The organism is Gracilibacillus boraciitolerans JCM 21714 (assembly GCF_000521485.1).
Taxonomy (GTDB): domain Bacteria; phylum Bacillota; class Bacilli; order Bacillales; family Amphibacillaceae; genus Gracilibacillus; species Gracilibacillus boraciitolerans.
Window position 1 is genome coordinate 1 of sequence record NZ_BAVS01000006.1, and the last position, 115,343, is coordinate 115,343.

Here is a 115,343-nt window from a genome sequence, read left to right on the forward strand (position 1 = left end):
CAAAAAAGTTGAACGATAATAATTCATCGTTCAACTGTTAACAGCTTCCACATTTTGATAGGCCTTAAATGTTTCCAGTACTTCTATATAATCTTGTTTGCTGTTTATCTTGATACCTTCTTTTAATTGTTCATATAAATGTGCTTCTAATTCCTCTGTTTCAATTTGATAGAAAGATTGAATAGCTTCTTCCTGTAGTGGAACACCTTCAAAAATAGTTAATTTTCCATTTTTGATCCCAAAGTAGCCATTTGCTTTTAAATATGGAGAAATATCATCAACTTGTTTTTGAAAACGCATGTAGCCTTCTTTTTGTTCCATTACCTTCCAATCCTGATACTGCGACCAAAAATCTTGCATGGAAGTGATTGTTTCCTCTACATGTTTCTTTTCTATTTTTCCATCTATATAGTGTTTTTCTAATGTGACTTCAATTGTTAGTAAATCTTGAGCAATCACCATAACATCCTCTTCTGATGATTTTGTTTCTTCTGAATTGATAAGTGATTGAATCCCGATGACCCCTATGATTAAAACAACGACACCATTTAATAGCAACCATATTTTCCCATAAAGACCCTCCTATCTTGCTTTATTATTACTAGGGTGTCCAATTTAAGGAAAAATAACCATGGTATCAAATTTTGTATCATAAAATTCTACATCAAAAGGACAATTCTTATGAATTAAAGTTTTTTTTGTCCGTCATCTTGTAAATAAAAGACACTTTCTTCGCATTTTATGTTGTTTCGTCTTTTATAGTTTAAGTTATTACACAAATAAACGTCTTTCTGTTATAGAAAGACCGTTTATTTCTTATATTTGCTCCATAATTTCATCGGACGCGTCCATATTATGATGTACTTCCTGGATATCTTCCATATCTTCTAACATTTGAACAAGATTCACCATTTTGTTACCAGCACTGTCATCCACTTCAGATAATGTTTGCGGTATCATTGTGACCTCAGCTGTTTCTAATGTGAATCCACTTTCTTCAAGAGCATTTTTAACAGATTGAAATTCTTCTGGATCTGTATATATTTCATAAGCTCCGTCTGTTGTCTCCATTTCTTCTGCTCCTGCTTCAATAGCTTCTAACATCATTGTGTCTTCATCTGCTTCAGTGGTTTCCTGATCAATAACGATATAACCTTTTCGATCAAACATGAAGGAAACACACCCATTTTCGCCTAAATTTCCACCATTTCTGCTAAAAGCATGACGTATTTCAGATGCTGTTCTATTTTTATTATCTGTTAGCACCTCGATCATCACAGCTATTCCACCAGGTCCATAGCCTTCATATGTTAATTCCTCAAAATTTGCTCCGTCTAAATCTCCTGTAGCTTTTTTGATTGCACGATCAATATTATCATTTGGCATATTATCTGACTTCGCCTTATCTACAGCCAGGCGAAGGACAGCATTCATATCGGGATCACCTCCACCTTGTTTGGCAGCGATATAAATATCTTTCGCGTGTTTCATAAAAATTTTACCACGTTTTGCGTCCTGGGCATTTTTACGTCTTTGGATATTTTTCCATTTAGAATGTCCTGACATGTATTCTCACCTCTCTGATTCTATCTATAAACTATTCTCATACTTACTTTATCATAACTGAAGACAATTGAAAATATAGTTGTATTTATATTAGATTGAAATTCCCTCTTTATCTTTTCCATTTACCACTATTTTTAGCAAACAAAAAGACGATCCTAAAATTAGAATCGTCTCTTTTTTTCTTATTCTCTGCTACCGCCACATCCACAATCTCCTTTATTTGAAGGCCCATATGGCATTTGCTGACCTGGACCAAATGGTTGAAAAGGCATCTGTTGTGGACTTTGATCTTGCATTCCGTATGGTAACGGCATTAATGGATAGTTTGGCATTCCAGGCTGTGGAATCATCGGTTCACCTGGCATTTGTTGCACCATTGATGGTTGATTTGGCATGGATTGAGGCATCATTTGTTGCGGTTGTGGAGCTGGAAATCCTTGTTGCTGTGGCATCTGAGATGTTCCCCCCCAAGGCATTGGTTGACCACCAAATTGTCCATGCTGATAAGGCATCGGAGACATTTGTCCCTGATTCCAATTCTGAGAAGAAGGCTGCTGCATCTGTTGCGGATAAGAAGCTGCTCCCATTCCTTGTTGCTGGAAGCCTCCAGAATAAGGTTGTGAAGGCATTTGTCCCATTTGACCATATCCAAATCCATAAGGTATACCATCATGTGAGTAACATGGTGCCTGCATTGGCATCTGTTGGACTGGCTGTTGCATATACTGTGGCATTGGTTGTGGCTTCATCGGTTCCTGCACTCCTTTTACCTCATTTTCTTCCTCCATCATTTGCATCGGATGAATATTTGTTTCAAAGTTATTCGTTAACTGTGTCCATTTCAAGTCTTGTGATGTCTGAGATGGTACGGGTTGTGGTGCTGGTTGTTGTTTATTAAAATGAATTGGCAAAGCTGGCATCTCCTTCTTTAAAGGTTCCCATTTCTTCTCTTCATCTTCCTCGATAGATGGCAAAATCTGATTTTGCGGTTTTAATTCTTGTTTATCTTTTTTATCAGTACTGGGTGCTACTTGTTGCTGCTTTTTATTTCCAGGTGATACTTGTTGCTTTTTATTATCTGATGCAGTAGGAATTTTAATTTTCATACCAGGCATAATCATATCAGGATTTGATATCTGCGAATTGGCTTTAATGACTTCGTCTAAACTCACACCATATTTTTGCGCAATTTTCCAAAGTGTTTCATCTTTTTGCACAACATGAATTTTCAAAGCAATTTCTCCTTTCTTGTTGTTAAGTATGGAAGGGCACTTGTCTCGATCTAATCCATCTTCTTTAACAACATATGCAAAAGGCCTAAAATGTTGAATAAAAAAGAAGGATATCTGTAATAATATCGATATCCTTCAAAAAGATTTATGATTGAGCTAACATTCTATCTAACGCCAGCTTCGCATTTTCTGCAATATTTTCATCTACAATTATTTGATTTGGTACATGATCACGTTGTAATTCTTCCAATGTCCATAACAAGTGAGGTAAGTCGATGCGATTCATCGTTAAACAAGGACACATAAAAGGATTTAGAGAAATGATATGTTTATCAGGATGCTGCTTTATAATCCGATTAACTAAATTCATTTCTGTTCCAATTGCCCATTCACTTCCTGCTGGCGCATTTTGTATCGTTTCTATTATATATTTCGTTGATCCGGCCAGATCTGCTTGTTGCACTACTTCGTACGTACATTCAGGATGAACAATTATTTTCATGTTACGATGATGCTGCCGGACCTGTTCTATATTTTCAGTCGTAAAATTCTCATGCACCGAACAATGACCTTTCCATAACACAATCCGAATATTCTCTCTATTTCCGTCATATTCTAATTTTTTGGCAATTGGATCCCAGACTGCCATCTGTTTGAGTGAAATGCCTAATTCAACAGCTGTATTTCTTCCTAAATGCTGATCAGGTAAAAATAATAAGCGTTGTTTTTGCGCTAACGCCCATTTTACCATTTTCTTAGCATTGGAGGAGGTAACAGTTGCACCGCCATGTTTTCCAACAAAGGCTTTTATTGCTGCTGTTGAATTGACATAGGTTAATGGTAAAAGGGTATCTCCAAAATAAGATGTTAATTGTTCCCATGCCTCCATTGTTTGTTGATCATCTGCATATCCGCCATGGAACATCCTGCACGCATATCAGGAAGAATAACTTTCTGCTGTTTTCCAGTTAGGATATCTGCGGTTTCTGCCATGAAGTGGACTCCACAAAAGACGATATACTGTGCATGCTGGTTGGCAGAAACTTGTGCCAGTTGTAAAGAATCGCCGCGGGCATCTGCAAATTGAATAACCTCATCCTTTTGATAATGATGACCTGGAATAAATAAACGGTCACCCATTTGTTGTTTAATATCCGTTATCCGCTTTTTCATTTCTATTTCATCCATATGCAGATAGTGATCCGGTAATTGTTGATCGGTGCTAAACAAGGCTGCTATACTCATTTTAATCCCTCCATAACATTAAAACTAATATCCAAAGCTGGTGCAGAATGCGTAATAAATCCTAATGAAATGATATCGACCTTTACATTCGAATATTCATGTATATTTTCTAACGTAATATTACCGGAAGCCTCGGTAATAATATGAGATGGAACCTGAGTTATGATTCGATTAATATTATGAGGTGACATATTATCAAACATAATCACATCTACGTCCGCATCAATTGCTGCTTGTAATTGCTCTTCATTTTCTATTTCCACTTCGATTTTCACCATATGCCCTGTAACATCTCTCACTTTCTTTACAGCTTGCCCAATGGAACCTATTGCAGCTATGTGATTATCCTTAAGCATGATCGCATCATCTAATCCAAACCGATGATTAACGCCCCCCGCCACAACGGACCGCATATTTTTCAAGCATACGTATGCCTGGAGTTGTTTTTCTTGTATCCACCACCTTAATAGTACTGTTAGCTAAGGCTGTTACAGCTTTTGCTGTCATCGTTGCAATACCAGATAAATGTTGCATGATATTTAAAATTACTCGTTCGGTCGTTAGTAAAATCTGATATGACCCATCGACTGTGGCGATACGATCTCCTTTATGAACAATATCTCCATCTTTTTTAAATAATTGTAGTTGTATATCCTTATCCCACAGTCCATACGCCTGTTCTAATATTTTTTCACCTGCAAAAATTCCCTTTTGTTTAGCAATAAATTCTCCTTTTCCCTGAAGAGGATTAGTATCAAATAATGCTTCACAGGTTTTATCGCCACTGCCAATATCTTCATTGAAATAGTGAATTAATTGTTGTCTTAATTCTAATGGATTCATACGCCTACTCCTTGATTGATTAATTGATGGTAAATTCTTTTTTCTCGCCACTGCTCCTCACGTTCCGGAAAATCACTACGGTAATGCGCACCCCGACTCTCCGTTCGCTCGCGGGCAGCCTTTGTCACTAATTCTGCAACCAATAACATGTGCTGTAATTCTATTTGCTTTTTTGTATATTTATAAAAATAAAGAGGAAATTCATTCACTGGTTGGACTTGTTCCAGCCACTTCAACATCTTGCTAAGTGAAATCTCTGATCTGCTGATGCCAACCAATGCGGTCATCTTTTCTTTTAACTGATAGCGTTCTGGGAGTGTCACGTTTTTATTCATCTGTTGTATGACCAGATTCATTGCCATATTTTTAGCTGGTGTCTGACTTAATAAGTGATCTGCTAACCTAGTTGCAAACACAATCCCTTCCAATAAAGAATTACTGGCAAGACGATTAGCACCATGAACATAGGTACATGCTACTTCTCCCACAGCATACAACCCGGGAATATTCGTCTCCCCATGTAAATTAGTTTCTACTCCACCCATTGAGAAATGAGCACCAGGTCTAACTGGTATGTTATCATGCTGCCAATCTATGTTACGTTTTTCACAAACTTCAGTAATATAAGGGAAACGTTTGGAAAATTCATGGACCTCAGAAATATCCAGAAATATCTGATTCCCTTTCATTATTTCCGTATTTATTACTCTAGAAATAATATCTCTTGGGGGCTAAGTCCACCTGTGGATGAATACCATCCATAATGTATCTTCCAGATTGATCAATCAATCTCGCCCCCCCTTCTCCTCTTACAGCTTCTGAGATAAGAAAATTTCGTCCTTCAGGTAAAGTGAGCATTGTTGGATGAAATTGTACAAATTCAAGATCACTAAGCTTAGCACCCGCTCGATAAGCAATCGCAATTCCATCTCCTGTAATTGTCTCATCATTTGAAGTAGTCTCAAAAATTCCTCCATATCCTCCAGTAGCAAGAACAACTTGATCAGCCGAATGAAAAATATATTGGTTTTGTGGATCGATTGTAATAATTCCTCTACAGCGTCCATTTTCCATTACACAATCAACTGCTAATTGATCTTCTATAAGATTAATATTATTTCGCAAGATTTGTTGATAAAATTGCATCATATATTTACCGGTCTGATCACCACCGGCATGTATAATTCTTCTTTTACTGTGAGCTCCTTCTCTTCCAAGCGATATCGAACCATTTAAATTTCTATCAGCTGGAAATCCTTTGTTAAGCAGCATTTCCAGGAGAGTCTTCCCTTCCTTCACTAACAATTCTGTAGCTGCTTCGTTATTGTGATATACTCCTGCTTGTATGGTATCATCAAAATGCTGTTGCCAACTATCATCAGCAGCAATAGCCGCCGCCACACCACCTTGAGCTCGATAAGAATTACTATGATGCCACTTTCCTTTTGTTATCATCGTCACATCAGAGTCTTTAAATAATTTACTAGCAAGCACATGTGCTGCAATGCCCGCTCCAATAATCACAATTTTCTGACGCAAAACAGTTCACCACACTTTACAGTTGTCTTTACACATATCTTTACATATAATATCTAATATGACAAGTATTTTTTTAGAAAGGGCGATTGGATGATTTATTGTGATTATGCTGCAACTGCTCCGATGTCTGATATTGCATTAGAAGTCTATCAGGAGATTGCTAAGAATTTTTATGGAAATGCAAGTAGTTTGCATGATGCAGGAGGAAAAGCGAAGAATATATTGGAACAATCCAGAGCAATTATAGCAAAAATTTTTCTAGCGAAGCCTCGGCAAATTGTTTTCACCAGCGGTGGAACGGAAAGTAATTTACTTGCCATTGATACACTAATGCGCGCAAGTGATATCAAAGGAAAAAAACATATAATTTCTTCTGAAGCGGAACATAGCTCTATCTATTATTATTTAAAGACTCTAGCAAAAAATGAGGAAATTGAAGTAACCTTCCTGCCTATTCATCCTAATGGACAAATAAATAGCAAAGAACTTATAGATGCTATTCAACCAAATACTTGTCTGGTATCGATTCAACATGTAAACAGCGAGACAGGATCTATCCAGCCTATTAAAACAATCTCTAATTATTTAAAACACACAAAGATTTATTTTCATAGCGATGCCGTCCAATCCTTTGGTAAAATAGATATATCTTCTATTTTATCTTACGTGGATTGTATCACGGTTTCTAGTCATAAAGTTTCTGGACCAAAAGGTGTCGGTGCTATCTACTTTGATTCTAAAGTTATTTTATCACCACATCCGGTAATGACAAATCATGAGCATGGTTTAAGGCTGGTACAGTTGATGTCCCAGCAATCGCTGCTTTTTCAGCTGCAGCAGTACAAGCATGTAATCAAGTTATCGAAAACAGTAAACATCTTAGTTATATCCGTGAAGTATTTATTAAAAAGTTGAAAGAGCATGATATTCCATTGCAACCATTGACTTCATCTGATCAATGCCCCCCCAGTATTGTAGGTTGTATTGCTAACAATATTCAGGGGGATTATGCCATGCTTTCCTATAACCGTTATGGTATTCATATCTCAACAGGCAGTGCATGCAGTCTTGGTTATGCAGAGATTCCAAGATCTATCTTCCCTTTCATTTCTAATAAAGAAGAAGGCAAGAGATATATACGTTTTTCATTCAGTCATCTGACAACGGAACAGGATATATTAACAATCATCGAAGTATCTATAAAAATTTTCAATCCTATAAAGGAGGAAAGAATTCATAATGAGAAAAAAATTAACTGGCAAGGTACGTCGTGACAGCCTCCTTGCCTGGCTGAAAGACAATCAGAACCCATTAACAGGTACAGAGTTAGCAGACAAGGCAAATGTAAGCAGACAAGTAATTGTCCAGGATATTTCATTATTAAAAGCTCAGGACCATCCGATTATCGCCACAAGTAATGGTTACATTTATATGAAAACGGAGGAAAACAATAAAGACTATCGTCGTGTAATTGCTTGCAAACACGCTCGAAATGAAACGAAGGAAGAGCTATATACGATTGTCGACTTTGGAGTAATAGTAGAGAACGTGGTAATCGAACATCCTATTTATGGCGACTTAAAGGCCTCCTTGATGATTAGCAGTCGAGCAGATGTGGATAAATTTGTTGATAAAATTGAAGAAAAAAATGCGCCATATTTATTGGAGCTGACCGATGGAGTACATAATCATACCTTAGTAGCAAACGAAGAGGAAAAATTAGATCAAGCCTTTCAAGCACTACAGGAGAAAGGTTTTATCGCAGAATAAAACCAGATGTTACATAAAACTTTGTGAGTTTATCGCACAATCATTTTAATAACGCTTGCGGTTAAACCGCAAGCGTTACTCCATTTCCACTATGCAAATAATATGGATAGCTGCCTAATACAGCTACTTTACAACCTAACGATTCCATTTCGGTAATCGCGTTTGGGATTAGTACGTCATCCATCTTCTGTTCAATATCAATAAGGAAATAATAGTTACCTAAGCCTGTTTTCATCGGGCGCGATTCAATCTTTGATAAGTTTAAATTACGCCAGGCAAAGGCTGAAAGAACTTGATGCAGTGCACCTGGCTGATCAGACGGTAATGTGATGGTCACAGTCGTCTTATATCCTTTTTCCTCTAACTTATTTGAAGTAAGTTCACGTTGATCCTTATGCAATACAACAAATCGAGTATGATTATTATCAAAATCATGGATATCTTTTTTAATTATTGATAGCCCATATTCCTTTGCTGCAAGATGGTTTGCGATAGCTGCAATATTCTGTTTAGGATGTTTGCTTACAAATTCTGCTGCAGCACCCGTCGAAGTCATCGACTGGGTAGGAACATTCACTAACTGTTTTCTTAAAAATCGATGACACTGTGCAATCGCATGTGAATGAGAATAGATCGATTCTAAGGATTCCCACTTCTCAACATTATCTGGATGTACCATTAAATGCTGACGAATTGGCACAATCACTTCACTTACAATTTTGACTTTTTCAGATTCAATTAAGTAGTCTAACGTGATATTAACAGTACCTTCAATCGCATTTTCTAAAGGCAAGACAGCGTAGGTGACCTCATCATTTACCACAGCATCGATACATTCAGGAATCGTACTGTATCCTTTCTTTTCCTCACCATTAAACATAGAGTCAACTGCAATTTTGGTAAAAGTCCCTTTTGGCCCTAAATATCCAATTGCTTCTTTCATATAACTTGCTCCCCCCCCTATTTATCACGTTGCTAAGCGTCTATAAGACCCCCCCACTTCAAGATTCAAGTACCACAAGAAAGCTAAGTAGGGATAAACAGACGCTAACATCCTGATACGTTTCGCTTTATGAAACACCTGAACTCAGGATCTCTACCTGGTTCACAAATTCAATTTGCTTCAAATTATATAATAACTGATCTATTTCAACGGTCATTCCATTTGTATTTAAAGATAATGTTACGTTTGCTTTCCCTTGAATCGGTATTGTCTGGTGAATCGTTAAGATATTACATCCTACGTTGGCCACCACTGACAACAAATGTGATAACGTGCCTGTTTGGTCTTCCAAATGAAAAAACAAGGTAATCATCTGTTCTTTTACCATATGTTGAAAAGGAAAAACAGCATCACGATATTTATAGAACACACTGCGAGACACTCCAACTTGACGTGCCGCTTCGTGAATGGAGTCTACCTTATGATTCTCCAATAACTTTTTTGCTTCCAATGTTTTTTTCATTCCATCTGGTAAAAAGTCTTCTCTTACTAAATAAAATTTTTCATTTTTCGCAGACATCCACCATTCCCCCCCTTTATCCGATCGATGGTCACGCAACAAATCATATCGTCTATTATTCCATGAATTCAAATTCATAATCAAGCAGCCGCACAGTATCCCCCCCATCCGTTGCGCCTCTTTCTCTTAATGCATCATCAACACCCATGCTACGTAATTGTCGGGAGAAACGCTGCACGGATTCATCCCGGTTTAAATCCGTCATTTTAAATAATTTTTCAATTTTTTCTCCATACAGCACAAATGCCCCGTCTGGATCTCTTGTAATAGAAAAAGCAGCTTTTTCTTTCTCAAATCGATATACAACTCGATCTTCTTTTTCTTCCAGCGGTTGGTAGTTTTTAGGGATTTCATCTAGTTTATTGGCTACTGCAAATAACAGATCACGAATTCCTGTTTTTGTTATCGTTGATATTGGATAAATTGGATAATCAGCTTCTAATTGTTCCTTGAAGAAAGTTAGCTGTTCCTCTGCTTCTGGTAAATCCATTTTATTAGCAACAATAATCATTGGACGTTCTAATAACGTCGGATCATACTGCTCAAGTTCATTATTAATTGTAACAAAATCATCATATGGGTCTCTGCCTTCTGTTGCTGCCATATCCAATACGTGTAGAATTACTCGCGTTCTCTCAACGTGTCGTAAGAATTGATGGCCCAGACCTACCCCCCCTTCATGTGCACCTTCAATTAAACCTGGCAAATCAGCTAAAACAAAACTACGTTGATCTGCTGTGTCTACTACCCCCCCTAAGTTGGGCGACAAAGTTGTAAAGTGATAATCAGCTATCTTAGGTCTGGCGGCACTAACTGTGGATAGCAGAGTTGATTTTCCAACACTAGGAAATCCAACCAGCCCGACATCAGCGATTAATTTAAGTTCAATTTGAATATCTCGTTCAACCCCCCCAGGTTCGCCGTTCTCTGCCATTTCTGGAGCAGGATTACGTGGCGAAGCAAAACGAATATTACCTCGACCACCACGTCCACCTTTAGCAATTACTGCGCGTTGTTTGTGTTCAATTAAATCGGCGATCACTTCACCTGTTGTTTCATCTCGAACGGTAGTACCTGGTGGAACCGCTAAGACAAGAGGTTCGGAATTTTTACCGTGCATTCCTTTTCCCATCCCATTTTCGCCACGCTTGGCCTTAAAATGCCTTTGATAACGAAAGTCCATTAAGGTATTTAAACCTTCATCAACTTCAAAAACAATATCTCCGCCATTTCCGCCATCGCCACCAGCAGGTCCTCCCATTGGGACATATATTTCACGACGAAAAGCGACAATCCCGTTACCACCATCTCCGGCTTTTACATATACTTTTACCTGATCGACAAACATGCTGTCACACCTTCTTTCGTTATTCTTGCCACTCTATACGTAATAGCTTGTCTTCTTTCACTTCTTTAATATAAGGTAATGATTGCAACTCTTGTTTCAGAAGAGATAAATCATTCCAATCTAAATCAAAGCTTAAGTGGATATCTATAGTATGATTCACTTGTTTAAAAATAAGCGTACCTAAATATTGCTGATACTCCTTCTGATAGGAGGATAATATTCGAAAAATCTTTTGTATTTTCGTTAATAATAATTCATCGTCTATCATTACTGGCGGTTGATCGAACATAGATTGAAATTGCAGTTTAAATGAATCTGATTGCCAGTTTACTGATAGAGCCAAATAAAAGTTTTTGGTATATTTAAGCGATCTAACCCTCTTTCCTGATTAGATCTTTCAATGATGTCTGTTATTTTATTTTGAACTTTGTCTAATTTACCCAATTGAGCATAGCCCAAAATCAACTGAATATCATTTAGCCAATCATGGCGATAATGACGCAGCATTTCGATAACATCTTGTTCTTCCAAACCGTTCACTCCTCACACAATAAGCAAATTATAGCATATAAAAACGGTTCTTTCATCTAGTAGTATGGATCCTAATATAGTATAAAACAACAAAAGACTCTAACCTATAAAGATTAGAGCCTTTTAATTTCCTTATGCAGGATATACACTAACTTTTTTGCGATCGCGTCCTTGGCGTTCAAATTTAACTACACCATCAACTTTAGCATATAATGTGTCATCTCCACCACGGCCTACGTTTACACCAGGGTAAATTTTTGTGCCGCGTTGACGAAATAGAATAGATCCACCAGTTACGAGTTGACCGTCTGCACGTTTAGCACCTAAACGTTTAGACTCAGAGTCACGACCGTTTCTTGAGCTACCTACACCTTTTTTCGAAGAGAAAAATTGTAAATCTAGACGTAACATATTGTTGCACCTCCTTATTTTTCAGAGATAGATATATACTGACCATAATCCTGCTCAACGGTTTGTAAAGAAACAACCATTCCTTCGAATAGCAATGTTACTTTTTCTAAAAGAGAATCATTATCCAGCTTCGGAACCGTTACCTTTAGAAAACCACCTTCATCACCGGCTTGATCTATATCCAAATCAATCTCACATAACTTAAAAACCGCATTGACAGCTCCGAATGAAATTCCAGATACAGCGGCACAAACTAAATCATGCCCTTCTGGTCCACTCCCAGCATGTCCGGTCAGTGTAAAAGATTTAATATTCGATTGCTCACGTTCAATTGCCACGTTAATCATTAAACCATAACCTTACCCATTGATTTTTTCAATTGTAAGTTTAGTGTATGGCTGACGATGACCTTGTTTACGTGAATAGTTTTTCTTTGGCTTGTACTTGAATACAGTAATTTTCTTTTGACGACCCTGTTTTTCTACTTTCGCAGTTACAGATGCTCCATCAACGTATGGAGTACCAAACTTAGCGTCATCTCCACCTACTGCAAGTACCTTATCAAGTGTTACAGATTCGCCGATTTCAGCAAATAGCTTTTCCACGTAAATTACTTGACCTTCTTCTACTTTTACTTGTTTTCCACCAGTTTCAATTATAGCGTACATTCTCTTGCACCTCCTCATTTGACTCAGACTCGCCATACAGGTAGCTAATAACAAGCTTTATAACCTGTTCTGCGCGGTTGTAGTAGCGGGTGCTACATAAACAACAAGATGATTCTATCATATTTCAGAGCATCCTGTCAACGGCAATTTCTTGATGTTGCTTGATATACTCCTCGATCAAATCATCACTTCCAGCTCGGATCACCTGAAACTCACAGGACTTATTATCTGTTTGACAATACAAGGTAAAATGTATCTTTGTTTTCACATGTTGTTTTATAAAACGATTAAAAAAAGCCACCACTTCTTCATGACACAGGATAATCATACTCTCAATATTTCCATCATTCCAACTGATTAATTCACGCTCCAGTTGATAGGCAATGGTTTCAGCAGATAAAGGTAAACGCGCACTAGCAGAATGATTCGTTAATAATTGTATCAAGCCTGTCCGTTCTCTTTTTCTTGTTAACTCCATTAAACCAAGCCGTGTAAAACCAAATACCTGGGTGGGAAGAGGATCTTCTTTGACGGTAACTTGCATTTGTTTAAGAAGTGCTGCTTCCTCCGCTTTTCTCATTTTTAAGAAATCGATCAAAATAATTCCTGATAAATTACGCTTCTGAATTTCTTCCAAACAATATTTGAGTGCTTTTTGATTAATACGATACATTGTTTCCTGTTTGTTTTGACGGCTTGTAAATTTATTACTATCGATATCAATTACTGTTAATGCCTCTGTTTGTTCAATAGTTAATGTGATACCATCTTGCTTATGTACCACAGATTCTATCGCTTCTATCAACCATTGCTGAATCTCTTTACCAGCAATTTTATTCGTTTCTTTTCGTATCCGCATCTTATTAGCCAAACGTGGAAAAGCAAGTTGCATATCATTTAGCGTTTTTCGATTATCAAAGGTGATATCACTAAAATCAAAGCTTTGATAATGATTTAACATTTGATCTGGTACTAAAGGGTGCTGAAAAAGCAAATATGGTGCCTTTTTCTTTATAGAAAGTTCTTTTAACTGTCTCCACTGCAAACGTGTCTTTTCAAGATCTTGGTCCATTTCTTCTTCAGAAGTTGCTTCACTATCTGTACGTAAAATTAATCCTCCTTATCGGATAGCTTTTCTTTAAGCATTTGTTTCCACTTATTTGACACATCATCAGATAATTTTCTGGAAGAGACTATATAACTACCATAGGGTAAATAAATGATATTTTTAGCTGTTATAGTAATATTAGCTGTTAATCTCGGTCCTTTATCCTGGTAGGGCTCTTTTGCCACTTGTACCAATATTCGAGCACCATCTGTAAGTGATGAGTCTCCTTTTTCTGGAAAAGGTATTTCTGACAATGGTAAAAAACCAACCTTTTTCAAACCAATATCGATAAATGCAGCCGCAATGCTCAAATCTAAATTTCTTACTTTCCCAAGGTAAATGGAACCTAACCGCGCATCATCTGTTATTCGATCCATATAAATATCTTTACATTGCTGCTCTTCAAATAAAATCCGATTTTCTCTGATAAACCTGTATGAAAGTGTAATTTTTTCATTGATCCTCTTCCTAGCTGGTAAGTAATTGTTCCATTCGCGTATAAATATTTTTCTTATCAAAATAACTCTGCAGACATTGCTTCTCTGTCAGCAAATGGGTGTTACCATTCTGATCATAGATTTTGATTGTGTGAAAGGTATCTCGTCTAAACATGCGAAACAACTCAGTTAAACGGATATCTCTCGGTACTTCCAAGACAACCTGCTTTGGAAATTCGTGCAACTCACTATAGCGATGCCATAAGAAACGCCACCATTTAAAATATCTTTGTTTCCATTCTAATCGATTTTCCAAAATAAAAAAAATCATAAGTAAAGCAAAGCTTAAAGAAAATAAATTCCAAATATAAACAACGACACTTACCGCTGCGATACTAACGACCGATATAATAATCACCCATTGCAATGATAGTTGATAAGAAAAAAAGGAATCCAGACATAGCTGGACTAGTTTTCCGCCATCAAGCGGCCAGATAGGCAATAAATTTCCGATAAATATAAAGGTATTGTATTGAAAAGCTAAAGCTATAGTTGCTTCAGGTAATAAGTTTCCATAATCGATTATATACAGCACGAAGAAAATGAGGATATGTTGAAAAGGTCCAGCTATCGTTACTAACCATTCTTCTTTAAGTGGCCTTGATCCATATTCATCCGTCTCCATTACTCCCCCAAAAATCCATAGAAAAATGCGCCGGATTCGCCAATTAAAAAATCGTGCACAAGTATAATGGCCCATTTCATGAATTAAGACAATGATAAATATAATCAATAATTCAACTAACATTCCAGTCACAATCGAAAGAAATATAAAGAAAAATAAAATTGGATGAATATGAATAGGTGGCAGCTTAAGGTTGTTCATCAACTTCAATCACCTGAATCGGATCTATAAACTTATTACCTTTTTCGATTGCGAAATACATGGCTTCCTTTGCTTCATCAGGTTTATAGGTACCAATTTTTTGATTCGCACGAATTGATTGATAGGAATGCACATTAACATCGCTTAAATGTCCATATATCGATGTACTGCTGTCAGCATGCTGCACGATGACTGTTCTACCTGTTTCACGATGGTTACCGGCAAACAAGACCGTTCCAGCATCCACTGCAATTACTTCTGTAGTTTCCTTAGAGGAAATCATAATTCCTTGTCCGTTTTCCTGGAATGTTTGGCTTATATGACCTGACGCAGGTAACGCAGTCGGTTGATAGTCTTCTCTGCTTTCAAGATCTGTTTCCAAGGCAAACGGTGCACCAAATTTGACCTGATACCACTGATTCACTGTAGCAAATGGAAATTCTTCTGTCATTGCATAGCTTGTCCAATTCTTTGGCTGCTCAGCCCATTGGTAATTGGAAGACATTGAAATCATTGTCACAAAGAAAATAATGGCAGCAATGACACTTCGCATTAAAAATGTACGCAAATATGGAGATTCTTGTCTCTTTTGCGGATATTGACCAAGTGTAGGAGAAAAGCCATGCCTCTCTTCATCTTCCATTGAATTATGATTAAAAAATGGTGTGTTTTTCACAGATGGTATTCGTGTGGTGGGTATTTTTGTTTTTGATTGCTTTCTCTTAGAAATATTTTGACGAATTTGTGAAAGGTTATTCTTTTTCATCAGCATCCATTCCTTTTTTTCCAACGTTTGTAGAAGTATATGTGACCAAGCATTGGAATATGAAAAAGAAAAAAGATGAAACGTAAAATTCTCATTAAAACTAAACTACGAAGTAAATGGTCGGAGCTTTTAACTAGCATTCATCATACTTTCAAAATTGTCACTTGTTCGCTATTTATCTTTAAAGCAAATAAACCTGGGAGCTGCTGCCCAGGTTTATTTCTGTAATCCAAAAACCTTCTTAACTTTGTCCATAAATGTCTCTTTCTGTTCTAATGAAAGTAATGGCACTGATTCTCCTAAAATTCTTCTTGCAATATTTCGGTAAGCAATCGAAGCACGAGAATTGGGTTGAAAGGCAACTGGTTCACCATGATTGGAAGCTCTGATTACATCATCATCATCTGCAACTATTCCCAATAGATCAATAGATAAGACTTGAACAATTTCATCTACATCAAGCATATCACCATTTTTAACCATATGATTACGAATTCGATTCACAATCAAATGTGGTGGTTCAACTTTTTCTTGCTCTAATAAACCGATAATACGATCAGCATCGCGTACACTTGATTTTTCTGGTGTGGTCACAACAATAGCTTTATCTGCACCAGCAACAGCATTTTTGTATCCCTGTTCAATTCCTGCTGGACAGTCTATTAATATGTAATCATAGTCTGGTTTTAATTCATCTATAATCTCTATCATACCTTCTGGTGTTAATGCTGATTTATCCGTTGTTTGCGCAGCTGGAAGTAAGTATAGACAATCAAAGCGCTTATCTTTAATTAAAGCTTGTGAAATTTTACATCTTTTTTCTAATACGTCTACAATATCATAGATAATACGATTCTCTAATCCCATAATCACATCTAAATTTCGCAAACCAATATCTGTATCAATTAAACAAACTTTTTTGTCCAATAATGCTAATGAAGTTCCTAAATTTGCAGTAGTCGTCGTTTTACCGACACCACCTTTACCAGAAGTAATTACAATTGCTTCACCCATTCATAACTCTCCTTTCAAAAGCATCCAATTCTGGTCGAGATTTGGCTAATGAACTGATTCGATCCATGATAATTTGTTCTCCGTCTTTTTCGATAAAACCACATTCCATAGGAACACCCTCTCCATCTGAATCTGGTGATCTACTAATAATATCTGCTATTCTTAATTGACTAGGAGCCATGTATGATGCAGCAATTACAGCTTTTCTATTACCTGTTGCACCAGCGTGAGCAACCCCACGTAAATTTCCCATTATAAAGATATTACCGGTTGCTACTACTTTCCCACCAGGGTTTACATCACCAATTAATAACAGATCTCCGGTAATTTCAAGTACTTGTCCAGAACGAATTACCCTATTATGTAATTTTAAATCTGTTTCATCTTTCCATCTTAACGCTTCTTCTTTAAGAATAACATCGGAAACGATTTCCTCAACAACTAACTTATTATGTTTTTTAATAATTTTCCGCAAAGTTTCTGCTTGAGCATCGGTAATATAACGATTTCCAAGCTGAATCTTAACTGTAATTAGTGGTTCATCAACTGCCATATGTTTAGCAGATAAGATTTCTTCTACCTCACCTAGAAGTTCCTCCCACGAACAGCTGTCATTCATAAATAGGGTGAGTCCATCTCTTGTTCCCTTGATTGTAATCCATTTATTTGTTGGCACAACTTTTCAACCCCCTTAAAACACTGCACAACCAGATATCAATCATTATGTTCAAATTTAATTATCGACCATTTTTCCAATCTTTTAGCAAAACATATATAGATAATCAGACTTATGATCACATTCCAAATCAATGATGGAATTAATCGATTTAGCAAATAAAAGTCCCAACTTAATTGATGTACTTGTATAATATTATAAAGTAAAAAGATCAAAATGTCTGCAGCAACTATTCCGAAGATGGTCATGATCATTGCTATAAAAAAATTGGATTGTAACACTTTCATAAACACTCTAATACCATACAACACTACTGTATATGCAAATACATATACACCGATTATATCGGTATAAACAATATCTACGATAAATGAAAATAAAATAGATAGAGCAATCGCATAAAAAGTAGTTGATTTTTCAAAATAAATGGTAACATATATTAAAAACACAAACATAAAGTGTGAAACGATCATCGAATTGCCATCGAACATAGACATATATATTAAAGAAAATGTACCTTCCAATATAACAAGAAGAAAGCAGATGATAGCAAGTAAGAAGGGGGGGATCATGTTCTTCATGAAGCGTCCTCCTCTGCTTGCCCTTCCATTGTAGCCATATTTCGGTCTATCACGATAACATGATTAAAATGTTCTAAATCTGCTGAAGGTTTAACATATGCAATACTTGTTAACTCGTATTTGTCTGCCTCCACTTTAACAATTTCACCAATCTCTAAGCCTTTAGGAAAGACACCACCTAAACCAGAAGAAAAAACAGATTGCCCTTCTGCCAGTTCTTGATAAGTCTCATTCAGTTCTAATAATAAATGTTCAGATTCCTCGTCATAGCCTACGATAAATCCGGAAATGTCTGTTTCAGTCTCCGCTACATCAACATTAACTGATATCCGGTTTGATTGATCAAATCCATTTAACAACAAAACAGTTGAAGTGAACGGTGAACTGGTTTGTACCTTTCCAATCATCCCCCCCTGCCCCGTAATAACAGCCATATTAGGCGCTATACCATTTTGTGATCCCTTATTGATCGTTACTAGATTGAACCACTGATCCTTACTCTTGGCAATCACCGAAGCCTGAATTGAGTTAAAGTTTTGCAAAAAATCTGATTCTGTTTTGTTCAATGTTTCTTGAAGTTCCGTTATTTCTTTAGTTAATTCCTGATTTTGATATTCTAACTGACGAAGTTCTTCTAAACTTGACTTTAATTTTTGGTTTTCTCGATAAACATTTCTAATCTCTTTAACATTATTCGCAAAGCTGGTAGTAAAAGCTATAGGTTTATTTACCACCTCTTGTACCCAACCAACTGTATCATGGATAAAATCCTCCAAAACAGTTAAATTCGTTCTTTTCTGCAACGAAAATCCGATTAATCCTACAATTAGAATTAAAGAGATCAGGAATATAAACAGTCGCTTTTTCTTATAAAACATGAAAACACCTTCTTAATTCGATTAGCGATGCATTCTAATATTTGGATGGGAACGGAAATGTTCCATATATTCTAAAGACTTCCCTGTGCCGATAGCAACACTATCTAGTGGTTCATCTGCAACAAATACTGGCATTTTTGTTTCATCACTAATAACTTCATCTAATTTTTTCAAAAGGGCACCACCGCCGGACAATACGATACCGCGATCCATAATATCTGCCGCTAATTCTGGTGGAGTTCGTTCAAGCGTATTTTTGACAGCATCTATTATCGCGTCTACTGTATCTTTTAAAGCGGAAGCAACTTCTGAAGCTGTAATACTAATTGTTTTTGGTAAACCAGTAAGCAAATCGCGACCTCTAATATCCATTTCTATTTTTTCGGATGAAGCTTGGCTGATGCAATATCCATTTTAATAGATTCAGCTGAGCGCTCTCCAATCATTAAATTATAGGTTCGTTTCACATACTGAATGATAGCTTCATCCATATCGTCTCCAGCAGTACGAATAGACTTACTGGTCACAATTCCACCAAGGGAAATAACTGCCACTTCAGTGGTTCCACCACCAATATCGACAATCATACTGCCCGTAGGTTCCCATACAGGTAACCCAGCACCAATCGATGCAGCGAAAGGTTCTGCAATTGGAAAAGCTTCCTTAGCACCGGCTGCTTTTGTCGCATCGATAACGGCCCTTTCTTCCACCATAGTTATGCCTGAAGGGACACATACCATTACATTTGGTTTCTTAGCAAAACTCGAGCGATTCTTCTGGGCTAACTTTATATAATACTTCATCATAGAAGCAGTTGTATCATAATCTGCAATAACTCCGTCTTTCATTGGACGAATTACCAATATATTACCTGGTGTACGACCAATCATATTTTTGGCGTCACTACCTACTGCTTCAATATCTCCTGTTGACTTATTTATAGCGACAACGGATGGTTCACGTACAACAATTCCCTTTCCCTTAAGAAAAACTAATGTATTTGCTGTACCTAAATCAATACCTAAATCTTGCGTAAAACTAAATAATCCCAATCTTTTTCTTCCTCTCAACCATTATTATGCAACATTCACTTCCATATTTTATGCTTTTTAAGTCTTACTATCAAGAAATAATATTCTTCATAATAATAAGCGCCTTCATACAAGCATTCTTGTACAAGGCGCTATAAAAGCTTGTTGATTCTATTATACTGAACTTAACAAAAAATAGATAGTGCTATAAGTACCCTTTTTCTTTTAATGAAATAAATTTATGATCGCCAATGATCAAATGATCCAACAGTTCGATACCAATCATTTTACCACTTTCTAATAATCGTTTGGTTACATGAATATCTTCTTGGGATGGTGAGGGATCACCACTCGGGTGGTTGTGCGCACAGATAATCGATGCTGCCGATCTTCTAACTGCCTCGCGATATACTTCACGAGGATGAACAATGGAGGCATTCAAACTTCCTATAAATATAGTTTGTCGGTGTATGATTTGATTCTTGGTATTCAAAAACAAAACGACAAAATGTTCCTGTTTCAGACGACACATTTCTTCCATCACATAATCTGCGCCATCTTCCGGACTTCTAATTACATATCTTTCTTTTTCTTTAAAATGTTCGATTCTTTTTCCAAATTCCACAGCAGCCAGAATATTGATACCCTTTACCTGCCCGATTCCTTTAATATTTGTTAATTCTTCTATAGTCACGTCTCTGAGCATTCGTAAACCTTCAAAATGCCGCAAGACCTTTTCGGCCAATTGATGAACATTTTCCCTGTGTGTACCTGACCCCAGCAATATCGCTAATAATTCCTGATTGGAAAGTGCACCAGGGCCATGTGCTAACAAACGCTCTCTAGGACGATCTTCTTTAGGTACCTCTTTCATCTTAATGGTGGTAACATCCAACTTCTTCAGCCTCCTTCGTAACTATCTCTCATTGTAACGAGAAGACTTCTGTTCAGCAAATTGTTAAAAATAGATTTTCAAATAGCTAAAACCCGCGATTATCCTATTTTCCTCGTTATAAAAAAGCAAAACTATGCTCTAAGATCATGCAATAAAATGAATTTACTCGTTTGATAAGTTTTCATATGCATAGAAAATCAATAATAATCGAGATTGGATTGCTTGCTCATTGTCTAGAGCATCTAATCCTTGAATTTCTGCCAGCATAGCCTGCATTAGCTCAGATAATTCAGCTGGCTTCTTGTCTAACCATTTATCCTGATTAATTGGTTCAGTAGTATTTGATACTTGTGCTTCTAAAGTAGGTTCAAGAGCTTGTAGCCATGCTAATTCCTGTGCAGAAAAAGTTACTTCATTTGAGCTGATTTGCCAATCCTTACCCGAATAAAATTCAGATTCAGCTGGAAAGTTAGTTTTTGCAAATTGCTTCGATCCTTCTGAAGTAGAATGGATACCAACAAATACATGATAGTTCTCTTCACGATGCCATACCATACCTTTAATATTTTTAACCTGTAAATTTTGAAGTAGTTGATCTGCTCCTTCTTTTGTCGAAAAAACACCCGCCTGTGTGACAAAAAAAGTAAAATCACGAGTCTGATAGCTTCCAGCAGCAGATGTATTTGAATTATTTTGCGCTTCAGTCTGACCAGAAGCAGTCGTCACAGTTTGGTTATTAGTTGCATTCGCATCAAAAGCAACTTCCTCAGGATCCATATCTATAAAAATTTTCAAAATCATCAAGCCTAAAAATGTGCCAATGAAAATCGCTGTCAGCGCAGATAGAATAAACGATTTATATTTCATCCAAAAAGTCTGCTTTTTCCCTGGATAGAAAGGATTTACATCAGTTGTATAGTTTCGTTTAAACGTTTGGCCTTCATCAATAGGATGATGATGCTCTCTAATATAGTCTTCTAATCTATCATCTTTTATTTTTTCCTCAGAAGATGATTTGTGATTCAACTGAATAGTAACTTGCTTTTTATTTTCCACTAAAAATCCCTCGTTTCCATTCCTTTTCTATCACCCTATCACATCTATCGTGAGATGTAAGACGACTTTTGTCATAAAACTATGAAAAGATTTCCTCAATTAATGACAAAAAAGACTACATTCTAATGTTGAATGCAGTCACAAAAATGTTTATTCACTTAAAATCAGTATATTTCTTCTCCTGCTAATTTATTAAAACAGAATCATTATAAAAAATGCGGATGGTAATACTACCACTGACAAAATTCTCTTCGTCCGTATAATGAATCTCTGTCAGTTCAATGATACGCTCACTTTTATTTAAATTTTCTAAAAAATCATCGAAGATAACTAGCGAGGCAGCTTCCAATTCTAATTGATATTCCAAAAAGGAAATGTCTGTGGGAAAGTAAGCTTGATTCAGTTCTTGATCGTTAGTTATTCGATTAATCGTTTTAACGTTAATATTGGAGGAACTTCCCAGTGATTCTATTAATAAAACCATTTGATCTATATTTGCACTGGTTGGTAATTTTTCTCTTAAAATCTCTGAATCGATTACCCACGCCCCCCCATAGACCGATCCGTTTTGTTTGCTATATCAATGAATTCTTGTTGTTGACTTAATGTTTGTTTTGTTTCCTTTAATGCATCTCGTTCACTATTCATCCAGTTTTCATAGAGAAAATAGAATAAACCTATGAATAAAACAAGTATCATAACTAACAGCAGCGTATATGTTCGTGACCATTTAATTTGCATTTCGAGTCACCTCATTTAACTGATCTCTTGCAACACTAATAGTTAATTCACTTTCATATATTTTCTGATCCGTATCGATTAATCGTATAACATTAAGATCAACTTGCTCAAAAAAGGCGGTATCCACAAATAAACGTTGGATTTCAGCAATCTGATCAAGGTCAGTTACATGTACTCTGATATATAATTCCTCTTGTAGCAAAAACTGATATTCTATCATTTTTGTATTCGGCAGCAATGTATTTTGTATATAGTTATATAAATACGTGGTTGGATATTTTCCCTCTTCTATCTGACTAATTTGTGATTCTAACTCATTTACTTGATTTTGCAATAACTGCACGCTTTGATAGTCATCTACTAGTTCGGATTGACTTTCTATTTTTGCTAAATTTGCTTCTTTCTGTTGGATTATCTGATTTAAGAATAGATATGAAATTAAAGAAACTATAATTATTCCTAACAGAAAAACCATGATTAATAGATAGGGAGCAATATTTTTCTTCTCTTTTTCAAAAAAGTTAATATCTATCATTTTTTCGCTCCTCATTATCCTTACCTTTCATACAAAGCCCATATAATTTGGTATATTCCTGTTTTAACTCAAAAGGCAAAGAAATTGGATGTGACGGTATATTAAATCGGCTTAATATTTGTTGATAAATATTGTCCCAACCTGGTACATCACCAGTAAAGATAATATCTGTTATTTGCGCATCCCCCCATTCCTTACAGAATACTGATAAAAATCCATAAACCGTTCCATCGTCAGTAATTGGTCTTCAATAAAAGGTTGGCGTACATCTTCTGGTTGTTTCCAAAGTATTTGTTCATTATTCTCAGCGGAAATATAGTTTTCAAACATATTATGAAAATTAATATGTCGATTAAAAATTGGCAGATTCTGATGAAAGACAGTTAATACAAGATCATATCTATTCCACTGAATCATCAGTAAATGCTGCTCCTCACTGGATAAACCTAATTCTGAACAAACCCGATATGTACTAAGGAAAGACAAATCAGCAACAACTGGGTTAAGGGTTACCTCAGTAAAAATTTCAAAATAAGGTTGAAGTCGATCTTCAGGATAGGCGAAGAGTAATATATCGTTCTTTTCCTCACCTTTATTTGTAATATGATAATCAATTAGTGGGTTTTTAAATGGCAGTCGAATACTTCCTTCTAATTGCAGCTTAATATACGATTTGGCTTCCTCTTTATTTAAAGAAGCAGGGATTTGTTCAGACCTCATCGTTACAGAACTATCTGGTACAATAAAATACAAATTTCGTCCTTTCCACTTTTTTTCTTCTATTATATTTTTTAACGTGACCGCTAATTTTTTTCTATCTATTATTTTGCCTTCTTCAATCACTTTTGTATCGAATACGACTTCATCGTAATCTAACTCATGCTTCTTATTGTTATCGGGGGCATACCAAATAGCGAATACTGTGATCGGTAATCGTTAAATGAATCGTATCTTTTTTAAATAATCCCATAATCATTCCCCTTTATATTATCGGTCCATTTACAAGTCCTTAAAATATTTATAAACTTTTTACTTATCATTAAAAAAAAGATAAGTACCATATTTTTATTTGTTCACCAAAAAATAATACCGTAAGAGTTGCGAAACTAATATGTGGACCGAATGGAATCTCAGATTTTCGGTCTGCCTTTTTAGTTATAATGAGTCCTAAACTTATCAATGCACCATATAGAATAGACAGGAAAAAGATTAATAAGATATCTATGTAACCAAAGGCTAGTCCTAATAATGTATAATACTTCATATCACCTGCACCCATACCACCATTACTTACAAAGATAATTATTACCATTAGTGTAAAAATACCAGCCGCCCCAAGTAACGGAGACCACCAAGGATCAATAGGCATAAAGATGCGATATATAACTACAAAAGGTAAAAAGAATAACAATATCTTATTCGGAATTAGATAATAGGTACTATCTGTTACTATTATAATAATGGCTAAGGAGCTAATAAGTAAAGCAAATAGTAAAGAAATGCTGATTCCATAAAAATGATAACTTACAGCAAAACAGATTCCGGTTAAAAGTTCGATGATAGGATAGATTTTTTTGATCGGTCGGTAACAACCTTTACATTTTCCTCGTTGAACCAGATAGGATAAAACTGGTATGAGCTCATGCCAATGCAGCGTTTTTTACAACGAGGACAAAAAGACCGATTCGACGATAGAAAGTTCCCCTCAGGGACTCGCAAACCTACCACGTTATAAAATGAACCAAGAACGATACCAAAAACAAACAAAATCAGGTAATAGATCCATTCCATCCTTTTCTCTCCTAACTAGATTGAGACTCCTCTGGGAGGAGTCTCAAGATTGTAATTATTCAGTTCCTTTTGCAAATCTGGCAAGTTATTCATCAAATGAGAAAGTCCCATTTTCTGTGTCTTTACTAATTGTATCCGTTGCAGCAATATCATCTGGTAAATCATCCACTTCAACTTCTAAATAACCACCATCTATTAAGGCTTGAACATTCGTTGTACCACTAGTAAAATCTCCTTGCACATCAGCTAACCTCGCAGCATCTAAAATCAGCTCTTCAGAAGCTTCACTTGCACTATCCTCTGCATTTCCAATGATGTTTCCAATAGCTGGTATTGCAATGGCTAAAATTACTCCCAAAATAACAATAACTGCTAAAAGCTCAACAAGCGTAAACCCTTTTTCCTGCTTCAACATTTTTCTTAACTTCGTTATCATCTTTCCACTCTCCTCACCATATTTTTTTCGAATGAATTAAAAAAGACTCACAGCATAAATAAACATTCATGATGAAAGCCGGTTGCACTACTAACTCCTATTTACCAAAGTGCCCAACTCAAGGTAAATAATCCTCGTATCTGTTTTATTCTTTGATTCCATTATACTATTTATCTCAAAAATGTCTAGTATATAAGTGTATATATTAATTAAATAGTTTCAAATAAAGTAAACATAGGAATGACAATTGCAAGGACTATAGACCCTACTATGACAGATAAAAAGACGATCATGATCGGTTCTATTAAAGATTTTAACTTATCTGATGCTTCTTCCAAATCTTGTTCATAATAATCTGATACTTTCTGTAGCATCTGATCTATCGAACCAGTCGCTTCTCCCACGGCGATCATCTGGGTAATTAATTTCGGAAATACCCAATGATCATTCATTGGTTTGGCTAATGACTGACCATTTTCCAATGCCTTTTTACTATCTGCTAATACTTCTTTTACCACACGATTTTCAATTACATCTTTGGTGATTTCTACTGCCTGCAAAATGGAAACAGAGCTGTTTATCAGGGAACTTAATGTTTGTGTCATTCTGGAAAGTGTGGCTTTTTGAATAAATGTCCCTATAACAGGTATTTTTAATTTTAAAATATCTAAACGATAGGCTAAAGTCTCATTCTTAGAAATTACTCGAAATAATAAAACGACTAATGCTAATCCGATTACTATTACCCACCAAAATTGTTGAAAGAAGCTACTTATATCTAACACCATTTTTGTATAAAATGGTAATTCCTGTCCAAATGATAAAAACATATCCGCAAAAATGGGCACGATGTAAGCGAACAGAAAGATGGTTATTGATAGCGACAAAATTCCTATTACGGCAGGATATGTAAGTGCTGTAATTACCTTTTGTTTCAGTTGATATTGCTTTTCATAATAAGTTGCCATCCGATCTAAAATGTCATCCAGTCTACCACTAACTTCACCAGCTTTTATCATACTTATCAATAATGCCGGAAATAACTTAGGAAAACTGGCAAAGGCTTCTGATAATGGTTTACCCTCAAGGATCATTTCCTGAGATTCATCTAATGCTTCTTTTAACACTTTACTATTAGATTGTTCTGCTAAAATTTCAATCGTATCTACTAAGGACAAACCGGCATCAACCAGTGTAGAAAATTGTCGTAAAAAAATGATAAAATCTTTATGTTTAACAGGGCTACCTATATAAATATCACGATATAGAAACGAATTAACCTTCTTAATTTGAAAAACATGTAAATCTAGCGAAGTTAATTCTATTAAAGCTTCTGCTTCATTATCACTTTCTAATTTACCGTTTTTTAGCTTGCCATTGGCAGATCTTGCCTTATACGAATAGAATGCCACTATCTCTCCACCTCCTATTCTATTTTTGAAAGGTATGGTTCCGCATCCTGACGGCTAATTATACCTGTCTTCACTTTCTGACGTATGTCCATTTCCATTGTGTGCATTCCTTGTTCCCTGGATGTTTGTAATACATTTGGTATCTGATGCATCTTCTCATTACGTATTAAATTTTTAATTGCTGCATTACTAATTAGAATTTCTGTTGCTGCCACTCTTCCTGGCTGTGCTGCATTTCGAAATAAGCGTTGAGAAACTATAGCTTCTAACACATTAGCCAAAAGAATTCGAATTTGATCTTTCTGTGCTGCAGGGAATACATCGATAATGCGGTCCATTGTCGAAGCAGCATCTTGGGTGTGTAAGGTTCCCAACACCAGGTGTCCTGTTTCAGCAGCAGTGATAGCAGTAGAGATCGTTTCCAAATCTCGCATTTCCCCTACTAAAATAACATCAGGATCTTGTCTCAAACAAGCACGTAATCCTTTCTGAAATGAAGTAGTATCAAAACCAATTTCTCTTTGATCAATAACAGACTGCTGATGCTTATGCAAATATTCAATCGGGTCTTCTAAGGTAATAATATGCAGATTCAAATGTTGATTCATATAATCTATCATAGCAGCAAGAGAGGTGCTTTTACCACTACCGGTAGGACCTGTAACCAAAACAAGTCCATGTGGTCTTGCTGCTATTTTTTTAATACTTCTGGCAATTCCAATTCCTCTAAACTCGGAATTGCTATAGGTATGACACGAATTGCCAGTGATAGATTATTTCGCTGATAAAATATATTCACGCGAAACCTGGAGACACCAGCTATTCCGTGCGATAAATCTATCTCTCTTTCCTGTTCCAACCGCTCCCACAACTTATCTGAAACAATCGATCTTGCCATTTCTTTTGTATCCTCTGGCTGGATAACATTACTTTTATATGGTACTAAACGTCCATCAATACGAAATATTGGCACAGAACCAACCGTTAGATGAATATCAGATGCATTCTGGTGAAAAGCTTTTGTTAATAATTCTGCTAATTGATTCATAATCCACCTCTAGTCTTCTAGTGCTACTCGCAGTACTTCGTCAATAGTTGTGTAACCTTTTTTCACTTTTTCCAATCCATCATCAAGCAAAAAATGCATTCCTTGCTCCATGACGTGTTGTTTTATTTCCGAGATAGTCGCTTGTTGCAACATTAATTTTTTCACCTGATCATTAATAATAAGTAATTCATGGATCGCCATTCTTCCGCGATAACCTGTTCCACGGCAGCTGTCGCACCCTTTGCCTATTTTAATTGTATCAATATCCATTCCTCTGCGATGAAAGATATCCTTTTCCATCGGTGTTACATCTCTTTCTTCCTGACAATCCTTACAGATTTTTTTAACCAGACGCTGCGCCATAACTCCACTCAAAGAAGATACAACTAAGTAAGGTTCTATTTCCATATCAAATAAACGTGGTATGGCATCAATCGCACTATTGGTGTGTAAGGTACTGAGTACAATATGACCTGTTAAGGAAGATCTAATCGCAATTTCAGCTGTTTCTTTATCACGAATTTCTCCAACCATAATAATATTGGGATCCTGCCGTAGAATAGAACGAAGACCTGTCGCAAATGTCAGGCCAACGTTACTATTTACTTGAACTTGATTAATACCATCTAATTGGTATTCGACTGGATCTTCAATGGTTACGATATTTACATCTTCGTTATTTAATTCATTAATTGAGCCATATAGTGTGGTTGTCTTACCTGAACCAGTTGGTCCTGTTAATAAAATTAAACCTGACGGACGAGTAAGAAGCTCACGATATTGTGTTAATGTGCATTCATTAAGATCTAATTCTGCTAGACTGTTAGTAACATTGGAGAGATCCAGTATCCGAATCACAATCTTTTCACCAAATACGGTTGGTAAAGTAGAAATCCGTAAATCGATGGGTTTTGCATCAATTACCGTACGTATCCTGCCGTCCTGTGGCATTCTTGTTTCTGTTATATTCAGTTCAGCTAAAATTTTAACACGTGCAATTAATGCACTTTGAATTCGCTTTGGAAAAGTTCTTTCAGAACGCAACATGCCATCCACTCTGTATCGAATCAAGATATTGCTTTCATTGGAATCGATATGTATATCACTTGCTTTTAGTGTTACACCAGATTGTAATATTTGATCTAGAATTCTGACAGCTGGTGCTTCCTCATCATTTTCCTGTTCTATGGTTTCTTCCATATCATAGTATTTATTAACTGCCTGTAAAATATCATCTTTTGAAGCGATTACCGGTTTCACTTCAAAGCCAGTTAAGAGTTCCAAATCATCTATTGCGTAATAATCTAATGGATCATTCATAGCTATAGTGAGGATATTTTCCTGCTGTTCAATCGGAAATAGAATATTTTCTCTGGCAACTTCCTTTGGTATCAATTTTATCAATTGATCATTAATCGGAAAACGATATAAAGAAACACTAGGTATTTTCAGATGTACTTCCAGTACTTCCAGTAATTGTTTTTCTGTTATATAGCTTTGTTCAACAAGTGCATCACCCAGTTTTTGGCGTGATCTTTTATTTTCCAGCACTTCTAAAATTTCATTTTCTGTAATTAAACCATTTTCCTTTAGCAGATCCCCTAATTTTCGTTTTTCACGAAGAGCCATGTGATTTCCTCCTCTTTATTCAATAATCTCTTTAACAGGTTGAGGCTGAACAAGATCTCCATTTGATCCAGGTTCTCCACTTGCAAACGGAAAATCTTCCATGTTTACATTTCTATAATTAAGACTATTACCTCCACTAGCTTCATAGCGATCTGCGATAACAATACCATTAACTTGCGCACCTCCACCTAAAGTGACAAATGCATTTGGTGCTAGAATGGCCAAATTGTTATGTGATCCTCCTGAAATGGTTAAATTAGAGGATCCTGCTAATACATATCCTCCATCAACAGCACCGCTTCCACCAATATCAATATCAGCATCTTTTACATATAGTGAGCCTTTTATCCGTTGTGCCCCCTCCTAACTTAAACTGATTACTTCCGTAATAATAAAGATTGAATTGATTAATATTACCATTTTTATTTATCGTACTGCTTCCGCCAATGTTAAAGGTATCAAGCACATGGAGGTGAAGTGTCCCTGAGCCGATAATGTTAACATGACCTTGACCCAAATTAAAGTTATCAACGACCAGATGATAGTCAGCATCACCGATATGTATATCTAAGTTATTACTACCCTCGATAGACACTTTTTCTGTAAAACTATTTGAGGAAAGCGAAATCTCTTGATCTCTATTACCTGAAATATTAATATTTTCTAGTGTGTTACTTGTCGAACTTGGCGCAATATTTAGCAATCCATTTAAACTTTCCAAATTAAATAAAGAGCTTGAACCGACTACTTTTGGACTGTCTCTATACCAGTTTGGCACATCAAGTACATTATCAACATAATTTGATTCAACATGTACCGTTCCTCTCGATGTTTTATCGGAATGATAGATATTTCCACCACCATTCAAAGTAATCTTATTATTTCCACCGTTTAGCAATTGAACGTCACCATTTATCTTTGCTGACCCTGTCAATGTAACACTTTCTCTAACTATCAAGGCCACATTACTCGGAATACTTGGCACTGCATTTTTAGATACCCATTTTACTTCCACCACTTTTTCAACAGTACGAGTTCGCTTACCAATAACACCTTCTGAGGAAATTTTATATTCTCTCGGGTTTTGATTAGTTAGTTGTTTAATCGTGATGTTTGCTTTTGGCTGTTCTGAGAAACTTTTCTCAAAATTTTTATAGGTTTGATTATTAAGCTCAGAAAAAATATAATCATTAATACTCGAAAAGAAACTTTCTTCATTATTACGTGTTTCATACGTTACCAGAACTTGACTTTTCATCTGAGCATATGCCTGATTAACTCCTGCTTCAGCAATATAGTAGGTGGACTGATAGTCACGATCATTTGTTGTCAATTTAACATTTGCAAATGAGATCGTTGCAAGTGCTGTACCTAGAAGTGTGAGAATAACAAGAGTCATCAGCACAATTAAAAGACTTACACCATTTTCATTTTGCCACAACACTTTTATCATTTTCACTGTTTCCACCTACTTCCTAAAATAGAGTCTCGTATCTAAATCATGCTGCTCTCCTTGTTTATCGGGTTTACTTAAAATTTTGATATCTATATAATCATTTGTTATATCATAGTCAAATTGTGCAATCTTTGAACTTACAATCTGACTGTCTCGATAGATAGTTGTTCCATCTTTGTTGTATTGATGAGGGCCAATTTTTAAATATTCTCCTACTGACACATCTTCACCTGCTGCAGTCCGTACGTCTTTCGTTACCTGACTCATCAATAATTGCACATCTTTCTTATGATTGATTTCATCTGTCTGATTCACATATTGTTTTTGTCCGAATAAATGAGCGGAACTGATTAACATAATCACAATCGATAAAATTGCTAAAACACCTAATAACTCAACAAGTGTTAAACCTTTTTCATTTTTGATCATCATTAACGACTTCCCCCATCTATTAGAAATCTTGTTTCCATTTGTGCTTTCTGCCGATCCTCGTGATCATAAGTTTTGATAAGAATATGATATAGATTAGAAATAAAGTTATTCTGCTGATCTTGTGCTGGTTCAATAGTTATTTCTAACCGGTAAGATTTCTTTCTGATAGTAAATCGATTTGTAGTAGTTGTTGTTTGGGATTGAACAGATTGTTTCTTCATGTCCGCAATAAATTGCTCAAAATTTTTTTCAGTTAGTAAGTGATACATTGATTCTAATTCTTGTTGTGTAACATAGGTAGCATCTACCACTTCCTTCGCTACATTCGTTGTGCGGGCTGAATTGATGAAAAAGGTAAGAAAAGCAGCAACAATTATTGATAAAATAACAAGTGAAGCTAATAATTCAATTAAAGTCAGTCCTTTCTCATTCTTAAACCACTCTTTTTCCATCCATTCACCACCTCATTACGAATCATCGTTCGCATATACAAAGAAGTATATGTTCCTTTAGGCTATCTTTTGACACTAATATTCATTACTTTGTATGACTAAAGATTCATAAATCTTTATTACTTCTTTACCATTAGTATATACTTTTAGTCAGAAGTCGGCAAAGCTTTTTCATTTAGAAATCGAGATATTCTTCCAACCAACTCAAGAGATCCAACAACAAACACAACTTTACTATTGTAAAATGGTTCGGAAATAATCTGTTTCATAAAAGTTTCCCAATTATCAATTTTTTGCGTGTTTGAATGTGTGGAGAATTTATCTAAATCATCTACAGAGGCTGCTCTTTCATGTGCAAAACTTGTTAATATAACTTGGGTAAAATAGTTTTCCAGTAATGGTACCATGTGACTAATTGGTTTATCTTTAAACGCACCAAATAGTACTATTTTTCTCTGTCAGGATAATATAACTGTACGGTGTCGATAAAAGCTTTCAAACTTTCCTCGTTATGTGCTCCATCCAAAACTATTACTGGATTTGATTTAATCCTTTCAAATCGAAGTGGTAACTGTGCTTTTTGTAACCCTCTCTTCAATTGGTTCAAGTCTATGTATAATGAATTCTTTTCTAACAGCAAGATCGCTTTTATAGCTAATGCTGCATTATCAAATTGATGATTACCTTTCATTGATAATTGGAAGGGAAATGATACTTGCTCATCTTGATAAAAAGCTTCTAGTCTATTTTTTTAATCTTAAAATCAACACCTAGCTGAAATAGTGGTGCTTGTTTCAGAAGCACAGCATCCTCTATTACTTTCAAGGCTTGTTCAGGTAATTTCCCAATAATTATCGGCGTTTTTTGCTTAATAATACCTGCCTTATGGTTTGTTATTTCTGCTAAATCGTTGCCTAAGAAATTCATATGATCATAACCAATGGAAGTAATAATTGAAATAAGCGGCCTGATACAGTTGGTTGCATCTTCCTTGCCGCCCATTCCTGTTTCCACTATCGATATATCGGCATATTCTTGAAAAAAGCAAAAACTAATAACGACTAATAGTTCGAAATTACTTGGCGGATCCTCTCTTTTTTCTAACTCTAGAATCGCATCAAATAATTGATTCGCGTACTTTAAATAATCATCATCAGATATAGATTTTTGATTTAACTGAATCATTCCTTGTCTATTAGTTAGGCTTGGAGAAGTAAATGTACCAACCTTATAATCCATTGCAAGCAATGATTGTTCTAAATAGGTAACAGTCGAACCCTTGCCATTTGTTCCTGCTATATGAATAGCTTTCATTGAATTTTCAGGATGATTTACTTTTCTTAATAAAAATTGAATACGTTCAAGACCTGGTTTAATACCAATTTTTTCACGATTATCAAAGTAAGCATCTAATTGTTGAATCGTTTTGAACATATTAACGTACCTCCTACTATTCCTTATATGAATTAAAATAATAAATTTTGAAAAAGAGGCTGCCAACAGACAGTCTCTTTTTCTTATTATTTCTTTAACTCATCCATACGTGCCTGTACTTTCTCACGCTTATTGATGTAATCTTTTTGTTTCTCTTTTTCTGCTTCTACGACTTGGGAAGGAGCTTTACTTACAAAACCTTCATTAGCAAGCTTCTTATCTACACGCTCTACTTCTTTATTTAATTTATCTATTTCTTCCTGTAATCGAGCTAATTCTTTATCAATATCTATTAACCCTTCCAGTGGCAAGTAAATTTCTGCACCGGTCACAACTGCCGACATTGCCTTTTCGGGTATGTCAATCGTTGTATCTATAGTTAATTCACTTGGGTTACAGAAACGATCTAAATAAATGCGATTTTCCTCTAATTGCTGCTTCACATGATCATCACTAGTTTGAATTAGGATAGGAATTTCTTTTGACATTGGTGTATCAACTTCTGCACGAATATTACGAACAGAACGTATAATTGAAACTAATTGATTCATCATTTCAGCAGAGGCTGGATATGATACGTTTTTATCAACGGTTGGCCATGCAGCTTTTACAATCGTTTCCCCCCTTCATGAGGTAATTGTTGCCAGATTTCTTCCGTAACAAAAGGCATAAACGGATGCAGCATTCGCATAATCTGATCTAATACATGTGCCAAAATCGAACGGGTTGTCAATTTAGCTTCTTCATCTTCGCCATAAAGTGGAAGCTTCGCCATTTCAATATACCAATCGCAGAAATCATCCCAAATGAAATTGTATAAATAACGGCCAGCTTCGCCAAAGTCATATTTTTCAATCTGACGAGTAACTTGTTCAATCGTTTCATTTAATCGAGTTAAAATCCATTGGTCTGCCACCGACTTTTTGCCTGTCAGGTCAATGGCTTCATACTTTAAATCATCCATGTTCATTAAAGCAAAGCGAGAAGCGTTCCAGATTTTATTAACAAAATTCCAGGTGGATTCCACCTTTTCCAAATGGAAACGCAAATCTTGGCCAGGACTTGAACCGGTAGCTAAGAAATAACGTAGAGAATCGGCACCATACTTATCAATAACCTCCATCGGATCTACACCATTTCCAAGTGATTTACTCATTTTCCGACCTTCCGCATCACGTACAAGGCCATGAATTAAGACATCTTTAAATGGTCGCTCGTCATTAAATTCTTTGGATTGAAAAATCATCCGTGCTACCCAGAAGAAAATAATATCATACCCTGTAACTAATACACTGGTAGGGAAGAAATGCTGAAAATCCTTGTCTTCTTTGTTTGGCCAATTTAATGTTGAGAATGGCCATAAAGCAGAGGAAAACCATGTATCCAGTACATCCTGATCCTGCTCCCAGTTTTCACTATCCTTTGGCGCCTCTTTTCCAACATACATCTCACCGGTTTCTTTATGGTACCAGGCTGGAATACGATGCCCCCCACCATAATTGGCGAGAAATACACCAGTCACGAATATTTTCCATCCATCGTAAATATGTTTTTTCAAAACGATCGGGAACAAAATGAACTTTTTCATTATCTGATTTATTTTGTAATTCCACAGCCGCATCTGCTAATGGCTGCATATCTACAAACCATTGCGTTGATAAATATGGCTCAACAACAGCGCCACTTCGTTCTGAATGACCAACAGAATGCATATGATCTTCAATTTTGAATAAAATTCCTTCTTCCTGAAGATCCTTGACAAGTTGCTTACGACAGTCAAAACGGTCCATACCTTGATATTTTCCGGCATTTTCGTTCATTGTTCCATCTTCATTCATCACCAGTATTCGTTCCAGATTATGTCGATTACCAATCTGAAAGTCATTTGGATCATGTGCTGGCGTGATTTTCACTGCACCAGAACCAAATTCCATATCTACATAGTCATCTGCTACAATTTCAATTTCCCTTCCTACAATTGGCAGCTTAACTTTTTTGCCAATCAAGTGTTTGTAACGATCGTCTTCTGGATGAACGGCAACACAGGTATCACCTAACATTGTTTCGGGACGCGTTGTCGCCACTTCAATATGTCCTGATCCATCAACTAAGGGGGGGTATTTCATATGATAAAAGTGTCCTTGGACATCCTTATAAATAACTTCAATATCAGAAAGGGCAGTTTTTGTTGCTGGATCCCAATTGATAATGTATTCCCCCCCTCGGTATATAAGACCTTTCTCATATAATTTGACGAAAACTTCCTTAACTGCTTCAGATAAGCCTTCATCTAATGTGAAACGCTCGCGGGAGTAGTCAAGACCAAGACCAATTTTTGCCCATTGTTCGCGGATAAAACCAGCGTATTCTTCCTTCCAATCCCATGCCTTTTTCAAGAAGTTATCACGTCCCAGATCGTAACGTGAAACACCTTCTTCTCGTAGTTTTGCTTCGACTTTTGCTTGTGTTGCAATACCGGCATGATCCATACCAGGTAAATATAATACATCATACCCTTGCATTCGTTTGAAACGTGTCAAAATATCTTGTAAAGTCGTGTCCCATGCATGGCCAATATGTAATTTACCGGTAACGTTTGGTGGTGGGATGACAATAGTAAATGGTTCCTTTTCCGTATTACGTTCTGCTTCAAAAAACTTTCCCTCTAACCAATAATCATATCGTCCCTTTTCGACAGCTACAGGATCGTACTTAGGGGGGGGTAAATTCACTTCATTTTGTTCAGACATTTATATTTCCTCCTTCAAAATCTATCTCGGATTTTCACATAAAACAGCAAAATAAAAACCCTTCTCGACCTTGGTTAAAGGACGAAAAGGGTTGATTTCCGCGGTACCACCTTTGTTTATAAGTATTACTACTTATACACTTGATTAAAGAAGATATCGGATTCACCGGCTTTTACCTACTTGAATTGTTCAGTAAAGCTGCATCAGAGGCTACCTTTGTTCATCTTTTTTTGAGAAAACCTTACAGCCTAAGGGTTTTCCTCTCTTACAAACAGTATGAAGTACTCTTCCTCATCATCGCATCTTTCGATTAATGATTCTTTATCTGTTATTTTATCTAAAAATAAACGCTGAAGTCAAGTTAAATTACCACTTTAATTGTGCATATTTATTAAAAAATGTTTTATACCCAAGAAATAAAAACAAAATAACCGATAAGGAAACACTGCCAGTGATACCTAACATAATGGCAATCTGATATTTTATCGCTTCAAGCGGTCCTGCACCGGACAATATTACCCCCCCTGTCATCATACCTGGCAAAAAAACGATCCCCCCCATTCCTACCATGCTATTAATTGTCGGGAGTATAGCTGCATCAAAGGCATGATTGACAATTCCCTGTGATGCTTTATTGGGTGTAGCTCCTAACATTAGTGCTGCCTCTACTTCTTTTTTTCTTGAAGTGAATCCCTCTATTAAAGCACTTACGCCTAGAGTGATGCCTGTCATTGAATTACCAATTAACATTCCTGCAATCGGAATAAAGTAACGAGGATCATACCATGGTGAAAATTGTACAACGATAAAGTCAAAATAAATAAATGCCAATAACGTACCTGAAAACATGGAGATCGCTATAATTTTCTTTAAATCTTTACTCAATTTTTGTTTCGATCGTTTATAAATATTATAGACAGCGAACGTTTCCATAATTACTAAAACAATTAAGGAATAGATCATCTTCTCATGTTCAAAAATATAGATTAACACATAGCCAACCAACACTAGTTGTATCGTCATTCTTAATGTGGCGATTACGATTTCCTTCTCTCGTGAAATTTTTCTCCATCGCACAACTGCTAAGAGGATCACAATAAAAATATAAGCGGAGACAAGCTGCCATATCGTAATCTCCAGCATCTCATTCATACGATTCACCAGCCTTCGTCAATATCTCATCCATATAGATCATACGATCACTATATCGATCCGCTATTTCTTTAGAATGGGTGACCATAATAGCTGTTTTTTCATTCTTTTTGATGAATTCTGTGAAATAATCCATAACGGCTGTTTCTGTATCCTGATCTAATGCAGAGGTAGGTTCGTCCATTAAATAGACCGTTGCATCCATCAATACAACTCGTCCAAAGGCTAATCTTTGTTGCTCTCCACCAGATAAATTACTTGCATCCTCTTCTAATTCTTTATTTAAATGTAGTTTTTTCATTAAAGAAATGAGTTGTTGATCTTCTACTTCATTCTTCCCGGAAAACCTTAGTCCTATTAATAAATTATCACGAACGGTTCCTTCAAAAACAATCGGATCTTGACCTAGCATTACCACTTCTTTTCTTAACTGAACAGGATCTAAAGCAGTAATTGCTGTATCTTTATAATTAATTTCTCCTTCATCAGGTGTTAACATGACGTTAAACATTTTTAGTAATGTTGATTTGCCACTTCCGCTTGCACCGAACAAACAAATAATGTTGCCTGATTCGATGGTTAACTTTTTTATATCAAGAATATCTTTATACTTCAAATTGCGTATCAAAAACATCCTGTTCCTCCCTTTTCAAAAAACAATCAGTATCCAAGAAATACTAGCTGTTGCAAACATTGTAGAACTTAATTCAGCGTAGGCGCCCGCTTTCACTCCTGTGGCATCTGTTTTTCCTGAAGATCCACTTTTTTGAGCGGTTTGTGCTCGGAAAAGTTAGCTGAAGGGAAAACGCCACGGAAAGGGAAGTGGGCAGCCGGAGCGATTTTCTTGCACACGATTACTCTCATAATGAATAATATAACCAGTCAACTACATCTTAATTTATTTCACATTTAAAACGAAAATCGGATACCAAAATGCTGTAATACCAACGGTTATATGCTTTCCTACCTTATAAAAAGAGCAGACACATTTCTGTATCTGCTCTTCTGATTAGCGAAAGTCGCGTTTATCTTCCATTTTTCTTGATAATAACACATATACAACTGTTGCTGCTGCTGTTAAAAGTGTATATAATAATGTATTTTTCATGTGAATTCCTCCTTATATTATTCCATTAAAATGGACGGAATTTACCTTTTCTTAATACTAATTTTGGTCCACCTAATAAAAATAGATAACGGTCGTCCACTACGTTTTTCATTACTTTTGCTTGCATACCATATAACTTATTACCATCAAACACTGTACCCATTGCATCACTGCCACCTAAAGATGCTACCGTACCTTTGTCATCGTATTTGAATTCTTGAAGTGTACCACCATAAATCATGGTTTTAAGGTTATGAGCACATACATCTGCTTCTTGGATTGCCAATTGGGCTGTTGGCGGGTATGGTCTACCTGTTTCGCTATTCATTACCCATGCACAGTCACCTAAGATAAATATTTCATCATGGTCTGAAGCACGTAAGGTTGCGTCAACTGTAACTTTACCTTTGGTTAATTCAAAACCTGAATCACTAACAATATGGTTGGCTTGTACACCACCAGTCCATACGAAAGTTCCTGTTTTAATTTCTTCTTTCTCATCACCGACGATTACAGCATCTGCTTTAATTTCTTTGATCATAGATCCTAGTTTGAATTCGATTCCACGTGCTTCAAGTGATTCTTTGGCATATGTTAGTAATTGTTCATCAAAGCCAGGCAATATAGTAGGCATTGCTTCAATATCGATTATTTTAACATCTTGGCGCGGAATATCATATTTTTTACAAAGCTCTGGAATTCGTTCAGCCAGTTCTCCTAAAAATTCAATTCCTGTGAATCCTGCACCACCAACTACAATGGTTAGCATGCTTGGATCTGGGTTCTCCTCATTGCGATAACGAGCAAATTGATACTCGATATGGTCACGAATCATACGGCTTTTATCGACATTTTGAATAGAAAACGCATGTTCATCCATTCCAGGAATGCCAAATGTTGCTTTCTCAAATCCTAAACCAATTACTAAGTAATCATAATCAAGTTCACCATTCTCTAATTGAACTGTTTTTTCTTCTTTATTGATTTTTACCACTGTGTCATGAACAAATTGGACACGTTTCGTATTAATCACATCAGAAATCATAATTCGTGAACGGTTTACATCAATCGTACCCGCTGCAACCTCATGCAACCAGGTTGTTTGATAATGATAATTGTGATTATTGACTAGAGTAATATCAACTTCTTCCGCTGGCAATTGCTGAGTCAATCTTTTAGTTGTCATCATACCTGCATATCCAGCACCAAGTACAACAACTTTTAGTTTACTTTCAGACATTTAATCCTTCCTTTCTGTGTTATACATAAATGACAAACTACGATAGTTTTCATCATTATGGCTAATAATATGTAATTCCTGAACAATCGCATTCAGTATATCAAAAATAAAAAATACAGTCTAACTTTTTATACCCTATTCACAAAATAAAAAACCCTATTTAATAGGGTTTAAATTATTTCAGAGTTTCTTTTAGTATAAATTTGTCTAAAAAGGCTCGTATTTCCTCTACCGTAAATCCTTCTTCTTTTGCCTTAGCCATTAGATAAATCCAATCATAATCGACATTTAACTTTGATTGCATAAACGTATTCTCCTCCCTAAAATACAATTCTGTATTTCAGGCAGCTCAGCCATCCGATAGTATGTATACGGACCTGTAACTTTGCGTCCCTACTTCTCAATAGGTTTGCCTTTTTCTGAGCATGCTTATAATACTAAAAACTAAAACACCTTCACTTTTAAAACATTATATACTTTCATTAAAATTCATCTTAATATTTATTCGATAAAAGGCTATTATTCTCCTGCAAAAATTTTAAACTTTTTAAGAAAATTGTACTAAATTACTTCAATAAGTTGTTAACAGTTAGTAAACAAGTACTTCATTTTATTAAATATTACATTCGCAAAAGAATAAAATTGGGTACAATTCCAGATAATTTGCATAAGTTAAGATATAACCGATTTTAATTATTGTGAATGAGGTGATGAAGTGGCACGCTATTACCGTTATCGTCTACCCCCTTGGGCAAGGGAATGGATTTTAATTTGTCAACGCTGTATTCTGCCAATTGTTATATTTCAATGCATTCGTACACTATTTATTCCTACAACATTTGATGTGCTATTACTCGGAATATTAATCGGTATTTTAATCGCATTTCAGTTAGAATGGATATAATGTTATTACGTTTCTGTCACTTTCTCCCGCTTAAGCGTCTCAAATATATATTCCTGTAATTCAAAACTGAATAGTAATTTTCGATATTGTTTTTCTATTTCAATGGAATTCCTGACATTATTGTTACTTGCTGTCGGTTGAGTACATTTTAAAACAGTTTGTAACCAATTGGATGGGGAAAGTATTTGTAATACAAGCAATGCTTTTTCATAATCTGTTAAATTAATATATTGACAGTAAATGGAGAAAGACTCCTTAACTTTATCCATATCACAATCGTGGAATTGGAAAAGATAATGATAATATCTAACTAAATCAAATGTTGGTGAAGCCATCACAGCATACTCCCAGTTTAAGAAATAGGTACTGGCAGGTGTGAGCACATAATGAGAAGGTTTTATATTTCCATGACAGAGCGTATATTTCATCTGGTCATTGTTTTCTAATTCTTCTAAATATATTTCTTGCCATTTTTCTATATTATTAAATATTTCCTCCATGTCACGATAATACATGCAAATTTGGAGCTCGATTGGTGACATAAACCTTTTCGCTTCAAAGTAGCGAATACTGGTTATCATTTGTTCACGATAGCTTACTATTTCTTGATAGAATTGCTGTTCTAACGTTGATTTATTTTGTCTCAAAGATGCTATTTCATGCTGAGCCATCGTTGAAGCGTGCAGACTTCCCATTGCATGGACAACGGAACCGTACTCATCGATTGGCTGTTCGGAATATCTTCTTTCAACCCATGGCATTAAGTAATAAATATCTGTTTGTTGCTGATAAAATGGTTGACGATCTTTTGTCTGATATACTGGTACAAATCCAAAAATTTGTTTATGTTGAATGTATTGATAGATGGCTAACCACCTACCTAGATCATCTGTAACTAAATTTGATTTTTTTAAAGCAAATTGTCTTGAATTTGATTTTATTTTATATACTCGTTCTGTAATTTGTTCAATTTCCTCAGATTGAATTTGATAGGCCGTTAATATGTCAGACCATTCCATACACGAATCCCGCCTTCTTAGTAAGCATATTCAAAAAATTTCCTATTAAAAAGCAAGGCAATGTTCACTAACTGATACGATAATTATGAAAAGGAATAACTGCGTAACAATCGCTCCGGAAAGCGAAGTGGGCAAGCCGGAGCGATTGTTACAACTATTATAAATTTCAAAATTACTACTCAGTAAATTAAAGGTATGCCGCATTATCTTCCTCTAATTATTAAAATCCATTTTTTTAGCAATATACGTTTTTTATATGACTAAAAAATCCCTCGTTAAGAAGCAAGGGATTTATAAGTTTACTCTTCTGCTGTTACTGGAATGTAGATTAATTGTCCAGTAGTTACATCCTCATCATCTAAATTGTTAGTCCTCATAATTTGTCTGGGAGATACTTGATAACGTTCTGCTATTGTGCGCATTTGGTCATCTGGCTGAACAATATATAGTTTGAGACGAGTATAATTTGAGGAATCTTCTTCTGCAAAGATATTTAATAAGTATGACGTGTCCTTTAATTGTTCTTCTCGCGCTTGTACGTGCAGTTTTTCTTCAGGCTTTTCTAATTCAGAGTCTTTCTGAGCTCGCACTTCGTCTTCTATTACTCTCGATTCTCTTACTGCCTCTTCATCATGCACGATAGTATTAGTTGGTGCTTCCCGCTTTGAATCAATGGGAATAATATTATTTTCCATATGAGTTGCTTTTTCCAATTCCTCTTCTTCCACCTTAAAATGAAAGACTTCATTTGACGACTCTTCTTCTACATCTAGGCGATTATCATCAACTGATGGTAATATATCCTCTTCAAACAATTCAGATTGTACTTCGTCATCACGGATTCCGTGTACCGCTAGTGTTGCTTCAATCATCATTTTATCGCTAGTGTCCAGAGAATAGTCAAAATGATCTACTTCAATAGAAACGTCATTGATAGCGGATATTCTATCGATTGGAAGCGAAACATCAATAAGGAACTTATGAATAAATTCGTTTACTTCCTCTGATAAAGATTCAACTCTTTCAACATATGTCACATCTGTTATCCTATCATTTGTTTCAATGGGCTCATCACTTTTTATATATTCTCCTTTGAGCTCTATTACTCCTCTGATTGATAATGTATTTCCCAATTCCTCCATGGAAATAACAGGTTCTAATCCGATACCCAGCATTTCCTTAATTTGTTGATCCTTCTCGAATGCAATTGCTTCATGAATGGTAAATGTAAAAGCTTCTTGCAAAATATTTCCCCCCCCTTCCTTTTGCCTAGCTAAGGCGTACTAGCATCTCAATAAACTATATGTGAAAGGGATATGAAATATGCTTAAGAATATATTACCATTTTCCACCTCTTTTGTCCTTGAAAAATGGGATTGAGAATAAATAATCAATGAAGATATACATAAGAAAGATTATGCGTAGTAACTTCGATTTACTAAATAGTAATTTTGAAATTTTTATTATATGTAACAGCCGCTCCGGCTTGTTAAGCAGTTATACCATATCAATATTATCTTATAAGTTACTGCGCATAATCTTCCTTTTATGTAATAAAAAATTCGAACAATAATAAATTCTAATCGTAGAATTCGCATCATCGTTCGAATTTTATAGTTATCAAATCACTTATGTCTCAATCGTTATGGTAATTTTGAAAAAGCTTTTTCTGCTGCTGCGATCGTTTTTTCAATATCGGCATCTGTATGTGCAGTAGAAAGAAATAATCCCTCAAATTGAGATGGGGGGTAGGAATATTCCTTCTTCAGCCATTATACGATAATAACTCGAAAATGCCTCTGTGTCTGATTTACTCGCTGTTTCATAATTAATAACCGGCTCGTTCGCAAAAAATACTCCTACCATCGAACCAGCACGATTGATTTGGAGAATAGTACTATGTTTATCTGCTGCTTGTTGATATCCTTCTATAAGTCGATCAACTTTATTATTTATCTCTTGATACGCAGATGCATCCATTGCTTTTAATGTTTCTAAACCTGCTGTCATCGCTAATGGATTCCCAGAAAGTACCGGCTTGATATATATCTCCTACTGGTGCAATCCGCTCCATAATGTCTCGTTTTCCACCATATGCACCTACAGGGAGTCCGCCACCGATAACTTTTCCTAGACAGGTTATATCTGGTATAACGTTAAAATGTCCTTGGGCACAATGATACCCGACCCGAAATCCTGTCATAACTTCATCAAATATTAATAACGATTTATACTGTTCTGTTATCTCCCTTAAAGCTGGTAAAAATTCGTTACTGGGTGGTACTACACCCATGTTACCTGAGACAGGTTCCACGATAATTGCGGCAATATCCTCACCAAATTGTTCAAACGCAAAACGAACACTTTCTATGTCATTATAGGGAACAGTGATCGTATGTTGGGCAACACTTTTTGGTACACCAGGACTGTCTGGAAGCCCCCCCAAAGTTGCGACACCGGAACCCGCCTTAATTAATAACGAATCACCATGCCCATGATAATTCCCTTCGAATTTAAGAATTTTATCTCTACCTGTATAACCACGTGCAAGTCTTAATGCACTCATGGTTGCTTCTGTACCAGAATTCACCATCCGTACCATTTCGATAGATGGAACACGATTGATAACAAGCTGTGCCAATTCATTTTCCAGTAAAGTCGGTGCACCAAAGCTTGTTCCTTTTTCTACTACTTCTTTTAATTTTGATACAACACGTTGATCGGCATGACCTAATATTAAAGGCCCCCCCAGCTTAAGACGTAATCGATATATTCATTTCCATCGATATCATAAATTTTCGAACCTTTTCCATGATCCATATAAATCGGATTCATACCAACTGATTTAAATGCTCTTACTGGTGAATTAACCCCCCCACCTGGCATTAGATCAATCGATTCTTTATAGGCATCGACAGATTTCTGATTTTCACGCATGAACGATTTCCTCCTTAACTATTCTGTAGCCATTTTGCTACATCTTTTGCAAAATAAGTAATGATGATGTCTGCTCCAGCTCGTTTCATTGATATTAGTTTTTCCATCACGATCGCTTTTTCATCCACCCAACCATTGATGCTTGCAGCTTTCACCATGGAATATTCGCCACTAACATTATAAGCTACTACAGGTACAGAGTGTTGGTTTTTTACATCTCTAATAATATCCATATAAGATAACGCAGGTTTGACTATGAGAAAGTCTGCACCTTCTTCTATATCAGAAGCTGCTTCACGCCAAGCTTCTAAACGATTGGAAGGGTCCATCTGATACGTTTTGCGATCCCCAAATTGTGGTGCAGAACCTGCCGCATCGCGAAATGGTCCATAAAATGCTGAGGCATATTTAACAGCATAGGACATAATTGGAATCTCCTGAAATCCAGCCTCATCCAACCCTTTACGAATTTCTTTGACAAAACCATCCATCATATTCGATGGAGCGATAATATCCGCACCTGCTTCCGCTTGAGTCACCGCAGTTTTAACATGAAGAGGTAATGATTTATCGTTATCGACATCCTGATGTACAATTACACCACAATGTCCATGAGAGGTGTATTCACATAGACATGTATCAGCAATTACTAATAATTGATCTGTCTTATTCTTTATATGACGAATCGCTTGCTGAACAATACCCTCTGGATCATAGGCACCCGAACCGACTTCATCTTTTTCCTTTGGCACTCCGAATAAAAGTATGGAAGGTATTCCTAATGCTAGTAATTCTTCAATTTCTTCATCTAAATAATCTAAAGAAATCTGGAACACACCTGGCATGGAACTTACTTCTTTTTTTATTCTTTCTCCTTCTACAATAAATAACGGATAGACTAAGTCATTAACTGTTAAATGAGTCTCTCTTACAAATTGTCTCATCGTTGCAGAGTTTCTCAATCTGCGATGACGTTTAAATTCAGTATCTGTCACTTTTATCACCTTTTCTTCAAATAATTGATATAGGTTATCACCATATTTTCGATCGTATATGTACCCGGATAGATAATTGTCTCAAACTGTGCATGTTCTAGTGAAGTAGCTGTCGTTTCCCCAATTGCAACAGCTACGAGTTCTTTTCTCACTCTTTCAAATTGATCAATGGTAAGGAACTGTTGAAAAGCTTCTACGGTCGATGGACTTGTAAAAAAAACAGCATCCACGTGTGTTACCGTCCGCTGTAATGACTTTTTTTCTGCTTCATTTTTAATTGTACGATAGATTATGATTTTTTCAAAAGATACATCGGCTGCGTTTAGTAGTTGCGGAATTTCAGGACGAGATTTTTCGCCTGCAATCAACGCGATTCTTTGTTTTCCATATGTATAAAGAAATTCTTTTACCATATTATCGCCACGATATACAGTTGGTTGAAAATCAATGGTATAATGATGGCTTTCGAGCAGCTTGCTTGTTTTTTCTCCTACGGCAGCGATTTTTTGTGTAATGGTTAACCCTAGTTTTTTTACATATTGATCAAAAAAAGAACCGCTTTGGCACTTGTAAAAAACAGCCAATCTGCCTGCTGATCCAATTGCAATAGCTGTCTACGATTTTCCTCATCAAATATCGCTTCAAAACAAAGTAGAGGTACATGATAGCAGGTAGCACCTTCGTCTTCTAACAAATGGATTAAAGGAAGCGCTTGGGTGGCTTCCCTTGTTACTAATATGTTTTTACCGAGTAAAAGGTTGGTCATTCTTGATTTTCCTCAATTGCTTCATCAACCAGATGTTGAGCACCTCGAGCTTTTAGACTTTCGGCAGCCTCTTTACCTACCTCTTCAGGATTTGTACCTCTCACAACTTCTTTAAGAATTGTCTTACCATCAGCACTTGCAACAAGCGCTGTTAATACTACTTGGTCACCATCCAAATAGGCATAACCACCGATAGGAACGGAGCAGCCACCATTTAACAAATGTAAAAATGTCCGTTCTGCAGTTACCGTTTTTGTTGCATAATCATCATTGATCTTTGCTAATAGACCTAATAATTCTTCGTCATCTTCACGACATTCAATGGCTAAAGCACCTTGTCCAACTGCAGGTACACATACATTTTGTTCTAAAAATTGTGTAACGATACTTTCGTTCCAATTCATTCGTTTTAAACCTGCTGCCGCTAAAATAATCGCATCAAAGTTTTCCTCTTTTAATTTACGCATTCTAGTTTCAATATTTCCACGTATCCACTGAATAGTAAGATCCGGACGTGCTGCTAAAATCTGTGAGCCGCGACGCAAGCTGCTAGTTCCTACGACTGCACCACTTCTCAAATCTTCTAAGCGAATATGATCATTGGAAATAAAAGCATCTCGATGATCTTCTCTCACAGGGATCGAACCAATCACAAGGCCTTTTGGCATCACTGCAGGCATGTCTTTCATACTATGAACAGCAAAATCAATCTCTTTATCAAACATTGCTTTCTCAATTTCTTTCACAAATAGACCTTTGCCACCAACTTTAGATAACGTGACATTTAAGATCTGATCGCCTTTTGTGACAATTTTCTTTATCTCAAAGTCGTATGAATCTCCTGCGTGTTTTTCTAATTGTTCGATCACCCATTCTGATTGAGTAATTGCTAAATTACTTCTTCTTGAACCAACCACAATCTTGCGCACAAATATTGCCTCCTTCAAGTCCTGTTACATATGAAAATTAGATAAGCTGTTAAACAAGAAAAAATTAATTAATAACATTAAAAAGGAAAATATATTCCAGGTTAGAATCGATTTTCCGCGATATCCTCGTCTTATTCGCATCAACAAATATATAGCATATATAGCAAATACGAAGATGGAGCCAATTGTTTTACTATCACCCCAATAAAATTCCGTTCCAGTCATATATGCCCATACTACACCCAAAATAATTGATAATAATAATAGTGGTTCAGCAAGCACTATTAATTGAAAAGCACGTTTTTCTAGTCCCTCTAAGTCTTGGAATCTTTTTAACCATTTATACCCCTTTTTCTGTTTTAATAAATAATATTGCATAAAATACAGACAGGCAAAAATAAAGGAAATAGTAAATGATCCGTATGAGACAAGCGCTAACACAATATGAGCGAATAGCATTTCATTTAACATCGCAGGAATCTGAGCGGAATCTACTAGTTGTATCGACTGTAAAGTATGAATAATCATTACAAAAAATCCAAACACACTAATAAAAAACATAAAAAACTCTTGCCGTAAAAAAAGATGAACCAATAAGGAGAAAGTTATAATGATCCAAGTATACGTATATAAGCCGTCGTTTAAAGTCTGAATCGGCACGCTACCATTTGCAGTAATTTCGATTAACAAAAAAACAGTTTGAGTAATCCAAACCATAGCAAGCAACCAGAATGCGATTCGATTCGCCTTCTGGTTATGATAAAGAAAATCTATAAAATAAAAGATACTCGTTAAACCGTAAAGTAATAACATGCCCTCGTGTATTATTCTTTCTTCTAACATAAAGGGATAACCACCCTATTAATGTGTTGACACATTTTTTAGTTGTTGTAAAATTTTCTCTTTATTTTGTTCCAAAGTAATGACTTTGTTATGCTTTTCTTTATTTGATTCTTCTTTAACACGATCTTTAATATCAAAAATTCTCATAAATAATTGTAGAGCCTCATCCGCATTCTCTTGTCCTGAGAGTTCTTTTGCTTGAAGAATCGGCTTCTTTAACATTTGATTAACGATACTTTTTGTATGCTTATTGAGTACTTTTTCTTTCACGTTCTGTCAAATCAGGCATTTTTCGTTCAATACTTTTCATTGTTTCTTGCTGTATGGATAAAGCCTGTTCACGCAGTGCGGTAATCACTGGAACAACACCTAACGTTTGCATCCATTCATTAAATGCCACAATACCTTCTTCTATCCATAATTCAATAACTGCTGCTGCTTCTCTGCGCACTTCAAGATTAGCATCCACAACATCCTGTAAGTCATCTATATCATACAGAAAAACGTTATCCTTTGAGTCCAAAGCAGGATCTAAATCTCTCGGCACAGCTATATCAACAAGAAATAATGGACGTCCTTTACGCTTTCGTTCCACTTTTTGATAGATGTCTTTTGTTATAATGTATTCATTAGAACCAGTAGAACTAATCACTATATCAGCTTCCACCAATATTTCTTCTAAATTTTCAGTTGATCTAGCTTCCCCCCTGAAATTGAGCCGCAAGCTGTGCTGCTTTATCTAATGTGCGATTTACGACGGTGATTTTTTCAGCACCAGAACCATAGAGATTTTTAGCTGCCAATTCTCCCATTTTTCCTGCGCCTATCACAACAATATGTTTCTCCCGTAAATCCGTAAAAATTTTTTTCGCTAATTCTACTGCTGCATAGCTTACAGATACAGCATTTTCACCTATCATTGTTTCTCTTTGACTTCTTTTGCCATGCGTTATGGCTTGTTTAAATAATTCATTAAAAATAGTGCCAGTTATTTTATGCTGTTGGGCTAATAAGAAACTTTGCTTCACTTGCCCAAGAATTTGTGTTTCACCCATAATCATTGATTCCAGTCCACAGCTTAAACGAAAAAGATGTTCAATAGCTGCTTCATTCTCATAAATGATAATATGTGGAAGGAATTCTTCTTTATCTATTCCAAACCAATCTGCTAAAAATTGCTTAATAAAATATCTGCCTGTATGAAGCTGATCTACTACCGCATAAATTTCTGTACGATTACATGTAGAAAGAATGACATTCTCTAAAATACTTTTTCTATCATTGAGCTCAGTCATTGCCTCCGGTAATCTTTCTTCTTTGAATGCGAGCATTTCACGAACCTCAACAGGAGCTGTTCTATAATTTATGCCTGCTGCTAAAATATGCACAATATCTACCCCCAAAAAAAGCAAAAGCCTAACACATATATTATTATTATAACACATTTTACATCTTAAATAGTGATGAATTTATGAACAGTTTTCATACTATCTATGATAAAATATAAGTTAATTGTTTTGTATCAATTAGTTCTATTGTACTTTATCATAATCGCTATTGTTTATCAAGAAAATTAATCTCAATTAATAATTATTTTAATCTAGGAGTGTTTGTTTTGAAAAAAAATGGTCTTGTGGCATTTTTATTAATAGGTATTGGCTTATTCTTTTTGCTGCGAGAATTGCGATTACCTATCTTAACTGATTTTTATTCTTGGCCAACTTTGCTCATACTGATTGGGACTGCCTTTCTAATCTATGCTTTTTCATCACGTGATTTTAAAAACCTCTTTCCGGGAGTAATTCTTCTTGGATTAGGCATCCATTTCCATGGATTAGCCATTACTCTTTTTGGATCGATCATTGGGGGAATCTATACGCTTATAGTTGCCATTGCCTTCCTGACTAGGGCAATTAAAACAAAAAAAGGCATAATACCAGGTATGATCTTATTAATTATCTCTATTTTTGCAATTTTTGTGAACAATCAGCCTGGATGGTTCAATTGGATTAATGAAACAATGGATTGGATAGAACGATTTTGGCCAGTGCTTTTAATTGGCTTAGGCATCTATTTACTCTTGACAAAGAAAAAGTACTAATCAGATGATTAGTACTTTTTCTTTATTTTATAAAGTTATCTAAATAACTCCATACCTCTTCTTTTCCTTCACTCGTTTCTGCTGAGAATGACAGGACTGCATCATCTTCATCCATTTCCAGGGTGCTAATCACACGTTTTAGATGCGTATCCCTTTTATTCTTAGGAATCTTGTCCAGCTTAGTTGCGATTACTAAAACCGGTATTTCATAATGCTTTAAAAAATCATACATCAAACGGTCATCTTCAGTCGGTTGATGACGTATGTCTACAATTAGAACCGTCAGACGCAAGGTATCACGGAGAGAAAAATATTCCTCCATCATATTACCCCCCCATTTTTCACGTTCTTTTTTTGACACTTTCGCATAGCCATAACCAGGTACATCTACAAAATAGAACAAATCATTAATATTATAAAAATTTAATGTTTGCGTTTTACCCGGTTTGGAAGAGGTACGCGCCAAGTTTTTTCGGTTAATCAGTTTATTAATAAATGAAGATTTACCCACATTAGAACGCCCTGCCAACGCAATTTCAGGCCACTTATCATTAGGATATTGTTTTTCTGACACCGCACTTATTACGATCTCAGCTTTATTTACTTTCATGTGAATCCCCCCAGTAACGCATATTCTAATACCGTATCTAAGTGATCAACCGGAATGAACGTTAATCCCTCACGAACACTTTCAGGTATATCATCGAGATCCTTCTTATTATCGGCTGGAATTATAATAGTGGTAATCCCTGCTCGATGTGCACTTAATGATTTTTCTTTTAATCCACCAATTGGCAGCACTCGGCCTCTTAAAGTAATTTCACCTGTCATTCCAACTTCTTTTCGAACAGCTCGTCCAGTTAATGCAGAAACAAGTGCAGTGGCAATCGTGATACCCGCTGAAGGTCCATCCTTTGGTGTAGCACCTTCAGGAACATGAATATGAATATCATAATTTTCATTGAAATCAGGATCGATTTTAAATTTATCTGCACGTGACCGAATATAACTAAAGGCAGCTTGAGCAGACTCCTTCATCACGTCTCCTAGTTTACCTGTTAACGTTAATTTTCCTTTACCTTTAGATAAACTTACCTCAATCGATAAGATATCACCACCAGCCGTTGTATAAGCAAGTCCTGTTGCCGCACCTATTTGATTTTCTTCTTCCATTATGCCATAGCGAAACATTGGTTTTCCCAAAATTGCTTCTAGTTGTTTTTCCGTGACAATTACCCGTTGTTTTTCTTTAGATACGATTATTTTAGCGGCTTTACGACAGATGGAAGCGAGTTGACGTTCTAAACCACGAACTCCTGCTTCTCTTGTATACACTCTAATTAATTTTAGTAATGCGTCATCTCTAATTTGTAAATGTCTTTTTTTTAGTCCATTTTCTCTTAATTGTTTTGTTAATAAATGATTTTTTGCAATGTGCAGTTTTTCTAGCTCTGTATACCCCCCCGCAATAGAAATCACTTCCATGCGATCAAATAATGGTCTGGGTACGGTAGCTAAAGTATTAGCAGTTGCAACAAACATCACCTTTGATAAATCGTATGTTTCTTCTAAATAATGATCGCTAAACGTATTGTTTTGTTCAGGATCTAACACTTCCAACATAGCTGCAGAAGGATCACCTCTGAAATCATTGGACATTTTATCAATTTCATCTAATAAGAATACTGGATTGATTGTTTCTGCCTTTTTCATTCCTTGAATAATTCGACCAGGTAATGCACCAACATAGGTACGACGATGACCTCGGATTTCCGCCTCATCTCTAACACCACCAAGTGAAATTCTAACAAAGTGACGATCGATAGCTCTTGCAACAGATTTAGCTAATGAGGTTTTTCCAACTCCCGGAGGACCCACAAGACATAAGATCGGACCTTTCAAGGAGTTCGTTAATTGCTGAACAGCTAAATATTCTAGCACCCGTTCTTTGACTTTTTCCAAACCATAATGATCCTCATCTAAAATATTTTCCGCATGTTTAATATCTAAATTATCTTCTGTTTCCTCTGTCCATGGTAATGCGAGGATCCAATCAATATAATTACGGATGACTGAACTCTCAGCAGAGCTTTGTGGTACACGTTCATAACGATTAAGTTCTTTTTCAACTAATTGTACGATTCGATCAGGTAATTTTTTCTTTTCCAATTTCTTTCGTAAGCTTGCAATTTCACCAGTCTTACCGTCTTTATCACCAAGTTCATTCTGAATGGCCTTCATTTGTTCACGCAAGTAATATTCTTTTTGAGTTTCTTCCATCGATTTCTTCACACGTTGGCCAATTTTTCTTTCTAATTCTAATACTTCTTTTTCATTTGAAATGATATCGAGCAGTCTTTTAAGACGGATAATTACATCTTTCGTTTCCAGTATCTCTTGTTTATCAGACATTTTTAATGTGATATGTGATGCAACCACATCAGCAAAACGACTAGGCTCTTCAATATCTATTACACTGGCTAAGGACTCTTTGCTTACTTTCTTGGAAATTTTAGTGTAGTATTCAAATTGTTCTAGTAGTGCACGTCGTAAGGCATCTTCTTCAGCTTTTTTGTGATGCACGTCTTCTATTTTATTAATTTCAACAAAAAATTGCTTTTCATCTTTGATGAATTGCTGAATTTCTGCACGATACAGTCCTTCTACAAGCACCCGCATCGTACCATTTGGTAATTTAAGCATTTGGTTAACTTTTGCTACTGCACCAATCTTATGTATATCATCAGGACTAGGCTCATCAATAGCACTTTCCTTCTGTGCCGCCAAAAAGATTTGTTGATCATTCATCATTGCTTTTTCCAATGATTCAATAGATTTTTCGCGACCTACATCTAAATGTATAACCATGCCCGGAAAAACGATGAGACCGCGCAAAGGTAATAGTGTATATGTATAAATTTTGATTCCGTCATATGGCACCTCCGTCAAAGCTACTAGTTTTCTGTTTTTTTTTTTGATAATTCGCTAGTACTATTGTTGTTATGTGGATTTTCTATTTGTTATCAGTTTAAAGAAGTTTTTGTTTTTTTGTAAATCTATACGTTTTTATATACTTTCATATTTTACATATAATTAGTTTTACCGGTTGTTTGTGAAACATACAAAATCCCTTGTTCTATAACAAGGGATTTTGTATTTATGCACTCTCTTTTGGTAATTGAAGATTTTGAACGGTACCATCCAGATGAACTAACTTCGGACGTCCATCTTCATCAGTGACGGTTTCTTTCGTAATGATACACTTTTTAATATCATCTCGTGAAGGTAGTTCAAACATAACTTCTAACATAATACCTTCGAGTATTGATCTTAAGCCACGTGCACCTGTTTTACGCTCGATTGCCTTTTTGGCAACCTCTTCCAAAGCACCATCTTCAAATTCTAATTCGACATTATCAATTTCAAATAGTTTGTTATATTGCTTTACTATTGCATTTTTAGGTTCTGTTAAAATTTCAACTAGCGTTTTTTCATCTAACGGTTCTAAACTGCCGATAACAGGTAAGCGTCCAATAAATTCTGGAATTAATCCAAAACGTAATAAATCTTCTGGAAGCACCTTGGAAAGTAAAGTAGCTTTATCCATTTCCTGATTTTCTGCATCTGCGCCGAAACCAATTACCTTCTTACCAAGACGGCGTTTAACAATCTGCTCAATACCATCAAACGCACCACCACAGATAAATAGAATATTAGTTGTATCAATTTGAATAAATTCCTGATGCGGATGTTTTCTTCCACCTTGTGGAGGTACACTGGCAGTAGTGCCTTCTAATATCTTTAATAGTGCCTGTTGTACACCTTCACCTGATACATCACGTGTAATCGATGGATTCTCTGATTTTCGTGCTACCTTATCAATTTCGTCGATATAAATAATACCTTTTTCCGCCTTCTCCACATCATAATCTGCTGCTTGGATCAGCTTTAATAAGATATTCTCAACATCTTCTCCCACATATCCTGCTTCTGTTAAGGAAGTAGCATCAGCTATCGCAAATGGGACATTTAAAATACGCGCTAGAGTTTGAGCTAATAATGTTTTACCGCTACCAGTTGGACCAATCATAGCAATGTTACTTTTTGCTAATTCTACATCATCTTTCGTTTTTGGAGAATTAATCCGTTTATAATGATTATAGACCGCTACAGATAGGTTTTTCTTTGCTTTTTCTTGACCGATTACATAATCATTTAAAATTTCACATATTTCCTGTGGTTTCGGAATATCTTTATATTCCACTTCTTCTTCTGTACCTAATTCTTCTTCCACAATTTCCGTGCAAAGTTCAATACATTCATCACATATATAAACACCTGGTCCTGCAACTAACTTACGAACCTGGTCTTGACTTTTCCCACAAAATGAACATTTTAATTGACCTTTTTCTTCATTAAATTTATACATGACATTCACCCCCCCTTGTTCAAAAAGTTTCATATGACCATAAAAGATAAGAAATTATTTTCTTTAGCCCATCATATCAAATTGTTCCAAATTAAAAAAGCAATACACTTTAACGATGCTAACGTTTTAAAAGCGTAACAATATTTTAATCTGATTACAAATAGTTTGCGCTATCTAGAAGAAGAGTTTCTTTATTTATATGTTAGTCTTAACAAATGTATATCCTTCTATTGCATGGAATTAATTATTATGTATAAGTTTGGACTTCTTTATATATGGGATTGGGGGGGCGCTTTGATGTTAGAGAAAACAAGGTACCAATCAGTGCACCTTGTTTTCTCTAGCTAACTATTATTTTGTTTTACTATTTTCTACAAGCACATCAATTGCTTTTTTGAACTTCAAATCATCTTGGAGTGCTGCAGTGTTTCCACCAAGCGCCTGCTTGATTTGATCGATTTCCATGTTATACGATGAAGCCATTGTTTTTAATTCTTTTTCAACATCTTCGTCTGTTACTTGCACATTCTCTGCTGCAGCAATAGCTTCTAATGTTAAGTTAGTTTTGACACGTTTAGAAGCATCTTCCTTCATTTGGCCTTTCAATGCATCTTCATCTTGACCAGATAATTGGAAGTACATTTCCAATGTCATACCTTGCATTTGCAGTCTTTGCTCAAATTCTTGAAGCATACGATCTAATTCAGATTGCACCATTGCGTCAGGAATTTCCACTTCAGCGTTATCAGATGCTTGTTGGATTAAATCCTCACGTTTGTTGGCATCTGCTTCGTTTTCCTTCTGTTCTTGCAGACGTTTTTTTGTTTTGTCTCTTAATTCATCTAAGGTTTCTACTTCTTCGTCTACATCTTTTGCAAATTCATCATCCAATTCTGGAAGTTCTTTTGCTTTAATTTCATGAATTTTCACTTTGAATGTCGCATCTTTACCTGCTAGATTCTCTGCATGGTATTCTTCAGGAAAAGTAACGGATACTTCTGTTTCTTCTCCAGTCTTCTTACCGATAAGCTGCTCTTCAAAACCTGGAATAAAGGAACCAGATCCGATTTCTAATGAGTGGTTATCTGCTTGACCGCCTTCAAAAGCTTCCCCATCAACAAAACCTTCAAAATCGATAACGACAGTATCGCCATCTGCAATTTCGCCATCTTCTTTGACAACTAACTCTGCTTGTTGCTCCTGTTGTTTTTTAATTTCTTCTTCTACATCTTCATCTGTTACCTCTGTGGATTGTTCTTCCACTTCAAGCCCTTTATATTCGCCTAACTTCACTTCTGGCTTTACCGTTACTTTTGCAGTAAAAATAAGGTTTTTACCTTTTTCAATTTGTTCCACATCAACTTCTGGTTGATCTACTGGTTCGATTCCAGTTTCTTCTACAGCAGCTGTATATTCACCAGGTAATACAATATCTACTGCATCTTGGTATAATGATTCTACACCAAAGCGTTTTTCAAACATTCCCCCCCTTGGTATTTTTCCTTTACGGAAGCCAGGTACTTGTACTTGTTTAACCACCTTTTTAAAGGCTTGGTCTAAAGCACTATTAAATTTGTCAGCATCAACTTCAACTGTTAATATGCCAACATTACCTTCTTGTTTTTCCCATTTTGCTGTCATTCTAAATTCCCTCCAACGTAAAAACTTGTATATTTGACGTTCATTCAATATACCATCTTATACTAGACCGAACGCAAATTGCAACCATCTTATTATAACATAATTGCTTTGGCTTTCAATAATAATAACATATGTAGTAATAAATTCTATATATACTGGGTTATACGTCTAAAATTGCTGCGTATAATGTCTCCGAAACATCAATCATTTTTAAGTAGTGTTCTTTCATTAAGGAGGATTGACGATCATCCCATCTTCCATCAATTGAAAACTTTTGCTCACATAAAAGTTCAGCGACTCAGCAAAAACTTGGTAATTTTCTTTTTGAGGTAAAAATGGTGTAAAGACATAGGCAAATCGTTCTAATATAAATTGAATCATTTGATATTTAGTAGGATCATGATGCTGTACATCTTCTAAATATTGGGTCACACCTGTAAAAAAAGAGGTAGGTAAAATAGAATCACTTGCTGGCATATCTAACGTATCCATCAAATTGAATTTTTCGATTTGCAATGGTTTGGATGGCAGCAGCTTTTCGTAATATTCTAAAATAGCTGTTTTCACTACGGGATGAATAGCTGGATCTTGAAGCATTTTTCGAAAGATTGCTTTATCTGTTTTAGTTTTCAATTGTAGTAATCGCTTCACCATATACCATTGTTTACGATCATTCTTCTCTTTCATTGCCTCTTCTAATTGCTTTTCTATTTCTATGTACGATTGTTTATCATCCTGCTCTTGTAATTCACTACTAAGCTGATACATATGTCTTAATTGTTCCGCAATATGATCTGGTATATTCTGTTCTTCTAAAGCATCTTCAATCAGATACATAACTTCTTTATATTTGCTCGATTGAAATAATAAGGTGGAATAAATATGTACGTAATATGCAAAGTACTGATCTTTTCGGGCGATTAAATCTTCACAGAATTCTTCTGCCTGGTCTTGCATATTTAACTCCATCATGCATATTAATTTACCTGTCATCACCTCATGTGAATCAACTCCAATATCTGTAAGCTTAAGGAAATAATCGTAAGCCAGATCAAATTGATTCTCCTGCATCGCCTTTTTTGCTTGCTCTTCCAGGTTATCCTTCCATTTTGAAAAATAATTATATTTTTCCGTTCCTCTTCCATATTTTCACCTGCCTATATGTAGTAGCTACTATTATAAATTTTATTTTTATATTACTCAAGTGCTAGAAAATGAAAGAATCAATAAATTGTAATTATTACCATTTACTCTTCCTACACTTTATTATTATCCATTCACTATTCCCAATAAATCGTAACTTCATTATAAATGATATCGCTTCATAAAGTAATATAACAATTTTATCTATCATACATTATTAATAGTTAGAATATGCTGAAGAGGTTGAAAGAAGTTTATATGTCACATTATCTTAATGATTTCGAAATCTACTTATATCATCAAGGCATACCTATCACCACTATAAATTTCTCAGTTGTCATTTCATGCAAAATCGGTTTCAATTCACCGTTAGAGCCCCGAAATGCTTCACCTATAGAATTTGCTGACAAACAAAATACTTCTCTACATCAAGTAGTCCAAGAAGATTGGCACCATCAAAATAGCATATAAAAGTGAAATTACCACCATAAGCTATGTTGGTTTTTCAAAAAAATAAAGAGGAGGGCTATCATGAAGAAGGAATGTGTAACAATGCTTCTAGCAGGAGGTGTGGGTAAACGTCTCGGATTATTAACCCAAAATATAGCCAAACCTGCTGTTCCTTTTGGTGGAAGATATCGGATTATTGACTTCACCTTGAGCAATTGCTTAAATTCACGAATGTACACAGTTGGCGTACTAACACAATACTCGCCCCCCCTTGAACTCCACAAACATATTGGAGTTGGGAAACCATGGGATATGGATCGGATGGAAGATGGCCTCACTATATTATCTCCATTCACAGTCAATGATGGTGGCAGCTGGTATCTAGGTACTGCGGATGCTATCACGAAAAATATTAATTATATAGAAGGATATGATCCTGAATATCTAATCGTTCTTTCAGGAGACCATATTTATCATATGGATTACACAAAATTATTACAGCAACATAAGGAAAAAGGCGCAGATGTTACGATCTCTGCTATTGAAGTTCCATGGGAGGAAACCTCTCGGTTCGGCATCTTAAATACTACAGATGATCTTAAAATATATCAATTTGAAGAGAAGCCAATGAAGGCAAAAAACAATTTAGCTTCCATGGGAATTTACATTTTTAATTGGAAAATCTTAAAGGATTATTTAGAGGATGATGCGACAAACAATAATTCCAATCATGATTTTGGACAGGATATTCTTCCGGCCATGATTGAGAACAACCTCTCCCTCTATGCTTATCGTTTTGAAGGCTATTGGAAAGATGTAGGCACGATCAATAGTTATTGGGAAGCACATATGGATCTATTAGAAGACCATCTTCCCTTTTCGCTAAACAATGATGAATGGAGAATTTATTCACATGATTCCAATTTTTCTCCCCAATTAATCGATAAAAATACCAGTATTCATCATTCCTTAGTAAATAATGGATGCGTCATTTCCGGTACAATAGACCACACTGTATTATTTGAAAATGTAGAAATTAAAAAAGACGCTATCGTGAAAGAATCGATTCTTCTCCCTGGAGTACGCGTAGGAGAAAATGCTTTTTTGCAACGTGTGATTGTCCAGGAAAATGTAACAATTCCAGCGAATACTAGAATTATAGCGAATTCTGACTCGGAACCTGTTGTTCTATCAAATGAGAATTTGGAATCAATATCTTAAGGAGGTGAAGATATAATGGAAACAATGATGGGATTGATCAACTTAGAACACGAACACGATTTTCTTAATGAATTAAATTATTTTAGATGCGGAGCAGCTACCCCCTTTTGCAGGAAGATATCGTTTGATCGATTTCACGCTTTCTAACATGATTAAGTCTGATATTAGCGAAGTAGCAATCTTCACCACAAGCAAATACCGTTCATTATTGGACCATTTGGGATCTGGAGCAGATTGGGAATTAAATAAACGTCATGGTGGATTATTTATTCTTCCACCACAATGCAAGAGGCCACTGATATTTCTAAAGGGGGGGACTTAAGACACTTTCGCAATAATTGGGATTACTTTGAAACAAGCAAGGCAGATTATGTCTTAATAAGTAGTAGCCAGTTTGTTTCCAATATGGATTATCAAGCGTTATTCAACAGTCATTTAGAGTCAAAGGCAGATATCACGTTACTTACCACACACTATGATCTATTGCCTGAACATGATGCCTGTCTGAAAGTAGAGGTCGATGCGGATAACCAGGTGAAAACTATAACCAATGATACAAAAAATCCCCATGTTTTCTCAGGGGGGGTTTATGTGATAAAGAAATCTTTACTTTATGCCTTAATAGAGGCATGCATTGCTAACTACAAAGAAAATTTCTTCTTAGATGGTGTTATTACCAATCTAAATTGTTTAAAAGTCCATTCCTATTATTATGAAGGTTACAGCGTCATAATCAACTCCATCGACAGCTATTACAAGCAAAGCTTAGCGTTACTCGAAATAGATAATTATCGTCAATTATTTTCTGAATGGGAACGTGTTTATACGAAAATTGGAAATCAAGCTCCTACTAAATATAACAGTTCAGCCAAAGTATCAAGATCCATGATAGCAACTGGTGGTGTCATAAATGGAGAGGTCGATAACTCTATTCTATTCAGAGGCGTAAAAGTGGGAAAAGGTGCGAAAATAAAAAACTCCATCATCCTTCAACATTGCACAATTAGAGATGGTGCTCATATAGAAAATGTCATCTTAGATAAAGATGTAACGATTACAGAAGATCAATTGCTAAAAGGAGCTAAAGAACAACCTTTTATAGTTGCAAAAAACAAAACGGTTTAAAGAGATTTATCAATGGTTCATAAGATTTTTATATATAGTAACTTCCGACCAAATAAAAAACCTCACAACGCTAATCGTTGTAAGGTTTTGGTAATGTCCCAAGCAGGATTCGAACCTGCGACCCACAGCTTAGAAGGCTGTTGCTCTATCCAGCTGAGCTATTGGGACATGGAGCGGGTGAAGGGAATCGAACCCTCGACATCAGCTTGGAAGGCTGAGGTTTTACCACTAAACTACACCCGCAACGAATTAGAATATGTATGTTTAAAATGATTATCTCGTTAACGGACAAATACTATTATATAAATTTGCGTAGTCAATGTCAACAGTTATTAAGAAATATTTTAATATTTTTGTGATATTTATATATTGCTCCACATGATAAGTGATAGCTCCATGAGACAAAGAGAGACTCCCCCCCTTAAGTGACATCATAAAGTCAGTTAGTATCTAATAAACCTCTATCTCATGAAGCTAAGCTTATGTCTTGTATGAACAACTTACTAAAAATTAGTCAATGATGTTTGGTAAGCAAGACTAGAGATTTCTTGACCTTCTTTTGTATAAAAATGGACTGACACATCTTCTAATTGATCATCAGCTGTTAATAATGCATAAGAGCCTGGATAGGAACTTCTTGGCTGACGCAGACTGCCAGGGTTTATAAACAATTGATCATTCACCTTTTCCACAGCAGCAACATGGGCATGACCTACACAAATAATATTCGCACCTAATTCTTCCGCTCGATAAGAGGCAGGCATTAGTGTCGATTTAATTTGAAATAAATGACCATGCGTCACAAAAAAGTGCAACTTTCCAACAGAAAAATCCAGTTCCTCAGGAAAGCGAAAATCCCTGTCCATATTTCCTTGTACTTTCTCGAATCCTTCAAGCGGCTCACTATCATATTCAAGCTCTGAATCGCCACAATGGATCATAGCATCCACTTCGTTCTGATGCCTTGCTTTAATTTCTGAAACCTCTTGACTCCAGCCATGACTATCACTAATTATGAGAACTTTAGCCATTCTTACATCTCCTTACATCAAACAATTTATAATTCCTTTACCCACTTCTCAATTTTATCTAACGCTTTTCTACGATGACTAATATTATTTTTTTCTTCAGGTGTTAGCTCAGCCATTGTTCGGCTACTACCCGCAGGATAAAAAATAGGATCATAACCAAATCCATATTCACCAATGGCTTCAAAACCAATCATACCTTCACACTCTCCACGTTTTAATATGATCTTTTCATCTGGTTGTGCAATTGCTAAAACACAAACAAAACGACCAGAACGCTGCTCCTTCGGTACGTCGCTTAATTCGTTTAACACTTTTTGCAGATTTGCGAGATCATCTTTTTCTTCTCCAGCATATCTTGCTGAATACACTCCCGGCGCACCATTCAATGCGTCAATTTCTATGCCTGAATCATCGGAAATAACTGGAAGGTTGAATTTCTCACAAATTGCTTCAGCTTTTATTGCTGCATTTTCTTCAAAGGTACTACCTGTTTCTTCGATATCTTCAACTAGTTCAGGAAAATCTAATAATGAAGAGACTCTTATTCCAAGCGGCTCAAACAATCCTTTAAAGTCTTTCATTTTTCCAGGGTTTTTTGTGGCAATAATTAATTCCTTCATATGAGTCAAGCTCCTATTACAATTCTAATTTCTCTTGATATGGTTTAATTGCTTCTGCTTGGATTTCAAAAATTTCTTTCATTCCTTTTTCTGCCAAAGCTAACATTTTTGTTAACTGAGCGTTACTAAAGGTTGCTTCTTCGCCTGTACCTTGTATTTCAACGAATTCACCTTTTCCTGTCATTACAATATTCATATCAACATCTGCTTGAGCATCTTCCGAATACTCCAGATCTAAAATCTCTGATCCATCTGGTAGTACACCAACAGAGATTGCTGCCAAGTAATCTGTTATCGGAAATTTTTTTATTTTGTTTTCGTCCACTAATTTACCTAATGCATGGACACTGCTACAAAGGCTCCTGTTATCGAAGCTGTTCTAGTTCCTCCATCTGCTTGAATCACATCGCAGTCCACCCAAACGGTTCTCTCACCAATTGCTTCTAAATCTACTACAGCACGTAGAGAGCGGCCAATCAAACGTTGAATTTCCATCGTTCTTCCTGACACCTTACCTTTAGAGGATTCGCGAATATTTCGTGTTTCCGTTGCGCGTGGTAACATTGCATATTCCGCCGTAATCCAACCTTTTTTAGACCCTCTCATGAATGGGGGGGGAACTCGATCTTCGACACTAGCATTACAGATTATCTTTGTGTCGCCTACTGTAATAAGTACCGATCCTTCCGCATGTTTAATAAAATTTGTTTGAATTTCAATCTTTCGTAATTGATCAATTTCTCTTCCTGTTACTCGCATTTATACTTCCTCCTTACATTCTGTTCTATCTTAACATATTTTCTCAGCAGATTGTGTTTTCATACATCTGACTTTTCATCTGAAATAGTAAAACGAGTCGAGAACATATCAATTATTTCCCATCACAAAGCCAAACGACGTAATGAATCACGATAAACATAAGGAAGATTATGCGACATAATGCATGTGGCAATTTTGAAAGATTTTTACTGCTAAACAGCCGCTCCGGCTTGTTACGCAGATATACCATATCATAATTATTTTATCAGTTACTGCACATAATCTTCCAAAGATGTAATTAAAAATCCGAATGATAACAAATTCTAATGAAGAATTCGCATATCATTCGGATTTCATTTTCATCAAACTACTTTTGCCTCAGTTTCGTTTCGAGAAGTTAAAGACTTTCCGTTGGTGTCAGCATTTCTTTGGAAACTGGTTCTGTATATGGTTGTTCACTTTCACTTATTACTTCTTTATGATTTTCAACATTAACCTCAACTGCTTCTATACCTTCTTGTTCTGTTAGGGTTAAGACGATTGATTTCATTACCTCGTCTGCAATTTCACTTTTAGCACTATTACTTAAGATATTTTCATTAAATGTTAAGGATAATACACCATCCTCCAATACCGGTGCCGCAGCTAACTCAGAACCTGTATTAACAAAATGTTGAAGTGGTAAATCAAATGCAGGTCCGTCCATTAAGGCTTGTACGACCGATTGATAAGTATTTTCCTCGTCCATTGGTACGTGTTGTGTTATTGGTACGAAATAGACCATTTCATCGCCTTGGCCTTGCATTGGAAAGTAAAGCGTTGTAGCTTTACTTTCCATTATATCAACTCCTTGAACTTGATGAACATTGATACCATTTGCACGAGAGTATCCGTCTGATATAGGTGTGCCATTGACTGGCATTTCATTCTGTTCTTCACCATTTATCCATAATTTTACACGTTGAACATTTTCAAATTGTGTTAACGTATGTGTCATGGATTCTAATATTTTTTGCTCATTTTCCGCTTGATATGTTTTAAAATCATCTGAAACATTCACTACTAATGTTCCATCTGCTTCTAGATTTAAATCAATAATTTCTGTTCCAGCTGGTAATACAGCCTGAAAACCACTAGGCAGCATCGAAGTTACAGGTCCATCCTGCACTAAATATTCGAGTACTTGTTTAGCAACTTCCTTTGAATCAGGGGGATGGAAGCTGTACTTCATACGGAACAACCAAACCGTTTTGATCTAATAAATACAACACTCTTGATACACTTTCAGATGAATTAGGTTCATTTTCTTCCTGACCATTGTCACCTTCTGTTTCCTCATTATCTTCTTCCGTATCCTCTGTTTCTTCAGGAATATTATCTAAATCCTCGGTTAATTCTGCCTCCTCTGGCGGTGCGTCTATTTGATCTAATGTCTGTTCCCCCCTCAAAAACACCACAACCAACTAACAATAATAAACATAGTAATACAATTCCTACATATTTTTTGGCTAAATCGATTTTCATCACCGATACCTCCTAAGATGGTTTGTACTACTATATATACGAGCTATTCAGCAAAATAGACCAATATAATTTGAAAAGCAAAAATTGCCCAACATGATATATTTAAGGTAATCCCTTAGAAGAATAAAAGGTTATTTAACATTTATGAGTGTTTGGTAACTAATTCGTCAGAATTGACGAAATCTCACGCAAACAGATACAACACCGAAGATATTAAATTGTTTTGAAAAACAAAAAAGAACTTAAATGAAATTTCCATTCAAGTTCTTCCTAAGCTTTTGACTGTATTTAATTCAATTTGATCCACTGCATCCACTTTTTGAGCCAGCCATCTCGATGCAATCTCATGAAACACATTCACATTCCCAGTGGTATAAAAGTGGTGTTGTGCTTCCTTTATTCCATGGTATAACTTCTTATGGTAAGCCAATATCGTACTGACTTCTCTTGCCGTTTCTTCTCCAGATGATATTACAGTAACGGTAGCACCCATCACTTCCTGAATGATATCTCTTAACATTGGATAGTGTGTACATCCTAGAATAAGTGTATCCATTTCGCTAAATTGTTTTATTGGCTCTAATGTTTTCTTCACCACATGATATGCTTCTTCTCCGCTTACCACTCCCTTTTCCACTAATGGCACAAAGAGGGGGGGACAAGCTAAATCTCTAACTTCTATCTCTGTATTAATTTGTTTTAAGGCATTTACATATGCTTTACTGCTAATGGTGCCTTCTGTGCCTATTACACCTACTTCACCTGTCCGAGTATTTGTAATAGCCGCACGAGCTCCCGGCTGAATGACACCAACAACCGGTATTGATAGTTCATCCCGCAATTGCTCTAACACAAATGCTGTAGCCGTATTACAAGCTATTACTAACATTTTAATCTCTTTCCCCCCCAAAAGAAATTCGACCATTTCCAATGTATATTGAATGACTTCTTCTTTTGGTCGCGGGCCATATGGGCACCTTTTTGTATCTCCTAAGTAAATAATCGATTCCTTAGGTAATTGACGAACTAATTCACTTGCCACCGTTAGACCGCCTACTCCGGAATCAATTACCCCCCCTATTGGTTGTTTCACATTCATCGCCTCTTTACAATTTTACATTTTCCTTCGCTTGTTTCATCTCATGGTGCATCAAATGTAATAACCTTGATAATTGAACCATATCTTCCTCTTTAACATTCGTGAGAACTTCTCCTAAATAGTGCTGTCGTTTCTTAATAACTTCTTGAATAATTATTTTTCCTCTTTCTAGCAAATGGATCCTGACTACTCGTCGATCTTTCGTATCTTTGACACGTTCGACTACATCATTCTTTTCCATGCGATCGACAAGATCAGTTGTTGTACTGAAAGCCAAATTAATTTTTTTAGATAGTTCACCTAATGTCAAATCTCCCTCTTCCAATAAAAATTGCAAGGCAATAAACTGCGGAGTCGTAATCGGATAATTATTTAATATTTCTCTACCTTTTTGTTTTATAATTCCCGAAATAAATCTCAACTCTTTTTCTATATCTGCAATTTGTTCTGATTCTTTTGTATTCGCCACACTAATAACGTCCCTTCAAGTAAATACATATCATTACTATAACATTTTTTGAAGTAAGTTTGTTGTAAAAACACTATGAAAAAGCGTTAAGCATAGGCTCAACGCTTGTATATCTCAAATTAAAAGTGAATTATATACTTTTATTATTTAAAAAGAGTTTAATAATAATTATTTGCATAAAATACAAAAACACGATAAAAGTCTTCCTAAATCTTATTATTCTACTATGTCCCACGTTAAAGCTGTTCCTCTGGAAATGTTTTTATTTACTTTTTTGCCGAGTAAAACATCATAATATTTCGGTGCTAACCCAAATCCCGGCCTGATTACTCGCAGATTTGATTTAGTTAGTTCTTCTCCTTTCTGCATATCTTCTGTAATATATAAGGAACGTCGATAGCTTTTAGAGTTTATTTCAGCTTCGGTTGGTCCATAGTGCACGTTTCCGATAGCTTGCCATGCACTCTTCGACTCCTCTACCAGCATACGGAGTTCATGAGGTTCTAAAGAAAAGCTAGCATCTACTCCTCCATCTTCTCTGGATAATGTGAGATGTTTTTCGATTACTGAAGCACCGAGAACCACACTAGCTATTGCCGTTCCTATGCCTAACGTATGATCCGACAAGCCTACCTGACATTGAAATACCTCCTTCATATTTGGAATGGTCTTCAGATTGGAATGCATTGGAGAGGCTGGATAAGTACTTGTGCATTTCAATAAAATAATGTCCTCACAACCTGCATTTTTCGCTGTTAGTACCGTTTCATCAATTTCAGCAATTGAGGACATCCCTGTTGAAATAATCATTGGTTTCTTCGTACTTGCTACTTTTTTTATTAATGGTATATCCGTACATTCAAAGGAGGCAATTTTATAACAGGGGGGGACATTTAATGTTTCCAAAAAATCAACAGCAGATTCATCAAAGGGTGAACTAAAACCAATCATACCAAGTTCCTTACAACGATCAAAAATAGCCTGATGCCATTCCCACGGAGTATATGCTTGCTGATATAGTTCATGCAGTGACTGATTATGCCATGGACTTTTTTTATCTGATACAACAAAATCTGTAGACCTTGTAGAGATAGTCATCGTATCTGCAGTATATGTCTGAATTTTTAAAGCATCTGCACCGGCTATCGCTGCTGCTTCCACAATTTTCATTGCTGTAAATAAGGACTGATTATGGTTACCAGACATTTCAGCAATAATGAAAGGTGAATATTTCATACCAATTTTCTTATGAAGGATCGTAATGTCCGACATTTATAAACCTCCATTCCTACTTTCCCATTCGTCTTGAAATAATGCCAAAGTGATAACATCGTATAGCTTTTTATCTTTTTGAATATGCTGTTTGAATCTTCCCTCTATTTTAAAGCCTAACTTTTGATGAAAATGCAAGCTTGCTAGATTTGTTTCGATTACTTCCGCACATATTTTTCTTATTCCTAATTGGATCATATGATTGATGCTAATGTAGCCATCCTTGTTCCAGAACCAGCAGGCGCTGTTTCTTCACCAATATAAAACCCCCCCCAATAGCAACGATTATGTTGCACACATATATCATAAAATTGAACAAAACCTAAAGGTATATCTTCCTGTAAAAAAACAAAAATCTTTTTACTTGAATCATCTTTCACTCGCTGAAACCATCCCAGATGTTCCTCCCAGCTAATCTCTTTATCACTGTACATGTACTGTTTAATACGATTACTGTTTCGCCATTTTAAGATTTGAGCTAAATCCGGTTCTTCTATCAATCTAAGTTGAAAGATGCTCATAATTAATTTCCCTCCACCATATATCGAGCTATCGCTTCATCTTCTACACTTGCTGCAAATGCTTTTAATCTAATTCTCATTGCTCTCCATTCTGTTGTATCATTCAAATGAGAACTTAATATCTTTTGTATTTTACCTGTTGAGACATCTTTACTTTTACCTAAGTGACACAGGAAACCAATTGAATCAAGGTAGTTTAAAATCTCATGTTGATTTAAGGCTGTCTCAATCGTAAAAGTAGGTACCTGAAGATAACATCTTTCCCACGTAGTTGTCCCTCCTGCACCTATTGCCAGATCAGCTGTTGCCATCAATGCAGCCATTTGTTTTGTATCGGTATGAATACTTATAGCAGGATTGTGATTTGCATATGCTTGTATCCGTTTAATTTCTGGATGTTTTGTGCTAATAATCGTGTTAATTTCAAGATCATAATCGGAAAAATCCGTGATTGCCTCCAAGGTTTTACAAGTTTCATTCGTAGGATCTGTTCCACCAAATGATATGAATATGTTTTTAATAAATGGGTGAGGAGTTTTCATGAGAGCTGTTTGTCTAAATTCCTCTCGCAGCAACAAGTATTTAGGACCTAATAGTAATTTCGCTTTTGCTGGTACAAGATTTACATAGCGTTTTTCTATATTCTGCAATAAGTTTTGATCCACTAATGTATCACAATAATGTTTTCTGTTTGCTAGGTCATCAATAACGATTACGTGTTGCACATTACCATTAACCACCTTTTCCCATCTTTCTTCTAGTGCATAATGATCTACAACTAAATAATCAATATTTGGATATTGTCGAATTAAATTTTTAGTGTGATGTGCATCCAACTCCCAATTATTTTCAATGAATGCTACGTGTTGATCTGCTGTTGTCACCAAGTAAGGCAACACTAGTAGTGTAAAGTCATTTTCTATTATTAAATGATTGAGATTGCCCGGGAAATGATGACTAATAAAGGTAATTTCTGCATCTCTTTTCCGTAATTGTTCCGCTAGTACCAAACACCTTCTAAGATGGCCTGTTCCGATCTGAAATGAGCTATCCACCCGAAAAACAACGCGCATTATTTCACCAATCCTTTTGTTTAACATCCACGTTTATTTGATACCATTCTGGATGATCGTCCAATAATCTCAACACATCATTAAATGAAAAGTAAGGGTCACCAGAATATAATGCGATCAGTATATGTTGTATCAATTGAAAATCTTCTATCGTGTCCACCGTCCAGCGATGAAAACTAATATCTGTTGGATTACTTACATTCCTCAAACGAAATTTTTCTGGGTGTTCCAACAAATAATTAGTGACATGTTCCCGATAGCTAGTGCTGGTCGCCCATTGATTCACTTTTATTAATGCTTCTTGTGAGAAGACTTCGATGTCAAGACCTCTTGGATATGTTCTATTGATAACATTTGAGACATAATCAACATCTTGCTCGCGTTTAAATACTTCAATCAATTGATCAATTAATACTGGATCCAGTAAAGGACAATCCGCAGTCAAACGCACAATAATATCTGCGTTTGCTTCTTTGGTAGCCTCAACATATCTAGTTAAAACATCTTGCTCTGATCCTCGATATACTTTTATGTTTTGACTCATGCAAAGATCAACAATACAGTCATCATTTGCTAATGTCGTTGTAGCGACAATGATTTCATCCAGATAATTTGATTTACGGACTCGTGCTAATTGATAATATAATAATGGTTTATCCATTACTTCTCGCAGTACTTTACCTGGCAGTCGAGAAGAGCCCATCCGTGCTTGAATAATCGCTACAACTTTCATGTTTTCACCTCGTAATGCCGTAATACTTTTTTTACTGCTTCTATAACATCATTAACATCCTGGTTTGTCATTTTAGGGAATAGCGGCAAAGTTATCATTTCTTCATATAATAATTCAGCATGTGGACATATCCCTTTTTTATAGCCCATTTTTTGATAATAAGGATGATAATAGACTGGAATATAGTGGACATTTACTCCAATATTTTCTTTTTGAAGCGCTTGAAATATCTCTGTTCTACCCACCGTCAACCTATTAAGGTGAAGTCTAACAATATATAAATGCCAGCTTGATTCGATATCATCTAATTGAAAAGGCGTTGTTAATAAATCAAAATTTTGAAACGCTTCTGTATATTGATGAGCAATAGCTTTTCTTTTATTTAAAAAAGCATCTATTTTTTTTGCCTGATTCGTTCCTAACGCAGCCTGAATATCTGTCATTCGATAATTAAACCCTAAAGACTGCATTTCGTAATACCATGGCTGATGTTTTATGGATATTTTTTCTTGTTCTCGTACGATACCGTGGTTCCGAAAAGTTCTTAGCTTCTGATAATATTGCTTATTATTAGTGGTAATTAATCCACCCTCCCGGTTGTTATGTGCTTCACTGGATGAAAACTAAACATCGTCATATCAGCTAATGAACCTACCTTCTCACCATGATAAACTGCTCCTAGTCCATGCGCAGCATCTGAAATAAAAGGAATTTGGTAACGAGTTGCGATGTTTCGAATTGCCTGATAATTGACTGGCTGCCCAGTAAAATCTACCGTAATAATCGCTTTTGTCTGATCATTTATGACATTTTCTATTGATTCTGGAGAAATATTGTATGTCTTGGAGTCAATGTCAGCAAAAACGACTTCACCACCTTGATATTTTATCGCATTTGCTGTTGCAGCAAACGTCATTGGAGTGGTGATTACTTGATCTTTTTCCTTAATTCCTGCTGCATAACAAGCGGCATGAAGGGCAGCTGTTCCACTTGAAAAAGCGACAGCAAATTGACTGCCAACATATGCAGCAATTGTATTTTCAAACACTTCGATCATTGGACCAGTCGTTAGGTACTCACTTTTTAATACTTTAACAACAGCATCCATATCTGATTGATCTACATCTTGTTTTCCATATGGTAAATAATTTTTTCTTATTGGTGTTCCGCCTTCAATTGCTAATCGATTTGTTTCCATTTATCAACATCCTTTCTAAATAAGATTTGTTGATTTAATCCATTGTTCGGTTTTCTGTAAGCCTTCTTCTAAACTAAATACAGGTTGCCATCCTAGCATATCTTTTGCCTTTTGATAGTTACATAACAATTTCGGGATTTCACTTTGAGGGTGAATATGTGGTATATGTCGTATTCGTGTTTTGTCTTTTACAATCATTTCCGCCAAGTCATTAATGCTAATATCTTTACCAAACCCCCGCATTAATAATTTCACCGTTCGCTCGCTCCGAGTATCCTGACTCCACCACGAATCGCGCACAATCTTCGACATATAATAAATCTCTAGTTTGGGTTCCATCTCCATAAATCGATAGAGTATTTCCACTTAATTTATTCTTCAAAAACACAGCCACGACTCCACCTTCTCCTCCCGTCTTTTGAAACGGACCATACGTATTAAATGGACGAATCACTGTTACTGGAAGTTGATAGGCATGGAAATACGATAATACCATGTTTTCAGCCGCTAATTTGGAGCCTGCGTAAGGACTTGCTGGTTTTACCGGATAACCTTCTGAAATACCCGTAAGTTCACTTGCTTTTTCATAGACCATACATGTACTCATAAAGACCATCTTCACACGATGTTTGCGACATTCTTCAAGTAAATGAAACGTTCCAATTACATCATTCGCGAATGTTGTTTGCGGTTGTTCAATGCTGTCTTGAACGTTAATACTTGCTGCAAGGTGGTAACATATATCAAAATTATTTTCAAAAAGAGTAGCCAAACAAGCTTTATCCTTAATATCTCCAGACACAAACTCTTGAAAATTTTCATTATCTGTAAGTGTTTCAAGATTCTCTAAACGACCATTTGACAAATCATCGACTACCCATACATCATGCTTATCCTTTAACAGTTTTTCTACTACCCATCTTCCGATAAAACCGGTACCACCCGTTACAAGAATTTTCACAGGTATCATCCTCTCTTCTTTTTAAAAATTCTTAATGTGTAATTCGTCAATTTCTTTTAATGATTTTTTCATTTCTTTGCTCCCTTCGATAATTCTTCAACTAAATTTAATAAACGTTGACCAGATGAACTTTGATCTGGATAAGCATATGATATAAATTTTTGTCGCTTTTTTTCTGCGATATTTCGCCACTTGGCATTGATGAAATATAGATGAATTAGTGATGCAAGCTTAGTAGGATCTTTTTGGACAAAAGGAGTTAATTGATCATAATATCCTGTATAACTTGGTAAGGTCGTCTGCAAGACAAAAACAGGTTTCCCAACTAACATTGCTTCTAATACCACTGTCGAGGCGTAAGATACAACTACATCTACATGTTGTAAAATCTCGTAAAGTGTTAACTTGTTTGTGGAACGAATAAATGGATATTTCAGTTGCAATACATGTTTATGATCATTAGGAAAATCACGTATTATAATATTAATATCTAACAGTTTCTTTATTTGCTTAATCAACAATTGCCATTTCTTCGCAAATCGATTGCCTCTTACAATCAGTAATAATATTTTCTTTTGTTTATCTAAGTTTAGTCTCTTTAAAAATTGATTTCTAGTTAATGTCGTTTTCTCTAATGCTTGATCAAATCGTGGATGACCGATTACTCGAATCGATTCTGCTGAAGCTCCGTTTGCTACATACCAATCTTTTTCAAATTGACCATAGACTGCATCAATAGTAGCAAGCTTTGGTAAGAATCCAAATTCATTACCAAGAATGCCGTGTTGCATACAAATGGTAGGAATCCCTTTTTGGCAGCAACAAATGCCATTACTCTGCCAAAATGATTTGGACTCGAAATAATAATTGTAGATAGTGAGATCTTTTTAATCAGTTGTTCTGCCATGTCTATTTGATTAATAACAAATGCAATCTTGTGCTTTAACATATGGCGAACGGATAGGTCCTGATAAACATAATGGCTTGAAAACCGCTTTAAAATCGTATCTATTTGTTTTTGAATTTTCACTTTTGCTTGCATTGTATTTGTTCTGTAATCTTGAAGATAAATTTGATTTTTTGTAGCTTTATCTTGTGGATATTTATAGGTTTTTATTGTTATCAAATGGGTCCTATTAAAATACTTTGTTATGATCGTCATTGGTATCCGGATCAATGGATCATCTAATATAGCAACAGGAGCTTTTCGTGACAAAAAGGGCACTTTAATTGTGTCTAAGTAATTGCTAAACAGCTGTTGTATTTGATTTCGATTAGTAACACGTGAAGTAAGCCTTTTAGTAAAATCTGGTTGGGCTATTTCCTTCCACAGTGAACCATGAGGACGAATGATACTTGGAAAATGAACGAGGTAAGATAATCGGTAACCACGATAAATAACTTCTTTAAAATCTTCAATGAAATCAAGGTATAAAGACCAATAATTTGTTGTATAGGTATTCATTTTGTCCTCCTTTCTAATTCGTAAGACGTTTAATCAATTGTTTTAACCGATCGAAAGACCTTTTATTGCTTGGATAAGCATAACTCAAGAACTGAGAACGTTTTTTTTCGGCATAGTTTCTATAAGAGGTTTTGGTCAAAAAGGCAATTACTTGCTCCGCTAATACAAGAGGATCTTGTTGTATAAGTGGTTGTAGATTCTGAAAGTAACCTGTTTTCCCTTTAAAATTTTTATCTAAAATGAATACCACTCGTTCTGATAGCATCGCTTCTAATCCAACGGTTGAGGAATAGGTAATCACAGCATCAACATGTGGAAAGATATCATAAATTGTATATCCTTTTATTGCATATACATTGGTAAATTCCTTTGTAAGTGGGTGCGGTTGGGAACTTGGATAATTTTTGATGATTATGTTACATTTTTGTTTATTATTTAGTACTTGAATAAACTTGCGCCATTGATTAATATCCTCTTTTCCACGCACAGCTATCATAATTGTTTTTCTGTATTTTCTAAGTCCTAACTTTTTAATAAATGTTGGTTGATCGACTTTAGCAGGACTATATATTTGATCGAAACGAGGATGACCTACAATCTCTAATGCAGTTGGATCGACTCCAAGATTTTGGTACCAGTCTTTTTCAAACTGTCCATAAACAGCATCAACAGTTGCAATTTTAGGAATATATCCCAATTCACTCGATATAATGCCGTGTTGCATGCATATCGTTGGTATTCCTTGCGTGGAACCTACTACCGCTAAAATACGATTTATAAAACTGTGGGTGGTTGATACAACAAAACAAGAAATACTAACTTTCTTGAGTAATCGGTTAGTTATCTCTATATAAGTGATCACAGATGCTATAGTAAGCTGTAACCATTTTTGAAACGCTGGTTTCTGATAAAGGGGGGGATGATTCTCTTTCTGCGAGAGTATTTTTCTTGCTTGTTGTTGTACTTGTTTGATTTGTGTTTCAACATTAATGCTAAAGTCACCTAAATAATAGATAGACATATTTTTAATAATAGAAGGATTATTTCTCTTTTTAATTTTTATCACCGCAGTATTGATAAGTTGTGTCTTATTTTTAGGTTTTGTTGAACGATTTATTTTTTGATTTTTTTTGGATGTCCCATTTGTTAATATAACTGTATCTTGTGATGAAAATTGCTGATGATTGTTTGATTTAGGAAAACGCAACAATTTATCTACTGTAATTACTACCTTACCATCCTTCTTAAATGGTGCTACTCGATGCTTTTCTGTAAATATCTGAAACATTTCTTGAATATCCTTTGATGAAGATGCTTTTCTTTTCATAATGTTGATATAGGATTCGTTTTCTAAATCATTCAAAAGAACTGGATTTCGCAGGACATAACTTGGAAGATGACAGAAATAAACTAAAGAAAATCCACCAAACGTTAATGATGCAAAGTCACGAAGAAAATCCATATACAATGACCAATAATTTTCCAAAAATGTATCCATGATTTCCTCCTTCTTTACCTTTTATCAAGTAATCCTGCTTCTAGCAACAATTGATGTAATTGATGTTTCGTTACCACTTCTTGATCGTTAGATCGGTATGTTCCTCGCTTCACTTTTTTGGAATCAGAATATAAACTCTTAGAATCAGATGGAATCACGAACATATCATCCAACTCCCATGCATGTTGGGATTCATCGTATGTCATTAGCTCTTCATACATTTTTTCACCAGGCTTTAGGCCAATAAGTTCAGTAGAAATGGAAAGTCCTGATTGTTGTATTAATAGATCCGCTAAATCTCCTAAGCGTATGACTGGCATTTTCAAGACAAATACTTCTCCGCCTTTTGACTCCTTTAATGCCTGTAAAGTCAAACTGGTAGCTTGTGACAAAGTCATCATAAATCTTGTCATTTCAGGATCTGTAATAGTAATTAATTGATTGGTTTTGATTTGTTCTTGAAAAAGAGGAATAACAGATCCTCGAGATCCCATCACATTTCCAAAGCGGACACTCACAAATGTAGTAGCACTTGAAGATGGTGCAGCTAGTAGCCGTTCAGCAATCAATTTCGTTGCTCCATAGGTATTAGTTGGAGATATTGCCTTGTCTGAGCTAGTAAATATAACTTTTTTTACATTATTTTTAATAGCTGCACTTCTAATATTTGAACTACCTATAATATTTGTTTCCACTGCTTCTAGTGGATTTTCTTCACATGCATCCACACGTTTCATTGCCGCCAAATGGAAAACAAAATCTACATCTCTCATGACTTCTTCTAGCCTATTTAAATCACGAATATCGCCGATAAGAAATTGTAAAACGGAATGATGATGAAACCTTTCGCGAACTTGATGTTGTTTATGTTCATCACGACTAAATATTTTGATTTTTTTGGATTATCGTTTAATATTTCTTTAACCACGCTTGTACCGATTGTCCCGGTACCTCCGATCACTAATATCGTTTTATCTTTAAAAAACACAGCGGCTCCCTCTTTCCTATCTACGCAATTTTTTCTGGTTATACTGTATATGTATATAGTTAAAACATAGAACAGTTAACGACCGCAGCCTATGAAAAAAACCCATTTTTTCCTTTACACATCAAACAGACAATGTAATATGTCTTACTTCTAGGATGGTTACCGATAAAACGGGCAGGAAGGAGAGGACTACTCCTCTCCTTCCTGCCCGTTTTCTTCTTCATCGTTCTGTAATTCTACTTCGATATCTATTGGCTGATTTAGTTCTAGTTTGAAGGGAAACTTTCCAATAGGCTTTTCTGGTATACATGGATCGCTAACAGGAAAAATGACTGGGCATTGTGCTGGCATTATTGGTGGTGGGCAGGGCGGGAATGGTAAGATATCACGTGGTTGACATAAATCTGCTACAAGTTCTAATGTAACATCAAATGTTGATTGAATGCTTTGACATATTTTTACAGAAACTGTCACATTTAACTCATCAATTTCTGTACTTGATCCCATATCACAATTAACCGCACATACAAAACAGTCCAAGTCTGTGTAAGTTACATCAATATCAGTCCCATCAGGCGCACATAAAATCACTTGCTCACATTTAGTAAAAAAGGCTGAACCAACTTCAATCATGCGTCCTCCAAGTTCAGCAATTAATGGGACAAAAACATTAACATCAAAATTTTTACGTATATTTATAATTTGTAGTTTGATTTCTTCCCCCCCATCTATTATAAATTCTTGATCTTCTCGATCTAACACTATAATTGGATCGACTTCAGCTGGGGTAACTGTGCATGTAACAGCACTCTGATCAATATCATCACACTCTAATTGGACACCTGTAACAGGATTAACAGGTAATTCTAAGCCATCTACCATTAATTCGAATGTCGCTTCATTAAGAATCCAATCATACACTTTTTCTGTATTAATACAAAGAAGTTCTTGTCTTCTAGTTTGTTTTTCTAATGTCATTATTATTACACACCTCCATTTAACTTCAATTCCTTATTAGCCTATGAACGGAAAAGAAAAACGTTAAAAATACTTACTGATTCTCACCATTCAGCACGATAAACATAGGTTAATATTAGGCAGTAGTCTTTAAAAGGAGATGAGATAATGAGGGAAGAAAAATCAGAGCTGGATATCGACAATCTGACAGGAATTGTATCTGAATTACAACAAGAAGTACAATTGATTAAAAATGAGGTGGGAAAATTAAGGTTAAATACTTTAATCGAAAAATTACATGTATTTATTGAAAATAGCGAAGAGCAATTTAAAAATATGAAACAAGATATTTATACACAAAAACAAGATATAGAACAATTAAAACAATCTCTTCCAAAGAATTTATCTAGACGTCCATCCGAATTTCGGCAATTACAAAAGATGTTGCAATCCGTAAAACAAAATGAAACGATTCGCAACCCAACAAATAAATTCACTCCCACTAAGGTCGAAATCACATCGATTAAATCAAAGTATCGTCGTCCATAATATACAAAGTAAAGCCTCGTTTTCACAAATCAACTTCATTCGTCTATACCGATTTATATTTGCTGACTATACTATAGCAAGAAAGATAAAGGAGATGATAGTTGTGAAAGCAAAGCAAATAATTACTAAAGTAGCGAATTCTTTGAAAACCTCAGATGAACCTATTATCATTACTTCGGCAATTAAGAAAAAGCCAATCAGACGGAGTAAAGGCGGCTGTTGTTTAAAATAATTGGTTAGTTGCCAGCCTTTACTCGATATACATTCTGGGCAACTCTTTCTATATGGCGTTGGAATGATCTCTGTTCAATCAGATCTAATTTATGATAAAACGCCATTATTTCATTTTCAACGAGGGAAAATTTCCTTTTTTGTTTTTGAATCTTTATATTACGTGGTACGGATAATTTAGTAGGTGGTGATGGTAACGAAATACGATTACATAATTGGAGAATACGCTCAAACGAATGGCTATCATTCTCCCAACAGCAATAATGATACAAGCTTCCAGGTGTTTTCTTCACCATATTATAATTTGATATATTGAGGATTGCTTGATGGAGAGTGGCAATATTCTTAACTTGTATTCCAAGTTGATTTGGCAAGGAATTATTTGTTTCAGCAAAAGGAAGAAAGGCAATCACTGGTTTATCTAATAAAAAAGCTTCCATTCCGGATGTACAACCATTATGGATAATTACTTTTGCTGCAAGTAACCATTTAATTATAGAACCCTCGTGTATAACATGAACATTTTGAAGCTGTTTAAATGTTTGTTGATAAGACCTGATATTTTCACCTGGGTGTGGACGAATAACAATATTTAAATAAGGGAACTCTTTAGCCGTTTCTTCGATCATTTCTTCAAAAGCTAGATACAACTTTTTAATTGGTTCCACATACACATTATCTTTTATTCCTTTCGCACCATTATATAAAGGAAATCTTGTATTGACTAAAATAAAATCCTGATAGTTTTTTTGAATCGTACTAGCTTCCTCCCGATAAATTTCACGATATTTAGCTGTTAATAAATCTAATCTGGGATTACCAACGACTTGGCACTTCTTAGCCATATCCGGATATGCACTTGAGATAATCTGTTTTTGATGCTCACCCCCCCAGCAATATTCCTGAACGATGTATTGTAACATGTCTTTTCGCATTCGATCCCTGATATATTTAAATTTTTCGATCAATAATCCTTCTTCATCTAATTCTACAATAGATTGTCCATTCTCTATCGCTCTTGTTATCGTTCTTTTTCTAAACCCTTTAGGACCTCCCTTCGCAAAGAAAATACCATTAGGAAAATGCGTAGTCAATTCTGTTACCATTGGATGATCCCCCCCAATTATTACCTGATAGCCTTGCTGAATCGCATAATAGGAGAGTAGCAATTTCGCATCTAATTCACGTACTTTTACTTCAATTGGAATATAAATCCATCTATTACTTGTCATCTGCATCATTTCCTTTCGTCCTATTTCTTAACAGGTCGATTACTTCAACAAATGCAAGGCGATTATCTTCCATATACCTATCTAACACTTCCGATAACTCTACAAAGTTTTCATTATTATTAATGCCATTATCGACATTTTCTGTTTTCATAAGTAAATACAATATTAATAAATGTAATGTATCATTCTCCAGATAGACAAAACTATTATTTCTATTTGATTGGTCTTCTTGCGTGATTCGTTCTAAAGATTCTTTCATATATTGTTGTATAAGCTGATTCATTTGAAAAGATGAATGATCTCTATTTTTTTCATCTGTCTGTTCCTCCTCTTCACGATCTGTTATAGTACCGTTAAGGTTAATTTGATTTAACGCATGGATACCGTCTGGTAACTCATTACCATATGTAAAACCTTGTATCGTACCTGCATAAGTAGAAGTTGGTTCCCATTTTAATTGAAAATTAGAAAATGTCAGTATTTCTCCAGGATCGACGGATTCTTTTTGTGTAGGCTTTAACCATATTTCCTTTTTATCAGTTGCTTCATTAATTCGTTCCCATGCATTCGATAATCGAACCGTTTTTTTAGAGTTTGGATATAAATACTTGCCCGACAAATTAAAATCGATGTTAGCGGTAATTTTGATACCGATATGTGGATTCATTAATGATTGCGTTCCCAGGTTTTGAATATGAAAGGAGCCAATTCCATAATTGACACGGTCCACTTGATGTGAAAGTTGATACGAAGTTGTAAAATAACAAATAACAATTAATTGTTTGGTTTCCTCTATGTTTTTAATTAAATCTTTCATCTCATTTAAATAAACTGTACTTTCATCCTGCCAGTTCTTTATCTGTTTTTGAAGCCGTTGTTGATTCACCACTCGTCACACCTCCAATTTTGTGTGCTATAAAAAAGAAAGAGAGGAATTCTCCTCTCTTTATCCCTATGTTGACAGTTTATCCGTTATTCCCGTTAGCAGGAAAAACGACAGGGCATTGTGCCGGCATTGATGGTGCCGGGCATGGTGGGAATGGTAAGATATCACGTGGTTGACAGAAATCTGCAACAAGTTCTAGTGTTACATCAAAAGTAGATTGAATGCTTTGACAAAGACGAACGGTTACCGTTACATCTAATTCATCTACTTCTGTAGTTGTTCCAGCGTCACATGATGCAGTACATACAAAGCAATCTAAATCTGTATACGTGACATCTATATCTGTTCCTTCTGGAGCACAAAGAATTACTTGCTCACAACGAGTGAACTCTGCAGAACCAACTTCTACAATATTACCACCTAGTTCTGGTAGCAAATTAACAAAAATAGTTACTTCGAAATTTTTACGGATGTTGACAATTTGTAATGTAACTTCTGCTCCATCTACAATAAACACTTGATTTTCACGACCTAAAATGACTATTGGGTCGACATCTGCAGGAGTAACATCACATGTTACAGAATTTAAATCAATATCATCACATTCTAACTGATCACCAGTAATAGGATTAACTGGTAAATCTAAATCAGACAAACTTAGATCAAATGTAGCTTCATTTAAAATCCAATCATAAACCTTCTCGGTATTAATACACAGAAGTTCCTGTCCTCCTGTTAAATTATCCATTTGCATTGAGCAAACACCTCCAAATAAGATTACTGTCTGTATAACCTATGAACAAACACTACAAAATGTTTTAGTTAAATAGCGGAAAAATCATGATATTAAGTAAGTTAGGTGAATATCATAATAAGGAAAAGCAGCCGCAAATCGATGTTAAGCATGAGTTTGTCTACAATCGGATATATCGACAAAAAAATTGCATGTGTCACGATTTAATGTTTCATCAATAGTATATTAATGAACGATAAAAAGGGTGAATCATATTGTATCAATATAAGCTCTATAATTATCAAGACATTGAAAAACTGAATCGGGAACTTGAAGTATATAAAAAAGTAGTAGAATCAAGGAATGTTGGAAATTCCATTTCGTATTGGGAAACAAAACAGGAGTTAGAAGTGCTTAAGCAGAAATTACAGAAGAATAAAGGAGAAATGAAAGTCATGGAGCAATCCTATCAAAATCAAATTAAAGATTATGTAGATAAAGAACAAAAGATATCCCATCAAATAAATGCCATTCATCATTCTATTCAACAATTAAAAAAAGATGTAACTACAATTAAAGGGGAAGTTAAAGAATTGAGAGTTAACGAGCTGCTCGAGAAAATTAATCAAGTGATCGGACATACAAACCTAGATTTAAATGATGAAAATAAACAAGTCAGTGAGCAAAAACAAAAATTTCAACAGATAAATAAGCAGCACATAAGAAAACGCAACAGCGACTATCGCCAACTTCAACTAATGCTTAAATCTGCTACACCTAAAAAACAGCAAACACCACCATCAAGTCAACAAAAGGTGACAGATTCTAATCAAGTTACTACTAATCCAGGACGACATATGTTTACTGTACAGAATGAAGGAAAAACATTTTATAATACAAAATATGAATGGAATAGGAATATTATTGTTAAGAAGACTACAACAAAAACAGAGAAACTAAAAAAGGAAAAGAAAGAAGAGCAGCTAATGGAGGAAGCATCTATAGTAGCTCAATCAGAAAAAGAAAGCAACCCGTCGCCTTCCATAGAGAATAAACCAGTTGAAGCGGTGCAAAAAAATCAACCGATTGTTCCAGAAATAATTCCAACTGAAAATATTCCAGTTGAAGTAGAGGAAAAAAATGAACCGGTCAGTTCAGAAACAAGCCAAACTGAAAATAAAATAGAAACGGAACATGAAGCTACTAACACTACCAGTGGATTCAAGAAGACTTGGTTATTAGCCAAATCAATATGGAAAAAATAATCGAAGTTCCTTTCGTTATTTATCAGGAAATTGTTAAGGAAGGACAAAATAAACTTCCTAATGAGGCATGTGGTCTAATTACCGGAAAGTCGAAAAAAGTATTAACATTTTGGCCCTTAGTAAATGAAGCACACTCAAGTCATCGCTATTATGTCTCCAAAGAAATTGTTCAGCAGAATCTTCAGAAAATGTATAAAAAGGAGGAACAGTTATTAGCAATTTTCCACACTCACCCTACAACCGCTCCTGTTCCTTCTCCCTATGATATTAAAAATCACCCAGATGACAGCGTAGATATGGTAATTGTCTCATACAAATTCGATCAACCCAAATTAAAGTGGTATACAAAGGTATCTTCCCAATTTAAAAACATTTCTTGGTCACTTGTGAAATGAAATCATAAGGATAATTTCTATACCTAACTTCATCAGCTAGGAAAAAATAGCATTTTCTCCTAGCCTGTTTTTTAACTCTCTTTGTAATGCTTGGCTATCCCTTTCTGAGATCCATTCTGTGTGAATTTGTACTTCTTTATCAGTCTTTAACTTAATCAAAATCATCTTACTTATTAACACAGCGCGTTTCATTTGATCAAATGGAACTGTTCTTCGTGATAACAGATTACCTCTATAAATACTTAATTGTTTTTCTTGTAATTCGACATAGACTTTTCTATGCAAGTTAAAATAATATAATATCTTATACACGCCGAAAGCTACAAATAAAATAGTCAATGCGCCAAAAACGATGTAAGAGCTAATCGTTACATTACGTTGATATACCATTGTAATTACATTAGAGATTATTAAGAAGAGAACATATATTATCCAAAGTCCACTTCGTTTTTTCCAGTTAATATCTAATTTAAATGTAATGCTCAAAAAATCACTCCTATTGTAAAAGAGGTAAACCAGTTACTCCTTCTAAAAAATAACTGGTTTACTATAATTAGATATTTTCAACTCTGATATTCTAAAAAGAAATCGCTAGTTAGGTTTGATCATTTACTAATCAAGTGGTTTTCAGGTTATTCACTTTATTTAACATACACCTATTCTTTTGAGTGCTTGTTGCAGGCTGCTAACCGTCTTTACATGACTCATATTTATTCCTAAACTAACCATCGTTTGTACAATATCTGGTCTAATACCGCTTAAAATTGGTTTAATACCAATTAACTCTAATGATTCTATTACTTTGAAAAGCTGATGAGCAACCATTGTGTCAATTGCATTTACACCAGATAAATCAATTATAATATAATCTAAATCTTCATCACTGCCTTGACTTAAACCATTTTTCATAAGTTGATCCGCACGATGTGTATCAATTTCACCAATAATAGGAATAATCCCGACACTATCGGTAATTTTCACTAAAGGAATGGATAATTCGTCAACGGCATATCTTGCTCTTGCAATTGTCACATTAAAGTCTTTCATATATTTCTTGCTAACTAATTTTATTGCCTGATCAACAATATAATTAAAATTAACAATTGCTTTATGGTAATCCTCTAATGAAAAATCAGTATTTAAAGCCTCTTTTAGAATAATTTCACTTATCGTTTCTCGATAATTACTAATTTCTTCTAAGGCAATATCAAGTGGCAGCATGAGCTCTAGCAACCTGTTACTTAGTTTCTCACTCCAATATTCTAAAGATTCAATTGGGGCATCATTATCTGAAACAATTGACTCTGCATAAACTTCAATTAATTCCCTTCTCCACTCTATTAAAAAATCTTTGATATCGACACCTTTAAACTCTGGTATAGGGATAGCATTTACAATTTCATCTTTTTGTTTACCTATATTTTTCGAAATAGTTTCAAGATTTTGTCTTTCTTTTATAATCATAACAAATTATCCTTTCCATATATTATTAGGTACAATAGATGGTTTCTCTCTCTACATTTATAATATACCCAGAATTCTAATTACGAAAACAAATTAATAAATTATGTTAAAATTATTAGATTAGAAATGAATCAACTTATAAAATATGATGAAGGAGATACTTAACAATTTATTTGAGGTGTTATCAATGAAAAATACAGCAACGAATGTCATTTAATTTTGCGGAACCCACTATGAATATGGAAAAATGAAAGGACACAATTAAATAATAATTATCTGGTGGCTAATAGACACAATCAATGGAAAGTGAGGAGAACACGATTTAAAATTAATGTAAAGCAGACCATTTCTGTATATAAAGCGTTAGCTCCATCTCTATGGGAAGAGTTTGAGGGGGGGTTAAAGGATGCTCTGGAATGGCCGATAGAAAGGATTTTATTAGAGTTTGGCGGTTATCGAACAAATATCCCAAAATCAGGATGTTCCATTATGTCTGGGAACGGTTTTCTGATCAGAAATTATGATTATCACCCTAAGACTTATGATGGGAGCTTTCTAGCATCTCAGCCGACAGATGATGGCCTTGCTACTATTGGCAGTAGCCAACGGGTAACGGGAAGATCTGATGGAATGAATGAGCAGGGACTCGCTCTTGGCTATACTTTTATCAATCGCAAAAAACCTGGAGATGGTTTCGTTTGTCACATGATAGGAAGGTTAGTATTAGAATTATGTAAAAATATTGAAGAGGAGGTTCAGCTATTAAAAGAACTACCACATCGTGGTTCGTTCAGTTATGTTCTCTATGATACAAATAGTACACTAGTAACAATTGTAGAAACCTTTCCTCGAGGAATAGAAATACGCGAGAACATTGCTTGCACTAACCATTTTGAACGTTTGACAAAAGATAACCGCCACTTTTTAGTGGATTCAACTAAAAGAATGGATTTGATACAAGAGAAGGAACTGTCATCTCTAACTTCGGAAAAAACATTTCAACTTTTTAACAGTACAACTGCTAGTCTATTTTTCCAGCAATATTATAACTGGGCTGGTACGATTCACACCTCAGCCTTTTTTCCTTCTGATTTAACTGTTTAGTTTGCACTCGGCGGTAATCAGAAACCATATGTCTTTAACTTTCGCAATTGGTTAAGAGGAATTGATTTTCAGACTTCCATCATTAGAGGAGAAATAAATACAACTATCCCCTTTCTCAGTATGGAAAAAGCAGATTGGTTTAAGGAAAAGCATCAATCAAAATAATTATAGAACGTTTTGAAGAGAAAATATAGTGAGCTTTTTAACACAAAAACCGGGAAAGCCCGCCCGGTCCATATTATTAACACAGGTACTGTGCTCTAACTATTATGTAAAAATTCCGAATTATATAAACCGTAATATCACCGCTTCCACTCCTGTGGCATTCGTTTCCCCCCCTGAAGATCCACTTTTTTGAGCGGTTTGTGCTCGGAAAAGTTAGCTGAAGGGAAGACGCCACGGAAAGGGAAGTGGGATTTACTTGCACAAGATAGGTCTCATACTAAACAACATATCTAGTCAACTATATCTTTATTTATATCACATTCAAAACGTGAATAGGATACCTAAATGCTGAGATACCAATGGTTATATATTTTCTTACCTTAACACAAAAACCAGTTATTCCTATATAGAAATAACTGGTCCTCATTTAAAGCTCTAACTCGCCCATTCGCAATAATTCCACTACAGCTTGCGAGCGCCCCTTAACACCCAACTTCTGCATTGCGTTTGAGATGTGATTTCTTACTGTTTTTTGCGAGATAAAAAGTTCTTGGGCGATATCCTTGGTTGTTTTATCCTGAACTAATAGCTCAAATACTTCTCTTTCTCGTTTCGTTAATAATTGCTTCGGCTTGTATTCGTTATCTTTCAAATGTGAACCCCCCCTCCTTGCTAACTTTAGGGCGTTGAAATAAGAGGGTAATTACTTAGTCAATTTTATAATATGTCAACCGCAGATAAGGTGTGCTCTACAAACGTCTAAATCAAACACATTTTCGATGTTTTTTAATTTTATAATTATTGAAGTGGTTATATATGTTACCATGGTATAAATACTGGAATGGCAAAGATTTTATACTTACTCACCTTAAAAAGAAAACCCCTTCTCATTAGTGAGAAGGGATTTATCTTTAATTAATAGGCATGATCGCTTCCGAAGAAGTTTTTGAATGATTGTATATTGGTATCACGGTTTAGTGCTGCGATAGAAGTTGTCAAAGGGATACCTTTAGGACAAACCTGCACACAGTTTTGTGAATTACCACAACCTGAAATACCGCCATCTTCCATTAGTGCTTCTAAGCGTTCACTTTTATGCATTTCTCCTGTTGGATGAGAATTGAATAAGCGAACTTGCGATAATGGAGCAGGTCCAATGAAATCAGATTTACTGTTAACATTTGGACAAGCTTCCAAACATACGCCACATGTCATACATTTTGATAGTTCATATGCCCATTGACGTTTTTTCTCTGGCATTCTTGGTCCGGGTCCCAAATCGTGCGTACCATCAATTGGAATCCATGCTTTTACTTTTTTCAAGGAATCAAACATACGACTGCGATCGACAACCAAGTCACGCACTACTGGAAATGTGGACATAGGCGCCACACGTATTGGTGTCTCCAGAGTATCTACTAAAGTCGAACATGCTTGACGTGGTACATCATTGATGACCATTGAACACGCTCCACAAACTTCTTCTAGACAATTCGATTCCCATTGAATCGGAGCTACATGTTTGCCCTCTGCATTAACAGGATTTTTTTGTGTCTCCATTAATGCAGAAATAATATTCATGTTTTTACGATAGTTTATCTTGAATGTCTCCTCATAGGGAGGAGAATCAGGACTATCCTGCCGAGTTATTATCATTGTCAGCTTTTCTTCTGCCATCTCTCGCTACCCCCCCTTTATTTTTTCTTACTATAATCACGTTTACGAGGTTCAATTAAAGATACATCGACATCTTCGTACTCGAACTTAGGTGATTGGGTGCTTACGTCAAATGATGCTTTTGTAGTTTTGAGCCATTCTTCATCATTACGTTCCGGGAATTCAGGTTTATAATGAGCACCACGGCTTTCATTACGATTATATGCGCCTAAAGTCATGACACGAGCTAAATGCAACATATTTTTCAATTGACGAGTAAACATAACACCTGAGTTGTTCCAACGGGATGTATCATCCATATTAATGTGTTCCCAACGCTCCAACAATTCTTCAATTTTTTTATCTGTTTTTAGAAGTTTTTCATTTTCACGCACCACCGTAACATTAGCTGTCATCCATTCTCCAAGTTCTTTATGGATTTGATAAGCATTCTCGTCACCACGCATATTTAATAGTTCTTCAAATCTAGCTTCTTCTTCTTTCAAATGACGATCAAAAACATCTGAAGGAACATCTTCAACTGTTTTTTCTAATCCATCTATATATTTAATCGCATTTGGCCCTGCAACCATACCACCATAAATAGATGATAATAGTGAATTAGCACCAAGACGGTTTGCACCATGTTGTGTATAATCACACTCACCAGCTGCAAAGATTCCTGGGATGTTAGTCATCTGATCATAATCCACCCAAAGTCCACCCATTGAATAGTGTACAGCAGGGAAAATTTTCATTGGTACTTTACGTGGATCTTCCCCCCCAACAAATTTCTCGTAGATTTCGATAATTCCACCAAGCTTAACATCTAATTCTTTTGGATCTTTATGAGAAAGATCAAGATATACCATGTTTTCCCCGTTAATTCCAAGCTTTTGATTTACACAGATATCAAAGATCTCACGAGTCGCAATATCACGAGGAACAAGATTACCGTATGCCGGATATTTCTCTTCTAAGAAATACCAAGGTTCCCCATCTTTATACGTCCATACTCGTCCACCTTCCCCCCCACGAGCAGATTCACTCATAAGGCGAAGTTTATCGTCTCCTGGAATCGCTGTAGGGTGAATTTGAATAAACTCACCATTTGCATAAACAGCTCCCTGCAAATAAAGCGCTGCTGCAGCCGAACCAGTATTGATAACTGAGTTAGTTGATTTACCAAAGATAATGCCAGGACCACCTGAAGCAAAAATGGTTGCATCAGCTTTAAAAGCTTTTATTTCATGTGATTTAACATTTTGGCCAAGAATTCCTCGTCCAACACTATCATCATCAATAATGGCTGAAATAAATTCCCAACCTTCATATTTCGTTACTAACCCTTGCACTTCATAACGACGAACTTGTTCGTCTAATGCATATAATAATTGTTGCCCTGTTGTTGCACCTGCATATGCTGTACGGTGATATTGTGTTCCACCAAAACGACGGAAGTCAAGCAAGCCTTCTTCCGTACGGTTAAACATAACCCCCATACGGTCTAACATGTGAATAATTCCTGGTGCAGCATCACACATCGCTTTAACAGGTGGTTGATTAGCTAAGAAGTCTCCACCGTAAACTGTATCATCAAAGTGTTCCCAAGGAGAATCCCCCCCTTCGCCTTTTGTATTTACTGCACCATTAATTCCACCTTGTGCACAAACAGAGTGAGATCGTTTAACAGGTACAATCGATAATAAATCTATATGAACCCCCCCTGCTTCTGCTGCTTTAATTGTGGCCATTAGTCCTGCAAGTCCACCACCCACAATAACAATATTGCGATCACTCATTTATACTCACTCCCTTTACTTTCTTACTGCTTTATTAAACGAACGCGAATAATGCGCGAACACCGATATAAGTTACAGCTAAAAATACTAATAATGTTGCATATGTAGCAATTTTCTGTGAACGTGGTGTAACTGTAATACCCCATGTTACAAAAAAGCTCCATAATCCATTGGCAAAATGGAATGTAGTGGATACTACTCCAATTACATAAAACCAGAACATTACTGGATTCGCTAAAATATTTTCCATTAAGCTATAATCCAACTCTTCTGTTCCCATGCCAATTTGAACACGTGTTTCCCAAAGATGCCACACAATAAAGACCAGCGTGATAATACCTGTTATTCGTTGCAGGAAAAACATCCAATTTCGAAAAAATCCATAACGTCTTGTATTGTTTTTTGCTACAAACACAATATAGACACCTAATACTGCGTGAAATAAAATTGGAAGGAAAATAATAAAAATTTCCAGCATTAAGCGAAACGGTAGATCATGCATAAATTGTGCCGCTTTATTAAAGCTGTCTGCTCCGTAAACAGCAAAATGGTTGACTACCAAGTGCTGAATTAAGAAGATACCAATTGGCACTACTCCCAATAGCGAATGTAACCTGCGATAAAAGAATTCCCTATTCTCCACTTTTGTACCCCCCCCTCTAGTTCTTCTCATATTTACAACATACGACTCTTCTGTAATTAACATTTAGAAAAAAGCGCTTTACAACTCAAAACAAAGTTTCACTTTCTCTTCGATCTTTTTTCGAGCAGTCCCATCCAAAGAATTTCGTATATTGGTACCACAACTATTGTACTTCTATCAGCAAAAAGCGTCAAGAAAACGAACGCTTTTTCTATAAAAAGTTGTCGAATACATTTCAGAAATAATTGGATAAAGTTACTTTTGAACGATTGCAGAAACAGTCGAAAAAAGCGATAATAGAATAAATAGATCATACATTTTACAGATTAGGGCAAGAAAGGGGGGGACTTTTAAATGACTACAAAAAAGACGAATATTGCTACAGTATTAGCAAATTTACAAACAACAAGTAGTGGTTATGATTTGATACGATATATTGGCATACCAGATATGCTTGGTCAGGAATCTGATCTTATTTTATACGTAATGGGAAAAAAATTGGCGCGGCAGGCAGAGTGTATATCGATAGAAGAAATACAGGAATTTTTTCAGCATGTTGGCTGGGGGGGAGAACTGGCATTATCACAAGAAAAAAGACGGGGGGGATACCTTTTTGAACTCAGTGGTAGCATTATACAGGCAAGATTACAGACTTTAGAGAAAATTGATTTCCAATTAGAAGCTGGATTTTTAGCAGAGACAATTAATCAGATTTCAGAAAAGGATTGCGAATCGATTGCTGAAATAAAAAAAGATCATGTTATATTACATGTATTATTTGACTAAAGCCCCCCATATTCCTTTTTTGGAAGGGGCTTTATTATTCTTTTTCTAATAATTGACTTAATATATTTTTTGCTACCGGCTTCGGAATACCTAATTGTGCAATATCTTCTACAGATGCTTTTTCAATTTCCCGAATGGATTTAAAATGTGTTAGTAGAAGTCTTTTTCTTTGTGCCCCCCCAACACCATCAATCTCGTCTAACTTAGAATGAAAGGCACTTTTGCCTCTTAGCTGACGATGGAAGGTTATTGCAAATCGGTGTACCTCATCCTGAATACGTTGAATGAAATAAAATTCCTGTGATCTTCTGTCTAAATTCACCACTTCGGGTGGATCACCATATAACAATTCGCTTGTCCGGTGTTTATCATCTTTTGCCAGACCACATAAAGGAATATCTAAGCCTAATTCATTTTCTAATACGTCAACCGCTGCAGACATTTGTCCCTTAGAGCCATCAATAACAATTAAATCTGGTAAGGCTTCTTCTTCTTTTAACACTCTCGTATACCGGCGTCTGATAACTTCCCGCATGGTATCATAATCATCCGGACCTTCCACATTTTTAATTTTATATTTACGATATTCTTTTTTAGCTGGTTTTCCATCGATAAAAACTACCATTGCTGAAACGGGATCTGTCCCTTGAATATTGGAATTATCAAAAGCTTCGATTCGATGCGGCGTTTCAATATGAAGTATATCTCCTAAACTTTCCACTGCAAGAATCGTTCGTTCTTCATTTCGCTCTATTAAACTGAATTTTTCCTGTAATGCAATTTCGGCATTTTTTTGTGCTAATTCAACGAGTTCCTTCTTACGCCCTCGCATCGGAATATGCACATCAATTTCTAACAATTCCTTTAATAGCTCTGCTTTGGTTGGAATTGGAACGAGTATCTGCCTTGGCTTTGGATGGTGATGGTGCAAATAAAAGCTGCCGATAAAACTTAAGAAGGTGTCCTGCGCTTCATCAAAAAGGGGAAATAATGAGACATCTCGTTCAATTAATTTTCCTTGTCGAATGAAGAATACTTGTACGCACATCCAGCCTTTATCAATCGTGTAATTAAATACATCCCGATCCACTTCATCCGTCATCGTCATTTTCTGTTGTTCCATTACTGATTCAATGTGCTGAATCAAGTCACGAAATTCTTTTGCTCGTTCAAAATTAAGCTTTTCTGACGCATGCAGCATTTTTTCTGTAAGGCTCTTTTTAATCATGCGATGCCCACCGTTCAAAAAACTGCCAATTTCTTGCGTGATTTTTTGATATTCTTCTTTAGTTGGGGGATTTTCCGCACATGCCAAACACTGATGCATGTGATAATACAAACAATGACGACCTTTAGGATTATTACATTTTCGTAATGGATATAATCTATCTAATAACTTTTTTGTTTCTCTTGCTGCGATTACATTCGGATAGGGACCAAAATATTTTCCCTTATCCTTTTTTACTTTGCGAGTTATAATTAAACGCGGATGACGTTCATTGGTAATTTTCAAAAAGGGATAGGACTTATCATCTTTTAACAGTACATTATATTTGGGATCATATTTCTTAATTAAATTCATTTCTAAAATCAGCGCTTCAATTTCAGAACTAGTAACGATATACTCAAAATCATGGATTTCCCTGACCAATCGCTGAGTTTTTTGATCATTGGCACCAATAAAATAAGAGCGAACTCTATTGCGTAAGATTTTAGACTTCCCTACATATATTACCGTACCATGTTTATCCTTCATCAAATAACAACCAGGTTGAGCAGGTAATACTGCTAATTTCTCTTTTATGTTATCACCCATCTCTCTCACCCCCCCTTTGTTTTTCACTATCAGTATATGTAGCAGAAAAGAATCCCTTATTACAACGATTTGCTGTAATAAGGGATTCTCACTTTCTATTATGCATGTTTGTTGATGATTTCAACAAGTGCTTCTTTTGGTTGGTAGCCAACTACTTGATCGACTACTTCACCATCTTTGAAAAGTAAAAGTGTTGGAATACTCATTACACCGTATTTACCTGCTGTTTCTTGGTTTTCATCTACATCAAGTTTTACGATTTTTACTTGGTCGCTCATTTCACCATCTATTTCTTCAAGGACTGGTGCAATCATTTTACAAGGTCCACACCATGTAGCCCAAAAGTCTGCTAATACTAACCCTTCACTTGTTTCATTACTGAATGTACCATCGTTAGCTGCTACGATTGCCATTTAGAATTCCTCCTTTATTATTACGATTTCTTCCTAAGTATAACATCTACAAAATAATCATCCTAATACTTTGCTTATAAGGATATTTTTTAATCGGCCTTACTTTTTATACAGATAACATATAATAAAAACCAACAACTAAAAAGATCAGTGCAATTGCAAATAATACATAGGCCAACGTTTTCATCTTGCCACTCCTCTACTGTATACTAGAGCCGATAACGTAAGAAAAACCAACTGAAATAACCAAAGAAATAAAACCTACGGCACGATTATCCTTTTCGATTTCCTGATCAATTCGGTATGTTGGTGTTAAAAATTCAAAAATAAAATAACCGAACAACAATAAAAGAAAACCATATCCGCTCCAAACGATACTTTCAAGTATGCTGTCATTATGTTCAATCGAATAACGGATTATATTGGCGATTCCAAATATTTTTCCTCCCGTTGCCATGGCAACACTAAGATTTCCGTTTCTTATTTCTTCCCAGTTTTTATAAGAAGTTACAAGTTCAAAGATTATTAAGAAGACGACTAAACTCAACACAGCAACACTATAACGAGCAGCTGTTTCGATAAAAACATTTCCCCAAAAGTCTGACATTTTGATGGCCTCCTCTTATTTTAATGCTAATACCGTCACACCTAGTCCACCTTCACCCATTTCACCGTCACGAGCACTGGTAATTTTGGAATGTTTGCGGGCAAAGTCCTTTACTCCTTTACGAAGTGCACCCGTACCTTTCCCATGAATAATCGATACGTTATGATAGCCTGCAAGTAAGGCATCATCAACATACTTCTCTAATTGTTGCAAAGCATCTTCATAGCGTTCACCACGCAAATCGAGTTCAGGTTTTACATGATATTGTGAACCTCTAACGGTAGCTAATGGTTTTTCCATTTTGGGTTCTTCTCGTCTCACAAATAACAAATCTTTGCGCTTTACTTTCATTTTCATTATTCCAATTTGAACTTGGAACTCATTCTTACCTGTCTGTTCAATGATAGATCCTTTCTGATCTAACGTTAACAGCTTCACTTCATCTCCAGGATGTAACGTTTTTGCCTTTGCTGCATCAAATGCTTGCTCTTGTTTCTCTTGCTTTTTGGTTAGATCTGGTCTTGCCTCATTCAGAAGTTTTTTCGCTTCAATCCATTCATGTTCTTTTAATTCAGCTTCTGTTTTCATATTTCTTAGCTCTAAAACGATCGTTTCAGCATCTTCTCTCGCTCTTACCAAAGCTTTTTCTGCTTTTTCTTCGGCTTTTTTATATAATGCCTCACGTTCTCTATCGAATTGTTGCCATTTTTTTTCAATATCTCGTTTGAGCTGATCTGCTTGTTCTAAAATAATATGGGCATTTTCATAATCCGTTTCAGCTCTCCGTCTTGAATCTTCAAGAGATGCGATCATATTCTCCACACTTTTAGAATCGGTGCTTATAAGACTTCTGGCTTCTTCAATAACTTGTTCATTTAATCCAAGACGCTTCGATATTTCAAATGCATTACTGCGACCAGGAACACCAATTAACAATCGATAAGTTGGTTTTAGCGTTTGAATATCAAATTCAACGGAAGCATTCGTCACATCTTTACGATTATATCCATATGCCTTTAATTCAGGATAATGTGTCGTTGCAATAACTCGTGCTCTCTTTTCTACCACATAATCGAGGATAGACATAGCTAATGCAGCGCCTTCCTGAGGATCTGTTCCAGCACCAAGCTCATCAAATAACAATAACGATTTATGATCAAAATTATTAAGGATATCAACAATATTGGTCATGTGAGAAGAAAAAGTACTTAAACTTTGTTCGATCGATTGCTCATCACCAATATCAGCAAACACATCAGAAAAGACGGCTAACTCTCCACCATCCAGTGCTGGCACCTGTAAGCCAGATTGTGCCATCAATGTGCAAAGTCCGACCATTTTTAACGTGACGGTTTTACCGCCTGTATTGGGACCAGTAATGACAATGGCGGTAAAGTCTTCGCCTAATTCCACATCATTCGCTACCACCTCATCTGCTGGAATTAGCGGATGACGAGCACGTTTCAATTTAATAATGCCCTGGTCATTCATGGTTGGCCGGCTTGCTTTCATCTCATGACTTAACTTAGCGCGTGCAAATATAAAATCTATATGTGCTAATGCTTCGACATTTTGCCGGAGATATCCTTCATCTTCAGCAATACGGATCGTTAAATCCTTTAAGATTCGCTCAATTTCTCTTTTCTCATCAACTCTGGCTGCTTGTAACTGATTGTTTAATTCCACGACAGACTGGGGGGGTTCCATAAATAACGTTTGACCTGATGCAGATTGATCATGAACGATACCACCTATCGCCCCGCGATATTCCTGTTTGACTGGCAACACATACCTGTCATTACGAATCGTGACAATCACATCTGATAACATCTTCGTTTTAGTTTTTGTGAAATTATCTAATCGGTCTCGCACCTTATTTTCGTTAGTACGGATCTTAGTACGTAAACCTCGTAATTTATCTGAAGCACCATCATCATATGCCCATGATCATCAATACAGCTCTTAATTTCTCTTTCTAACTCGTTTAATGGAACTATCTCATCTGCAAGCGCCTGAACAATCGGTAATTTGATATCTTCTAATTTATCAATAAACAGTTTTAATTGTTTACCACCATTTATCGTACTGGCAACATCTAAACATTCGTGTGTGGATAGAATGCCACCAATCACAGCTCTTTTAATACTTGGTTTTATATCAGATATTCCACCTAGTGGTACATTTCCTTTAAGTCGAATAACATGAAAAGCTTCATCTGTTTCGTCTTGCCATGAATTAACCTGTTCAAGATCTGTGGAAGGTTTTAACATACGTGCTTTTTCCACACCAAGAGAAGAAGCAGCTTTTTCTACGAGTTGTTCCTTAATTTTGTGAAATTCTAATACATGTAATATACGCTGGTTCATCAATCAAACCTCCTATCTTGAATTCACTTCTTTTTGGCGTAAATATTCGATGAATTTTTCTGCATTCCACGTGTTGACTACTGTATCTTTTTTTAGTTTTCCACGACGTGCAGTACCAATACCAGTTGTCATATCTTCTAACATAGTATAATTATGTGCGTCAGTGTTAATTGCCAGATGAACACCGTGTTCCTGTGCAAGTTCTACCCACTCTGCAGATAGATCTAAACGATTGGGATTTGCATTTAATTCTAAGATAGTATTGGTTGCTGCTGCTTGTTTAATCAGCCATTCTACATCGACAGCATAGCCATCTCGTTTGCCTAATAATCTGCCCGTTGGATGTGCAATCATATCTACATGCGGATTCTGCAATGCATGCAGTAACCGCTCATGTATCTTCTCTTGTGGCTGTTGAAAACTAGAATGAATCGATGCAATGACAAAGTCGAGCTCTTGTAAAAAATCATCTTCGAAATCTAATGTCCCATCAGGTAAGATATCCATCTCAACACCCGCTAAAATAGTAATGTCAGGATGCTGTTGCTGCACTTTTTCAATTTCTTTACGTTGTTGTCGCAAGCGTTCTTCGTTTAGTCCATTAGCAACTTTAAGAAACTTCGAATGATCCGTAATTGCCATAAAGTGATAGCCTTTCTCTTTGACACGAATCACCATCTCTTCTAAGGATTGTGCACCATCACTCCATGTCGTATGCATATGCAAATCAGCTTGAATAGAAGCTTCATCCACTAAATCAATTGAAGCTTTTGCAAGAGTAAGTTCATCCTTACCTTCACGAATTTCAGGTGGGATAAACTCCAGTCCAAAATTACGATAGAAAGCTTCCTCTGTAGCAAAAGTTTTCACCTTCCCTGTCTCAACATCCTCAACACCATACTCACTAATTTTTTTACCTTGTGATTTTGCCAATTGACGCATTAACACATTATGATCCTTCGAACCGGTGAAATGATGAAGTGTTGTTGGAAATTCTTTATCGCTTACTAAACGAAAATCAACATTAATATCATAGCGTCCTTGCACAACAATCGATACCTTTGTATCACCTGCCGCGATCGTGTCCATTCGATCTTCGAATTGTAATAATTTTTCCTTCACTATGTCCGGCTTATCTGTTGCAATAATAAAATCTAAGTCTTTAACGGTCTCTCGAAATCGCCGCATACTACCTGCAATCGAAAATCGTTGAATCTCTTCGATGTTGTGAAGAAAATCTTCTATTTTTTCTACAGTTGCTACAACGAGAGGCACTGGTAAACGTTCAGGACGAGTACCCGCACTATTCAGAGCTTCTATTATTTTTTCCTCCGTTTTTTTACCAAAGCCTTTAAGCGCCTGTACTTCCCCCCCTTTTTCACAGGCTGCTCTTAACGTACCTTCATCGACAATATCTAATTCATGATATAGTTTTGCTAATTTTTTCCCACCCAAGCCAGGTAAATTCAACAGAGGAATCAAACCTGCCGGTACTTCTTTCTCTAATTGTAGTAAAGTATCTGATTCACCATTTTCAATAAATTCCAATATGACAGCAGCGGTGCCTTTTCCTACACCTTGCAATTTCGTGAAATCTTCTATTTCTGTTAAAGAACGATCGTCTCGTTCCAGGGCTTGCGCTGCCTTACGATATGCTGATATTTTAAAAGGATTTTCATTTTTTAATTCAAGATAGGTAGCAATTTTTTCTAATAGCTTAATAACATCTTTTTTATTAATAGCCATTCAGTTCCCTCACTTCTTCTTATTAACATGTGAAATACCCTTGCTATTTGTCTGGCAAGGGTATGTTCCATTACTTACTGAAAGGGTCATTTTCGAACCAATATGTTGCAATTTTATCTGATAAAACCGGTGTTTCTTCGATAATAAAGGCTGCAATTGACGAACTATCGATAAGTTCCTGAATATAGGCAACAGGTGCTAAAGCCAAAATATATAAGACAACAAATAATAGCAAATATACTTCTACAAAACCTAAAATGGCACCTAACCAACTATTTAAAAGTCGTAAAATCGGTAAATCTGCTACAAAATCAAGCATTGTTGCTACAATTTGCAAAATGATTTTCGTAACAAAAAATAAAGCACCAAAGGCAATAGCATTATAATAAGCAGCCTCTAATGGCAACGATTCTAGAAAAACAGCCCATGAAGCATCTGACATAAATTCTGGATATGGAATCCATAATTCCAACTTTGATGCCAGATTATCGTAATAAATTGCAGCAACTATAAAAGCGACAATAAATCCAATAAGGTGCAGAACTTGAAGGATAAAACCTCTCCTTAATCCTACAAAGATTCCAACAATAAGTAAAAAAATAAGTATGATATTTACCATAACAAAATTATTCCTCTTTCTCCTCAAGTAATTTTTGTAATACCTCAAAATCCTCTTTTAATTTTATGTAATCATTCATTGTATTCACTGCTGTCAATACTGCAAGTTTAGTTGTATCCAATGATTTATTCAAAGCGTGTATATCACGCATTTTGCCATCCACCAGATTTGCTACATGACGGATCTGATCTGACTGTTCGTTACCAACAATCGTGTATGCTCTTCCATATATATCAACGGTGGTCCGAGACTTTTCTGGTTGGGACACCATGATACCCCCCCTTTTAGACAATTAACTTAGAATTAATAGTAACATGAAGTACCTAATTAGAAAACTATTCTGATAAAATGAATCTCTGTTATACTTAAAAGTAGTAAGTAGGAAAGGACGAAGACTATTGTCAAACATCGTTTTACAATTCACAAAAAATAATTTATCAAAAGTAAAAAGTTATTATGAAAACTATATTACCAAAGTTCCGCCAAATAGTCTTTTCTTAGCTAAAAAGAATAATGTTACAATTATTGCTTATAAATCTGGAAAAGTCATGTTTCAGGGTGGTCAGGCTCAACAGGAAGCGGAGCAATGGCAAGCGTTTGTATCTGATTCTATCATTGCAAAACCCTCCGTAAATGACCACCAATATCAGCCACCACAAGCTTTATTCCATCAAGCACACATCGGGACAGATGAAGCGGGTACAGGAGATTACTTCGGCCCAATTACGGTGAGTGCGGTATATTTGACTGAAGAAACATTGTCAATTCTTAAAGCAATGGGTATCACGGATTCCAAAACGTTGATAGATGATCGCATTGCAGAGTTTGCGAAAGAAATTGTGAAGCAAAAAATTCCCTACACGTTATTAACGTTAGAAAATGCGAAGTATAACAAGCTTCAAAAAAAAGGCTGGAATCAAGGCAAAATGAAAGCCATGCTTCATCAGCATGCGATTCAAAAATTATTAACTAAAATAGGAAACAGTTCTCTTCAGGGGATATTAATTGACCAATTTTGTCAGCCACCCTCTTATATCAAGCATATTAAAGAAGAGGGTCTTCGATTAGAGACTAATACTTTTTTTATGACAAAAGCTGAAAGTTATTCTACTTCTGTGGCTGCTGCCTCTATTATTGCAAGAGCTAAATTTGTAAAAGAAATGGATCACCTCTCTGCTGAATACGGAGTTACCATACCAAAGGGTGCATCCAGCAAAGTCGATCAAACAGCTGCTTACTTGATAAAAAAACATGGCCTTGAAGCATTAGCAAACATAGCAAAAACACATTTCGCCAATACTGATAAAGCATTGCGATATGTAAAAAAGAGATGATACCCTCTGATGATAAAAGAAAGGCTGCAACTCTAATTAAGTTGCAGCCTTTTTGTTTATGCTCTTAATTCTGCTTGGTGTTCGTTTGCTACTGCTTCTAATATCGCTTGATAGGATGCTTCTACTTCCTCATCCATTAGCGTCCGTTCTGGATCTTGATAGAATAAACTGAAGGCAATCGATTTTTTTCCTACTGTTAAACGGTCACCCTGATAAACATCAAATACCTGGATATCCTTGATCAGTTCACCACCAGCTTTTGCAATCGTATCTTGTAAAACACCCGCCTGAACTGTTTCGTTCACTACAAGTGCAATATCCCTCGTCACACTAGGATAACGTGGAATTGCAGCAAAACTTGGTTCATTTTCGTGAAGTGAAAGAATATATCGAAGTCGATATCAAACACAAACGTATCCTTCAAATCATAGCTTTTTTGTAATTGCGGATGTAATTGACCAGCAAACCCAATGGCATGGTTATTCAGGAACAATTGAGCTGTTCTTCCAGGATGCATCCCTTCCACTTTTGCCTGGGTAAAGATTACTTGCACATTTAATGATGCAAATAATGCTTCCAGAACTCCTTTGACGACAAAGAAATCAACTGTCTTTTTCTCTTGCTGCCAAGGATGATGATTCCACTCTCCAGTTAGAACACCTGCTAGACGAAGCTTTTCTTCTGGTTGTTTTGTCACTTCTTGCTCTTTAGAAATAAAAATACTGCCTAATTCATAATAAGCAAGGTTTGTTTGCTTACGAGCTAAATTATAGGCAACAGATGATAGCATTTCCGGTAAAATGCTTAATCGTAATGTACTATGTTCTTCGCTCATTGGCATTGATAATGATACTGCTGATACTAAGGCTTCTGCTACTTCTGGACTAACCAGTTGTGTGACACGCTCTTTGTTTGTTAAAGAATAGGTAACCGTTTCAGACAGCCCAGCTCCTTCTAAGAAACGTTTTACATGACGTTTTAACTGTTGTTGTTTCGTTAAACCACCAACTTGTGCCCCCCCACCGCCCGGCAGCGTAAAAGGCAAATTATCATAACCATAGATACGAGCCACTTCTTCCAACATGTCTTCGAAGATCACAATGTCTTGACGACGTGTTGGTGCATATACTGTAAATGTTTCATCATCTTGCTCATAATTAAAGTGCAGCTTGCGCAGGATATCTGCAACCACATCATTTGAAATAGCTGTTCCTAAACGGTCATTTATTTTTGAAGTCCAAATCGTTACCATTTTTTCTGAATAATCAAGTTGATCAAATTCAACAATACCGTCTAACACTGTGGCATCTGCATATTTCTCTAATAATTGACAAGCTTTCTCTCCAGCTTTTCGGACACGATTTGGGTCTACACCTTTCTCAAATCGATTGCTTGCTTCACTTCTTAAATCAAATGCTTTTGCTGCCTTGCGAACGGTTTGACCATCAAAATATGCAGCTTCAAGTAAAATCGTTGTCGTTTGATCGGAGACCTCTGTATCTGCTCCACCCATTACACCTGCTAAAGCAACAGGTTTCTTCCCATTAGTGATTACGAGATGTTCACTTGATAATGTTCGTTCCTGATCATCTAATGTAACTATTTTTTCACCGTCATTTGCCATTCGTACGACAACTTCTTGGGAGTCGAATTTGTCATAATCAAAAGCATGCAATGGCTGACCATATTCTAATAATACGTAATTTGTAATATCAACCACATTGTTAATCGGACGAATACCTGCTGCCATTAAGTAATTTCGCATCCATAAAGGTGAAGGAGCGATCTTGATATCTTTTATTATAAAGGCACCATAGTATGGATTTTGTTCCGTTGCTTCCACCTTAACTCCTATATGTTGTGCTGCTGTTTCTTCAGAAGAATGATAATTGGTATGTGGCAAGCGAATTGGCACATCTAAAATAGCTGCTACTTCGTATGCTACACCCAACATACTTAAAGCATCAGAGCGGTTTGGCGTTAAACCCAGCTCGATAATAATATCATCTAAATTTAATAGCTCTGTTACATCTGCACCAACTTCAGTATCCTCCGGAAATACAAAAATACCGCTAGCAAACTCTTTTGGCACGAATTTTTCTTCCACACCTAGTTCTTGCAACGAACAAATCATACCGTTAGACTCACTGCCACGTAATTTTGTTTTTTTGATTTTGAAATTACCTGGCAAGACAGCACCAGGTTTTGCTACAGCTACCTTCTGCCCTTGCGCAATATTTGGCGCGCCACAAATAATTTGGTATGTTTCCTCACCAATACTAACCTGACATAGACTTAATTTATCTGCATTGGGATGTTTTTCACAGCTTTCCACATACCCAACTACTACATTAGTCGACACCGAAGCAAAGCGTTCAAGACCTTCTACTTCAATCCCTGATTTAGTAATGCGTTCCGCTAAATCCTCTGCTGATAAACCATCTATATCGACATAATTTTTTAACCAATTTAATGATACAAACATGCTTTTACCTCCTTTTTATGCTTGATGATATTGTTTCAGGAATCGAATATCGTTAGTATAGAAATGACGGATATCATCTACGCCATATTTCAGCATAGCAATTCGTTCTGGTCCCATCCCAAAAGCGAAACCACTATAAATATCTGGGTCATATCCTGCCATCTCCAGTACTCGCGGATGTACCATACCGGCACCAAGTATTTCGATCCAGCCTGTTTTTTTACATACACTGCATCCTTTGCCATGACAAACTTTGCAGGAAATATCCATTTCAACGGATGGCTCTGTAAATGGAAAAAAGCTTGGACGCAATCGAATTTCACGATCTTCGCCAAACATTTGTTTAGCGAAACGATCTAATACCCCCCCTTTTAAATCGCTCATTTGAACGTGCTTATCGACATATAATCCTTCAATCTGTGTAAATTGATGTGAGTGGGTCGCATCATCCGTATCCCGGCGATATACTTTACCAGGACATATCATTTTCACTGGTCGCTCCCCTTTGATCATGTTCATCGTTCTTGCTTGTACTGGTGATGTATGAGTACGAAGCAGAATATCCTCCGTAATATAGAAAGAATCTTGCATATCACGTGCAGGATGGCCCTTCGGTAAATTCAAAGCCTCGAAGTTATAATAGTCCGTTTCCACCTCTGGTCCTTCACGTACTTCAAAGCCCATGCCGATGAATAAATCTTCAATCTCTTCGACTATACTTGTTAGAAGGTGTGGACCACCAGTTGGAACAGGTCTTCCTGGAAGTGTCACATCAATCGTTTCTTCCGCAAGTTGTTTTTCCAACTCTACTGCTTCGATATCAGCTTTTTTACGATTGAGCGCTTCCGCGACATTTCCTCTTACCGTATTTGCCAGCTCACCTATAACAGGACGTTCTTCCTTAGATAACTTCCCCCCCATTCCTTTTAATACTTCGGTAATTGGTCCTTTCTTACCTAAATATGCGACGCGGACATCTTGTAACTCTTTCAATGAATCTGCATCTTCGATTTTTTGTAATGCTTCTTTTTCCAATACTTGCAGTTGATCTTTCATTTATTGAACCTCCTTTATTCTATTTAGAAAACAAAAAAGTCTCATCCCTGTATAAAAAAGGGACGAGACTAAATGTATCGCGGTACCACCCTTGTTGAAATAGTTCAAAACTATATCCACTCAAGTTAACAGATAACGGTATAAACCGGTACACCTTTACTTGCTTCATGCAAGGTCCCAGTGTCGGCTCCAGAGTGAAATTTCAATTGGTGATCGCCAGAAGCACTTACAGTCTATGATGCTTCTTCCCTTTAGACGATTTCCACCTATTTACTAGCTCTTTCAATGCCTTTATAAATGTTTTTACTTTTTATAGTATAAGCAAGCTTACGAAAGGATGCAAGTCCTAACTTATTTTTTTACTGCTTCATACATAAGAATGGCAGCTGCTACACTAACATTTAGCGATTCTGCCTTGCCATAGATCGGGATCATAACGTTTTGATCAGCCTTCTGTATCAAATGCGGATCAACACCTGAGCCTTCATTTCCGACAATTATCACAAGTTTTTCAGGAACATCTAGTTCGTTATAATAACGAGCATTTTCTAATCCTGTAGACCATATTTTACTACCTGATTGCTGCAAACGATCTATTTCTTTTGTAAGATCCGCTTCAAAAACATGAAGATGAAATAGAGATCCTTGAGTGGAACGAATAACTTTATCATTAAATAAATCTACCGTACCGTTCCCTAAAATCACTGTATCAAATCCTGCAGCATCAGCTGTTCGTATCATTGTTCCAAGATTTCCAGGATCTTGAACGCGATCAACCATTAATGCTCGCTGAATAGGATGTGTTTGTATTTCCTTTTTATTAACGACTGCTAATACGCCTTGTGGTGACTTCGTTTGTGTAATAGCTACCATTACATTATCCGACACTTCAAACAGGGGGGGATAAGTTGACCAGGCTGGGTCACATTCTATACCTTGTTGATAAATAATTTCAACTATATCCCAATCACTTTTATGGGCCTCTTCAATAAGATGAAATCCTTCAATAATAAATTGGGAATGTAAGTCACGTTCTTTCTTCTTTTTTAATTTTCTCCAGTTTTTAACTTTTTCATTTTGTACTGATGTTAACATGCAACTCATCCCTCTGTTTTTATATCCTCTATCATACATACTTTTACACATTGTGGTCAAACTAAAATGAAAGTCCCTTATAAAAAAATAACACATGTCAACGATGTGGGACTTGTTTGTTTTTTGTATAGGGCACGGGTGAAAATCTTTTAGATAGGGTGATAATATGGATTTGAATTTACGCAAGGCGATTATGTCCAACGTTTCTGGTAACTCTGCTAATGACTTAGAAGCAACGATTGTAGATGCGATCCAAAGTGGAGAAGAAAAAATGCTTCCGGGTCTAGGTGTATTATTTGAATTGTATTGGCAACAAGCAGATGAAGCAGAAAAAACAGAAGTATTAGATTCTCTCGAACAAGCAGTAAACAAGCAGTAATGCAAATACGATGGTTGATGATACTTTTCAACCATCGTATTGCTTTTTCTTCTGATAAAATGTATATTTATAATAGATATATTTTACCAAAAGGGAGAACGCTATAATGAACGTACATTCCATTTATCATTTAATGCAAATGCAGCAATGTCATCACTTACGGGTGGTAATGACTCTACTGCCAACCAAATAGATTTCCAACAGCTGATACAACAATTAATGAATAATTCGTCAACTACTACTATGAACAAAAATAACATTCCAGCCTCTTACTTTTTAAACAATCCAGAAGTGGTACAATCTGCTTCTTCTATGCTTCATACAAAATCATTAAATAGCAGTCCTTCCATATCCGGTATTACTGACAGTATTTCAACGCTTATAGAACAAGCTGCCTCACAGTTTAATATCGACGCAAAATTAATAGATGCAGTTGTTCAGACAGAATCCAATTATAATCAGAATGCCGTAAGTGATGCTGGCGCTCAGGGTTTAATGCAATTAATGCCTGATACGGCTCGAGGATTAGGAGTGAAAAATGCGTTTGATCCAAAAGAAAATGTATTTGGCGGTTCCCTGTATTTGAAACAAATGCTCGATCGCTATGATGGAAATAAGACATTAGCACTGGCAGCCTATAACGCAGGCCCTGGTAATGTCGATAAATATAATGGTATTCCACCTTTTAAAGAAACACAGTCCTATGTCCAGAAAGTACTAGGAAAATACTTAGCCTAGTATACCCATCCAATTAAAAAGCTTTCCGCTACTTAAAACGGAAAGGCTTTTTAAATTTTTTTATCCAAATGTTATTTTATTTACGGTGTCTTTATCTAGCTTCTTGATAGCTTCCACTAATAATTGAACGGTGTTTTCGAAATCATCCAAATGTAAAATAGCTGCATGTGTATGAATATACCGAGTGGCAATCGTAATAGAAAGTGCCGGTACACCATTTGCCGTTAAGTGAATCGAACCAGAATCGGTCCCACCACCGGCCATTGTAGCATATTGATACGGTAAATTATATTGGTCTGCTGTATCTATTATGAAATCTCTCAAACCTCTATGAGATACCATTGATGCATCATACAAAATGATCTGTGGGCCTTCGCCAATCTTACTGTCTGCCTCTTTAGCAGAAATACCTGGAGTGTCCCCTGCAATTCCAACGTCTACTGTAAAGCCAATATCAGGCTCGATTGTGTTTGCAGATGTTTTTGCGCCACGTAGCCCAACCTCTTCCTGCACAGTTGCCACACCATATACTCGATTTGGATGTTTTTCGCCTTTTAATCTGCGAAATACTTCGATTGCAATAGCACATCCAATGCGATTATCCCAAGCTTTAGCCAGGATTAGTTTTTCATTTTTTAAAGGCGTAAATTCAAAGTATGGCACAATCGAATCGCCCGGTTTGACACCAAATTCGGCAGCTTCTTCCTGACTGGATGCACCAATATCAATGAACATATCTTTGATCTCCACTGGTTTTTTACGTGCTTCAGCAGAAACGATATGCGGCGGCTTTGAACCAATAATTCCAGTTATATCGCCTTTTTTAGTTAAAAGTGTAACACGTTGTGCCAACATTACTTGACTCCACCAGCCCCCCCCAACGGTTTGAAAATAAACAAATCCATTATCATCGATACGGGTAACCATGAAGCCAACCTCATCCAAGTGTCCAGCTATCATTATCTTTGGTCCATTTTCATCACCTGTTTTTTTCGCAATTAAGCTGCCGAGACGATCGTTATACACATTATCTGCATAAGGAGTGATCCATTTTTTCATTACTTCTCTGGCTTCTTTTTCATCTCCTGGTATGGATCGTGCATCTGTTAATTCTTTTAACATCGTAAGTTGCTGATCGTTTGTCATCGTACGTTTACCTCCTATTATTAATATCCTTGATTTTGTCTATCGTAATTAATTTTATTTTTGTCAATATACGCTTTTTTTATATCCTCAGCTGTAAAGCCTAGCTGCTGACCTAATATTAAATATGTATCAAACAAATGGTAATATGCAGCAATTGTTTGCTTTTCCTTCAAAGTCGTAATTGATTGAAAAACCTGATGAAATAACGATGTTACATCTTTGTCATCTTCTAATGTCTTAGGCTCGTAATGTGTAATACCAAAATCCAATCCTAATGATAAAATAAAATGAATGCCATCTACATATTCTTCGACAATTACTTCTTTCTCACTAGCTGGCTTTAAGCTCCAAAACTTGAAACAGCGAGTTTCATTTGCTAACTCTCCCACTTCTACCAGCAAAGCTAACACCTTTTTTTCAAAAACATTTTCGTTTTTTAAATCATGTTGTGCTAAAATATAGTTATCTAACTCTTTCTGCATGTCAAACAGTGTCTGCCAATTCATAGTGATCTCCTTCTAATTGTGACATTCATCCATTTATTATAGCATGTTTTTTTTGCTTTTTTGAAACCAAAGCACTACCATAATCGTATAGTAGAAAAAGAAGTCTTGGAGTGTGATAGAAATGATTATTTTATTATTCCGTTTTTTGATTGTAATTGCAATGATTGTATTGATATACACTGCTTATAAATATATAGTAAATCCTAAAAGAAAATTAGAAGTAGCACAGGAAAAAAATGAATTTTATTTCTTAGATCATAATGATAATATCAAAAAGAATTTCTTTATCACTTACAAAGGATTTTTATTTGAAGGGGGGGAAAAATATTTAGGCACAACCGAAGATTCATTTGAGGTGATTAACATTGTGATATATACCAGAAATCCGGAGAAATTAAAAGGATTTGAGCGCAAGGATATATATTTTCTGGAAGAAGAAATACTTATTCGTTATCCTCACGCTGAAGTGGAATGGAAGTATCCGATTAATAAGCTGCATTTGCAATAATTTTTATGCTGGCTTTTGTGAGAAGAAAGTTCGCCATTTAATACTAGCATTCTTTTTCCTTACAAAATAGGCTAGTAATAAAATTAAAAGTACTAGTGGAATGGCATAATAGATGGATATTTCATGAAATGTTCTTCCGAGTGTAGTATAAAATATAGCGACAGGTATTATAGTTAGTAATGTGGTTCGTAAGTAGGAATGGAAGCTTACGGATTTTTTATATATACAAAACGACAGTAAATGAAAATGAATAAAAGGTAACATTCTTAACAACGCTAATTGACACGTATTAAGGGAAAATTGTTTTCCAAGTAATTTTTCCTCCAATCGTTTAAAGCGTTTTTCAAGAGCAGGTAACATTTGAACGATAAGATAAAAGATACTACTAGAAATCATTAATCCTAGAATGGAATATACCGTACCTGCTAATAAACCAAATATGATCCCACCAGTAATGCAAAGTAATAACACAGGAACAAATAGCAAAGGTCTCAGAATATGCGCCATAATAAATACAACCGGAGCTGCAAGTGCATAACTTTCCATTACCTTTAGTTGACTAATCATCTCGATAGGCATCATTTTATCAGCTCCTTCTCCTTATATAATATGACATGAGACGAGCTGTTATGACACGGAGTATCTAAATGAAAAATATAACAAGCAATGCTGCGTCCAAGAGTGTTATAAGTGGTAAAAGTATAATAAAGGATATATGTTTGGTTTTATGTCTGAATACGTACATACCAACCTTATGATAAGTGAGATTGTTGTACAATTGGATTAAACCCTTGATATATTAACGTTTCTTAATCAAATTTTTATTTTTAAGAATTGGACAAAAATACACAAAAAAATTTTAAATTTAATGTTCTCAAAAGAGTGATATGACTTCGCATAGGTTAAAATCTTTGGACAGTTTTAAAGGATTTTTATACACTTATTCACCAATTAATTGCCTTTTTTATATCTAAATTAAAGACATCGAGGAACAGTTCAAACAAATATCTGCTTCGGTCTTCTCCACCACAAAATTCAGGAGATAAGGCTACCGTTACCATGTCCCATTCCCACATATATTTCTTCATGTACTCTAACTCTCTTCTTATTAAGGGTTCAGGCAATAAAACTGAATTACAATCCCAATCCTCATAATTAAAGTTAAAGAAATCTAAATCAAGGTCTAAAATAACGCTTTGCTCGTCTGTATCATTGAACCACTTTTTTCTATATAAATGCTCATAATGATTTAGCGTATAAGCTCTTTCAACTCTTGCCTGTTCTTCTATGTCTACCCTGTCATTACTCACCATAAGGACATTTCCTATAGTTCCATTCTTTTGTGCAGGGATAATGAACTCTGCTATACCTAAATTTCTTCCAAAACTTATTGCCTCGTTCTCCGTAGTTATTTTTTTAATTTCACAGAACGGTTCAAGATAATCTAAGTGGGCATCAATATGTACAACTGTAGCACTTGGTTTTATATAGTTTCGGATTCTTCCTATTTCCCATGCTGAAAATGCCCAATTATGGTCTCTCGAAATAAATATTTTTTCATCAGGAAAACAAACCCTATATTCACTGTGAAACTCCAAAATATCACCTCATATTAAATATGTTATATTTATAAAAATTTGAATGGAATAAATGTTTTTCAACTAATTTAAACGGAAATTTTCTATCATTTCATTTAATTCTTCATGATATTCATTCAACATTAATTCCAAAGATGGTAACACAAGATATTTTTCAAGCCATGCTACATAAAGAAGTGCAACCTTATAAGCAACTTCAAAATTTGGAACAGGTTCATTGAATATAATTTCTCTATGAGCTGAAAATTTATCTCTGAAATCTTTTACTTCATGCCAGTAGTTTTGATAGTCTTCCAACGTCAATTTTAAAGCTGTCAAAAGGTAATCAATAAAAGGGTACGTATTCATATTCATCCTTTAAATCCACCTTTTTATAATGAGTGTCATTATTGTAACCACCGAATACCATACACCAATAATTTACAGATTTCAGAAGATGTGCATCAATTGGATATTTCCAAAATATAGGTTATTTAGGTAGATACTGTTTATTACGAATTAACTCTTTGTATGTTGTATAGTGTATTAAAAAATCACGAACAATAGGAACTTGCCGACCTAATATTTCGTCTGTTGTATGGCTACTCATTATTCCCTCTCCTCTTTTAAAATCTTCTTCAAGCGTTGAGTTTAAAAAGAAAACCACCCAAAAGCTCCGCAAAGGCAAAAAGGGTGGTCATTCTCGTAAAAAATAATTCAGTTTTGTGAACAAAACCCTTAAGGCTTTGTTACATAGAGGTCATCAATATGTTCAGTATTTATGTCCCTCTTATAAAATACTTTAAAAACAATCGGATTCCAAATCAAAAGTAAAAAACCTTAAAAGCCCTTTTTTGCAAGAAGTCGTAAAGCCTTACGATTCTTTTTTTTGCTCTTCAAGTGCCTCTTTCATAGGCACAGACATTGGTATTCTGGTTGGGTTAGTCGCTTTCTTACATTTTAGCGTCATAACGAACCGCCTTCGCTAACTTTTCATTTCGTTTTTAACACTCTAAAATGACTATCGTACTTCTTGCGAAGCCTTGATAAATTGGTATAGCCAATAATACCGATTCCTGCTTTTAGAATTTCATCCCACAAATAATTCTTTGGATACCCGTAATTTTTAATATCATCAAGATAAGCAGTTACACTCTTATCTAAAAGTTGTTTAGCATCTTTGTCCAAACTCTCTTTATCATTGGACACCCTATACTCCATAGATTCTTCATCGAGTGTTAATTTTACACCATTATAAACTGGTGGGTGTACATTGCCATCCAATGTGTGCATAATCCCTGGGTCAAATACTTCTCCATTTATTTCGACCAAGAATGACTAAATTGTGTATTAGCTTCATAGTCCTCAACTTCTCCTATCACCAATTTATTTTCAATTCCTTGCTCTGACAATAAAATATGTAACATTGCGGAAATCAGATGGCAACCTCCTGATGCTTCTTCAGTTTTTGCTAAATAGTTTAAAGTAGACGCATATGCCTTTTGAATTCCTATTTCTTGTTGATGATTAAGTTCAAATTTTTTCATGTTTTTAATACATTCATCGGAAAGAAATTGTAGAAATTCTAATTTACTATTAAAATGTGGAATCATCTTTTTATCCCCCCCTTTTTGATATTTATTTAACTGTTGTTGTATCCTTATCTTTCTCAGTTTCTTTCAATATTTCTCCCAACACTATTCTGCTTTCTATGGGTAAGTTTTTTACCATTGTTTCTAAGCTGAGATTTTGCATTAATAATAAAAGGGTATTGATTCGTTCCGTTTCATTGAAAAACAGATTGTTTTGATACATTTCAATCTTTTCGGGGGATAAATTTCTCAAAATACTTATAAGCTATCTCTTGTGGTTTTCTACGAGGGGTAAGTTCCATTTGAAAAGCTCCCTAACTTTGACTCTTTTGTTTTTCTCTAATCTCTCTTAATGCTTTATAAAATGTTTTCGTTTCCTTTTCTAAAAATTTTAAAATGATGATTCTACTCACTATGTTTTGTAATGATTTTTAAAATACAATAATATAAAAAACAATAATGACATATACAAGGGCTACCGCAGGGAATCCGTATTTAAATTGACTTACCTTCGTCTTATGCTTAAATAGTTTCATCCCTATACTCGTTCCGACTGCTCCACCTATTAAAGCTATCTTCCATAGTGTAGCTTCTGGAATACGATATTGTCCTCTTTTTGCTTTTTCTTTATCCATATACATGACTACAAAACCAATGATATTTATTACCAATAAATATACCCATACTAATTTCATCATGAATTTCCTTCCCCCTTTCTTTATCATTTCTTTTATCACTATAATAGCCATCCTCATGTACTTTTTCATATGCAGTAACAAAATAACTTTTAATTGATTATGAAAGTTAAGGAAGTAAATGCCAGAACTATTAATATACATGCGTTCTCATATAATCATCAAAACGCTTTAGTATATTAGCTGTTACAAGTAAAACTAAGTGTAACCTAAAAGTTGAATCATCAATATCGGATAAACCAGGGTGAGACCCTTCAGGATGAAGCCTTTTCCAAAAACCATTAATAAATCCTGTACTATTAGCTGTATCCCACTCATTTAAAGAAATATCGAAAATTGGGGGGGATTCGTTTTCGATAATTCTGCTTTTTTTAGATGGTCTTTTTTTATACTTTTCATATGTTGTTCGCCATAAATCTTTTCAGCCATTTCATGAAACAAGCTCTCTGCATATGTTCTTAGTTGTGAATTAGCCGATGCCCATTTCCCATTTTCATGGTTATTCATTGCTTGTCGTAGATGTCCTAAAGGTGTAGAAAATTTATATTTATCAATCAAAATAAAAATTTCATCTTTAGATGACGGTATATTAACAGTGGTCGGCACATGATATTTTAACTCACCATCTATTATTGCTAACCCATCTTGTTGTAGAAGTTTATATATTAAAGGATGCTTATCTTCAAATTCTTTAATTTCTGTCTCATAAATTTGACTTTCCTGTAAGTAAAAGACTTCTTTGTCTATCAGTTCTTTTATTAACTCAAATGCTATATCTGAAATTTCTGGATTATCGTTGTTTTTAAGAAAGTAAGAAACTATATTATTAACTTTCTCTCGTTTACTATTGCCTACTGCAATATCTTGCAGATTAAATTTTAATGCGTATGTGGTAATCACTGTATGAGTTTTAGGTTCAAGAAAGGTGATTAGAATTTCAGTTAATAATCTACTTGAAAACATATTATTCCCTCCAAGGAAAAAAACTTTTAATGTAAATTATAATATACTTACAAGTTTAATATACAAAAAAATCCATGTTTGTTCGGATTTATATACGAAAACGACCACCTGTTAGGTTATTATCAAGTGGTAGAACTTTTTTTGAGTTTGCTTCATTTACTGCCTTACGTAACTTACTGTTCTCAACCTCCAATTTCTGAATATCCTTTTGTCTATCTTCTAATTGACGGATAAGACGTTTATTTTCTTTTTCCAAATTTTCTATGTATAATTTCATTTCACATGTGTCCACTACTTGTTGTCTTAACCCATCAATATACATATCAAGCTCTCTTTTGTCAATTCTGAGTCGTTCGTTCTTATTTATTTTTAAAAGGTCTTTCTTTTCAATTTCGCTTATTCGTTTTTCTATATATAGCTTTAATGTATTGAAATTCAGATTTACTTGACTTCTTGGTACATTTGCCCCCGATGAAACAAATGATATGGACAGTTTACTAAATTGCTTTATTTCCTCGGTCAATTTTTTTTGATGCATACAGAACTTTTGAAGATACTCCTCTATCTGAACTAACTGCTCCTGAACTTTCAAACTACTAATTTCACTTATTTCACCAATCCCATATCTAATGGTATTTTCATTTACATAACTTTTAATGTCAATGCCGTTACCCATTTTTCTATCTCCTTGTTCACTTCATCAATATTGGAAACAATGCCTTCTAATTGCGGATAAGAAGAAAAGATGAATTCTTTTCCTTTCTCATTCAAAATAGAAAGGACTAATTCGTATTCTGGCAAAACTCTGTTTTCGTAAAATTTTATTAAAGCAAAATACTCATTCTCGTAATCCCTTTGATATTTTGAATCCTGTTGAACTAATCCTTTGTTATGCTGAACGATTTTTGCTTTGTCAATAAACCGTTTATAAGTGAAGTCAAAGGATTCAATATTGGGTACTTTCGGGCTTAGAAAATACCATTTTTCAAATGTCGCAAGACGGTATTGACGCTCACATAATATTCCTAAATGTTTGGTACAAACCCCAACAATATTTTCCCGTAAGGGATTATGTTTTAGAGTATTAATAATTTCATCAATGTCTGTAAAAATGTTGAATTTTTTCTTTTTGAGAAATTTATTAATCTCTTCATATGCTTTTAGTAGTTCTGGCTCAGATAGTTCATTTTTTATTGAATTAATTTGCTTATTAGGCTCTAACTCTAACGAGTTTCCATCAGTCGATGCCCGTTTAAATATTGTTTCCCTAATAATATCATCATCTGAAATAGTGCTTTGTCATTTCTTCATCAAGATGATTCATATGCTCTCTTATCCATTGTAGGTTCACTTTGTTTTTTAGAATATTTGCTACAGCTACTCTAAATTGATGTGGGTTCAAAGTGATAATAGTTTCTCCTTTTATTGGAGTTTTAGGTGTATTTAATCCAATTGATGTCATTAAAAAACTGCCTACTTTTGTTTCATGAACTTGAGCTTTTTCATAATCTGATAGGCTACTAAATAATTCATTTTGATGTCTGTAAAAAAATCCATCAAAAAGATAATCGAAACTTGATTTACTATACCTTTTACCAAACTTATTTAAAAACAAAAAAGTTGTATTCCCTATTTTCCTTCTCTCCTGTGAAAGCTCTTCGAGCTTCTGATAAGCTATTACTGTTTCAGGAAAAGCAATGCTCTTAGTCCATCTACCATCCTTTGTAGACGTTGTTTTATAAGTAAAGAATTCGAGTATATAGGCTTTTTCTTTTTTGTTTAATATGGTAATATCCCTCAACTTATCTGCTTCTAATCGCTGAAGTTCACCCTTTCTCATGCCTGTGTGGGATAAAATCACAATTAGACAAGCTATCATTCGGTCTTGTAGTCTAAGGCTTTCATCCTCTATATCACTTAAAGCACACCTAATTACTTGATTAAAAATCCTCTTGGGTATATTAGGGATTTTATTAGCCTCTGCTTCGGCTTTCCTTTCTGCATATGACACACTGAGTATCTTTTGATACTCTGATAAGTCTATGTCGTAACCAGCAATATGTACTTCATGTAAAAATCTTTCTACTTTTTTTAGTACACTGAATAGATAGTTTTTAGTTATATCATTTCTTTTGATTTTTTCTACATATTCTTTAATAATCTCAGGTGTTATATATCTTAAGTCAAACATGTATTTTTCATTTTGCAAATACAAAACAAATCTTTTTATATATTGATATGTTTGATAAACTGTCTTGTTTCTTTTTCTTTTACGTTGATTAAATAAATCACGTAGTATAATTTTTTTTAATAACACTCGAAATATTTTTGACTGAATCGTTGAGAAATCAAGTATAGGTACGTCAGGGTGTAATTTATCGGCTATGTCCCATCTATTATCGGAAAACCTAATATTTGAAGTAATCAGAAGGAAGGTTCATCAATAAAATCTCCTTGAAGATAATTCTGTTCTCCTGACAACGTACTTGCATTATTTATGTTCCATTCTATTTGTTCAATTATCATTTTTTCCCTCCATGATGGAATACATTTCGGCTAAGTAACCTCCGTAAATCTCCATCAACCCTGCATAGAAGTTCTTTTCTGCGACTGATGATGCATTGTCCTTTTTGTTTTTATATTCATTCATTTTTTGTTCAAAATAATAATATCTCTCTATGGTTGTTACGAACTTTTTACATGTCAGACACTTATAAAAACTGTCTTCTTCTGTATCCACTTTAATACACGATTCACTTGCACAACTACCAGCACCATGTTGAACAGGGGGGGAAGGTCTTTAACTGAATTATTATCAACTATTTCTCCATGTAATTCATCATCCAATATAGTAACCCCCATAAAGTGCTTCTACGTATCGTTTAGTATTATCTCTATTGCGATAATGTTTGCCCGCAACTGATGCTGTGTTTCCTGTAATAACGCCAACCTCTAATGTTGATACAAGACCATCTTCAACCATCTGCCAAGCTCTTTCAATATATGTGTGTCGTAAATTATTGGGAGTGTATTGTACCTTGATTTTCCCTTGATGATATAAGTAATTACTGATTGCTTTGAACAAAGTAATGAACCGACTCTGTATTTTAATGACTTTGTTATCAAAATAAGCATGGTTACAGATAAAAATATACTTTTTAAAAGTTGAGTCTGCCTTTTCATAAACAAATTGACTTAGTTTTAGAGCTTTTTGAATTAATCGTATATGTTCTATCATAAAGACTTCTGTCTTATATTCTCTACCTGAAGTCTTACTATAATATTTAATCGTACCAAATTTACCACTATCATCAATTGATACGATGCAGTCTCTTTCTAATCCCAAAATTTCCCCCGAGGCGAAGTTTGGTTTCAATAGCTAACTGTAAAACAATTAACAGAGTTTCATCAATCTTAGAATTTAGTCTCTTTTCAAATTCCTTTTGTATTTCAACGAAGTCTTCCAATGAAATTGGAATACCTCCTTTGTCGTCTACCTCAATTGAACTAAACTCGTCTAAGCCTAACAGAGAAATATTATATTTTTGTTGAACATGTTTTAAAAACTTCCGAATAAATATAATATGATTCTTGGTTGTACCGTCTTCATATTTCTCATTTGATAGGAGGTTTGCATGATAAAAAAATAGAAATCTATTAGAGAAAGGTTTAATTTCACTTGAACCCAATAACTGGTCAGACTCCATTGATGCATTGTTCATGGGTATAACATTTAACTCGTCTTTATAATAAATGTCTGCTTGGTTTAGAAAGTCTGTAATTACTTGAAATTGGTTATAGATACCACGATATGTACTATCAGATTTCCATATAAAATCCTTTAAATCCTGTCTAAATTCGATATTGTGTATTATTTCAAAGTTCATAAAAGAATTAGATGTGTTTGCTATGTGAGTGCCACTTTTATTCAGGTCGGCAACTATAAACCATTTATCATATACTGGACAGTCACTTAATCCATTAAGATTTACAATTTCATACCCTTCCTCAACACTTCGTTGGTATAATATGTGGGTAAGAATGTCTCTATTAAAAGAAAATGAATTGAATAGCCTTTCACCGTTTTCTTCTAAATAAATATCATCTATGTATCTATAAAACATCGTAAGGAAAGGATATGCTTCACGCTTTCCCACAGGATTATATTCATCAATTAAAAGATTATAAAAGAGCAATTGTGTTTTAAATGTTGCTTTATTAAAATCCTCAATCTTATTGATTTTGTGACCATTCAAACTGACCTCAAACAAAGTTATCATTATTCTGTGTTGAATGTGATACTTTTTTGGTTTACTTTTCTCAAGATTCTCTAAAAAACTTTTTACTAAGCTAAACAATAATTGATTTTCAGTCGAGAAAAAATAATTGGCGTATAAATAGTTATTATGTGCATGGTATCGTACCTGTATAATCTCTTCAACACTTGAATCAAGTGGGAAATTTGTGCTAATACTTTCAATAAAAGAAGTGATATTAAGT

119 protein-coding genes, 2 tRNA genes, 14 pseudogenes, 2 riboswitches and 3 other annotated features (1 of these 140 running past the window's edge) are annotated in these 115,343 nt (G+C 35.5%); of the genes and pseudogenes, 18 read left to right on the forward strand and 117 right to left on the reverse strand.

What is annotated here, in order from left to right:
- Positions 1–30 precede the first annotated feature (30 nt).
- The 7 genes and pseudogenes from JCM21714_RS05885 to JCM21714_RS18175 form a co-directional block, all read right to left on the reverse strand.
- On the reverse strand, positions 31–558 hold the full coding sequence (locus tag JCM21714_RS05885) for a BofC C-terminal domain-containing protein (RefSeq protein WP_235182644.1): 528 nt from the start codon (positions 556–558) through the stop codon (positions 31–33).
- Between the two features lie 258 nt (positions 559–816).
- Entirely contained in the window at positions 817–1,566 is a 750-nt protein-coding gene (locus JCM21714_RS05890) for a YebC/PmpR family DNA-binding transcriptional regulator (protein ID WP_035722619.1), read from the reverse strand.
- A 182-nt stretch (positions 1,567–1,748) separates the two neighbouring features.
- Positions 1,749–2,798, reverse strand: coding sequence for a SafA/ExsA family spore coat assembly protein (gene safA / locus JCM21714_RS18165; RefSeq protein WP_052000422.1), 1,050 nt, complete (start codon positions 2,796–2,798; stop codon positions 1,749–1,751).
- A 145-nt stretch (positions 2,799–2,943) separates the two neighbouring features.
- Positions 2,944–4,043 (reverse strand): annotated as a pseudogene (gene nadA, locus JCM21714_RS05900) (quinolinate synthase NadA).
- Positions 4,040–4,886 (reverse strand): annotated as a pseudogene (nadC, locus tag JCM21714_RS05905) (carboxylating nicotinate-nucleotide diphosphorylase). Before nadC ends, nadA begins: the two co-directional pseudogenes overlap by 4 nt.
- On the reverse strand, positions 4,883–5,575 hold the full coding sequence (locus JCM21714_RS22820) for an FAD-binding protein (RefSeq protein ID WP_052000423.1): 693 nt from the start codon (positions 5,573–5,575) through the stop codon (positions 4,883–4,885). Before JCM21714_RS22820 ends, nadC begins: the two are co-directional and overlap by 4 nt.
- Before the next feature lie 19 nt (positions 5,576–5,594).
- Complete coding sequence (locus JCM21714_RS18175) at positions 5,595–6,425, reverse strand: FAD-binding protein (protein ID WP_052000424.1); 831 nt, start codon at positions 6,423–6,425, stop codon at positions 5,595–5,597.
- Positions 6,426–6,515: 90 nt separating this feature from the next.
- Here JCM21714_RS18175 and JCM21714_RS22825 point away from each other — a divergent pair, with 90 nt between their 5' ends.
- From JCM21714_RS22825 to JCM21714_RS05920, 3 genes are read left to right on the forward strand one after another with little or no spacing between them, the layout of a single operon-like run.
- On the forward strand, positions 6,516–7,340 hold the full coding sequence (locus JCM21714_RS22825) for a cysteine desulfurase family protein (RefSeq protein ID WP_268748302.1): 825 nt from the start codon (positions 6,516–6,518) through the stop codon (positions 7,338–7,340).
- On the forward strand, positions 7,241–7,699 hold the full coding sequence (locus tag JCM21714_RS22830; protein ID WP_268748304.1) for an aminotransferase class V-fold PLP-dependent enzyme: 459 nt from the start codon (positions 7,241–7,243) through the stop codon (positions 7,697–7,699). Before JCM21714_RS22825 ends, JCM21714_RS22830 begins: the two co-directional genes overlap by 100 nt.
- Positions 7,665–8,195 carry a transcription repressor NadR gene (locus JCM21714_RS05920; RefSeq protein ID WP_035722621.1) on the forward strand — a complete coding sequence of 177 codons (531 nt, stop codon included), beginning with the start codon at positions 7,665–7,667 and terminating at the stop codon, positions 8,193–8,195. Before JCM21714_RS22830 ends, JCM21714_RS05920 begins: the two co-directional genes overlap by 35 nt.
- Before the next feature lie 61 nt (positions 8,196–8,256).
- Here the strand turns inward: JCM21714_RS05920 and pheA are convergent, their stop codons facing one another.
- The 41 genes and pseudogenes from pheA to JCM21714_RS19760 all read right to left on the reverse strand — a co-directional run bounded on the left by pheA (position 8,257) and on the right by JCM21714_RS19760 (position 39,924).
- On the reverse strand, positions 8,257–9,138 hold the full coding sequence (pheA, locus tag JCM21714_RS05925; RefSeq protein ID WP_035722623.1) for a prephenate dehydratase: 882 nt from the start codon (positions 9,136–9,138) through the stop codon (positions 8,257–8,259).
- Between the two features lie 127 nt (positions 9,139–9,265).
- Positions 9,266–9,718 carry a transcriptional regulator ThrR gene (gene thrR, locus JCM21714_RS05930; RefSeq protein ID WP_035722806.1) on the reverse strand — a complete coding sequence of 151 codons (453 nt, stop codon included), beginning with the start codon at positions 9,716–9,718 and terminating at the stop codon, positions 9,266–9,268.
- 55 nt (positions 9,719–9,773) lie between these two features.
- Positions 9,774–11,066 carry a GTPase ObgE gene (obgE, locus tag JCM21714_RS05935; protein WP_035722624.1) on the reverse strand — a complete coding sequence of 431 codons (1,293 nt, stop codon included), beginning with the start codon at positions 11,064–11,066 and terminating at the stop codon, positions 9,774–9,776.
- A gap of 19 nt (positions 11,067–11,085) precedes the next feature.
- Positions 11,086–11,409, reverse strand: a complete 324-nt coding sequence (locus JCM21714_RS05940) for a hypothetical protein (protein WP_035722627.1) — start codon at positions 11,407–11,409, stop codon at positions 11,086–11,088.
- Positions 11,394–11,597, reverse strand: coding sequence for a Spo0B domain-containing protein (locus tag JCM21714_RS05945; protein WP_052000425.1), 204 nt, complete (start codon positions 11,595–11,597; stop codon positions 11,394–11,396). Before JCM21714_RS05945 ends, JCM21714_RS05940 begins: the two co-directional genes overlap by 16 nt.
- 132 nt (positions 11,598–11,729) lie before the next feature.
- Positions 11,730–12,008, reverse strand: coding sequence for a 50S ribosomal protein L27 (rpmA, locus tag JCM21714_RS05950; RefSeq protein ID WP_035722629.1), 279 nt, complete (start codon positions 12,006–12,008; stop codon positions 11,730–11,732).
- A gap of 14 nt (positions 12,009–12,022) precedes the next feature.
- A complete protein-coding gene (locus tag JCM21714_RS05955) occupies positions 12,023–12,355 on the reverse strand; it encodes a ribosomal-processing cysteine protease Prp (RefSeq protein WP_035722630.1) in 333 nt (110 codons plus the stop codon).
- Between the two features lie 12 nt (positions 12,356–12,367).
- Positions 12,368–12,676, reverse strand: a complete 309-nt coding sequence (rplU, locus tag JCM21714_RS05960) for a 50S ribosomal protein L21 (RefSeq protein WP_035722632.1) — start codon at positions 12,674–12,676, stop codon at positions 12,368–12,370.
- Positions 12,677–12,691: 15 nt separating this feature from the next.
- Positions 12,692–12,765: a sequence feature (ribosomal protein L21 leader region), on the reverse strand.
- 35 nt (positions 12,766–12,800) lie between these two features.
- Positions 12,801–13,748 carry a ribonuclease E/G gene (locus JCM21714_RS05965; RefSeq protein ID WP_035722633.1) on the reverse strand — a complete coding sequence of 316 codons (948 nt, stop codon included), beginning with the start codon at positions 13,746–13,748 and terminating at the stop codon, positions 12,801–12,803.
- Between the two features lie 38 nt (positions 13,749–13,786).
- The gene (locus tag JCM21714_RS05970) at positions 13,787–14,161 is read right to left on the reverse strand and encodes a S1 domain-containing protein (protein ID WP_148294980.1); all 375 of its coding nucleotides are present in this window, start codon (positions 14,159–14,161) and stop codon (positions 13,787–13,789) included.
- A gap of 91 nt (positions 14,162–14,252) precedes the next feature.
- Positions 14,253–15,107 (reverse strand): site-2 protease family protein, encoded by an 855-nt coding sequence (locus JCM21714_RS05975; protein ID WP_035722637.1) that lies wholly within the window; start codon positions 15,105–15,107, stop codon positions 14,253–14,255.
- Positions 15,094–15,873 (reverse strand): M23 family metallopeptidase, encoded by a 780-nt coding sequence (locus tag JCM21714_RS05980; RefSeq protein WP_035722639.1) that lies wholly within the window; start codon positions 15,871–15,873, stop codon positions 15,094–15,096. Before JCM21714_RS05980 ends, JCM21714_RS05975 begins: the two co-directional genes overlap by 14 nt.
- Positions 15,874–16,089: 216 nt before the next feature.
- Positions 16,090–16,887, reverse strand: coding sequence for a septum site-determining protein MinD (gene minD, locus JCM21714_RS05985; protein WP_035722640.1), 798 nt, complete (start codon positions 16,885–16,887; stop codon positions 16,090–16,092).
- Positions 16,880–17,563, reverse strand: a complete 684-nt coding sequence (gene minC, locus JCM21714_RS05990) for a septum site-determining protein MinC (protein ID WP_035722642.1) — start codon at positions 17,561–17,563, stop codon at positions 16,880–16,882. The genes minD and minC overlap by 8 nt, the downstream gene beginning before the upstream one ends.
- Positions 17,564–17,601: 38 nt before the next feature.
- Positions 17,602–18,144, reverse strand: coding sequence for a rod shape-determining protein MreD (gene mreD, locus JCM21714_RS05995; protein WP_035722644.1), 543 nt, complete (start codon positions 18,142–18,144; stop codon positions 17,602–17,604).
- Complete coding sequence (gene mreC / locus JCM21714_RS06000; RefSeq protein ID WP_035722646.1) at positions 18,141–19,022, reverse strand: rod shape-determining protein MreC; 882 nt, start codon at positions 19,020–19,022, stop codon at positions 18,141–18,143. Before mreC ends, mreD begins: the two co-directional genes overlap by 4 nt.
- Positions 19,023–19,043: 21 nt before the next feature.
- A pseudogene (locus JCM21714_RS06005) lies at positions 19,044–20,074 on the reverse strand (rod shape-determining protein).
- A gap of 184 nt (positions 20,075–20,258) precedes the next feature.
- The gene (radC, locus tag JCM21714_RS06010; RefSeq protein ID WP_035722810.1) at positions 20,259–20,927 is read right to left on the reverse strand and encodes a RadC family protein; all 669 of its coding nucleotides are present in this window, start codon (positions 20,925–20,927) and stop codon (positions 20,259–20,261) included.
- A 183-nt stretch (positions 20,928–21,110) separates the two neighbouring features.
- Positions 21,111–22,004: a hypothetical protein gene (locus tag JCM21714_RS06015; protein ID WP_035722647.1), complete on the reverse strand. Its 894-nt coding sequence runs from the start codon at positions 22,002–22,004 to the stop codon at positions 21,111–21,113.
- Between the two features lie 184 nt (positions 22,005–22,188).
- The gene (locus JCM21714_RS06020) at positions 22,189–22,488 is read right to left on the reverse strand and encodes a hypothetical protein (protein ID WP_035722649.1); all 300 of its coding nucleotides are present in this window, start codon (positions 22,486–22,488) and stop codon (positions 22,189–22,191) included.
- Positions 22,489–22,541: 53 nt separating this feature from the next.
- Positions 22,542–22,745 carry a hypothetical protein gene (locus JCM21714_RS06025; RefSeq protein WP_035722652.1) on the reverse strand — a complete coding sequence of 68 codons (204 nt, stop codon included), beginning with the start codon at positions 22,743–22,745 and terminating at the stop codon, positions 22,542–22,544.
- Positions 22,735–23,280 carry a PilN family protein gene (locus JCM21714_RS06030; RefSeq protein ID WP_035722654.1) on the reverse strand — a complete coding sequence of 182 codons (546 nt, stop codon included), beginning with the start codon at positions 23,278–23,280 and terminating at the stop codon, positions 22,735–22,737. Before JCM21714_RS06030 ends, JCM21714_RS06025 begins: the two co-directional genes overlap by 11 nt.
- Before the next feature lie 171 nt (positions 23,281–23,451).
- Positions 23,452–24,123 carry a type IV pilus biogenesis protein PilM gene (gene pilM, locus JCM21714_RS06035; protein WP_035722657.1) on the reverse strand — a complete coding sequence of 224 codons (672 nt, stop codon included), beginning with the start codon at positions 24,121–24,123 and terminating at the stop codon, positions 23,452–23,454.
- Positions 24,124–24,319: 196 nt separating this feature from the next.
- A complete protein-coding gene (locus JCM21714_RS21015) occupies positions 24,320–24,820 on the reverse strand; it encodes a prepilin peptidase (RefSeq protein ID WP_369403488.1) in 501 nt (166 codons plus the stop codon).
- A pseudogene (locus JCM21714_RS21020) lies at positions 24,809–25,071 on the reverse strand (prepilin peptidase); the annotation flags it as partial. The pseudogene JCM21714_RS21020 and the gene JCM21714_RS21015, both read right to left, overlap by 12 nt.
- 85 nt (positions 25,072–25,156) lie before the next feature.
- On the reverse strand, positions 25,157–25,507 hold the full coding sequence (locus JCM21714_RS06045; RefSeq protein WP_035722660.1) for a competence type IV pilus major pilin ComGC: 351 nt from the start codon (positions 25,505–25,507) through the stop codon (positions 25,157–25,159).
- A gap of 70 nt (positions 25,508–25,577) precedes the next feature.
- Positions 25,578–25,658: riboswitch (cyclic di-GMP riboswitch) on the reverse strand.
- A gap of 58 nt (positions 25,659–25,716) precedes the next feature.
- On the reverse strand, positions 25,717–26,919 hold the full coding sequence (locus JCM21714_RS06050) for a type II secretion system F family protein (RefSeq protein ID WP_035722664.1): 1,203 nt from the start codon (positions 26,917–26,919) through the stop codon (positions 25,717–25,719).
- Positions 26,920–26,933: 14 nt separating this feature from the next.
- Positions 26,934–27,970: pseudogene (locus tag JCM21714_RS06055) on the reverse strand (type IV pilus twitching motility protein PilT).
- Between the two features lie 6 nt (positions 27,971–27,976).
- Positions 27,977–29,596, reverse strand: a complete 1,620-nt coding sequence (locus JCM21714_RS06060; RefSeq protein ID WP_035722667.1) for a GspE/PulE family protein — start codon at positions 29,594–29,596, stop codon at positions 27,977–27,979.
- A gap of 15 nt (positions 29,597–29,611) precedes the next feature.
- On the reverse strand, positions 29,612–29,821 hold the full coding sequence (locus JCM21714_RS06065) for a hypothetical protein (protein ID WP_035722675.1): 210 nt from the start codon (positions 29,819–29,821) through the stop codon (positions 29,612–29,614).
- 91 nt (positions 29,822–29,912) lie between these two features.
- Positions 29,913–31,049 carry a pilus assembly PilX N-terminal domain-containing protein gene (locus JCM21714_RS06070; RefSeq protein WP_148294981.1) on the reverse strand — a complete coding sequence of 379 codons (1,137 nt, stop codon included), beginning with the start codon at positions 31,047–31,049 and terminating at the stop codon, positions 29,913–29,915.
- Positions 31,050–31,064: 15 nt separating this feature from the next.
- A complete protein-coding gene (locus tag JCM21714_RS06075; RefSeq protein WP_035722677.1) occupies positions 31,065–31,484 on the reverse strand; it encodes a prepilin-type N-terminal cleavage/methylation domain-containing protein in 420 nt (139 codons plus the stop codon).
- Positions 31,484–31,936: a type IV pilus modification PilV family protein gene (locus JCM21714_RS06080; RefSeq protein ID WP_035722678.1), complete on the reverse strand. Its 453-nt coding sequence runs from the start codon at positions 31,934–31,936 to the stop codon at positions 31,484–31,486. Before JCM21714_RS06080 ends, JCM21714_RS06075 begins: the two co-directional genes overlap by 1 nt.
- Positions 31,937–32,082: 146 nt before the next feature.
- Complete coding sequence (locus tag JCM21714_RS06085; protein ID WP_035722680.1) at positions 32,083–32,343, reverse strand: hypothetical protein; 261 nt, start codon at positions 32,341–32,343, stop codon at positions 32,083–32,085.
- Positions 32,344–32,381: 38 nt separating this feature from the next.
- Positions 32,382–32,627, reverse strand: a complete 246-nt coding sequence (locus tag JCM21714_RS06090) for a glutamate ligase domain-containing protein (protein WP_035722683.1) — start codon at positions 32,625–32,627, stop codon at positions 32,382–32,384.
- Positions 32,628–32,674: 47 nt separating this feature from the next.
- Complete coding sequence (locus JCM21714_RS06095; protein WP_035722685.1) at positions 32,675–33,370, reverse strand: bifunctional folylpolyglutamate synthase/dihydrofolate synthase; 696 nt, start codon at positions 33,368–33,370, stop codon at positions 32,675–32,677.
- A gap of 86 nt (positions 33,371–33,456) precedes the next feature.
- Positions 33,457–36,120, reverse strand: a pseudogene (locus tag JCM21714_RS06100) (valine--tRNA ligase).
- A 74-nt stretch (positions 36,121–36,194) separates the two neighbouring features.
- Positions 36,195–36,427: a binding site (T-box leader), on the reverse strand.
- A 59-nt stretch (positions 36,428–36,486) separates the two neighbouring features.
- On the reverse strand, positions 36,487–37,272 hold the full coding sequence (locus tag JCM21714_RS06105) for an ABC transporter permease (RefSeq protein WP_035722687.1): 786 nt from the start codon (positions 37,270–37,272) through the stop codon (positions 36,487–36,489).
- The gene (locus JCM21714_RS06110; RefSeq protein WP_035722689.1) at positions 37,265–37,906 is read right to left on the reverse strand and encodes an ABC transporter ATP-binding protein; all 642 of its coding nucleotides are present in this window, start codon (positions 37,904–37,906) and stop codon (positions 37,265–37,267) included. Before JCM21714_RS06110 ends, JCM21714_RS06105 begins: the two co-directional genes overlap by 8 nt.
- Before the next feature lie 499 nt (positions 37,907–38,405).
- Positions 38,406–39,620, reverse strand: coding sequence for an NAD(P)/FAD-dependent oxidoreductase (locus JCM21714_RS06115; protein ID WP_035722691.1), 1,215 nt, complete (start codon positions 39,618–39,620; stop codon positions 38,406–38,408).
- 175 nt (positions 39,621–39,795) lie between these two features.
- Positions 39,796–39,924 (reverse strand): DNA-binding anti-repressor SinI, encoded by a 129-nt coding sequence (locus JCM21714_RS19760; RefSeq protein ID WP_148294982.1) that lies wholly within the window; start codon positions 39,922–39,924, stop codon positions 39,796–39,798.
- A gap of 36 nt (positions 39,925–39,960) precedes the next feature.
- Positions 39,961–40,044, reverse strand: a riboswitch (cyclic di-GMP riboswitch).
- Between the two features lie 291 nt (positions 40,045–40,335).
- On the opposite strand from JCM21714_RS19760, the gene JCM21714_RS19110 reads away from it, so the two are divergent.
- Positions 40,336–40,524 (forward strand): YszA family small membrane protein, encoded by a 189-nt coding sequence (locus JCM21714_RS19110; RefSeq protein ID WP_084040603.1) that lies wholly within the window; start codon positions 40,336–40,338, stop codon positions 40,522–40,524.
- A gap of 5 nt (positions 40,525–40,529) precedes the next feature.
- Here the strand turns inward: JCM21714_RS19110 and JCM21714_RS06120 are convergent, their stop codons facing one another.
- From JCM21714_RS06120 to hemA, 9 genes and pseudogenes are all read right to left on the reverse strand, one after another.
- A complete protein-coding gene (locus tag JCM21714_RS06120; RefSeq protein ID WP_035722694.1) occupies positions 40,530–41,543 on the reverse strand; it encodes a phosphotransferase in 1,014 nt (337 codons plus the stop codon).
- Positions 41,544–41,842: 299 nt separating this feature from the next.
- A complete protein-coding gene (locus JCM21714_RS06125; RefSeq protein ID WP_035722696.1) occupies positions 41,843–42,787 on the reverse strand; it encodes a LysM peptidoglycan-binding domain-containing protein in 945 nt (314 codons plus the stop codon).
- A 399-nt stretch (positions 42,788–43,186) separates the two neighbouring features.
- Positions 43,187–44,480, reverse strand: a pseudogene (hemL, locus tag JCM21714_RS06130) (glutamate-1-semialdehyde 2,1-aminomutase).
- A 14-nt stretch (positions 44,481–44,494) separates the two neighbouring features.
- The gene (gene hemB, locus JCM21714_RS06135; protein ID WP_035722699.1) at positions 44,495–45,475 is read right to left on the reverse strand and encodes a porphobilinogen synthase; all 981 of its coding nucleotides are present in this window, start codon (positions 45,473–45,475) and stop codon (positions 44,495–44,497) included.
- A 5-nt stretch (positions 45,476–45,480) separates the two neighbouring features.
- The gene (locus JCM21714_RS18180) at positions 45,481–46,059 is read right to left on the reverse strand and encodes a uroporphyrinogen-III synthase (protein WP_052000426.1); all 579 of its coding nucleotides are present in this window, start codon (positions 46,057–46,059) and stop codon (positions 45,481–45,483) included.
- Positions 46,008–46,241 carry a uroporphyrinogen-III synthase gene (locus tag JCM21714_RS22835; protein ID WP_052000427.1) on the reverse strand — a complete coding sequence of 78 codons (234 nt, stop codon included), beginning with the start codon at positions 46,239–46,241 and terminating at the stop codon, positions 46,008–46,010. Before JCM21714_RS22835 ends, JCM21714_RS18180 begins: the two co-directional genes overlap by 52 nt.
- Entirely contained in the window at positions 46,238–47,170 is a 933-nt protein-coding gene (gene hemC / locus JCM21714_RS06145; RefSeq protein WP_035722702.1) for a hydroxymethylbilane synthase, read from the reverse strand. The genes JCM21714_RS22835 and hemC overlap by 4 nt, the downstream gene beginning before the upstream one ends.
- A 24-nt stretch (positions 47,171–47,194) precedes the next feature.
- Positions 47,195–48,013: a cytochrome C assembly family protein gene (locus JCM21714_RS06150; RefSeq protein ID WP_035722703.1), complete on the reverse strand. Its 819-nt coding sequence runs from the start codon at positions 48,011–48,013 to the stop codon at positions 47,195–47,197.
- Positions 48,014–48,031: 18 nt separating this feature from the next.
- A pseudogene (gene hemA, locus JCM21714_RS06155) lies at positions 48,032–49,401 on the reverse strand (glutamyl-tRNA reductase).
- Positions 49,402–49,628: 227 nt separating this feature from the next.
- Between hemA and JCM21714_RS06160 the strand changes: the two are divergent.
- Positions 49,629–50,114, forward strand: coding sequence for a LiaI-LiaF-like domain-containing protein (locus tag JCM21714_RS06160; protein WP_235182646.1), 486 nt, complete (start codon positions 49,629–49,631; stop codon positions 50,112–50,114).
- Positions 50,115–50,136: 22 nt separating this feature from the next.
- Here the strand turns inward: JCM21714_RS06160 and yihA are convergent, their stop codons facing one another.
- The 5 genes from yihA to JCM21714_RS06185 form a co-directional block, all read right to left on the reverse strand.
- Positions 50,137–50,724 (reverse strand): ribosome biogenesis GTP-binding protein YihA/YsxC, encoded by a 588-nt coding sequence (gene yihA, locus JCM21714_RS06165; protein WP_035722706.1) that lies wholly within the window; start codon positions 50,722–50,724, stop codon positions 50,137–50,139.
- Positions 50,721–52,982: an endopeptidase La gene (gene lon / locus JCM21714_RS06170; RefSeq protein WP_084040607.1), complete on the reverse strand. Its 2,262-nt coding sequence runs from the start codon at positions 52,980–52,982 to the stop codon at positions 50,721–50,723. Before lon ends, yihA begins: the two co-directional genes overlap by 4 nt.
- Before the next feature lie 289 nt (positions 52,983–53,271).
- Positions 53,272–54,543, reverse strand: a complete 1,272-nt coding sequence (gene clpX, locus JCM21714_RS06175; protein ID WP_035722707.1) for an ATP-dependent protease ATP-binding subunit ClpX — start codon at positions 54,541–54,543, stop codon at positions 53,272–53,274.
- Positions 54,544–54,894: 351 nt separating this feature from the next.
- Complete coding sequence (gene tig, locus JCM21714_RS06180; protein WP_035722709.1) at positions 54,895–56,184, reverse strand: trigger factor; 1,290 nt, start codon at positions 56,182–56,184, stop codon at positions 54,895–54,897.
- 228 nt (positions 56,185–56,412) lie between these two features.
- The gene (locus JCM21714_RS06185) at positions 56,413–57,255 is read right to left on the reverse strand and encodes a hypothetical protein (RefSeq protein ID WP_035722711.1); all 843 of its coding nucleotides are present in this window, start codon (positions 57,253–57,255) and stop codon (positions 56,413–56,415) included.
- Positions 57,256–57,858: 603 nt separating this feature from the next.
- Here JCM21714_RS06185 and JCM21714_RS06190 point away from each other — a divergent pair.
- The 3 genes from JCM21714_RS06190 (at position 57,859) to glgD (ending at position 60,123) form a co-directional block, all read left to right on the forward strand.
- The gene (locus tag JCM21714_RS06190; protein WP_035722714.1) at positions 57,859–58,998 is read left to right on the forward strand and encodes a glucose-1-phosphate adenylyltransferase; all 1,140 of its coding nucleotides are present in this window, start codon (positions 57,859–57,861) and stop codon (positions 58,996–58,998) included.
- A gap of 124 nt (positions 58,999–59,122) precedes the next feature.
- Positions 59,123–59,320 carry a hypothetical protein gene (locus JCM21714_RS23835; protein ID WP_369403483.1) on the forward strand — a complete coding sequence of 66 codons (198 nt, stop codon included), beginning with the start codon at positions 59,123–59,125 and terminating at the stop codon, positions 59,318–59,320.
- Positions 59,281–60,123: a glucose-1-phosphate adenylyltransferase subunit GlgD gene (glgD, locus tag JCM21714_RS06195; protein WP_369403484.1), complete on the forward strand. Its 843-nt coding sequence runs from the start codon at positions 59,281–59,283 to the stop codon at positions 60,121–60,123. The genes JCM21714_RS23835 and glgD overlap by 40 nt, the downstream gene beginning before the upstream one ends.
- Before the next feature lie 94 nt (positions 60,124–60,217).
- On the opposite strand, the gene JCM21714_RS06200 is transcribed toward glgD, so the two are convergent.
- From JCM21714_RS06200 to JCM21714_RS06290, 21 genes and pseudogenes are all read right to left on the reverse strand, one after another.
- Positions 60,218–60,291, reverse strand: a tRNA-Arg gene (locus JCM21714_RS06200).
- A 1-nt stretch (position 60,292) separates the two neighbouring features.
- A tRNA-Gly gene (locus JCM21714_RS06205) sits at positions 60,293–60,366 on the reverse strand.
- 260 nt (positions 60,367–60,626) lie between these two features.
- Positions 60,627–61,154: a metallophosphoesterase family protein gene (locus JCM21714_RS06210; protein WP_035722715.1), complete on the reverse strand. Its 528-nt coding sequence runs from the start codon at positions 61,152–61,154 to the stop codon at positions 60,627–60,629.
- Positions 61,155–61,180: 26 nt separating this feature from the next.
- A complete protein-coding gene (locus JCM21714_RS06215; protein WP_035722718.1) occupies positions 61,181–61,774 on the reverse strand; it encodes an XTP/dITP diphosphatase in 594 nt (197 codons plus the stop codon).
- 16 nt (positions 61,775–61,790) lie between these two features.
- A pseudogene (gene rph, locus JCM21714_RS06220) lies at positions 61,791–62,533 on the reverse strand (ribonuclease PH).
- 397 nt (positions 62,534–62,930) lie between these two features.
- The gene (locus tag JCM21714_RS06225) at positions 62,931–63,764 is read right to left on the reverse strand and encodes a GerMN domain-containing protein (RefSeq protein ID WP_369403485.1); all 834 of its coding nucleotides are present in this window, start codon (positions 63,762–63,764) and stop codon (positions 62,931–62,933) included.
- Positions 63,739–63,981, reverse strand: coding sequence for a hypothetical protein (locus JCM21714_RS23840; RefSeq protein ID WP_369403486.1), 243 nt, complete (start codon positions 63,979–63,981; stop codon positions 63,739–63,741). Before JCM21714_RS23840 ends, JCM21714_RS06225 begins: the two co-directional genes overlap by 26 nt.
- 335 nt (positions 63,982–64,316) lie before the next feature.
- Positions 64,317–65,150, reverse strand: coding sequence for a glutamate racemase (gene racE, locus JCM21714_RS06230; protein ID WP_035722721.1), 834 nt, complete (start codon positions 65,148–65,150; stop codon positions 64,317–64,319).
- A 13-nt stretch (positions 65,151–65,163) separates the two neighbouring features.
- A complete protein-coding gene (locus JCM21714_RS06235) occupies positions 65,164–65,625 on the reverse strand; it encodes a MarR family winged helix-turn-helix transcriptional regulator (protein WP_035722723.1) in 462 nt (153 codons plus the stop codon).
- A 216-nt stretch (positions 65,626–65,841) separates the two neighbouring features.
- Positions 65,842–66,897 carry a pseudaminic acid synthase gene (gene pseI, locus JCM21714_RS06240; RefSeq protein ID WP_035722726.1) on the reverse strand — a complete coding sequence of 352 codons (1,056 nt, stop codon included), beginning with the start codon at positions 66,895–66,897 and terminating at the stop codon, positions 65,842–65,844.
- Positions 66,898–67,095 carry a GNAT family N-acetyltransferase gene (locus JCM21714_RS18190; protein WP_052000428.1) on the reverse strand — a complete coding sequence of 66 codons (198 nt, stop codon included), beginning with the start codon at positions 67,093–67,095 and terminating at the stop codon, positions 66,898–66,900.
- On the reverse strand, positions 67,092–67,418 hold the full coding sequence (locus JCM21714_RS18195; protein ID WP_052000429.1) for a hypothetical protein: 327 nt from the start codon (positions 67,416–67,418) through the stop codon (positions 67,092–67,094). The genes JCM21714_RS18190 and JCM21714_RS18195 overlap by 4 nt, the downstream gene beginning before the upstream one ends.
- Positions 67,419–67,420: 2 nt before the next feature.
- Positions 67,421–68,518, reverse strand: coding sequence for a UDP-2,4-diacetamido-2,4,6-trideoxy-beta-L-altropyranose hydrolase (gene pseG, locus JCM21714_RS06250; protein ID WP_084040605.1), 1,098 nt, complete (start codon positions 68,516–68,518; stop codon positions 67,421–67,423).
- Positions 68,496–69,224 carry a cytidylyltransferase domain-containing protein gene (locus JCM21714_RS06255; protein ID WP_035722729.1) on the reverse strand — a complete coding sequence of 243 codons (729 nt, stop codon included), beginning with the start codon at positions 69,222–69,224 and terminating at the stop codon, positions 68,496–68,498. Before JCM21714_RS06255 ends, pseG begins: the two co-directional genes overlap by 23 nt.
- Positions 69,221–70,422 (reverse strand): annotated as a pseudogene (gene pseC / locus JCM21714_RS06260) (UDP-4-amino-4,6-dideoxy-N-acetyl-beta-L-altrosamine transaminase). The gene JCM21714_RS06255 and the pseudogene pseC overlap by 4 nt, the downstream one beginning before the upstream one ends.
- A 15-nt stretch (positions 70,423–70,437) precedes the next feature.
- Positions 70,438–71,383 (reverse strand): annotated as a pseudogene (locus tag JCM21714_RS06265) (dTDP-glucose 4,6-dehydratase).
- Between the two features lie 68 nt (positions 71,384–71,451).
- The gene (locus tag JCM21714_RS06270; RefSeq protein ID WP_035722732.1) at positions 71,452–72,174 is read right to left on the reverse strand and encodes a CDP-glycerol glycerophosphotransferase family protein; all 723 of its coding nucleotides are present in this window, start codon (positions 72,172–72,174) and stop codon (positions 71,452–71,454) included.
- Positions 72,078–72,848 carry a hypothetical protein gene (locus tag JCM21714_RS06275; RefSeq protein WP_035722735.1) on the reverse strand — a complete coding sequence of 257 codons (771 nt, stop codon included), beginning with the start codon at positions 72,846–72,848 and terminating at the stop codon, positions 72,078–72,080. Before JCM21714_RS06275 ends, JCM21714_RS06270 begins: the two co-directional genes overlap by 97 nt.
- Before the next feature lie 13 nt (positions 72,849–72,861).
- Complete coding sequence (locus JCM21714_RS06280; protein ID WP_035722738.1) at positions 72,862–74,346, reverse strand: CDP-glycerol glycerophosphotransferase family protein; 1,485 nt, start codon at positions 74,344–74,346, stop codon at positions 72,862–72,864.
- A gap of 14 nt (positions 74,347–74,360) precedes the next feature.
- A pseudogene (locus tag JCM21714_RS06285) lies at positions 74,361–75,334 on the reverse strand (polysaccharide biosynthesis protein).
- Between the two features lie 189 nt (positions 75,335–75,523).
- A complete protein-coding gene (locus JCM21714_RS06290) occupies positions 75,524–76,312 on the reverse strand; it encodes a BMQ_0737 family morphogenetic spore coat protein (RefSeq protein WP_035722740.1) in 789 nt (262 codons plus the stop codon).
- Between the two features lie 147 nt (positions 76,313–76,459).
- Here JCM21714_RS06290 and JCM21714_RS06295 point away from each other — a divergent pair, with 147 nt between their 5' ends.
- Positions 76,460–76,840, forward strand: coding sequence for a hypothetical protein (locus tag JCM21714_RS06295; protein WP_035722742.1), 381 nt, complete (start codon positions 76,460–76,462; stop codon positions 76,838–76,840).
- 103 nt (positions 76,841–76,943) lie between these two features.
- Positions 76,944–77,072, forward strand: a complete 129-nt coding sequence (locus tag JCM21714_RS22840; protein WP_268748303.1) for a hypothetical protein — start codon at positions 76,944–76,946, stop codon at positions 77,070–77,072.
- 4 nt (positions 77,073–77,076) lie between these two features.
- Here JCM21714_RS22840 and JCM21714_RS06300 read toward each other — a convergent pair whose 3' ends face one another.
- The 3 genes from JCM21714_RS06300 to JCM21714_RS06310 all read right to left on the reverse strand — a co-directional run bounded on the left by JCM21714_RS06300 (position 77,077) and on the right by JCM21714_RS06310 (position 79,943).
- The gene (locus JCM21714_RS06300; protein ID WP_084040606.1) at positions 77,077–78,312 is read right to left on the reverse strand and encodes a surface carbohydrate biosynthesis protein; all 1,236 of its coding nucleotides are present in this window, start codon (positions 78,310–78,312) and stop codon (positions 77,077–77,079) included.
- Entirely contained in the window at positions 78,293–79,192 is a 900-nt protein-coding gene (locus tag JCM21714_RS20485; protein ID WP_200868436.1) for a hypothetical protein, read from the reverse strand. Before JCM21714_RS20485 ends, JCM21714_RS06300 begins: the two co-directional genes overlap by 20 nt.
- A 76-nt stretch (positions 79,193–79,268) precedes the next feature.
- Complete coding sequence (locus JCM21714_RS06310) at positions 79,269–79,943, reverse strand: BMQ_0737 family morphogenetic spore coat protein (protein WP_035722746.1); 675 nt, start codon at positions 79,941–79,943, stop codon at positions 79,269–79,271.
- A gap of 254 nt (positions 79,944–80,197) precedes the next feature.
- Here JCM21714_RS06310 and JCM21714_RS06315 point away from each other — a divergent pair, with 254 nt between their 5' ends.
- A complete protein-coding gene (locus JCM21714_RS06315) occupies positions 80,198–81,187 on the forward strand; it encodes a hypothetical protein (RefSeq protein WP_035722748.1) in 990 nt (329 codons plus the stop codon).
- A complete protein-coding gene (locus JCM21714_RS06320) occupies positions 81,175–81,582 on the forward strand; it encodes a M67 family metallopeptidase (RefSeq protein WP_035722750.1) in 408 nt (135 codons plus the stop codon). The genes JCM21714_RS06315 and JCM21714_RS06320 overlap by 13 nt, the downstream gene beginning before the upstream one ends.
- A gap of 36 nt (positions 81,583–81,618) precedes the next feature.
- Here JCM21714_RS06320 and JCM21714_RS06325 read toward each other — a convergent pair whose 3' ends face one another.
- On the reverse strand, positions 81,619–82,068 hold the full coding sequence (locus JCM21714_RS06325) for a YdbT family protein (protein ID WP_035722751.1): 450 nt from the start codon (positions 82,066–82,068) through the stop codon (positions 81,619–81,621).
- A 159-nt stretch (positions 82,069–82,227) separates the two neighbouring features.
- Positions 82,228–83,046, reverse strand: coding sequence for an STAS domain-containing protein (locus JCM21714_RS06330; protein WP_035722752.1), 819 nt, complete (start codon positions 83,044–83,046; stop codon positions 82,228–82,230).
- Positions 83,047–83,325: 279 nt separating this feature from the next.
- Here JCM21714_RS06330 and JCM21714_RS06335 point away from each other — a divergent pair, with 279 nt between their 5' ends.
- Positions 83,326–84,150, forward strand: a complete 825-nt coding sequence (locus tag JCM21714_RS06335) for a C45 family autoproteolytic acyltransferase/hydrolase (protein WP_369403487.1) — start codon at positions 83,326–83,328, stop codon at positions 84,148–84,150.
- A 592-nt stretch (positions 84,151–84,742) separates the two neighbouring features.
- On the opposite strand, the gene JCM21714_RS06340 is transcribed toward JCM21714_RS06335, so the two are convergent.
- The 4 genes from JCM21714_RS06340 to JCM21714_RS06355 form a co-directional block, all read right to left on the reverse strand.
- Positions 84,743–84,967 carry a helix-turn-helix domain-containing protein gene (locus JCM21714_RS06340; protein ID WP_035722753.1) on the reverse strand — a complete coding sequence of 75 codons (225 nt, stop codon included), beginning with the start codon at positions 84,965–84,967 and terminating at the stop codon, positions 84,743–84,745.
- A 263-nt stretch (positions 84,968–85,230) separates the two neighbouring features.
- A complete protein-coding gene (gene sdhB, locus JCM21714_RS06345) occupies positions 85,231–85,992 on the reverse strand; it encodes a succinate dehydrogenase iron-sulfur subunit (RefSeq protein WP_035722754.1) in 762 nt (253 codons plus the stop codon).
- A 17-nt stretch (positions 85,993–86,009) separates the two neighbouring features.
- Complete coding sequence (gene sdhA / locus JCM21714_RS06350) at positions 86,010–87,773, reverse strand: succinate dehydrogenase flavoprotein subunit (protein WP_035722755.1); 1,764 nt, start codon at positions 87,771–87,773, stop codon at positions 86,010–86,012.
- A 34-nt stretch (positions 87,774–87,807) separates the two neighbouring features.
- Positions 87,808–88,416: a succinate dehydrogenase cytochrome b558 subunit gene (locus JCM21714_RS06355; protein ID WP_035722756.1), complete on the reverse strand. Its 609-nt coding sequence runs from the start codon at positions 88,414–88,416 to the stop codon at positions 87,808–87,810.
- 354 nt (positions 88,417–88,770) lie between these two features.
- Between JCM21714_RS06355 and JCM21714_RS06360 the strand changes: the two genes are divergently transcribed.
- Positions 88,771–89,202 carry a DUF2507 domain-containing protein gene (locus JCM21714_RS06360; RefSeq protein ID WP_035722757.1) on the forward strand — a complete coding sequence of 144 codons (432 nt, stop codon included), beginning with the start codon at positions 88,771–88,773 and terminating at the stop codon, positions 89,200–89,202.
- A 34-nt stretch (positions 89,203–89,236) separates the two neighbouring features.
- On the opposite strand, the gene uvrC is transcribed toward JCM21714_RS06360, so the two are convergent.
- The 7 genes and pseudogenes from uvrC to zapA form a co-directional block, all read right to left on the reverse strand.
- A complete protein-coding gene (gene uvrC / locus JCM21714_RS06365) occupies positions 89,237–91,018 on the reverse strand; it encodes an excinuclease ABC subunit UvrC (protein ID WP_035722759.1) in 1,782 nt (593 codons plus the stop codon).
- A gap of 98 nt (positions 91,019–91,116) precedes the next feature.
- Complete coding sequence (trxA, locus tag JCM21714_RS06370) at positions 91,117–91,431, reverse strand: thioredoxin (RefSeq protein ID WP_035722761.1); 315 nt, start codon at positions 91,429–91,431, stop codon at positions 91,117–91,119.
- 199 nt (positions 91,432–91,630) lie between these two features.
- Positions 91,631–92,038, reverse strand: a complete 408-nt coding sequence (locus JCM21714_RS06375; RefSeq protein ID WP_035722762.1) for a DUF350 domain-containing protein — start codon at positions 92,036–92,038, stop codon at positions 91,631–91,633.
- 15 nt (positions 92,039–92,053) lie between these two features.
- Positions 92,054–94,404, reverse strand: a pseudogene (locus JCM21714_RS06380) (endonuclease MutS2).
- A 12-nt stretch (positions 94,405–94,416) separates the two neighbouring features.
- Positions 94,417–96,150, reverse strand: coding sequence for a DNA polymerase/3'-5' exonuclease PolX (gene polX / locus JCM21714_RS06385; protein WP_035722764.1), 1,734 nt, complete (start codon positions 96,148–96,150; stop codon positions 94,417–94,419).
- A gap of 70 nt (positions 96,151–96,220) precedes the next feature.
- On the reverse strand, positions 96,221–96,769 hold the full coding sequence (locus JCM21714_RS06390; RefSeq protein ID WP_035722766.1) for a CvpA family protein: 549 nt from the start codon (positions 96,767–96,769) through the stop codon (positions 96,221–96,223).
- Between the two features lie 7 nt (positions 96,770–96,776).
- Positions 96,777–97,037 (reverse strand): cell division protein ZapA, encoded by a 261-nt coding sequence (gene zapA / locus JCM21714_RS06395; RefSeq protein ID WP_035722818.1) that lies wholly within the window; start codon positions 97,035–97,037, stop codon positions 96,777–96,779.
- 130 nt (positions 97,038–97,167) lie between these two features.
- Here zapA and rnhC point away from each other — a divergent pair, with 130 nt between their 5' ends.
- The gene (gene rnhC, locus JCM21714_RS06400; RefSeq protein ID WP_035722767.1) at positions 97,168–98,103 is read left to right on the forward strand and encodes a ribonuclease HIII; all 936 of its coding nucleotides are present in this window, start codon (positions 97,168–97,170) and stop codon (positions 98,101–98,103) included.
- A 56-nt stretch (positions 98,104–98,159) separates the two neighbouring features.
- Here the strand turns inward: rnhC and pheT are convergent.
- The 3 genes and pseudogenes from pheT to JCM21714_RS06415 form a co-directional block, all read right to left on the reverse strand.
- Positions 98,160–100,588 (reverse strand): annotated as a pseudogene (pheT, locus tag JCM21714_RS06405) (phenylalanine--tRNA ligase subunit beta).
- A 15-nt stretch (positions 100,589–100,603) separates the two neighbouring features.
- Positions 100,604–101,644 carry a phenylalanine--tRNA ligase subunit alpha gene (gene pheS, locus JCM21714_RS06410; RefSeq protein WP_035722768.1) on the reverse strand — a complete coding sequence of 347 codons (1,041 nt, stop codon included), beginning with the start codon at positions 101,642–101,644 and terminating at the stop codon, positions 100,604–100,606.
- A gap of 55 nt (positions 101,645–101,699) precedes the next feature.
- Positions 101,700–101,939, reverse strand: a binding site (T-box leader).
- A gap of 56 nt (positions 101,940–101,995) precedes the next feature.
- Positions 101,996–102,739, reverse strand: a complete 744-nt coding sequence (locus tag JCM21714_RS06415; RefSeq protein ID WP_035722770.1) for a TrmH family RNA methyltransferase — start codon at positions 102,737–102,739, stop codon at positions 101,996–101,998.
- Between the two features lie 166 nt (positions 102,740–102,905).
- Here JCM21714_RS06415 and sspI point away from each other — a divergent pair, with 166 nt between their 5' ends.
- A complete protein-coding gene (gene sspI / locus JCM21714_RS06420; RefSeq protein WP_035722771.1) occupies positions 102,906–103,118 on the forward strand; it encodes a small acid-soluble spore protein SspI in 213 nt (70 codons plus the stop codon).
- A gap of 147 nt (positions 103,119–103,265) precedes the next feature.
- Positions 103,266–103,856: a lytic transglycosylase domain-containing protein gene (locus tag JCM21714_RS22845; protein WP_084040608.1), complete on the forward strand. Its 591-nt coding sequence runs from the start codon at positions 103,266–103,268 to the stop codon at positions 103,854–103,856.
- A 60-nt stretch (positions 103,857–103,916) separates the two neighbouring features.
- Here the strand turns inward: JCM21714_RS22845 and JCM21714_RS06430 are convergent, their stop codons facing one another.
- Together JCM21714_RS06430 and JCM21714_RS06435 are read right to left on the reverse strand one after the other, a co-directional pair.
- Complete coding sequence (locus JCM21714_RS06430; protein ID WP_035722774.1) at positions 103,917–105,002, reverse strand: M42 family metallopeptidase; 1,086 nt, start codon at positions 105,000–105,002, stop codon at positions 103,917–103,919.
- A 20-nt stretch (positions 105,003–105,022) separates the two neighbouring features.
- A complete protein-coding gene (locus JCM21714_RS06435; RefSeq protein WP_035722775.1) occupies positions 105,023–105,508 on the reverse strand; it encodes a dUTP diphosphatase in 486 nt (161 codons plus the stop codon).
- Positions 105,509–105,629: 121 nt separating this feature from the next.
- On the opposite strand from JCM21714_RS06435, the gene JCM21714_RS06440 reads away from it, so the two are divergent.
- The gene (locus JCM21714_RS06440; protein ID WP_035722777.1) at positions 105,630–106,016 is read left to right on the forward strand and encodes a hypothetical protein; all 387 of its coding nucleotides are present in this window, start codon (positions 105,630–105,632) and stop codon (positions 106,014–106,016) included.
- A gap of 3 nt (positions 106,017–106,019) precedes the next feature.
- Here JCM21714_RS06440 and JCM21714_RS06445 read toward each other — a convergent pair whose 3' ends face one another.
- The 13 genes from JCM21714_RS06445 to JCM21714_RS06500 form a co-directional block, all read right to left on the reverse strand.
- Positions 106,020–106,598 carry a TVP38/TMEM64 family protein gene (locus JCM21714_RS06445; RefSeq protein WP_052000432.1) on the reverse strand — a complete coding sequence of 193 codons (579 nt, stop codon included), beginning with the start codon at positions 106,596–106,598 and terminating at the stop codon, positions 106,020–106,022.
- Positions 106,599–106,960: 362 nt separating this feature from the next.
- The gene (locus tag JCM21714_RS06450; protein WP_235182647.1) at positions 106,961–107,614 is read right to left on the reverse strand and encodes a peptide arginase family protein; all 654 of its coding nucleotides are present in this window, start codon (positions 107,612–107,614) and stop codon (positions 106,961–106,963) included.
- Positions 107,615–107,677: 63 nt separating this feature from the next.
- Positions 107,678–107,968 (reverse strand): hypothetical protein, encoded by a 291-nt coding sequence (locus JCM21714_RS06455; protein WP_035722782.1) that lies wholly within the window; start codon positions 107,966–107,968, stop codon positions 107,678–107,680.
- A gap of 618 nt (positions 107,969–108,586) precedes the next feature.
- On the reverse strand, positions 108,587–108,925 hold the full coding sequence (locus JCM21714_RS06460) for a hypothetical protein (RefSeq protein ID WP_035722784.1): 339 nt from the start codon (positions 108,923–108,925) through the stop codon (positions 108,587–108,589).
- Complete coding sequence (locus JCM21714_RS06465) at positions 108,913–109,206, reverse strand: hypothetical protein (RefSeq protein ID WP_035722787.1); 294 nt, start codon at positions 109,204–109,206, stop codon at positions 108,913–108,915. The genes JCM21714_RS06460 and JCM21714_RS06465 overlap by 13 nt, the downstream gene beginning before the upstream one ends.
- Positions 109,207–109,616: 410 nt before the next feature.
- On the reverse strand, positions 109,617–109,883 hold the full coding sequence (locus tag JCM21714_RS06475; RefSeq protein ID WP_052000438.1) for a DUF1294 domain-containing protein: 267 nt from the start codon (positions 109,881–109,883) through the stop codon (positions 109,617–109,619).
- A 315-nt stretch (positions 109,884–110,198) separates the two neighbouring features.
- Entirely contained in the window at positions 110,199–110,843 is a 645-nt protein-coding gene (locus tag JCM21714_RS06480; RefSeq protein WP_035722791.1) for a hypothetical protein, read from the reverse strand.
- Between the two features lie 88 nt (positions 110,844–110,931).
- Entirely contained in the window at positions 110,932–111,519 is a 588-nt protein-coding gene (locus JCM21714_RS06485) for a hypothetical protein (protein ID WP_035722794.1), read from the reverse strand.
- The gene (locus JCM21714_RS20075; protein ID WP_158413475.1) at positions 111,486–111,644 is read right to left on the reverse strand and encodes a hypothetical protein; all 159 of its coding nucleotides are present in this window, start codon (positions 111,642–111,644) and stop codon (positions 111,486–111,488) included. The genes JCM21714_RS06485 and JCM21714_RS20075 overlap by 34 nt, the downstream gene beginning before the upstream one ends.
- A 478-nt stretch (positions 111,645–112,122) precedes the next feature.
- The gene (locus JCM21714_RS06490; protein WP_035722796.1) at positions 112,123–113,160 is read right to left on the reverse strand and encodes a site-specific integrase; all 1,038 of its coding nucleotides are present in this window, start codon (positions 113,158–113,160) and stop codon (positions 112,123–112,125) included.
- Between the two features lie 386 nt (positions 113,161–113,546).
- Complete coding sequence (locus JCM21714_RS20080) at positions 113,547–113,690, reverse strand: hypothetical protein (protein WP_158413476.1); 144 nt, start codon at positions 113,688–113,690, stop codon at positions 113,547–113,549.
- Positions 113,683–114,189, reverse strand: a complete 507-nt coding sequence (locus tag JCM21714_RS06495) for a hypothetical protein (protein ID WP_035722797.1) — start codon at positions 114,187–114,189, stop codon at positions 113,683–113,685. Before JCM21714_RS06495 ends, JCM21714_RS20080 begins: the two co-directional genes overlap by 8 nt.
- A protein-coding gene (locus JCM21714_RS06500) for a hypothetical protein (RefSeq protein ID WP_235182648.1) crosses the window boundary here: on the reverse strand, positions 114,155–115,343 show its 3' portion. 470 nt of this gene lie beyond the right edge of the window; only the last 1,189 of its 1,659 coding nucleotides appear in the window; the start codon falls outside the window, past its right edge — the gene reads right to left on this strand; the stop codon is at positions 114,155–114,157. Before JCM21714_RS06500 ends, JCM21714_RS06495 begins: the two co-directional genes overlap by 35 nt.

Excerpts from the sequence above, each read along its gene's own strand:
- JCM21714_RS06025 (WP_035722652.1), bottom strand. The coding sequence starts at position 22,745 with ATGCAAATTAAATGGTCACGAACATATACGCTGCTGTTAGTTATGATA.
- JCM21714_RS06275 (WP_035722735.1), bottom strand. The coding sequence starts at position 72,848 with ATGAATACCTATACAACAAATTATTGGTCTTTATACCTTGATTTCATT.
- JCM21714_RS06115 (WP_035722691.1), bottom strand. The coding sequence starts at position 39,620 with ATGTCTGAAAGTAAACTAAAAGTTGTTGTACTTGGTGCTGGATATGCA.
- JCM21714_RS06190 (WP_035722714.1), top strand. The coding sequence starts at position 57,859 with ATGAAGAAGGAATGTGTAACAATGCTTCTAGCAGGAGGTGTGGGTAAA.
- JCM21714_RS06215 (WP_035722718.1), bottom strand. The coding sequence starts at position 61,774 with ATGAAGGAATTAATTATTGCCACAAAAAACCCTGGAAAAATGAAAGAC.
- mreD (WP_035722644.1), bottom strand. The coding sequence starts at position 18,144 with ATGAAGAACATGATCCCCCCCTTCTTACTTGCTATCATCTGCTTTCTT.
- JCM21714_RS05980 (WP_035722639.1), bottom strand. The coding sequence starts at position 15,873 with ATGAAAAAGAATAACCTTTCACAAATTCGTCAAAATATTTCTAAGAGA.
- JCM21714_RS06085 (WP_035722680.1), bottom strand. The coding sequence starts at position 32,343 with ATGGTACCATTACTGGAAAACTATTTTACCCAAGTTATATTAACAAGT.
- sspI (WP_035722771.1), top strand. The coding sequence starts at position 102,906 with ATGGATTTGAATTTACGCAAGGCGATTATGTCCAACGTTTCTGGTAAC.
- JCM21714_RS05955 (WP_035722630.1), bottom strand. The coding sequence starts at position 12,355 with ATGATTAACGTGGCAATTGAACGTGAGCAATCGAATATTAAATCTTTT.
- JCM21714_RS06485 (WP_035722794.1), bottom strand. The coding sequence starts at position 111,519 with ATGGGTAACGGCATTGACATTAAAAGTTATGTAAATGAAAATACCATT.
- JCM21714_RS06445 (WP_052000432.1), bottom strand. The coding sequence starts at position 106,598 with ATGATGCCTATCGAGATGATTAGTCAACTAAAGGTAATGGAAAGTTAT.
- JCM21714_RS06270 (WP_035722732.1), bottom strand. The coding sequence starts at position 72,174 with ATGCAACACGGCATTCTTGGTAATGAATTTGGATTCTTACCAAAGCTT.
- pseI (WP_035722726.1), bottom strand. The coding sequence starts at position 66,897 with ATGTCGGACATTACGATCCTTCATAAGAAAATTGGTATGAAATATTCA.
- JCM21714_RS22845 (WP_084040608.1), top strand. The coding sequence starts at position 103,266 with ATGTCATCACTTACGGGTGGTAATGACTCTACTGCCAACCAAATAGAT.
- JCM21714_RS06095 (WP_035722685.1), bottom strand. The coding sequence starts at position 33,370 with ATGTTCAAAACGATTCAACAATTAGATGCTTACTTTGATAATCGTGAA.
- JCM21714_RS22820 (WP_052000423.1), bottom strand. The coding sequence starts at position 5,575 with ATGAAAGGGAATCAGATATTTCTGGATATTTCTGAGGTCCATGAATTT.
- JCM21714_RS06390 (WP_035722766.1), bottom strand. The coding sequence starts at position 96,769 with ATGGTAAATATCATACTTATTTTTTTACTTATTGTTGGAATCTTTGTA.
- JCM21714_RS06210 (WP_035722715.1), bottom strand. The coding sequence starts at position 61,154 with ATGGCTAAAGTTCTCATAATTAGTGATAGTCATGGCTGGAGTCAAGAG.
- JCM21714_RS05975 (WP_035722637.1), bottom strand. The coding sequence starts at position 15,107 with ATGAACAACCTTAAGCTGCCACCTATTCATATTCATCCAATTTTATTT.
- JCM21714_RS06120 (WP_035722694.1), bottom strand. The coding sequence starts at position 41,543 with ATGGAATGGTCTGACATATTAACGGCCTATCAAATTCAATCTGAGGAA.
- uvrC (WP_035722759.1), bottom strand. The coding sequence starts at position 91,018 with ATGGGTGATAACATAAAAGAGAAATTAGCAGTATTACCTGCTCAACCT.
- JCM21714_RS06060 (WP_035722667.1), bottom strand. The coding sequence starts at position 29,596 with ATGGCTCTTCGTGAAAAACGAAAATTAGGGGATCTGCTAAAGGAAAAT.
- JCM21714_RS06415 (WP_035722770.1), bottom strand. The coding sequence starts at position 102,739 with ATGTTAACATCAGTACAAAATGAAAAAGTTAAAAACTGGAGAAAATTA.
- JCM21714_RS06075 (WP_035722677.1), bottom strand. The coding sequence starts at position 31,484 with ATGATGATCAAAAATGAAAAAGGTTTAACACTTGTTGAGTTATTAGGT.
- JCM21714_RS06440 (WP_035722777.1), top strand. The coding sequence starts at position 105,630 with ATGATTATTTTATTATTCCGTTTTTTGATTGTAATTGCAATGATTGTA.
- JCM21714_RS06070 (WP_148294981.1), bottom strand. The coding sequence starts at position 31,049 with ATGATAAAAGTGTTGTGGCAAAATGAAAATGGTGTAAGTCTTTTAATT.
- JCM21714_RS06020 (WP_035722649.1), bottom strand. The coding sequence starts at position 22,488 with ATGGTTTTATTAATAGAATCACTGGGAAGTTCCTCCAATATTAACGTT.
- JCM21714_RS06465 (WP_035722787.1), bottom strand. The coding sequence starts at position 109,206 with ATGATTCCACATTTTAATAGTAAATTAGAATTTCTACAATTTCTTTCC.
- JCM21714_RS06480 (WP_035722791.1), bottom strand. The coding sequence starts at position 110,843 with ATGTTTTCAAGTAGATTATTAACTGAAATTCTAATCACCTTTCTTGAA.
- minD (WP_035722640.1), bottom strand. The coding sequence starts at position 16,887 with ATGGGTGAAGCAATTGTAATTACTTCTGGTAAAGGTGGTGTCGGTAAA.
- sdhA (WP_035722755.1), bottom strand. The coding sequence starts at position 87,773 with ATGAGTGATCGCAATATTGTTATTGTGGGTGGTGGACTTGCAGGACTA.
- radC (WP_035722810.1), bottom strand. The coding sequence starts at position 20,927 with ATGAAAGAGGTACCTAAAGAAGATCGTCCTAGAGAGCGTTTGTTAGCA.
- JCM21714_RS06150 (WP_035722703.1), bottom strand. The coding sequence starts at position 48,013 with ATGTTAGAAGAAAGAATAATACACGAGGGCATGTTATTACTTTACGGT.
- JCM21714_RS06455 (WP_035722782.1), bottom strand. The coding sequence starts at position 107,968 with ATGAATATGAATACGTACCCTTTTATTGATTACCTTTTGACAGCTTTA.
- pseG (WP_084040605.1), bottom strand. The coding sequence starts at position 68,518 with ATGTTAAACAAAAGGATTGGTGAAATAATGCGCGTTGTTTTTCGGGTG.
- sdhB (WP_035722754.1), bottom strand. The coding sequence starts at position 85,992 with ATGGCAGAAGAAAAGCTGACAATGATAATAACTCGGCAGGATAGTCCT.
- JCM21714_RS06320 (WP_035722750.1), top strand. The coding sequence starts at position 81,175 with ATGGAAAAAATAATCGAAGTTCCTTTCGTTATTTATCAGGAAATTGTT.
- JCM21714_RS18195 (WP_052000429.1), bottom strand. The coding sequence starts at position 67,418 with ATGAGCATCTTTCAACTTAGATTGATAGAAGAACCGGATTTAGCTCAA.
- rplU (WP_035722632.1), bottom strand. The coding sequence starts at position 12,676 with ATGTACGCTATAATTGAAACTGGTGGAAAACAAGTAAAAGTAGAAGAA.
- JCM21714_RS06255 (WP_035722729.1), bottom strand. The coding sequence starts at position 69,224 with ATGAAAGTTGTAGCGATTATTCAAGCACGGATGGGCTCTTCTCGACTG.
- lon (WP_084040607.1), bottom strand. The coding sequence starts at position 52,982 with ATGGTTATACATTTAGATGTAGGTCGCGAAAAATCTATTGAATCATTG.
- JCM21714_RS05890 (WP_035722619.1), bottom strand. The coding sequence starts at position 1,566 with ATGTCAGGACATTCTAAATGGAAAAATATCCAAAGACGTAAAAATGCC.
- JCM21714_RS06185 (WP_035722711.1), bottom strand. The coding sequence starts at position 57,255 with ATGCAGGAGAATCAATTTGATCTGGCTTACGATTATTTCCTTAAGCTT.
- JCM21714_RS06375 (WP_035722762.1), bottom strand. The coding sequence starts at position 92,038 with ATGTCAGACTTTTGGGGAAATGTTTTTATCGAAACAGCTGCTCGTTAT.
- obgE (WP_035722624.1), bottom strand. The coding sequence starts at position 11,066 with ATGTTTGTCGATCAGGTAAAAGTATATGTAAAAGCCGGAGATGGTGGT.
- thrR (WP_035722806.1), bottom strand. The coding sequence starts at position 9,718 with ATGTCTGCGAAAAATGAAAAATTTTATTTAGTAAGAGAAGACTTTTTA.
- JCM21714_RS06290 (WP_035722740.1), bottom strand. The coding sequence starts at position 76,312 with ATGACATTAGAAAAACAAACTAGAAGACAAGAACTTCTTTGTATTAAT.
- JCM21714_RS18190 (WP_052000428.1), bottom strand. The coding sequence starts at position 67,095 with ATGATCCAATTAGGAATAAGAAAAATATGTGCGGAAGTAATCGAAACA.
- mreC (WP_035722646.1), bottom strand. The coding sequence starts at position 19,022 with ATGTTTTATAAGAAAAAGCGACTGTTTATATTCCTGATCTCTTTAATT.
- pheS (WP_035722768.1), bottom strand. The coding sequence starts at position 101,644 with ATGAAAGATCAACTGCAAGTATTGGAAAAAGAAGCATTACAAAAAATC.
- yihA (WP_035722706.1), bottom strand. The coding sequence starts at position 50,724 with ATGAAAGTAAATAAAGCTGAGATCGTAATAAGTGCGGTGTCAGAAAAA.
- JCM21714_RS05920 (WP_035722621.1), top strand. The coding sequence starts at position 7,665 with ATGAGAAAAAAATTAACTGGCAAGGTACGTCGTGACAGCCTCCTTGCC.
- JCM21714_RS06295 (WP_035722742.1), top strand. The coding sequence starts at position 76,460 with ATGAGGGAAGAAAAATCAGAGCTGGATATCGACAATCTGACAGGAATT.
- JCM21714_RS06430 (WP_035722774.1), bottom strand. The coding sequence starts at position 105,002 with ATGACAAACGATCAGCAACTTACGATGTTAAAAGAATTAACAGATGCA.
- JCM21714_RS05965 (WP_035722633.1), bottom strand. The coding sequence starts at position 13,748 with ATGGACCAAGATCTTGAAAAGACACGTTTGCAGTGGAGACAGTTAAAA.
- JCM21714_RS06045 (WP_035722660.1), bottom strand. The coding sequence starts at position 25,507 with ATGATAACGAAGTTAAGAAAAATGTTGAAGCAGGAAAAAGGGTTTACG.
- JCM21714_RS22825 (WP_268748302.1), top strand. The coding sequence starts at position 6,516 with ATGATTTATTGTGATTATGCTGCAACTGCTCCGATGTCTGATATTGCA.
- glgD (WP_369403484.1), top strand. The coding sequence starts at position 59,281 with ATGCAAGAGGCCACTGATATTTCTAAAGGGGGGGACTTAAGACACTTT.
- pheA (WP_035722623.1), bottom strand. The coding sequence starts at position 9,138 with ATGAAAGAAGCAATTGGATATTTAGGGCCAAAAGGGACTTTTACCAAA.
- trxA (WP_035722761.1), bottom strand. The coding sequence starts at position 91,431 with ATGGCAATCGTAGCAGCTAACGATGGTACATTCAGTAATGAAACAAGT.
- JCM21714_RS06310 (WP_035722746.1), bottom strand. The coding sequence starts at position 79,943 with ATGCAAATGGATAATTTAACAGGAGGACAGGAACTTCTGTGTATTAAT.
- JCM21714_RS06475 (WP_052000438.1), bottom strand. The coding sequence starts at position 109,883 with ATGATGAAATTAGTATGGGTATATTTATTGGTAATAAATATCATTGGT.
- JCM21714_RS22835 (WP_052000427.1), bottom strand. The coding sequence starts at position 46,241 with ATGACCAACCTTTTACTCGGTAAAAACATATTAGTAACAAGGGAAGCC.
- polX (WP_035722764.1), bottom strand. The coding sequence starts at position 96,150 with ATGGCTATTAATAAAAAAGATGTTATTAAGCTATTAGAAAAAATTGCT.
- rpmA (WP_035722629.1), bottom strand. The coding sequence starts at position 12,008 with ATGTTACGTCTAGATTTACAATTTTTCTCTTCGAAAAAAGGTGTAGGT.
- JCM21714_RS19760 (WP_148294982.1), bottom strand. The coding sequence starts at position 39,924 with ATGCAATCAAAGTTAAATGTCGATTATGATTGGATTTATCTAATGGCT.
- JCM21714_RS06090 (WP_035722683.1), bottom strand. The coding sequence starts at position 32,627 with ATGAAAGGTAATCATCAATTTGATAATGCAGCATTAGCTATAAAAGCG.
- JCM21714_RS06080 (WP_035722678.1), bottom strand. The coding sequence starts at position 31,936 with ATGGAAAAAGAGTGGTTTAAGAATGAGAAAGGACTGACTTTAATTGAA.
- clpX (WP_035722707.1), bottom strand. The coding sequence starts at position 54,543 with ATGTATAAATTTAATGAAGAAAAAGGTCAATTAAAATGTTCATTTTGT.
- JCM21714_RS06225 (WP_369403485.1), bottom strand. The coding sequence starts at position 63,764 with ATGAAGTACAGCTTCCATCCCCCTGATTCAAAGGAAGTTGCTAAACAA.
- JCM21714_RS06300 (WP_084040606.1), bottom strand. The coding sequence starts at position 78,312 with ATGATGCAGATGACAAGTAATAGATGGATTTATATTCCAATTGAAGTA.
- JCM21714_RS06105 (WP_035722687.1), bottom strand. The coding sequence starts at position 37,272 with ATGAATGAGATGCTGGAGATTACGATATGGCAGCTTGTCTCCGCTTAT.
- JCM21714_RS06110 (WP_035722689.1), bottom strand. The coding sequence starts at position 37,906 with ATGTTTTTGATACGCAATTTGAAGTATAAAGATATTCTTGATATAAAA.
- JCM21714_RS06360 (WP_035722757.1), top strand. The coding sequence starts at position 88,771 with ATGACTACAAAAAAGACGAATATTGCTACAGTATTAGCAAATTTACAA.
- JCM21714_RS05970 (WP_148294980.1), bottom strand. The coding sequence starts at position 14,161 with ATGGATCGAATAACAGATGATGCGCGGTTAGGTTCCATTTACCTTGGG.
- JCM21714_RS06030 (WP_035722654.1), bottom strand. The coding sequence starts at position 23,280 with ATGATAGATATTAACTTTTTTGAAAAAGAGAAGAAAAATATTGCTCCC.
- JCM21714_RS06280 (WP_035722738.1), bottom strand. The coding sequence starts at position 74,346 with ATGGATACATTTTTGGAAAATTATTGGTCATTGTATATGGATTTTCTT.
- tig (WP_035722709.1), bottom strand. The coding sequence starts at position 56,184 with ATGACAGCAAAATGGGAAAAACAAGAAGGTAATGTTGGCATATTAACA.
- JCM21714_RS06435 (WP_035722775.1), bottom strand. The coding sequence starts at position 105,508 with ATGAATTGGCAGACACTGTTTGACATGCAGAAAGAGTTAGATAACTAT.
- JCM21714_RS06330 (WP_035722752.1), bottom strand. The coding sequence starts at position 83,046 with ATGATTATAAAAGAAAGACAAAATCTTGAAACTATTTCGAAAAATATA.